The 115,343-nt window shown below is 37.2% G+C and carries 112 protein-coding genes, 4 pseudogenes and 2 other annotated features (2 of these 118 cut by a window edge); of the genes and pseudogenes, 31 read left to right on the top strand and 85 right to left on the bottom strand.

Annotated features, from left to right (window positions below):
• The 5 genes from ackA to Y7E_RS0124675 all read right to left on the bottom strand — a co-directional run.
• Nucleotides 1-584, bottom strand: the 5' end (the start) of a protein-coding gene (gene ackA, locus Y7E_RS0124695; RefSeq protein ID WP_017153890.1) for an acetate kinase. It extends 610 nt beyond the left edge of the window; 584 of the gene's 1,194 nt are visible here — the first part of the coding sequence; the start codon lies at nt 582-584; the stop codon falls past the left edge of the window.
• Nucleotides 585-877: 293 nt separating this feature from the next.
• Complete coding sequence (locus tag Y7E_RS0124690) at nt 878-1,867, bottom strand: class I SAM-dependent methyltransferase (protein WP_017153889.1); 990 nt, start codon at nt 1,865-1,867, stop codon at nt 878-880.
• Between the two features lie 391 nt (nt 1,868-2,258).
• Nucleotides 2,259-2,759, bottom strand: coding sequence for a thiol peroxidase (tpx, locus tag Y7E_RS0124685; protein ID WP_017153888.1), 501 nt, complete (start codon nt 2,757-2,759; stop codon nt 2,259-2,261).
• Between the two features lie 134 nt (nt 2,760-2,893).
• Nucleotides 2,894-3,289: a GerW family sporulation protein gene (gene ytfJ / locus Y7E_RS0124680; RefSeq protein WP_017153887.1), complete on the bottom strand. Its 396-nt coding sequence runs from the start codon at nt 3,287-3,289 to the stop codon at nt 2,894-2,896.
• 10 nt (nt 3,290-3,299) lie between these two features.
• On the bottom strand, nt 3,300-3,938 hold the full coding sequence (locus tag Y7E_RS0124675) for a DUF2953 domain-containing protein (RefSeq protein WP_017153886.1): 639 nt from the start codon (nt 3,936-3,938) through the stop codon (nt 3,300-3,302).
• A gap of 194 nt (nt 3,939-4,132) precedes the next feature.
• On the opposite strand from Y7E_RS0124675, the gene Y7E_RS0124670 reads away from it, so the two are divergent.
• Entirely contained in the window at nt 4,133-4,936 is an 804-nt protein-coding gene (locus Y7E_RS0124670) for an NAD kinase (protein WP_017153885.1), read from the top strand.
• Nucleotides 4,937-4,999: 63 nt separating this feature from the next.
• Here the strand turns inward: Y7E_RS0124670 and Y7E_RS0124665 are convergent, their stop codons facing one another.
• The 8 genes from Y7E_RS0124665 to Y7E_RS0124630 form a co-directional block, all read right to left on the bottom strand.
• Nucleotides 5,000-6,562 (bottom strand): amidohydrolase, encoded by a 1,563-nt coding sequence (locus tag Y7E_RS0124665; RefSeq protein ID WP_017153884.1) that lies wholly within the window; start codon nt 6,560-6,562, stop codon nt 5,000-5,002.
• Nucleotides 6,563-6,648: 86 nt separating this feature from the next.
• Nucleotides 6,649-7,080 carry a VOC family protein gene (locus tag Y7E_RS0124660; RefSeq protein ID WP_017153883.1) on the bottom strand — a complete coding sequence of 144 codons (432 nt, stop codon included), beginning with the start codon at nt 7,078-7,080 and terminating at the stop codon, nt 6,649-6,651.
• A 131-nt stretch (nt 7,081-7,211) separates the two neighbouring features.
• Nucleotides 7,212-8,798, bottom strand: a complete 1,587-nt coding sequence (gene mbcS / locus Y7E_RS0124655) for an acyl-CoA synthetase MbcS (protein ID WP_017153882.1) — start codon at nt 8,796-8,798, stop codon at nt 7,212-7,214.
• A 150-nt stretch (nt 8,799-8,948) separates the two neighbouring features.
• Nucleotides 8,949-9,146: an alpha/beta-type small acid-soluble spore protein gene (locus Y7E_RS0124650; protein ID WP_017153881.1), complete on the bottom strand. Its 198-nt coding sequence runs from the start codon at nt 9,144-9,146 to the stop codon at nt 8,949-8,951.
• Nucleotides 9,147-9,225: 79 nt separating this feature from the next.
• Nucleotides 9,226-10,437 carry a tRNA uracil 4-sulfurtransferase ThiI gene (gene thiI / locus Y7E_RS0124645; protein ID WP_017153880.1) on the bottom strand — a complete coding sequence of 404 codons (1,212 nt, stop codon included), beginning with the start codon at nt 10,435-10,437 and terminating at the stop codon, nt 9,226-9,228.
• Nucleotides 10,438-10,443: 6 nt separating this feature from the next.
• A complete protein-coding gene (locus tag Y7E_RS0124640) occupies nt 10,444-11,586 on the bottom strand; it encodes a cysteine desulfurase family protein (RefSeq protein WP_017153879.1) in 1,143 nt (380 codons plus the stop codon).
• A gap of 211 nt (nt 11,587-11,797) precedes the next feature.
• The gene (gene ezrA / locus Y7E_RS0124635) at nt 11,798-13,507 is read right to left on the bottom strand and encodes a septation ring formation regulator EzrA (RefSeq protein ID WP_017153878.1); all 1,710 of its coding nucleotides are present in this window, start codon (nt 13,505-13,507) and stop codon (nt 11,798-11,800) included.
• 381 nt (nt 13,508-13,888) lie between these two features.
• Nucleotides 13,889-14,716, bottom strand: coding sequence for a LysR family transcriptional regulator (locus tag Y7E_RS0124630; RefSeq protein WP_017153877.1), 828 nt, complete (start codon nt 14,714-14,716; stop codon nt 13,889-13,891).
• 138 nt (nt 14,717-14,854) lie between these two features.
• On the opposite strand from Y7E_RS0124630, the gene Y7E_RS0124625 reads away from it, so the two are divergent.
• Nucleotides 14,855-15,799 carry a DMT family transporter gene (locus tag Y7E_RS0124625; RefSeq protein WP_017153876.1) on the top strand — a complete coding sequence of 315 codons (945 nt, stop codon included), beginning with the start codon at nt 14,855-14,857 and terminating at the stop codon, nt 15,797-15,799.
• 45 nt (nt 15,800-15,844) lie between these two features.
• Here the strand turns inward: Y7E_RS0124625 and refZ are convergent, their stop codons facing one another.
• Nucleotides 15,845-16,483 (bottom strand): forespore capture DNA-binding protein RefZ, encoded by a 639-nt coding sequence (refZ, locus tag Y7E_RS0124620; protein WP_017153875.1) that lies wholly within the window; start codon nt 16,481-16,483, stop codon nt 15,845-15,847.
• A gap of 149 nt (nt 16,484-16,632) precedes the next feature.
• Between refZ and Y7E_RS0124615 the strand changes: the two genes are divergently transcribed.
• Nucleotides 16,633-17,112 (top strand): GAF domain-containing protein, encoded by a 480-nt coding sequence (locus Y7E_RS0124615; protein ID WP_017153874.1) that lies wholly within the window; start codon nt 16,633-16,635, stop codon nt 17,110-17,112.
• A 42-nt stretch (nt 17,113-17,154) separates the two neighbouring features.
• Here the strand turns inward: Y7E_RS0124615 and megL are convergent, their stop codons facing one another.
• The gene (gene megL / locus Y7E_RS0124610) at nt 17,155-18,345 is read right to left on the bottom strand and encodes a methionine gamma-lyase (protein WP_017153873.1); all 1,191 of its coding nucleotides are present in this window, start codon (nt 18,343-18,345) and stop codon (nt 17,155-17,157) included.
• A gap of 350 nt (nt 18,346-18,695) precedes the next feature.
• On the opposite strand from megL, the gene rpsD reads away from it, so the two are divergent.
• Nucleotides 18,696-19,298 (top strand): 30S ribosomal protein S4, encoded by a 603-nt coding sequence (gene rpsD / locus Y7E_RS0124605; protein ID WP_003201150.1) that lies wholly within the window; start codon nt 18,696-18,698, stop codon nt 19,296-19,298.
• A 272-nt stretch (nt 19,299-19,570) separates the two neighbouring features.
• Here rpsD and Y7E_RS0124600 read toward each other — a convergent pair whose 3' ends face one another.
• The 9 genes and pseudogenes from Y7E_RS0124600 to Y7E_RS0124560 form a co-directional block, all read right to left on the bottom strand.
• On the bottom strand, nt 19,571-19,831 hold the full coding sequence (locus tag Y7E_RS0124600; protein WP_017153872.1) for a hypothetical protein: 261 nt from the start codon (nt 19,829-19,831) through the stop codon (nt 19,571-19,573).
• A 167-nt stretch (nt 19,832-19,998) separates the two neighbouring features.
• Nucleotides 19,999-20,403 carry a DUF3942 family protein gene (locus tag Y7E_RS0124595; protein WP_017153871.1) on the bottom strand — a complete coding sequence of 135 codons (405 nt, stop codon included), beginning with the start codon at nt 20,401-20,403 and terminating at the stop codon, nt 19,999-20,001.
• A gap of 258 nt (nt 20,404-20,661) precedes the next feature.
• Nucleotides 20,662-21,171 (bottom strand): annotated as a pseudogene (locus Y7E_RS34595) (helix-turn-helix domain-containing protein); the annotation flags it as partial.
• Nucleotides 21,172-21,264: 93 nt separating this feature from the next.
• On the bottom strand, nt 21,265-21,396 hold the full coding sequence (locus Y7E_RS0124585; protein WP_017153868.1) for a hypothetical protein: 132 nt from the start codon (nt 21,394-21,396) through the stop codon (nt 21,265-21,267).
• 147 nt (nt 21,397-21,543) lie between these two features.
• Complete coding sequence (gene tyrS / locus Y7E_RS0124580) at nt 21,544-22,800, bottom strand: tyrosine--tRNA ligase (RefSeq protein ID WP_017153867.1); 1,257 nt, start codon at nt 22,798-22,800, stop codon at nt 21,544-21,546.
• A 68-nt stretch (nt 22,801-22,868) separates the two neighbouring features.
• Nucleotides 22,869-23,094, bottom strand: a binding site (T-box leader).
• 79 nt (nt 23,095-23,173) lie between these two features.
• Complete coding sequence (locus Y7E_RS0124575; protein WP_017153866.1) at nt 23,174-23,419, bottom strand: hypothetical protein; 246 nt, start codon at nt 23,417-23,419, stop codon at nt 23,174-23,176.
• The gene (locus Y7E_RS0124570; protein ID WP_017153865.1) at nt 23,412-23,945 is read right to left on the bottom strand and encodes an RNA polymerase sigma factor; all 534 of its coding nucleotides are present in this window, start codon (nt 23,943-23,945) and stop codon (nt 23,412-23,414) included. The genes Y7E_RS0124575 and Y7E_RS0124570 overlap by 8 nt, the downstream gene beginning before the upstream one ends.
• Nucleotides 23,926-24,264, bottom strand: a complete 339-nt coding sequence (locus tag Y7E_RS0124565) for a hypothetical protein (RefSeq protein WP_390881335.1) — start codon at nt 24,262-24,264, stop codon at nt 23,926-23,928. The genes Y7E_RS0124570 and Y7E_RS0124565 overlap by 20 nt, the downstream gene beginning before the upstream one ends.
• Nucleotides 24,265-24,707: 443 nt before the next feature.
• Nucleotides 24,708-25,256 carry an O-methyltransferase gene (locus tag Y7E_RS0124560; RefSeq protein ID WP_237741414.1) on the bottom strand — a complete coding sequence of 183 codons (549 nt, stop codon included), beginning with the start codon at nt 25,254-25,256 and terminating at the stop codon, nt 24,708-24,710.
• Between Y7E_RS0124560 and Y7E_RS34590 the strand changes: the two genes are divergently transcribed.
• Nucleotides 25,232-25,660: a TetR/AcrR family transcriptional regulator gene (locus tag Y7E_RS34590; RefSeq protein ID WP_017153862.1), complete on the top strand. Its 429-nt coding sequence runs from the start codon at nt 25,232-25,234 to the stop codon at nt 25,658-25,660. The genes Y7E_RS0124560 and Y7E_RS34590 overlap by 25 nt on opposite strands.
• 137 nt (nt 25,661-25,797) lie before the next feature.
• On the opposite strand, the gene Y7E_RS0124550 is transcribed toward Y7E_RS34590, so the two are convergent.
• Nucleotides 25,798-26,358 (bottom strand): maltose acetyltransferase domain-containing protein, encoded by a 561-nt coding sequence (locus tag Y7E_RS0124550; protein ID WP_081584755.1) that lies wholly within the window; start codon nt 26,356-26,358, stop codon nt 25,798-25,800.
• A 196-nt stretch (nt 26,359-26,554) separates the two neighbouring features.
• Nucleotides 26,555-28,273: an acetate--CoA ligase gene (acsA, locus tag Y7E_RS0124545; protein ID WP_017153860.1), complete on the bottom strand. Its 1,719-nt coding sequence runs from the start codon at nt 28,271-28,273 to the stop codon at nt 26,555-26,557.
• A 177-nt stretch (nt 28,274-28,450) separates the two neighbouring features.
• Here acsA and Y7E_RS0124540 point away from each other — a divergent pair, with 177 nt between their 5' ends.
• Genes Y7E_RS0124540 through Y7E_RS0124525 form a run of 4 tightly spaced genes read left to right on the top strand, consistent with a single transcriptional unit; the run spans nt 28,451 to nt 31,819 of the window.
• A complete protein-coding gene (locus Y7E_RS0124540; RefSeq protein ID WP_017153859.1) occupies nt 28,451-29,083 on the top strand; it encodes a GNAT family N-acetyltransferase in 633 nt (210 codons plus the stop codon).
• A gap of 17 nt (nt 29,084-29,100) precedes the next feature.
• The gene (locus tag Y7E_RS0124535) at nt 29,101-29,745 is read left to right on the top strand and encodes an acetoin utilization AcuB family protein (protein WP_017153858.1); all 645 of its coding nucleotides are present in this window, start codon (nt 29,101-29,103) and stop codon (nt 29,743-29,745) included.
• Nucleotides 29,742-30,908: an acetoin utilization protein AcuC gene (locus Y7E_RS0124530; RefSeq protein ID WP_017153857.1), complete on the top strand. Its 1,167-nt coding sequence runs from the start codon at nt 29,742-29,744 to the stop codon at nt 30,906-30,908. The genes Y7E_RS0124535 and Y7E_RS0124530 overlap by 4 nt, the downstream gene beginning before the upstream one ends.
• A 53-nt stretch (nt 30,909-30,961) precedes the next feature.
• Nucleotides 30,962-31,819, top strand: a complete 858-nt coding sequence (locus Y7E_RS0124525) for an alpha/beta fold hydrolase (protein ID WP_017153856.1) — start codon at nt 30,962-30,964, stop codon at nt 31,817-31,819.
• A 35-nt stretch (nt 31,820-31,854) separates the two neighbouring features.
• Here Y7E_RS0124525 and Y7E_RS0124520 read toward each other — a convergent pair whose 3' ends face one another.
• The 3 genes and pseudogenes from Y7E_RS0124520 to Y7E_RS30345 form a co-directional block, all read right to left on the bottom strand.
• Nucleotides 31,855-32,940, bottom strand: a complete 1,086-nt coding sequence (locus Y7E_RS0124520; protein WP_017153855.1) for a hypothetical protein — start codon at nt 32,938-32,940, stop codon at nt 31,855-31,857.
• Between the two features lie 247 nt (nt 32,941-33,187).
• Entirely contained in the window at nt 33,188-33,877 is a 690-nt protein-coding gene (locus Y7E_RS0124515) for a response regulator transcription factor (protein ID WP_017153854.1), read from the bottom strand.
• 1 nt (nt 33,878) lies between these two features.
• Nucleotides 33,879-35,335, bottom strand: a pseudogene (locus Y7E_RS30345) (sensor histidine kinase).
• Nucleotides 35,336-35,549: 214 nt separating this feature from the next.
• Here Y7E_RS30345 and Y7E_RS0124505 point away from each other — a divergent pair.
• Both Y7E_RS0124505 and Y7E_RS30340 read left to right on the top strand, forming a co-directional pair.
• A complete protein-coding gene (locus Y7E_RS0124505) occupies nt 35,550-36,251 on the top strand; it encodes an ankyrin repeat domain-containing protein (protein ID WP_081584754.1) in 702 nt (233 codons plus the stop codon).
• 159 nt (nt 36,252-36,410) lie between these two features.
• A pseudogene (locus Y7E_RS30340) lies at nt 36,411-37,349 on the top strand (Gfo/Idh/MocA family protein).
• 53 nt (nt 37,350-37,402) lie between these two features.
• On the opposite strand, the gene Y7E_RS33910 reads toward Y7E_RS30340, so the two are convergent.
• Nucleotides 37,403-38,188, bottom strand: a complete 786-nt coding sequence (locus Y7E_RS33910) for a SpaA isopeptide-forming pilin-related protein (protein ID WP_017153851.1) — start codon at nt 38,186-38,188, stop codon at nt 37,403-37,405.
• The gene (locus tag Y7E_RS33900) at nt 38,142-41,000 is read right to left on the bottom strand and encodes a SpaA isopeptide-forming pilin-related protein (RefSeq protein ID WP_017153850.1); all 2,859 of its coding nucleotides are present in this window, start codon (nt 40,998-41,000) and stop codon (nt 38,142-38,144) included. The genes Y7E_RS33910 and Y7E_RS33900 overlap by 47 nt, the downstream gene beginning before the upstream one ends.
• A 330-nt stretch (nt 41,001-41,330) precedes the next feature.
• Here Y7E_RS33900 and mscL point away from each other — a divergent pair, with 330 nt between their 5' ends.
• Nucleotides 41,331-41,729: a large conductance mechanosensitive channel protein MscL gene (mscL, locus tag Y7E_RS0124490; RefSeq protein ID WP_017153849.1), complete on the top strand. Its 399-nt coding sequence runs from the start codon at nt 41,331-41,333 to the stop codon at nt 41,727-41,729.
• 48 nt (nt 41,730-41,777) lie between these two features.
• On the opposite strand, the gene Y7E_RS0124485 is transcribed toward mscL, so the two are convergent.
• The 5 genes from Y7E_RS0124485 to Y7E_RS0124465 form a co-directional block, all read right to left on the bottom strand.
• Entirely contained in the window at nt 41,778-42,050 is a 273-nt protein-coding gene (locus tag Y7E_RS0124485; protein WP_017153848.1) for a DUF3917 domain-containing protein, read from the bottom strand.
• 160 nt (nt 42,051-42,210) lie between these two features.
• Nucleotides 42,211-43,209 (bottom strand): catabolite control protein A, encoded by a 999-nt coding sequence (gene ccpA, locus Y7E_RS0124480; RefSeq protein ID WP_017153847.1) that lies wholly within the window; start codon nt 43,207-43,209, stop codon nt 42,211-42,213.
• Between the two features lie 273 nt (nt 43,210-43,482).
• Nucleotides 43,483-44,553: a bifunctional 3-deoxy-7-phosphoheptulonate synthase/chorismate mutase gene (locus Y7E_RS0124475; RefSeq protein ID WP_017153846.1), complete on the bottom strand. Its 1,071-nt coding sequence runs from the start codon at nt 44,551-44,553 to the stop codon at nt 43,483-43,485.
• Between the two features lie 294 nt (nt 44,554-44,847).
• Nucleotides 44,848-45,174 carry a bacillithiol system redox-active protein YtxJ gene (ytxJ, locus tag Y7E_RS0124470; protein ID WP_017153845.1) on the bottom strand — a complete coding sequence of 109 codons (327 nt, stop codon included), beginning with the start codon at nt 45,172-45,174 and terminating at the stop codon, nt 44,848-44,850.
• Nucleotide 45,175: 1 nt separating this feature from the next.
• On the bottom strand, nt 45,176-45,724 hold the full coding sequence (locus Y7E_RS0124465; RefSeq protein WP_017153844.1) for a DUF948 domain-containing protein: 549 nt from the start codon (nt 45,722-45,724) through the stop codon (nt 45,176-45,178).
• 142 nt (nt 45,725-45,866) lie between these two features.
• Here Y7E_RS0124465 and Y7E_RS0124460 point away from each other — a divergent pair, with 142 nt between their 5' ends.
• The gene (locus tag Y7E_RS0124460) at nt 45,867-46,982 is read left to right on the top strand and encodes an aminopeptidase (RefSeq protein WP_017153843.1); all 1,116 of its coding nucleotides are present in this window, start codon (nt 45,867-45,869) and stop codon (nt 46,980-46,982) included.
• An 88-nt stretch (nt 46,983-47,070) separates the two neighbouring features.
• Here Y7E_RS0124460 and Y7E_RS0124455 read toward each other — a convergent pair whose 3' ends face one another.
• The 12 genes and pseudogenes from Y7E_RS0124455 to Y7E_RS0124400 form a co-directional block, all read right to left on the bottom strand.
• Nucleotides 47,071-47,256 carry a hypothetical protein gene (locus Y7E_RS0124455; RefSeq protein WP_017153842.1) on the bottom strand — a complete coding sequence of 62 codons (186 nt, stop codon included), beginning with the start codon at nt 47,254-47,256 and terminating at the stop codon, nt 47,071-47,073.
• 32 nt (nt 47,257-47,288) lie between these two features.
• Nucleotides 47,289-47,780, bottom strand: coding sequence for a GNAT family N-acetyltransferase (locus Y7E_RS0124450; RefSeq protein WP_017153841.1), 492 nt, complete (start codon nt 47,778-47,780; stop codon nt 47,289-47,291).
• Nucleotides 47,777-48,325 carry a GNAT family N-acetyltransferase gene (locus Y7E_RS0124445; protein WP_017153840.1) on the bottom strand — a complete coding sequence of 183 codons (549 nt, stop codon included), beginning with the start codon at nt 48,323-48,325 and terminating at the stop codon, nt 47,777-47,779. The genes Y7E_RS0124450 and Y7E_RS0124445 overlap by 4 nt, the downstream gene beginning before the upstream one ends.
• Before the next feature lie 175 nt (nt 48,326-48,500).
• On the bottom strand, nt 48,501-49,811 hold the full coding sequence (gene murC / locus Y7E_RS0124440) for a UDP-N-acetylmuramate--L-alanine ligase (protein WP_017153839.1): 1,311 nt from the start codon (nt 49,809-49,811) through the stop codon (nt 48,501-48,503).
• A gap of 251 nt (nt 49,812-50,062) precedes the next feature.
• Nucleotides 50,063-51,181 carry a nicotinate phosphoribosyltransferase gene (locus tag Y7E_RS0124435; protein ID WP_017153838.1) on the bottom strand — a complete coding sequence of 373 codons (1,119 nt, stop codon included), beginning with the start codon at nt 51,179-51,181 and terminating at the stop codon, nt 50,063-50,065.
• Nucleotides 51,182-51,241: 60 nt separating this feature from the next.
• A complete protein-coding gene (locus tag Y7E_RS0124430) occupies nt 51,242-55,237 on the bottom strand; it encodes a DNA translocase FtsK (RefSeq protein WP_017153837.1) in 3,996 nt (1,331 codons plus the stop codon).
• A gap of 333 nt (nt 55,238-55,570) precedes the next feature.
• Nucleotides 55,571-55,889, bottom strand: a pseudogene (locus tag Y7E_RS30320) (thiamine transporter).
• Between the two features lie 341 nt (nt 55,890-56,230).
• Entirely contained in the window at nt 56,231-56,845 is a 615-nt protein-coding gene (ytpR, locus tag Y7E_RS0124420) for a YtpR family tRNA-binding protein (RefSeq protein ID WP_017153836.1), read from the bottom strand.
• A complete protein-coding gene (locus Y7E_RS0124415; protein WP_017153835.1) occupies nt 56,842-57,654 on the bottom strand; it encodes a DUF1444 domain-containing protein in 813 nt (270 codons plus the stop codon). The genes ytpR and Y7E_RS0124415 overlap by 4 nt, the downstream gene beginning before the upstream one ends.
• 79 nt (nt 57,655-57,733) lie before the next feature.
• Nucleotides 57,734-58,048 carry a thioredoxin family protein gene (locus Y7E_RS0124410; protein WP_000838194.1) on the bottom strand — a complete coding sequence of 105 codons (315 nt, stop codon included), beginning with the start codon at nt 58,046-58,048 and terminating at the stop codon, nt 57,734-57,736.
• Nucleotides 58,049-58,131: 83 nt separating this feature from the next.
• Nucleotides 58,132-58,641 carry a DUF84 family protein gene (locus tag Y7E_RS0124405; RefSeq protein ID WP_026049339.1) on the bottom strand — a complete coding sequence of 170 codons (510 nt, stop codon included), beginning with the start codon at nt 58,639-58,641 and terminating at the stop codon, nt 58,132-58,134.
• Nucleotides 58,642-58,856: 215 nt separating this feature from the next.
• Entirely contained in the window at nt 58,857-59,930 is a 1,074-nt protein-coding gene (locus Y7E_RS0124400; protein WP_026049338.1) for a M42 family metallopeptidase, read from the bottom strand.
• A 142-nt stretch (nt 59,931-60,072) separates the two neighbouring features.
• On the opposite strand from Y7E_RS0124400, the gene Y7E_RS0124395 reads away from it, so the two are divergent.
• Nucleotides 60,073-60,384 (top strand): PepSY domain-containing protein, encoded by a 312-nt coding sequence (locus tag Y7E_RS0124395; protein WP_017153832.1) that lies wholly within the window; start codon nt 60,073-60,075, stop codon nt 60,382-60,384.
• A gap of 179 nt (nt 60,385-60,563) precedes the next feature.
• On the opposite strand, the gene Y7E_RS0124390 is transcribed toward Y7E_RS0124395, so the two are convergent.
• From Y7E_RS0124390 to trmB, 6 genes are all read right to left on the bottom strand, one after another.
• On the bottom strand, nt 60,564-61,715 hold the full coding sequence (locus tag Y7E_RS0124390; RefSeq protein ID WP_017153831.1) for a thiolase family protein: 1,152 nt from the start codon (nt 61,713-61,715) through the stop codon (nt 60,564-60,566).
• Nucleotides 61,712-62,584, bottom strand: coding sequence for a 3-hydroxyacyl-CoA dehydrogenase family protein (locus Y7E_RS0124385; RefSeq protein ID WP_017153830.1), 873 nt, complete (start codon nt 62,582-62,584; stop codon nt 61,712-61,714). Before Y7E_RS0124385 ends, Y7E_RS0124390 begins: the two co-directional genes overlap by 4 nt.
• A gap of 91 nt (nt 62,585-62,675) precedes the next feature.
• Nucleotides 62,676-63,821: an acyl-CoA dehydrogenase family protein gene (locus tag Y7E_RS0124380; protein WP_017153829.1), complete on the bottom strand. Its 1,146-nt coding sequence runs from the start codon at nt 63,819-63,821 to the stop codon at nt 62,676-62,678.
• The gene (locus Y7E_RS0124375; protein ID WP_017153828.1) at nt 63,821-65,389 is read right to left on the bottom strand and encodes a fatty acid--CoA ligase; all 1,569 of its coding nucleotides are present in this window, start codon (nt 65,387-65,389) and stop codon (nt 63,821-63,823) included. Before Y7E_RS0124375 ends, Y7E_RS0124380 begins: the two co-directional genes overlap by 1 nt.
• A gap of 211 nt (nt 65,390-65,600) precedes the next feature.
• Complete coding sequence (locus Y7E_RS0124370; protein WP_017153827.1) at nt 65,601-66,464, bottom strand: YtnP family quorum-quenching lactonase; 864 nt, start codon at nt 66,462-66,464, stop codon at nt 65,601-65,603.
• A 126-nt stretch (nt 66,465-66,590) separates the two neighbouring features.
• Complete coding sequence (trmB, locus tag Y7E_RS0124365; protein WP_017153826.1) at nt 66,591-67,244, bottom strand: tRNA (guanosine(46)-N7)-methyltransferase TrmB; 654 nt, start codon at nt 67,242-67,244, stop codon at nt 66,591-66,593.
• Nucleotides 67,245-67,522: 278 nt separating this feature from the next.
• On the opposite strand from trmB, the gene Y7E_RS0124360 reads away from it, so the two are divergent.
• Nucleotides 67,523-67,801: a YtzH-like family protein gene (locus Y7E_RS0124360; protein WP_017153825.1), complete on the top strand. Its 279-nt coding sequence runs from the start codon at nt 67,523-67,525 to the stop codon at nt 67,799-67,801.
• Nucleotides 67,802-67,806: 5 nt separating this feature from the next.
• On the opposite strand, the gene Y7E_RS0124355 is transcribed toward Y7E_RS0124360, so the two are convergent.
• From Y7E_RS0124355 to pepV, 4 genes are all read right to left on the bottom strand, one after another.
• Complete coding sequence (locus Y7E_RS0124355) at nt 67,807-68,604, bottom strand: phosphotransferase family protein (RefSeq protein ID WP_017153824.1); 798 nt, start codon at nt 68,602-68,604, stop codon at nt 67,807-67,809.
• 258 nt (nt 68,605-68,862) lie between these two features.
• Entirely contained in the window at nt 68,863-71,004 is a 2,142-nt protein-coding gene (pulA, locus tag Y7E_RS0124350; RefSeq protein WP_017153823.1) for a type I pullulanase, read from the bottom strand.
• 426 nt (nt 71,005-71,430) lie between these two features.
• Entirely contained in the window at nt 71,431-71,985 is a 555-nt protein-coding gene (thpR, locus tag Y7E_RS0124345) for an RNA 2',3'-cyclic phosphodiesterase (RefSeq protein WP_017153822.1), read from the bottom strand.
• 282 nt (nt 71,986-72,267) lie between these two features.
• The gene (gene pepV / locus Y7E_RS0124340) at nt 72,268-73,674 is read right to left on the bottom strand and encodes a dipeptidase PepV (protein WP_017153821.1); all 1,407 of its coding nucleotides are present in this window, start codon (nt 73,672-73,674) and stop codon (nt 72,268-72,270) included.
• 357 nt (nt 73,675-74,031) lie between these two features.
• Here pepV and Y7E_RS0124335 point away from each other — a divergent pair, with 357 nt between their 5' ends.
• Complete coding sequence (locus tag Y7E_RS0124335) at nt 74,032-74,253, top strand: DeoR family transcriptional regulator (protein WP_000805512.1); 222 nt, start codon at nt 74,032-74,034, stop codon at nt 74,251-74,253.
• A gap of 101 nt (nt 74,254-74,354) precedes the next feature.
• Here Y7E_RS0124335 and Y7E_RS0124330 read toward each other — a convergent pair whose 3' ends face one another.
• Entirely contained in the window at nt 74,355-75,071 is a 717-nt protein-coding gene (locus Y7E_RS0124330; RefSeq protein ID WP_017153820.1) for a pseudouridine synthase, read from the bottom strand.
• A gap of 43 nt (nt 75,072-75,114) precedes the next feature.
• On the bottom strand, nt 75,115-76,767 hold the full coding sequence (locus Y7E_RS0124325) for a putative polysaccharide biosynthesis protein (protein ID WP_017153819.1): 1,653 nt from the start codon (nt 76,765-76,767) through the stop codon (nt 75,115-75,117).
• A gap of 150 nt (nt 76,768-76,917) precedes the next feature.
• Here Y7E_RS0124325 and Y7E_RS0124320 point away from each other — a divergent pair, with 150 nt between their 5' ends.
• Together Y7E_RS0124320 and Y7E_RS0124315 are read left to right on the top strand one after the other, a co-directional pair.
• Complete coding sequence (locus Y7E_RS0124320; RefSeq protein WP_017153818.1) at nt 76,918-78,189, top strand: BaiN/RdsA family NAD(P)/FAD-dependent oxidoreductase; 1,272 nt, start codon at nt 76,918-76,920, stop codon at nt 78,187-78,189.
• Nucleotides 78,190-78,300: 111 nt separating this feature from the next.
• On the top strand, nt 78,301-79,734 hold the full coding sequence (locus tag Y7E_RS0124315; RefSeq protein ID WP_017153817.1) for an MDR family MFS transporter: 1,434 nt from the start codon (nt 78,301-78,303) through the stop codon (nt 79,732-79,734).
• Between the two features lie 92 nt (nt 79,735-79,826).
• Here Y7E_RS0124315 and Y7E_RS0124310 read toward each other — a convergent pair whose 3' ends face one another.
• The 4 genes from Y7E_RS0124310 to Y7E_RS0124295 all read right to left on the bottom strand — a co-directional run bounded on the left by Y7E_RS0124310 (nt 79,827) and on the right by Y7E_RS0124295 (nt 81,305).
• Nucleotides 79,827-80,150 carry an ArsR/SmtB family transcription factor gene (locus Y7E_RS0124310; protein ID WP_003208744.1) on the bottom strand — a complete coding sequence of 108 codons (324 nt, stop codon included), beginning with the start codon at nt 80,148-80,150 and terminating at the stop codon, nt 79,827-79,829.
• The gene (locus Y7E_RS0124305) at nt 80,151-80,579 is read right to left on the bottom strand and encodes an SRPBCC family protein (protein WP_017153816.1); all 429 of its coding nucleotides are present in this window, start codon (nt 80,577-80,579) and stop codon (nt 80,151-80,153) included. It lies immediately after the preceding gene.
• A gap of 305 nt (nt 80,580-80,884) precedes the next feature.
• Entirely contained in the window at nt 80,885-81,067 is a 183-nt protein-coding gene (locus tag Y7E_RS0124300; protein WP_017153815.1) for a sporulation protein Cse60, read from the bottom strand.
• A 1-nt stretch (nt 81,068) separates the two neighbouring features.
• Nucleotides 81,069-81,305 carry a DUF2553 family protein gene (locus Y7E_RS0124295; RefSeq protein WP_017153814.1) on the bottom strand — a complete coding sequence of 79 codons (237 nt, stop codon included), beginning with the start codon at nt 81,303-81,305 and terminating at the stop codon, nt 81,069-81,071.
• Nucleotides 81,306-81,592: 287 nt separating this feature from the next.
• On the opposite strand from Y7E_RS0124295, the gene Y7E_RS0124290 reads away from it, so the two are divergent.
• Nucleotides 81,593-82,087: a CarD family transcriptional regulator gene (locus Y7E_RS0124290; RefSeq protein WP_087958016.1), complete on the top strand. Its 495-nt coding sequence runs from the start codon at nt 81,593-81,595 to the stop codon at nt 82,085-82,087.
• Nucleotides 82,088-82,179: 92 nt separating this feature from the next.
• Here the strand turns inward: Y7E_RS0124290 and Y7E_RS0124285 are convergent, their stop codons facing one another.
• The 5 genes from Y7E_RS0124285 to Y7E_RS0124265 all read right to left on the bottom strand — a co-directional run bounded on the left by Y7E_RS0124285 (nt 82,180) and on the right by Y7E_RS0124265 (nt 85,912).
• On the bottom strand, nt 82,180-83,349 hold the full coding sequence (locus Y7E_RS0124285) for a nitrate/nitrite transporter (protein WP_017153812.1): 1,170 nt from the start codon (nt 83,347-83,349) through the stop codon (nt 82,180-82,182).
• 91 nt (nt 83,350-83,440) lie between these two features.
• A complete protein-coding gene (gene moaD / locus Y7E_RS0124280) occupies nt 83,441-83,674 on the bottom strand; it encodes a molybdopterin converting factor subunit 1 (RefSeq protein WP_017153811.1) in 234 nt (77 codons plus the stop codon).
• Nucleotides 83,671-84,141: a molybdenum cofactor biosynthesis protein MoaE gene (locus tag Y7E_RS0124275; RefSeq protein WP_017153810.1), complete on the bottom strand. Its 471-nt coding sequence runs from the start codon at nt 84,139-84,141 to the stop codon at nt 83,671-83,673. The genes moaD and Y7E_RS0124275 overlap by 4 nt, the downstream gene beginning before the upstream one ends.
• A complete protein-coding gene (gene mobB, locus Y7E_RS0124270; protein ID WP_017153809.1) occupies nt 84,138-84,653 on the bottom strand; it encodes a molybdopterin-guanine dinucleotide biosynthesis protein B in 516 nt (171 codons plus the stop codon). Before mobB ends, Y7E_RS0124275 begins: the two co-directional genes overlap by 4 nt.
• The gene (locus tag Y7E_RS0124265) at nt 84,623-85,912 is read right to left on the bottom strand and encodes a molybdopterin molybdotransferase MoeA (RefSeq protein ID WP_017153808.1); all 1,290 of its coding nucleotides are present in this window, start codon (nt 85,910-85,912) and stop codon (nt 84,623-84,625) included. Before Y7E_RS0124265 ends, mobB begins: the two co-directional genes overlap by 31 nt.
• 95 nt (nt 85,913-86,007) lie before the next feature.
• Here Y7E_RS0124265 and moaC point away from each other — a divergent pair, with 95 nt between their 5' ends.
• Nucleotides 86,008-86,499: a cyclic pyranopterin monophosphate synthase MoaC gene (moaC, locus tag Y7E_RS0124260; protein WP_017153807.1), complete on the top strand. Its 492-nt coding sequence runs from the start codon at nt 86,008-86,010 to the stop codon at nt 86,497-86,499.
• 31 nt (nt 86,500-86,530) lie between these two features.
• Here the strand turns inward: moaC and Y7E_RS0124255 are convergent, their stop codons facing one another.
• From Y7E_RS0124255 to Y7E_RS0124245, 3 genes are all read right to left on the bottom strand, one after another.
• The gene (locus tag Y7E_RS0124255; RefSeq protein ID WP_017153806.1) at nt 86,531-87,544 is read right to left on the bottom strand and encodes a molybdopterin-synthase adenylyltransferase MoeB; all 1,014 of its coding nucleotides are present in this window, start codon (nt 87,542-87,544) and stop codon (nt 86,531-86,533) included.
• Between the two features lie 16 nt (nt 87,545-87,560).
• Complete coding sequence (gene moaA, locus Y7E_RS0124250) at nt 87,561-88,574, bottom strand: GTP 3',8-cyclase MoaA (protein WP_017153805.1); 1,014 nt, start codon at nt 88,572-88,574, stop codon at nt 87,561-87,563.
• A gap of 278 nt (nt 88,575-88,852) precedes the next feature.
• Nucleotides 88,853-89,194: a winged helix-turn-helix transcriptional regulator gene (locus Y7E_RS0124245; RefSeq protein WP_017153804.1), complete on the bottom strand. Its 342-nt coding sequence runs from the start codon at nt 89,192-89,194 to the stop codon at nt 88,853-88,855.
• A 139-nt stretch (nt 89,195-89,333) separates the two neighbouring features.
• On the opposite strand from Y7E_RS0124245, the gene Y7E_RS0124240 reads away from it, so the two are divergent.
• The 6 genes from Y7E_RS0124240 to narI all read left to right on the top strand — a co-directional run bounded on the left by Y7E_RS0124240 (nt 89,334) and on the right by narI (nt 97,551).
• Nucleotides 89,334-90,005, top strand: coding sequence for an NAD(P)H-dependent oxidoreductase (locus tag Y7E_RS0124240; protein WP_017153803.1), 672 nt, complete (start codon nt 89,334-89,336; stop codon nt 90,003-90,005).
• A gap of 229 nt (nt 90,006-90,234) precedes the next feature.
• Nucleotides 90,235-90,933: a Crp/Fnr family transcriptional regulator gene (locus tag Y7E_RS0124235; RefSeq protein ID WP_026049336.1), complete on the top strand. Its 699-nt coding sequence runs from the start codon at nt 90,235-90,237 to the stop codon at nt 90,931-90,933.
• Nucleotides 90,934-91,141: 208 nt separating this feature from the next.
• Nucleotides 91,142-94,819, top strand: a complete 3,678-nt coding sequence (locus Y7E_RS0124230) for a nitrate reductase subunit alpha (protein WP_017153801.1) — start codon at nt 91,142-91,144, stop codon at nt 94,817-94,819.
• Nucleotides 94,809-96,284, top strand: a complete 1,476-nt coding sequence (gene narH, locus Y7E_RS0124225; RefSeq protein WP_017153800.1) for a nitrate reductase subunit beta — start codon at nt 94,809-94,811, stop codon at nt 96,282-96,284. Before Y7E_RS0124230 ends, narH begins: the two co-directional genes overlap by 11 nt.
• 19 nt (nt 96,285-96,303) lie before the next feature.
• Nucleotides 96,304-96,834: a nitrate reductase molybdenum cofactor assembly chaperone gene (gene narJ, locus Y7E_RS0124220; RefSeq protein ID WP_017153799.1), complete on the top strand. Its 531-nt coding sequence runs from the start codon at nt 96,304-96,306 to the stop codon at nt 96,832-96,834.
• A gap of 18 nt (nt 96,835-96,852) precedes the next feature.
• Nucleotides 96,853-97,551 carry a respiratory nitrate reductase subunit gamma gene (gene narI, locus Y7E_RS0124215; protein ID WP_017153798.1) on the top strand — a complete coding sequence of 233 codons (699 nt, stop codon included), beginning with the start codon at nt 96,853-96,855 and terminating at the stop codon, nt 97,549-97,551.
• 162 nt (nt 97,552-97,713) lie between these two features.
• Here the strand turns inward: narI and Y7E_RS0124210 are convergent, their stop codons facing one another.
• The 4 genes from Y7E_RS0124210 to Y7E_RS0124195 all read right to left on the bottom strand — a co-directional run bounded on the left by Y7E_RS0124210 (nt 97,714) and on the right by Y7E_RS0124195 (nt 100,232).
• Nucleotides 97,714-98,028 (bottom strand): hypothetical protein, encoded by a 315-nt coding sequence (locus Y7E_RS0124210; protein ID WP_017153797.1) that lies wholly within the window; start codon nt 98,026-98,028, stop codon nt 97,714-97,716.
• Between the two features lie 18 nt (nt 98,029-98,046).
• The gene (locus tag Y7E_RS0124205) at nt 98,047-98,271 is read right to left on the bottom strand and encodes a spore germination protein (protein WP_017153796.1); all 225 of its coding nucleotides are present in this window, start codon (nt 98,269-98,271) and stop codon (nt 98,047-98,049) included.
• A gap of 92 nt (nt 98,272-98,363) precedes the next feature.
• Nucleotides 98,364-98,669: a rhodanese-like domain-containing protein gene (locus Y7E_RS0124200; protein ID WP_000141217.1), complete on the bottom strand. Its 306-nt coding sequence runs from the start codon at nt 98,667-98,669 to the stop codon at nt 98,364-98,366.
• A 438-nt stretch (nt 98,670-99,107) separates the two neighbouring features.
• Nucleotides 99,108-100,232 carry a homoserine O-acetyltransferase family protein gene (locus Y7E_RS0124195; RefSeq protein ID WP_017153795.1) on the bottom strand — a complete coding sequence of 375 codons (1,125 nt, stop codon included), beginning with the start codon at nt 100,230-100,232 and terminating at the stop codon, nt 99,108-99,110.
• A gap of 252 nt (nt 100,233-100,484) precedes the next feature.
• Here Y7E_RS0124195 and Y7E_RS0124190 point away from each other — a divergent pair, with 252 nt between their 5' ends.
• From Y7E_RS0124190 to Y7E_RS0124170, 5 genes are all read left to right on the top strand, one after another.
• Nucleotides 100,485-102,323 (top strand): spore germination protein, encoded by a 1,839-nt coding sequence (locus tag Y7E_RS0124190; RefSeq protein ID WP_017153794.1) that lies wholly within the window; start codon nt 100,485-100,487, stop codon nt 102,321-102,323.
• A 16-nt stretch (nt 102,324-102,339) separates the two neighbouring features.
• Nucleotides 102,340-103,434: a spore germination protein gene (locus tag Y7E_RS0124185; protein WP_026049334.1), complete on the top strand. Its 1,095-nt coding sequence runs from the start codon at nt 102,340-102,342 to the stop codon at nt 103,432-103,434.
• Nucleotides 103,410-104,489 carry a Ger(x)C family spore germination protein gene (locus tag Y7E_RS0124180; RefSeq protein ID WP_017153792.1) on the top strand — a complete coding sequence of 360 codons (1,080 nt, stop codon included), beginning with the start codon at nt 103,410-103,412 and terminating at the stop codon, nt 104,487-104,489. Before Y7E_RS0124185 ends, Y7E_RS0124180 begins: the two co-directional genes overlap by 25 nt.
• A gap of 135 nt (nt 104,490-104,624) precedes the next feature.
• Complete coding sequence (locus Y7E_RS0124175) at nt 104,625-104,810, top strand: hypothetical protein (protein WP_017153791.1); 186 nt, start codon at nt 104,625-104,627, stop codon at nt 104,808-104,810.
• Nucleotides 104,811-104,911: 101 nt separating this feature from the next.
• Entirely contained in the window at nt 104,912-105,340 is a 429-nt protein-coding gene (locus Y7E_RS0124170; RefSeq protein ID WP_017153790.1) for a pyrophosphohydrolase domain-containing protein, read from the top strand.
• A 478-nt stretch (nt 105,341-105,818) separates the two neighbouring features.
• Here the strand turns inward: Y7E_RS0124170 and Y7E_RS30310 are convergent, their stop codons facing one another.
• The 9 genes from Y7E_RS30310 to Y7E_RS0124120 all read right to left on the bottom strand — a co-directional run.
• On the bottom strand, nt 105,819-106,385 hold the full coding sequence (locus Y7E_RS30310) for a hypothetical protein (protein WP_017153788.1): 567 nt from the start codon (nt 106,383-106,385) through the stop codon (nt 105,819-105,821).
• A 147-nt stretch (nt 106,386-106,532) separates the two neighbouring features.
• Entirely contained in the window at nt 106,533-108,941 is a 2,409-nt protein-coding gene (gene leuS, locus Y7E_RS0124155; protein WP_017153787.1) for a leucine--tRNA ligase, read from the bottom strand.
• Between the two features lie 65 nt (nt 108,942-109,006).
• Nucleotides 109,007-109,295 (bottom strand) — a binding site (T-box leader).
• 51 nt (nt 109,296-109,346) lie between these two features.
• On the bottom strand, nt 109,347-110,540 hold the full coding sequence (locus Y7E_RS0124150) for an MDR family MFS transporter (RefSeq protein WP_017153786.1): 1,194 nt from the start codon (nt 110,538-110,540) through the stop codon (nt 109,347-109,349).
• Between the two features lie 150 nt (nt 110,541-110,690).
• Entirely contained in the window at nt 110,691-111,848 is a 1,158-nt protein-coding gene (locus Y7E_RS0124145) for an MFS transporter (RefSeq protein WP_017153785.1), read from the bottom strand.
• A 310-nt stretch (nt 111,849-112,158) separates the two neighbouring features.
• Complete coding sequence (locus tag Y7E_RS0124140) at nt 112,159-113,382, bottom strand: cation:proton antiporter (protein ID WP_017153784.1); 1,224 nt, start codon at nt 113,380-113,382, stop codon at nt 112,159-112,161.
• Nucleotides 113,383-113,385: 3 nt separating this feature from the next.
• The gene (locus tag Y7E_RS0124135; RefSeq protein ID WP_017153783.1) at nt 113,386-113,883 is read right to left on the bottom strand and encodes a cation:proton antiporter regulatory subunit; all 498 of its coding nucleotides are present in this window, start codon (nt 113,881-113,883) and stop codon (nt 113,386-113,388) included.
• Between the two features lie 41 nt (nt 113,884-113,924).
• Nucleotides 113,925-114,491 carry a tyrosine-type recombinase/integrase gene (locus Y7E_RS0124130; protein ID WP_017153782.1) on the bottom strand — a complete coding sequence of 189 codons (567 nt, stop codon included), beginning with the start codon at nt 114,489-114,491 and terminating at the stop codon, nt 113,925-113,927.
• A gap of 134 nt (nt 114,492-114,625) precedes the next feature.
• Nucleotides 114,626-114,814 (bottom strand): hypothetical protein, encoded by a 189-nt coding sequence (locus Y7E_RS0124125; RefSeq protein ID WP_017153781.1) that lies wholly within the window; start codon nt 114,812-114,814, stop codon nt 114,626-114,628.
• A gap of 198 nt (nt 114,815-115,012) precedes the next feature.
• Nucleotides 115,013-115,343 carry the final stretch of an FtsX-like permease family protein gene (locus Y7E_RS0124120; RefSeq protein WP_017153780.1) on the bottom strand. 1,523 nt of this gene lie beyond the right edge of the window, so only the last 331 of its 1,854 coding nucleotides appear in the window; its start codon lies off the right edge, out of view; its stop codon occupies nt 115,013-115,015.

Below are 115,343 nucleotides of genomic sequence, written 5' to 3'. Positions count from 1 at the left end.
CGACCTAATAATTCAGCCGCACGCTCAGTTACATATTTATGAGAAGTTCCGTGGAAACCGTATTTACGGATGCCATATTTCTCATAGTATTCATATGGTAAGCTGTATAAGAAAGCAGATTCTGGCATTGTTTGATGGAATGCTGTATCGAATACTGCTACTGCTGGTACGTTTGGAAGCACTTCTTGGAACGCTTTAATACCTACAACGTTTGCTGGGTTATGAAGTGGTGCTAAGTCGCTTAAATCTTCGATATCTGCTAATACTTGGTCAGTAATTAAAACAGAATCAGCAAATTTTTCGCCGCCGTGTACTACGCGGTGACCGATACCGCTAATCTCATCAAGAGATTTCACGATTCCGTTTTCAGTTAATTTGTTAAGAAGCATATTAACTGCTACTGCATGATCTGGAATATTTGTAATTTCTTTTTGTTTTTCACCGTTTACAGTAATTGTGAAAATGCTATCTTCTAAACCGATACGTTCTACTAAACCTTTTGTTAATACTGTTTCACTTGGCATTTCAAACAATTGGAATTTTAAGGAAGAGCTTCCTGCATTAATCGCGATGATTTTTGACATCTAGTCTTTCGCCCCTTTTTCTCTTGGTAGTTGTGTGGATTAACCCACAAACCGCTCGATTTTATCTGATTAAATTTACCAAAAATGAAAACGTTTCATTCCTAGTAAATTTTATACTCACGAGTTTAATTTAAACATCGTCCGACATATATTTCAAGTGAAAAAATTGTAACACCAAGAAAAAATATATATTACAGATTTCAAAAAAATTCAGTTTTATCTTGTATATATTAAAAGTAAACACACATGATATAAAAACTGTATTATATCAACCAGTTCATCTGTTACATATTTTATGACTTATGAGTTGCAAACCAAGTATTCAATTGATCCATTATATTCTCCATCGCTTTCATATTGGAAAACTTAGGTAACTCTACTAACAACGCCTGTTTTGGCATCGTTACATTTGGACCTTTCTTTTGGAGAACAAATATACTTTTTGCATTTTTCTCGTTTTTAAACATGGAAACAGGAAGCTGTAATAGTCCTTGAATAAAGCTTGTTTCTTTAATAAACGCATGTAATTTTGGCGCTTGATCACTTTCAAAGATCAAGTTTGGTACTAAGAAGAATAAATATCCTCCTTCTTTTGTATGCTTCACACTTTGTTCAATAAATAAGTGATGCGCATAGGACATTCCTTCATCTGCTTTTAAAGTATATTCACTTGCACCAATTTCGTTTGGATAAAACCCAACTGGTAAATCACAAACAACTGCATCTACTGGGTCAATATAAAGCGGTGCTAGTCCATCTTGATTGAAGAACTCGATTGCTTGCTTTTGTAAATTTGCATTCACTAAAGCAAGTCTAACAAGTAAATCATCCACTTCTACACCAAATCCATTTATCGTTGTCCCTTCTTGAGCACCATTAAAGATTGTCGTCATTAAGTTGCCTGTCCCAATAGCAGGATCTAAAACAACGATTTCTTTTTGATTTTTCATAAATTTATGGAATAAGTAGCTCATAAACATTCCAACTGCATCAGGCGTCATTTCATGATTGGCTTGCACGCCCTCTTTCATTCCCTTTAAAATGGCAAGCTGAAATGCTTTGCGAATTTCCTCGCTTTTATATTTTTCTTCATTAAATTTACTATATTCACGATTCAATCGTTCAATTGTTGATTCAGATAATTCCTCTTGCAGAATCGCTCCTTCAAACAGGTTATCTCCTGTTTCCACAAGCGCTTCTAAATATGTTACATCTAATTCTTTACGTAAAATTACGGTAGAAGAATCAAAAATAGAAAATAATGTTTCTACTGTCTGACTCACAAACATTCCTCCTTCAGTCAATTACACATAACTTATATCATACCATAAAGTGAAACTTTAATCAGTGGGGAGGTTTCTTCATCCTCCACTGATTATTAGCCCTCACCAATCGGGCATTTACGGGCAGTTTATCTCCCAACTAGCTCTTTGTGTTACTGCACCTTGAGGTAGGAGCTTTACTGTCCGTTAATGTGGGGTAATCTAATTTTTTGCCAAAAGAAAAAGCGACCTCTTTTTTTAGAGCTCCCTTTTCAAATTGAAGATGATATCGGCAATTTTTCAAATATATCGACCGTTTCTTCCTATATATCAGCGATTTTTTCAATATATCGGCGGTTCGACAATACACGAGAAAAAACGACCTCCTATAAAGAGGCCGTCTTCATTCGCATTACTTCGCCAATTTTGCTGCTTCTAATGCTGCTTCATAGTTTGGATGGCTTGTACCTTCGCTTACGTATTCTACGTAAACTACTTTGTCATTGCTATCTACTACGAATACTGCACGAGCAAGTAAACGAAGTTCTTTCATTACTACGCCGTAAGCTTCACCGAATGAAAGATCACGGTGGTCAGAAAGTGTTGCTACGTTTTCTAAACCGTTTGCTGCACACCAGCGTTTTTGAGCGAATGGTAAATCAACACTGATTGTTAATACTTTTGCGTTTTCAATACCAGCAGCATCTTGGTTAAAACGACGAGTTTGTGCATCACACACACCTGTATCGATAGATGGTACAACGCTAATTAATTTCACTTCACCTTTGTATGTTTCTAAACTTACTGGAGATAAGTCGTTTGCTAGCACTTGGAAGTTTGGCGCTTGATCGCCAACTTTAACTTCTGTTCCAACTAAAGTAATTGGGTTACCTTTAAAAGTTACGTTTGCCACTTGAAAATCCTCCCTTATTTAAACAAAATATGTACACTGTAAATGATAATTTGTCCCTATTCAGAATGCAAATAAAATCGCTTTATTTACAAAAAAATAAAGAAGCTAATCAATCGATTAGCTTCTTTTCGCTGTTAGATTTCAAATTCTGGTTCATCGCCTTTTCGCTTCTCCATCATTTCCTTCACTTTGTCGACAGCTTGTGGTGCTAACTCAATGATTTTATCCATCACATGTGTCTGTTTATCTAAATGTAATACTTTTACTCCTTCTCCATTTATAACGAGAAAAGCAACCGGGTTAATTGAAACACCACCACCACTACCTCCTCCAAATGGATGACGGCCAGAGCTATCTATTCTTCCAAATTCGCTCCCGCCAGCAGCAAATCCAAAGCTCACTTTAGAAACCGTTAAAATGACGCTTCCATCCGCCGCTTTAATCGGATCACCGATAATTGTATTTACATCAGTCATTTGTTTTAAATGCTGCATCGCAGTTGTCATTAAACCTTGAATTGGATGATCCATTTTATCCCCCTTATGCTTGTGCAGATTTTTCAGCTGCACTAGATCTTTGTTTTCTCATAAACCACAGTATTTTTACTCCTGCCACTGCAGCACGATATATCCGAAAGGATGCTGTTAATTCGCCTTTCGATGCAAATCCTTTCCCTTGAAACACAGGTGTAATTTCGAACTCGGGTATATCAATCACATGCGTATATTGCCCTAAGACCCCAGCGACCATTCCTTTTGTCCCCCATGCATATCCAGTGACAATTCCGGTGCTAGCTGCATCCCCAGTTCCAATTTGTGAATGCCATTTCCACCTATTGATTTTCACTTTTTTAAGAAAATCTTTAATGATAGTATGGATCTCTTGTAGCTTTTTTATCAATTCCCCAATACTATCAAGCTGCGCCATGATTTTATTCTCAATTCCACCATCTTCTTCTGCTTTTTCAATTTTTTGTCCAATCTTTTTTTGCTTTTTTTCTATTCTTTCTAAAATATCAAACGTATAGTGAATCATCCATATTTTCACTTGAAATAAACATTGCTTCTCCATTTCTGAATATAAAAACGTCACTTTAAGCGATAGTTTCGACAATAGTATAAGTAAAACGAGCAAGAGAAGAATTCCAATTCCAATTACAAGCCAATTCATTCCTACCATCCTTTCACTCCACATCCATTATCGACAGGTTCAAACAGTATTAAACAAGTTGCAATAAAATTGAATATAAAAATTCTTCTAAAAATAAAGAGGGATTTTGACATTTTATATCGAAATATACTATTTGAGCATACCATCAGAATTTTTTCTAATGGAGCACAACGCTAAATTTGACTGCAATGGAGGGATACACAATGGCAGATCGTCGCAATTTATTTTTCTTTTATGGTGATGACAAAGCAGCGCTTGTCGAAAAAATGAAGCCAATATATCGTATTTTAGAGGAAAATGGATTTACCATATTAGATCATCCAAAAAATGCAAACGCTATCGTCAGTGTCGGAGATGATGGAACCTTCTTACAAGCCGTTCGTAAAACAGGTTTCAGAGAAGATTGCTTATATGCAGGTGTTTCTACGAAAGATGAAATTTCTTTCTACTGTGATTTCCATATTGACCATGTCGATACAGCCCTTCAAGAAATTACTCAAAATGAAATTGAAGTGCGAAAATACCCAACAATTCAAATAGATGTTGATCATGACACATCTTTCCATTGTTTAAACGAGTTTTCTTTACGCTCTAGCATCATTAAAACATTTGTAGTAGATGTGCACGTTGATGATTTATATTTTGAAACATTTAGAGGGGACGGCTTAGTTATTTCTACACCGACAGGAAGTACAGCTTATAATAAGTCATTGCACGGGGCTGTTGTTGATCCACTCATTCCATGCTTCCAAATAAGCGAACTTGCTTCTTTAAATAACAACACATACCGTACACTTGGATCACCGTTTATTTTAAACCATGAACGTACATTAACATTAAAACTTGCTCCAGACGGTAATGATTATCCTGTTATCGGCATGGATAACGAAGCACTTAGCATTAAGCAAGTTGAAAAAGCAGTCGTACGTTTAAGCGATAAGCAAATTAAAACAGTAAAACTAAAAAACAATTCATTCTGGGAAAAAGTACAGAGAACGTTTTTATAGAAAAAAATGAGTGCCGAGGGATTAATCAGCACTCATTTTTTCTATATTGCAGAAGCGCCGATATTATTTTTGGTAGACCATCTGACCATCTATTATAGTTGCGGCAACTTGTATATTCTTTATTCCCTCTACTTCAATATTAAATATATCGCGGTCCAGTATGGTAAAGTCCGCCTCATATCCTTTTGCAATTTTACCACGCTTGTTTTCTTTTCCAATTGCATATGCACTTCCAGTCGTAACTAAAGAGACAGCTTCAAATACAGATAATATCTCTTCGGGTATGTAACATGTTCCATCAATAAAACTTCGCCGCGTTACTGCACTATAGATTCCTAAAAATGGACTCACTTGTTCAATTGGAGCATCTGATCCACCTGAGCAATTTAGTCCGGCTCCAAGTAATGTTTTCCAAGCATACGCATACCTTAGACGATGCTCTCCTAACTTTTCCATAACTGAGGGGAAATCAGATGAGACAAATACAGGCTGAATATCAATGATAGCCGGCAAGGACTTCATCCGCTCAATTAACTCTTCACGCGCAAGCTGGCAATGAATAATACGATCGCGCAATCCTTCTGCAGGTGGATATAACTCTAGCGCATCAATGACATATTCAAGCGATAGATCACCGATTGTATGAATCGCAACTGGCATATGTAAGTTGCGTGCTTTTTTTACAAGATCGGCTAATTCTTCACGAGAAAAAATTGCTACACCATTTGTTTCTTTAGCGTCTGCATACGGCTCACTTAATAATGCTGTTCTTCCCCCAAAAGAGCCATCTGAAAAAATCTTCATTGCTCCAAATTCAATATAATGCTGATTCTCATGTTCCTTTCGTTCGCTTGCTACCTCATGATGTACAAGTAAATGGGCTTTGAACGGCATTTCTTTTATTACGTGCGAAAACGCATGATATGTTTTTTGAAAGCCACCGTAATAATTTAGGTCTTCTGTATGCCCTCCTACTAGTCCATATTTCCAACAATCTTGAATGGCTGTTTGCAATGCTCTTTGTAAATATGCTTCATTTATTTCCGGCTGCACGTGCTTGATTAAATCTTGCGCCTGTTCATACAACAGCCCTGTTAATTCTCCAGATATTTCGCGGCCAATCTTTCCTCCTTTTGGATCTGGCGTTTCTACTTTTATATTTGATTTTTCTAGTATATAAGAATTCACCCATGTTACATGACGGCAAACCCGTTTTAATAAGATTGGATGTTTTTTCGAAATCGCATCTAAATCACGGACATGGACGCTTTTTGTATCTGTAAAGTTATTTTCATTCCAACCTTCACCAATAATCCATGTATCTTCTGCGGTTTTGTTCACCCGCTCTATAACGAGCTTAAGCATTTCCTGATAAGATGTACATGCAGACAAATCTAACCGAAGTAACTTTTCTCCATGTCCAATGAGATGCATATGACTATCAACAAGACCTGGAATCATAGTTCTTCCCTCTAAATGATGAATCTCCTCAGCCTGATGCCGATTCTCCAGATCCTCTTTGTTTCCTGTATCAAGAATCATTCCATTTTCTACATAAATAGCTTCAACTTTTTCTTTCTCTTCATTCATTGTGTAAATATGTCCGCCATGCCAAATCTCTCCCATCTTCTCAGCCCCTTTTCTTTTTAGTCTACGAAATTGAAGCGTAGAAAAAAAGCACCACTTTAAGTAACATGGTGCTTTTCCCAAAATTAATTATTATTAGCAGGAACTGTTGAAATTTGCCATTCTACGTTAAATTTATCTTTCACCTGTCCATATGCTGGGCTCCAGAAAGTTTCTTGAAGTGGCATTAAAATTTCGCCACCATCTTGTAATTTCTCAAATACTTCTTTTGCTTTTTCTGCATCACTTATTCTAATAGCGACAGTTACTTGCGATCCAATTTCGTACGGTTTACCTGGGAATGTATCAGAAATCATAAGTTCCGTATTACCGACTTTTAAATGTGCATGTAAAATACGGTCTTTCACTTCATCTGGAACAGTAAATTCTGGAGTTTCAGGCATTTCTCCAAACGTTTGAATGATTTCAACTTTTGCATCCAACGCATGTTCATAAAACTTCACTGCTTCTTGTCCATTACCATTCAAAACTAGATATGGGTTAATACCTAAAATCATAAAAGACACCTCTTTTTTTTATTTTTTGATTTTTTACCATACACTTTAATAGAACGTTTGTTCTAGTAGATATTATCATATATTACATACACACGCAACAATCTAATTCATCATTAGAAATGCCACATTTCTTACTTTGAGGCCAGTCCCATCTCTTGTTTTCTAAGTTCAACACGTCTGATTTTTCCGGAAATTGTTTTTGGTAGTTCGTCTACAAATTCAATTTTACGAGGATATTTATAAGGTGCTGTTAATTCTTTAACATGCTCTTGGAGTAAAGGAATTAGTGTGTCTTCTTTTTCTTGCACATTGTCTCTTAAGACGATAAATGCCTTTACGACACTTCCTCGGATTTCATCTGGACTTGCCACAACAGCACATTCTCTTACATACGGATGCTTCACAAGCGCATCTTCAACTTCAAATGGGCCAATTGTGTAACCAGAGCTAATGATAATATCATCACCGCGGCCCTCAAACCAAAAATAACCTTCTTCATCTTTTTTTGCTTTATCGCCTGTAATATAATAATCACCACGGAATTGCATCGCTGTCCGCTCATCATCTTTATAATATTGTTTAAAGAGTGCTGGTGTTTCAATATGAACAGCAATATCTCCCACTTCTCCAACAGATACAGGTTGTCCTTCTTCATTTACAATGTCTACATGATTACCTGGCGTTGGTTTCCCCATGGATCCCGGCTTAATTTCCATTCCTTTCATAACACCAACGAGTAATGTATTTTCTGTTTGTCCATAACCATCCCTGACTGTAACATTAAAATGATTTTGGAATGTTTCTATTACCTCTCGGTTTAGCGGCTCTCCTGCAGATACAGCACTATGTAAAGCTGTTAAATTATACTGCTGTAAGTTCTCTACTTTTGCCATTAAACGGTATTCTGTCGGCGTACAGCAAAGCACATTCACTTTATTATCATCTAATAACTGTAAATATGTTTTCGGTTCAAATTTACCGTGATAGACAAATCCTGTCGCTCCTGAACCAAGCGTCGCTAAGAACGGGCTCCAAATCCACTTTTGCCACCCTGGGCTAGCTGTTGCCCACACAACATCATTCTCCTCGATGCCGAGCCAATTCGGAGCGCTTGTACGTAAATGTGCATACGCCCAAGCATGCGTATGTACAACTCCCTTCGGATTCCCCGTCGTCCCTGATGTATAGGATAAAAAGACCATATCTTCTCGATCTGTCTTTGCGATTGCTAATTCATCACTTTCTGTTTCTAATGCATTTTTTAAATTGACCCACCCATCTACCGACTGCTCGCTAAGCACGAACTTTTGAAGAGATTCCATCATCTCTACATCTTCAAATTGCTGGATATACGGTTCATAACTAACAATTGCTTTTACTTCTCCGTGCTGAATACGATATTCAATATCTTTTTTGCGAAGCATTTCTGAACTTGGAATGACTACAAATCCCGCTTTAATTGCCGCTATATACGTCATATACGCTTCAATTAAACGCGGCATCATAATAAGAAGCTTGTCCCCTTTCTGCAGGCCACTCTTTATAAAAGCGTTTCCAATTTTATTTGCACCTTTTATTAATTCAAGATATGTAACCTCCCGTCTATTCCCTTCGTCATCCTGCCAAATTAAAGCAAGCTTCTCTTTTTCACTTGTATATTTCTCTATCTCTGCAACTAAGTTATAAGACGGTGGCGCTATCAATTCTTCTCTATTCATAATCTAATCCTCCTTTATCTATGCCTCCCTTCTATAATAAAGAATTTTCAGTAAATTTTAAACATACTTCTTTTGACAAATTTTTTAGTTATATGTCGACAAAAAGAAGGAGCGGGAAAACCCGCTCCTTCTAAGCCATCGTATATGGGATTATTTGTGGAAACCGCCTAATTGTTGTTCAGCTAGTGAAACTAGACGTTTTGTAATTTCGCCACCAACAGATCCGTTAGCGCGAGATGTTGAATCAGCTCCAAGTTGAACACCAAACTCTTGAGCGATTTCGTATTTCATTTGGTCTAATGCTGATTCAGCACCAGGAACCGCTAATTTATTTGTGCTTCGTGCCATATGGTATCACCTCCTTGTGAGTATAGAGTGTGATAAACCATAGGACTTCATACATATCTTTTGATGGTAATTTATGGTTTTAGAAAAGATTTTCAAATTGTTCTTCTTCAGCTACTTCTACTGTTTGTAATACCATTTTTTCTGTATTAGCAACAACGGATTCAATAAGTGGTGTAAAGTCATATTTTGATTCAAAGCGATTTGCTTTTTCACGCTTCGGCTTTGTCGCTGGGCTTGCTGGTGTGAATACTGTACAGCAGTCTTCATACGGACGAATCGAAATATCATACGTTCCAATTTCATTTGCAATTTTAATAATTTCTAGTTTATCCATCGTAATAAGCGGGCGAATTATTGGATAGTTTGTAACTTCATTAATCGTATGCATACTATCTAACGTTTGGCTCGCTACTTGTCCAAGACTTTCACCAGTTGTAATCGCAAGTGCATTACGCTCTTCTGCAATGCGCTCTGTAATACGCATCATCATACGGCGCATAACTGTCATAGAATAACTAGATGGAATTTCTTTATTAATTGTTTTTTGTACTTCAGTAAATGGAACAAGGTGAAGTGTCAAACGTTTGCAATACTTCGTTAACTCTTTTGCTAAATCAATTACTTTTTGCTTCGCACGCTCACTTGTGAATGGCGGACTATGGAAGTGAACTGCTTCCACTGATACACCGCGCTTCATTGTTAAGAAAGCAGCTACTGGGCTGTCGATACCACCAGAAAGAAGTACCATTACTTTCCCACCAACACCAACTGGTAATCCGCCTGCTCCCATGCGCTCGTCACACATAATATAGCTATAACCGCTGCGAATTTCTACGCGAACATTCACATCTGGGTTATGAACGTCTACTGTGATGTCTTCTGTATTCTCTAAAATATAGCCACCAATCTCAGGAAGTAACTCCATCGTTTGCATCGGGAAATGTTTATAAGAACGGTGCACTGTAATTTTAAATGTTTTTACATCGCCTTTTACTTGTAAGAAAGCAGCAAGCGCACCTTTTTTAATGTCTTCTAATTCTGATGGCACTTTCATTGCTAAGTTAAACTTATGAATACCAAATACATCTTTTAATCTCTCTGCAATCGCCTCATGATCTTCACCATTTAACTGAATGTACATGCGATCATGTGTCGCATCGATTTTGATATTTGGGAATTTCTTTAATTTAAATTTCACGTTATCTTTTAACGTGTTTACAAACTTGGAACGGTTTTTTCCTTTTGTCGTCATTTCACCGTAACGAACTAAAATATATTCATATGTCATCATATCTCTTTACCTCATCACTTCATATAATTTTGGCAATGTTTCTTTTATAATTCCTTCGAATTGTGTTACTTCTTCTATCGTATTCTCTGGTGCTAAACTAATGCGAATCGCACTTGCTGCTGCAGCATGTGGTACTCCCATTGATACTAACACACGACTCACTTCATTTGCTTTTGAAGAACAAGCTGATTTTGTTGATACATATACGTCACGCTCTTCTAGAGCATGAACCACTACTTCTGGTTTTAAACCAACGAATGACACATTTAAAATATGTGGTGCCGCATACGGAAGCGATGTATTAATTGTTACATCTTCCATTTCCTTAAAGAAACGTACAAGTTCTGCTTGTAACTTCTGTAAGTGGTCTCTCTTTTCTCTCATACGTTCCATTGTCATACGTAGTGCCTTGACCATCGCGACAATACCAGGTAAGTTCTCTGTACCCGAACGATAACGAAGCTCCTGCTGACCACCTGATAAAATCGGATCTAACCTTACGCCGTCACGTACATATAAAAGTCCTGTTCCCTTTACGCTATGAAATTTATGTCCAGATATCGAACAAAGATCAATATGAGAAGCATACAAGTCAAGTGGTACTTTTCCAATTCCTTGCACGTGATCTACATGGAATCTTATTTTCGGATAGTTCGCTAGCAATTCACCAACTTCAGAAATAGGTTGAATCGCCCCTGTTTCATTATTCACATGGATCATTGACAAAAGGATTGTATCCTCACGAAGCGCTTGTTTTACATTTTCTACTGATACAATACCATGTTCGTTTACAGGTAAATAAGTAACATCAAAGCCGAGCCCTTCTAATTGTTTATATGCTTCAAACACAGACGCGTGTTCAATATTTGTTGTAATAATATGTTTACCACGAGAGCGATTCTTCATCGCTATTCCTTTAATCGCAAGGTTATTTCCTTCCGTTCCACCCGATGTGAAAATAATCTCGGAAGGCTTAACATGAAGGAGCTGCGCTGCAATCGTTCTTGATTGTGTTAATAAACGCTCTGCTTCTCCCCCGAGCGAATGAATAGAAGAAGGATTCCCAAAATATTTTCCTGCAACCGTTACATAAGATTGAAGGACTTCTGGATATGGTTTCGTCGTCGCACTATTATCAAAATAGATCATCGTTCTTCCCCTTTCAGCGCTGTCACATCATATAATCATATCACAAATACATGCAATTACGCTAAACATACTCAAAGGTTCCATTTTTTCAATACAGAAGTATACTTTTATATTTTGAAACGAAAAACACTGCTGTATTCCGCTATTCATTATAGCAATATCGCTCTAGAATTTACACAGGTCCAGTGCAAAAAAACAAACCCCTTTTTCATCAAGGGGTTTGTTCATTATCAACAAATTCAGCAATTTTTTGTACAACACCAGGTTCGAGTTGTTCCAAAACAGAAGCTGCTTGTTCTAAAGCTGCATCATATTCATATTCGCGGAACAATCTCTCTGCATTTTCTAAACTTTGCGCCAAATCAGTATCGTGACTGCGGTAGCGATTACCGTATTGGATTAGCTTTTCTACTAAGTACGCCTGTCCAATTAACTCCTGCGTCTTTTCAAATACACCGTTTACGATTGTATACGCTTCTTCTAACATGCTATTTACAGCATGCATATTCAGCGGTTTTAATTCCAACTGTTCATAAACACCTTGCATCGCCTCTTGTCCTCTTTGTAAATCTTCCATAATGCTTTCTGGAAGACCTGGTAAATTAGACTTTTGCATAAAGCGTTTTGCTTCTACAATCATATGACGCATTTCTTGTAACTGTTCACGTGCCTCAAATTCTTCCTTACGCATCGTTTGCAGCATCTCTTTATATTCTACATGAAGTACCTTTAATGTTTCACATTGCTCATAAATCTCTTCCAGTTCTTCGCGAATGACAGAGAAAGCAATATCTTGCTCTGCAATACGTAATTGTAATACTTCAAAGCGTTTCATTAAAATATGCATTTGTTTTTCGATCAATTTTTGTGATTCAATGTCTTTGTCTTGCAACTGATAACTTTGTTTCACAAATTGCGTTTCGGATTTTGTCTCAATTGCTTTTTCATGAATTTCTGCTAAATCTTCATAAACACTAACTGACTTTTTCTCTACATAATGCTTCGCATGCACTTCTTGTTCTAATTGATCATACAACGCATCCAGACGCTTTTTTAATCCTTCTATTTTCTCGGTTGCTTCTGTTATATGAAGCTCTTCCAAATCAATTAAACATGTTTGTAGTTGTTTGTTCATATCTCGTACTTCTTTAGGGATTTCTAAATGATTTAATACATATCCTTGTCTTTTCATATCATCATGACCTTGTAATAAATCATCTAATTGTACTGGTAATGTTGCTTGACACTCCACTAATAAATCAGGAACTTCATGAATGATAATTTCTAAGTTCGCTAATCCATCTTCCAAACTTTTTACAATGTCACGCGCCTTTAAATAATCACCGTTTGCCGTTGCATCGTCAAATTCTTGAAACTTCGCCAGTTCTATATCAAGTAACTCTTCAATTTTCTGTTCGGATTGTCCAAACATATGACGATGAGCAAGTACACTCTTTTTCATACTACGATATGTATCACGTAAACCTTCAATTTCCGAACTATTTTTCTCATAGCTCTCTAGCAATTGTTGCAGCTCATTTAAAATCTCCGTAATGCGGTTATCCGCTTCATCTAAATCACGAATGGATTCACTCATCAAACGCTTTGCTTTTCGGAAGGAAAATTGTGAGGCTGATTTTTGGGCGCTTTCTAATGTTTTATCAGCTTTTGGCAGAAGGTTTGTAACAATTTCATCCCATTCTTCACGCCACTTTCCAAACAGTTCTTCTGTTTGTCCAGTCATATTTAAATCCTTAACCCGTTTCAATTCATCTGCAACAGGTTTATCTTTTATTTCTTGTTTCCACTGCTCAAGTGCTTCAATATCTTTATATAAACGATTTCTTATCACGAGCTCTATCATGAGCAGCACAAGAATAGAGCTTACTACGATGATAACGATCGTCAGGATAGAATCCATGCAAAATAGCCTCCTATTATATCTCTTTTTTTGTCCGTTCCGTTTATGAAATGGAAGGCATTATGTATAAAAAGGGAAATCCCCTATATTTAACAACTAACAATGTACTAATCATACCATGTAATGACGTGTTTTTGACCTAGTTTTTTTAAAATTTCATGTTTCTTTTGTTGCCTCTGTAATATTGCTTCCTAAAAGTTTCTGTATCTTCTCTTTCATACTCCACTATATTTTCACATAATTTCGTTATTCTCTTCGTTATCATATATTTATAAAGTAAAACTTTAATCAGTGGGGGCTTCTTCATCCCACACCTAACTTCTTTGATTCCGCTGAATTCTGAGACAGGAGTGTTACTGTCCGTTAATGCGGGATAAACGTTTACTGTAACGATTGTAATAAGGATGTATCTTCCCTATGTGATATAAAATAAATGACTCTCGTTAATGCTGGTTCCACATGTATAACGCTAATCCCATCTTGCACCGCCTGCTCCACTGCAATTTCTGGCAATAACGTAATACCAAGGCCAGCCCGAACCATAGCAAGCATCGGTTCAGCGTATGATGTTTCTATAGCAATAGTAGGCTTAACACCCATTCCTTTGAACGTTGTCATAATCATTTTTCTAATATCGCAAATCTCCGGATAAATAATAAGCTTTTCATGCTGTAAATTCTTTATTTGAATCGTATGTTCATCTTTATACGCGTGTTCACTTGAAACAACGCAAATAATATTTTCCCTTTTTATTTCTTGTACAAGCTTTGCCCCTTCCACAACTGAATCAATTAACATCGCATCAATCTTTCGCTCTCGAAATAATTCCATTAAAACTGTCGTATGTTCAATTTGCCATTCTACTTCGTATGTTTCTAATGAATCTCTGCATTTTGATATGTAATGGGCAGCTAAACTGGGCAATACTCCAATTGAAATCTTTTTCTTTTCTTGATACTCTTTCATCTCTCCTTTCAAATCATTTATTTGCTCTATAATTGGCTCAATTCGTTTTATAAATAGTTCCCCAGCTTCTGTTAACTCTACTCCTTGTGCAGACCGTTTTAATAACTTAACTCCTAAGTCCGCCTCTAACCTTTGAATTTGTTTACTGAGGGCCGGCTGCGAAATATGTAGAAGTTTACTCGCTTTCGATAAACTTCTCGTCTGTTTCACCTCAATAAACGATTGTACCGCTTCAAAATCCATCTGATATACACCTCTAACAAAAAATTATAACCGCTATAACAAATCAATATTTCCTGTCCATAGAAAGAGAGCACTATACTCATCTCATGCTTATTTTTATGAACTTACTATATCGAAACAAGAAGGAGAAAGATACTCTTGGATAAAAAACAAATACTATTCGGCTCTCTTTTATGCTTACTTGCTGTAACAGCTTGGGGATTTATGTTTCCAGTTATGGCCAGCGCTCTGCAATTTATAGATCCATTCTTTTTCACTACCTTTCGTTACGGATCAGCAGCTATTATTTTTACCATTCTTCTCTTCATGATTGAAGGAAAACGCGCTTTTCACTTAGAAAAACAAGCTTTCTATTTATTATTTTATGGTACAGTCGGTTTTGCCGGATACGGATTTCTTGTTTTCTATGGACAGCAATTAGCAGGACCTTCAGGGGCTATTCACGCAGCCATGATTCAATCCCTTATGCCACTGCTTGCCTTATTATTACAATGGGGTTTAAAAAATAAAAAACCACAAAACTATACATTTCTTTGCATGTTTTGTGCACTTATAGGTGTACTGCTTGTAATTTCCAAAGGCGATGTTCATATGTTATTTGGAGCAGCAAGCAATATCTCAACAAATATATTCATGCTCTCTGGCGTTATTTGCTGGGTTATTTACACAAACGGCGGCTCTCATTTTCCAAATTGGTCGCCACTTCGTTATACAACACTTACATGTTTATTTGGATCTATTTCGCTAGTTCTGACTGTCACTTTACTAACACATATGAAATTCATTTCTATACCTACATTCCATACTATTGCTACAGTGCGCTTTGAACTACTGTATATGTCCATTATTGCTGGAGTTGTCGCAGTCTTTTGCTGGAACATGGGCAATCGCCTTATTTCATCTATTAACGGCATCTTATTTATGAATTTAGTCCCTGTGCTCGCACTTATAGGGTCCATTTTTCGAGGCTATGAAGTTGAAAAAATTGAAATCATTGGAGCGATAATTACCATTATCGCTTTACTATGCAACAACTTATGGCAACGAAAACAAGAGCGTATACAAGAAGAAATCACTTCTTGAAAACACGCTATAAGATACCCCCACCTAAAATATGGCGGGGGTATCTTACATATGAACCGCTCGTGGTAACGGATAATACATATATGTTACACATAATATTTGTTCCATCCATTGCTCTACTTCTTTCGTATACATTTCCAAAAAGAATGTCTCTGACGGAAACGAATGCAGCACCTCCGATATATACTGTGGGTATAAATACGGCATATTTATCATGCCTTTTAATTGCGTCATAAACATTGTAAAAGACACCTTTTGAAACTCCTGCTGCACTTGTCCTTGTTTAATGATTTGCTCTATATAATATCTTTCTTTAGAAAAATAAACGGTCATCACTTCTCTGATTAACGTTGTATCAAGTGAAAGCTCTCGGTAAAAGAATCGAGTAAGTTCCCTATGCTCAAACTGATAGCGCAAAATTCCCCTTACAATATGATTCATCACTTCTTTAGCTGGCAAATACTCTCTTTGTTCAAATGACCTCTCAATTACTCCGATATATCCTTCTAAAAAATCCGTTATAAGCTGTTCTAATAAACCTTGCTTTCCAGCAAAATAATATGAAATATTAGCCACATTCACATCCGCCCGCTTTGCAATATCTCGCACCGATGTTCCATCGTACCCTTTCGTATTAAACAATGAAATTGCCGCATCAATTACCTTTTGTTTCGTCTGCTTCATGCGCTCACTTCCTCTCACCTTGAACAGCTATAATGTAAATTTCTTGACTTTTAAGACAAATTCCTTTAATTTTCTATCGACAAAGTCATATGAAATACAGCGTATTTTGCTATGATTTTACATTTCTCGATAGAAAGGGTGACGTTTCCATGTTTACAAAAGAAAGTTATGCAGGATCGCGTGAGCAGCAATATGAAACGGTAATTAAACAACTTGATGCATTATTAACTGGTGAATCAAATGTAGTCGCTAATTTAGCAAATGCTTCGGCTCTTCTAAACCAATTTTTAGAGCGCATTAATTGGGTTGGCTTTTATGTAACAGAAGGAAATCAACTTGTACTTGGACCTTTTCAAGGAATGCCAGCGTGCGTTCGCATTCCATTTGGACGCGGTGTTTGCGGCGTAGCAGCTGAAACAAAAACAACGCAGCTTATAGCAGATGTTCATCAATTCCCAGGACATATCGCTTGCGATAGTGCGTCTAATTCTGAAATTGTTGTACCAATTATAAAAGAAGGCAACGTCATCGGAGTACTAGATATCGATAGTCCAGAAAAAAATCGTTTCGACAAAGTAGATCAGCACTACTTAGAGAAATTTGTAGAAACACTCCTAAAACATATGTAAAAGACGAGAGCCATCAATTTAGTAAATCGATGGCTCTTTTTTTCATTCTCCATTCGCATGAGAAAATGTATTCGATAGCTTCTGTAATGCATATGCCAAATCTGAGACAATATCCTCCCATGATTCTAATCCGACAGATAAGCGTATTAAATTATCAGCAATGCCCATTTCATGGCGCACTGCCGCTGGGATGACAGCGTGCGTCATCGTTCCTGGATGTTGGACTAACGTCTCTGTATCACCAAGACTCACCGCAATTGTAATAAATTGCAATTCATTCATAAAGGCCTGCGCTTCTTCTTTTCCACCTTTAATCGTAAATGAAATCACACCGCCCCCGCGCTTCATTTGAGAAGCTGCAATCTCTCCTTCTGGATACCAAACCGCTTCAACACTTTCGTGGTTTTTTAAAAAACTCACCACTTTTTCCGCATTATCACAGTGCCGATCCATTCGTACAGCTAATGTCTTTAACCCCCGTAGCAAAAGCCAAGCATCAAAAGGTGCCATAATTCCCCCGATATCTTTTCGAATCGGACGAATTTGTTCAGCTAGCTCCTTCGTTTTACAAACCGTCACACCTGCAACAACATCTCCATGCCCACCAATATATTTAGTAGCACTATGAAGAACAACATCAGAGCCGAGTGTAAGAGGCGTTTGTAGATAAGGCGAGCAAAATGTATTATCTACAATGACAAGCAGTTCGTTTTGTTTTGCAACTTTGATAACCTTCTCTAAATCGATCAGCCTCATTGTTGGATTAATTGGTGTTTCAACAAATATTAATTTTGTATTCGGACGAATTTCCGCCTCAATTTCTTCTTCTGTTTCCATATCACATAGTGAATGAGTAATCATAAATTTCTCTTCTAGTACTTCTAAAAAACCATACGTACACCCATATAACCCATTCGAGCAAATAATATGATCTCCAGCACGTAAAAATGCGAGAAGAGTCGCCGAAATTGCTGCCATTCCAGAGCCAAACGCTAGCGCTACTTCTCCCTCTTCTAAAGCAGCCATACGCTCTTCAAACAATTCCACAGTCGGATTTCCAAGTCTTGAATAAATGTAAGACGGATCCTGTCCAGCAAAACTCGCTTCTCCTTGCTGCGCTGTTTCAAACGTATAAGTTGAAGTTTGAAATAGCGGTGGCGTTAAACTCCCTTTATGCATCTTAGACTCATACCCGTGATGAATAAGCGCTGTTTCTATATGTTTCTTTTTCATACAAACATCCCCCTTATGTTCCTATTTTATGTAAACGTTTTCTGTCTGTTGCTATCCTTTCTTTCATGCTGATTTGAATTCCTTCTTGCAATTTCCAAAATTTCTATGCATAAAACAAAAAAGAACTCACTTGACGAAATTCCAGCAAAAAGATATAATAGCGTTTGTGTAAAATAAAAAGGCAGCCTTGTAATGTGAGTTTATTGTTTGTATTTTGTTCCTCAATTCTGAGGTGTATCTCGTAACTCCCTGCTGCTGGAGCGAAGGTACATGAAAACAAAATGCGCATAAATGTCGATTACGTCTGTTTTTATTTTACGAAAATAAAAACACTAAAGGAGGAGTCAACTATGGCTCGTTATACAGGTCCAGCTTGGAAACTGTCTCGTCGTCTTGGAATCTCTCTAAGCGGCACAGGTAAAGAATTAGAAAAACGCCCTTACGCACCAGGTCCTCACGGTCCGAACCAACGTAAGAAACTTTCAGAATACGGTTTACAATTACAAGAGAAACAAAAACTTCGTCACATGTACGGCATGACTGAGCGTCAATTCCGTCGCACATTTGACCAAGCAGGTAAAATGCCAGGTAAACACGGCGAAAACTTCATGATCCTTCTTGAAGCTCGTCTTGACAACCTAGTTTACCGCATGGGCTTAGCTCGCACTCGTCGTGCAGCTCGCCAATTAGTAAACCACGGTCACATCATGGTTGATGGCGCTCGCGTAGACATCCCATCTTACCGCGTAAAACCTGGTCAAACTATCAGCGTTCGCGAAAAATCTAACAACCTTGTTGTTGTTAAAGAAGCGATCGAAGTTAACAACTTCGTACCAGAATACTTAACTTTCGATGCTGATAAATTAGAAGCTACTTTCACTCGCTTACCAGAGCGCGCTGAATTAGCTGCTGAAATCAACGAAGCGTTAATCGTAGAGTTCTACTCTCGTTAATCTCGGTACTCTGCAAAGAGTAGTATTAAAAGCCTTAGAAACCCTGTTAACCCAAGGTTCCTGGGCTTTTTTTATTATCATTAATAATGCAGAATAAAGCATAAAAAAGAATGTACCTGGGACTAATTGGGGCAAAATTTACAATGGGCTGGCGTGTGTATAGGAATGAGTAAATGTAAACAAAACAATAAAAAGTACTGTACATTTTCTAATAAAACAGATTTATCTTATTTGTATCTGACGATTATTAGCCCTTTTTTCTTCAAAAATTTTCATTGTTCTTTTATCCACATATGAAGAAATTTTTCTGCTTCTAATGCTGGAAAATACCACTTTCCACCTATCTTATATTTGGGAAAACGTTTATCATAAAAGAAATTTTCTCTGATAGTACTTCCGCTCATACTTGTTTGTCTGCATAGTTCTTTCATATCCCAAAATATTTTTCTGTGTTCAATTTGATCTAAACGTTTTCGTAACTCTTCTAAGAAAAGTTCTTCAATTTTCCGCTCATCTATCTTAATATCAAGCATATTACTTACCTTCTTTCAAAATAGTATTTTTTTGTTGCTCTTATACATTTTGAAAGAATTTTTTATACCCTTTTTTATTTTTGTTTTTTATGTATTTTTTTGTTACTAATAAATATGTTTTATATACGTAATAAAAAAGCACTCCATAAGGAATGCTTTAAAAATAATTAATCTAGTGATAGTCCTAACTTTTCACTAAATGTTTCACGCAGATAGTCTTCTAAGATCTTTGTCGTAAATTTTTCATTACGACCTAAAGCAAACAATTCTCCATCTTGTACAATAATTGTATCAAGAGGAGTAACTACTTCATCAACAATTTTTGTAATTTCAATTATATTATTTTCAGTATGTACTTCCGTTTTAAATTCAATATTTTCTACTACTATATGCGAACGTCTACCAGATGTAAAAAAATTAAAATTAGGATTCTTTACAACACCTATTTTAATTTCTAGTTCATATAAATATTGAAAGATTACATCTCTGTGCCCGTTCTTGATAATTTTTTTATCCTTCTCGTCTTCTAAATATTCTTTTATTCTTATTGCAAATTCATCTGGGAAGCTCATTTTTTCCGACGCTCCTTTCTATATTTAATATCAGAATTATAAATTAATATAATTGTATCATAGCGAAAAACAAGTTCCCATTAAAAGTAAATAAAAAGAGCAACCATGCATCAGTTGCCCTTTCGTCAAAATCTTATGTTATTACTATAAATCATTTATAGTTTCGTTGCCCCAAAAGTAACTCACCAAAAAGTCACCTTATAACTCATCGACAAACTGAAGTGACCCTAAAAAGTTAGACAGGTTATTTCATTAGGCAACTTGTGCTTTGTCTTGTTTCGTGATTTTCCCTTGTTTTGAACTAAGGCATTCAACTTTTTTTAATACGCATTTTCCATACGTAAACGCTCATTTTCCGCTTGTAGTGCTTCTACTGAGCCTTCAGCTACTCCTTGATTTTTGGTGGTATTAAGGTTTTTATTTCTCATGGATAGACGCCCTTTTTCTTTGATTGTAGGGCATCAAATCCTCCTGATTCATAAGCTATTTTCCATTTCCGAAGTGTTTCGTAAGACGGAATGTTGAAAATCGCCGCTGTTTCCCTAATAGATGTCCCTTGTTCGTTCATATAATTAAGTACATCTAGTTTATACTGGGAGGAGTAGGATGTATAGCGTTTTTCAAAAGCATTTTCACCTAAAGATTCATCCACTGATAGAGCATACTGGAGTGAACACCAATAGATTTAGCAATTGTTTTTCCACCTTCAGTTCCCTCTAAATATCGTCTCACCGCTCGTATTTTTTCTTTTGAAGAAAATTTAGCTATAAGAAAGTGCACCTCCAATTGTTAGACTGTGTCTAACAATCGGGGTGCACTTCACTTTGGATCGGCTTTTTTCGTGTATATATATAAATGTTATTATTTATTCTCTTCTTGTTTTTCCACATATACATAAGCATCTTTAGGACTTTTATGTACATCACTTTGTGTATTCTCCGCAAGCTGACCAGCATTTAGCAAAGAAAAAATAATGAGCGCTTCTAGTGACATTTCGTTTTACCACTCCTTTCATTTTTACCTTATACATACATCATACTCCTCACTTGTGATTTCCGTATGAACATAGAAAGAAGATTAAAACAAAAAAGACTTTGAGGAGTACGTCCCCCCAAAGCCTTTTTTATAAACCTTTATTGATTAGTAACGAATTAAGAAATATTTCTTCTTACCGCGGCGGATAATTGTAAACTTACCTTCAATGCGGTCATTTTCTGTTACAACATAATCTAATGCTTGTGTACGCTCACCGTTTACGTAAATTGCACCATTTGTTACATCTTCACGTGCTTGACGTTTTGATGGTGAAATTTTGCTTTCTACAAGTAAGTCGATTAATCCAGTATCTTCTGCACTGCGTTCTACAGATGGTACATCTTTGAAACCTTGCTCAATTTCACTTGCAGTTAGTTCAGCTACAGAACCGCTAAATAAAGCTGCAGAAATTTTAATTGCTTGCTCCAATGCTTCTGCGCCGTGAACAAGTTTTGTCATTTCAGAAGCTAGAGCTTTTTGTGCTGCACGTTTTTCTGGCGCTTCAGCTACTTGTTTTTCCAACTCAAGAATTTCTTCATGAGATAAGAATGTGAAGTATTTTAAGTATTTTACAACATCGCGGTCATCTGTATTAATCCAGAATTGGTAGAACTCGTAAGGCGTTGTTTTCTCTGGATCTAGCCAAATTGCGCCGCCTTCTGTTTTACCAAACTTCGTACCATCAGATTTTGTAACAAGCGGAATTGTTAAACCAAATGCTTTCGCATCTTCTTCTGATTTACGAATTAATTCAAGACCTGCTGTAATGTTACCCCATTGATCACTACCACCAATTTGCAGGCGACAACCGTGTTGTTGGTATAAATTTAGGAAGTCATATGATTGTAAAATCATGTAACTAAATTCAGTAAATGAAATACCTGTCTCTAAACGAGATGCAACTGTATCTTTTGCTAACATGTAGTTTAAACCGAAGTTTTTACCGATGTCACGTAAGAATGTAATCACATCTAAGTTTCCAAGCCAGTCATAGTTATTTGCCATCGTTGCTGGGTTTTCTACATTTTCAAACTCTAAGAAGTTTGAAAGTTGATTTTTAATACTTTCTGTGTAGTAAGCAACTGTATCTTTCGTATTTAATGTACGTTCTGCTTTTTTACCACTTGGGTCTCCGATCATACCTGTACCACCACCAACAAGTGCGATTGGTTGATGACCAGCTAATTGGAAACGACGTAACATTAATACTGGTAGCATATGACCGATGTGTAAGCTGTCCGCTGTTGGGTCAAAACCACAGTATAATTTTACACTTTCTTTTTCTAATAATTGTTGTAAACCTTCAGCATCTGTTTGCTGATTAATTAGTCCGCGAAATTCAAGATCTTGTAAAATACCCATATCCTACATACTCTCCTTTAAATTAAATAGAGCGTGAAATGTGAAAACATAAAAAAATCGCCCCTCAAATAAGGGACGATTTTGATCATCGCGTTACCACCCTAGTTGCAGGCAAAAGCCTACCACCTCATTCACATAACGGCTCAGCACCGTCTTTTCCCTTTTGAATACGATTCAATCGAAAAAAGATGCTCTAGGGGCGTAATTCGCGATCATCTATGTGCTGATTTCCACCGACCATCAGCTCTCTAAAACAGGGAAATGATCACTACTTCTCCCTTTCCACGCTCAGTTATTTATATACTTTTCTTTATATCATTATTTATATGGGCATGTCAAATAGAGGTGCGGAAGTTTCTTTCACCTCCATTTTTTACCAAGTTGTGATTAATATCGTAATAAGTGAGAGAATCGGAACACCCGCTAATAGTGAAGCATGAAACACAATCGATAAATCATTTCCAATCGTCGCTTCCACAGGATCTTTTGCTGGAGAGGCAAGAAACCGAAGCAATCGTTCAAAACGATTTACTTTCTTTGAAAAGTCTGGTACTTCTACATAATCGCTATCTAAATGTTGTTTCAGTTTATACTCTTTCTCAAAGGGATTTTCACTCAATGTCATCTACCTCCAGCAATTGTTTCAATTTCTTCATACCAGTATGAAGTCTCGATTTTACCGTTCCTACAGGAATACCAAGTATCTGCGCAATCTCTTTTTGTGGCATATCATGATAATAAGAAAGAATAAGGACAGCCCTCTGATCTTCAGGAACTTTCAAAATCGCATCCCTTACTGTGAGCTGATCTTCTTGTGAGAACTCCCCATCCTGTATTGGTACTAAAAATGGCAAAAGGGATCGCCACTTTTTTCTTCGATTCAATTTATTAATCATGAGCCGATAACCAATTTGGAACAAATATGTTTTAATCTTTCCTTTTTCAATCTCATACATATGCTTCTTACGCTCTAACATTAAAAACGTGTCTTGAACGAGATCTATGCTCAATTGCTCATCACGGTTAAAGCGATATAAAAATGTATATAGCGCGGGTTTAATTAAGACATATAGTTTTTCTCCAGCTCGCTTATCTCCATTTTGATACGCAAGCATGAGCTCTTCCTCAATCCCAATCTGCGCCATGTTTTTTGATCTCCTTTATTCCTTTTAAGGTTAAAGAAATTCGGCTAATTAAGTACGCACTTGCTACAAGTGTCCACACTTGTGATTGATTCGTAAAAAACTGGACGTATGGATTTTGAATCATAAATCCACTAGAGACTAAAATATTTAATACTTGTACGCATATGCACGCATACACCGCAAGACAGACAGAAATTGTATCAAATACATTCCAGCGAAAGTATATTTTTGTTTTTGTAAAATCAATTTTATATCCGTTTTTTCGAACGATGTATTTCCTGTCAAAAGGTATCACAATTCCAAGAATAACAATCAACATAATAACTATTACAGCGCCTGAAATAACAAATCCAATTTGTTGCATATAAATCGCCTCCCAATCTCTCGTGTCATAAACTTATACAAACAAAGAAGGCAATTGGTTCAAAAATTAATTTATTTTTTCATTATTTTCGCAGCATTCTTAGTCTAACGGACTTTTCAAGTTCGAAGTCACTAATCTCTCCTTTTCAAATAAAAGGACATATACATATATAATTGAGATTCATAGGAGAGGAACCGTTCATCCATTATTTTTATAATGAATAAAAAACTCCATTTTGAAAAAATTTTAATCAAAGTGGAGTTATCTTTCTAAATAAATATATATCATTTTCATGAAAAAACCAGCCATTCCTGAGGTTCTTATCACATTAAAGTAGCTGTTACTTTAAGTACAGTAATTTTAAATTTTGTTTACGAAACAATAAATCTACTAAATTTTTATTTCTTTACTTTTGAAACGGTCATCCCATCACCGATTGGAACAAGCACCGATTCTAATTGAGGATGATTACCCACAGCCTCGTTAAATTTCTTCATTAATTCAGTATAGCGTTTCGGCTTCACACTCTGATCTGCTACACTACCAGCTGCAAGTACGTTATCCGTAACAATTACAGCACCTGGTTTCGCTAATCTTATACAGTATTCTAAGTAATTCTCATAATTTTCTTTATCAGCATCAATAAAGAAAAAATCAAATCGCTGATTATCATTCACTAGTTTTTCAAGGCTTAGCAATGCTTCTCCTGTTATGTAGGATACTTGATTACCAAATCCTGCTTTCGATAAATTACTGTACGCTAACTTCGCGTATTTCTCCTCTAATTCAAGGGAAGTTAAATTTCCTTCTTCACCAAATCCTCTGGCAAGACAAATTCCACTATAGCCTCCAAGAGCTCCTATTTCTAGAACATTTTTAGCTCCTGAAATTGATATAAGCATGGTTAAAAGTTTTCCAGAGGATGGAGATACCGATATGGCAGGCATTCCGTTTTCTTTTATGGACAAAATCGCTGATAATCGAAATCGCGACAAAGCTTTTCCAGCAAAAAGGATATAAAGGTGTAGGACTAAATGAAATATTACGAGCATGTAATATTTCAAAAGGTGCGTTGTATCACCATTTCCCTAATGGAAAAGAAGGATTATTACTCGCTTGCTTGCAATCTTTGAATGAAGCGATTACGCAAACATCTCAACAAGTATCTGGAGCAATCGGGATTGCTGTCATGGTTTCACTTTTCTCCGCGAAACAAGAGAGTTACTTATCTAGTATGGTAAATGATTTACCAGCAGCTGCTGCTACAGGTTCATCATTTGTATTTAAAATCAGTTTAATTTTAGCGATTATTAATGTAGTACTTTCATTGTTTATGAAAAAAACGCAGTAATTTTTTAAACCCTATTTACGCTAAGTAAAATCGACTGATAACTCCATTAAAACTTATAATCCATATATAAAAAATTTAAAATTATTGTTTTTACTACAAAAGCCAAAGAGTATACTCTTTGGCTTTATATTAAAGTTTCACTTTATTTCTTTTATTACTTTTGCCGGGTTCCCACCAACTACAACGTTATCAGGCACATCCTTCGTTACAACTGCGCCAGAAGCAATCACGGCATTATCTCCAATTGTTACACCAGGATTAATAATAGCTCGCCCGCCAATCCAAACGTTATTCCCAATTGTTACTGACTTACCAAACTCGGCACCGCTTATGCGCTCGACCCAGTCAAGTGGATGGGTTGCTGTATAAATGTGCACACCAGGAGCTAACATACAGTTCTCACCGATTATAACTGGGCATACATCTAAAATGACACAATCAAAGTTAGCGTAAAAGTTTTCGCCAACATGAATGTTATAACCGTAATCACACTTAAAGGAAGATTCAACATGAATATTATCTCCTGTCGTTCCGAATAGCTCTTTTACGATTAAACTGCGCTCTTCATATTTTGTTTCCGGTGTTTCATTTAATTTTCTTGTTAATATACGAGCCTGCTCCCTTTCCTTTACTAATACTGGATCAGCAGGTATGTACATTTCTCCTTGTATCATTTTTTCTTTTTCTGTTTTCATCATATCCTCCCTTCCCGACTCGTATATACGAGTTATATATTACCATTGTCTCATCAAAAGATGTTTTAAGCTATAGGAAACCGTATTAATTTGTTAAAGAATATCTACAAATTATCTCTATCTTCCCTTCTATCATTTCTATTCAATACCTAGCACAAAAAGAAAGGTCTGAACGAAGTATACGTTCAGACCTTTCTTTTTAATCTTCCATCGTTGATAAATCGCCTGTTGGCAAGTTTAACTCCCACGCTTTTAACACGCGTCGCATAATTTTACCGCTTCTTGTTTTCGGTAATTTATCTCGGAATTCAATTTGTCTTGGCGCTGCATGAGCTGCAAGGCCCTTTTTCACAAATTGACGAATATCTTCTTTTAATTCATCAGATGCTTCATATCCAGCTCGAAGTGCGATAAATGCTTTAATAATTTCACCGCGTACTGGATCTGGAATACCAATTACACCAGCTTCTGCTACAGCAGCGTGTTCAATTAATTTACTTTCTACTTCAAATGGACCAACGCGCTCACCAGAAGTCATAATGACATCATCAATACGCCCTTGGAACCAGAAGTATCCATCTTCATCCATATAAGCAGAGTCACCTGATACATACCAATCTCCTGGCATAAAGTAAGACTCATATTTTTGCGGATTGTTCCAAACCGCGCGCATCATAGATGGCCAACCTTTTGCAATCGCTAAGTTCCCCATTGTATATGGCGGTACTTCATTTCCTTCATTATCAACAATCGCTGCCTTCACACCTGGAATTGGTTTCCCCATTGATCCCGGGCGAATTTCCATACAAGGATAGTTACAAATAACTTGTCCTCCTGTTTCTGTCATCCACCATGTATCATGAATGCGAAGACCGAATGCATTCATTCCCCAGCGAATTACTTCTGGGTTTAATGGTTCACCAACACTTAGTACGTGACGGAGTGCTGATAAATCGTATTTCTTAATCGCTCCTTCGCCCGCTCCCATTAACATACGGAATGCTGTTGGTGCACTATACCAAACTGTTACACCGTAATCCTCTAGCGCTTCGTACCATGCCTCTGGACTAAAACGTCCTCCTAAAACGACATTTGATCCACCTACTAACCACGGTGCAAAAATACCGTAAGCAGTTCCTGTCACCCAGCCTGGGTCAGCTGTGCACCAATATACATCATCCTCTTTTAAATCAAGCACCCATTTTGCCGTTTGATAATGCTGCACCATTGCATTTTGTGCATGAAGAACACCTTTTGGTTTCCCTGTAGAGCCGGACGTATAGTGAAGAATTAATCCATCTTCGCGGTCTAACCATTCAATTTGCAGCTTATTAGAGGCTTGCTCAAATAATGGATTAAACGCAATAAGTTTTCCGCCTTCTTCTACATTATCGCCAACAAGAAAGACTGTTTTTAATGCTGGTAAATCATTAAGCGGTACACGTTCTAACAATTCAGGTGTTGTAATTAACACCTTTGCTTCGCTATCTTCTAAGCGATCGCGTACTGCTCCTTCCATAAATGCTTCAAATAACGGACCAACAATTGCTCCTAATTTTACTGCACCAAGAAGTGCGAAATATAATTCTGGTGAACGCGGCATGAAAATAAAAACGCGATCTCCTTTTTCTACATCACCATAGTTTTTCAGAACATTTCCTGCTTTATTAGAGAACTCCTTCATTTCTTTAAATGTATATTTTTCTTTGCGTGCTCCATCTTGATAATAAAGGGCCACTTTATTTTTTCGATCAGATTTCGCATGCTTATCAATTGCCTCATATGCCATATTTACTCGGCCTGTTTCATACCAAGAAAAGTTTTTATTAACCTCTTCCCAGTTGAAACCTGCATATGCTTCTTCATAATCGGGCAAATTATTTTCTCCTTTAATGACAGGAAGCGTTTCCACTTTCATACTTTACATCCCCCTCCTATGTATTCTATTATCTATTATAATAACATTATTTAAAATTTTCAGTATTTTTGTTGATTTTTAGACAAATTTTTACTGACAAAATTCGATTCACATCGCATATATTATAAAGTACGATAGATTGTAGATTCACAAACCCTCAAGGTGGTGAGTAAAACATTGATTCATAGAAAAATATATAATGCAAGAAACTTAAAAACGGCGCGAGGAACTTTAATTATTGAAGGCCCTGTGTCTACACATAATCTCGAAATGTATGAATTTCATCCAGACTTAGTTGCATTCCGTCCTGCTGATCAGCAATATAAAGCAATTGTCGAAATTTCTAAATTACCAGAAGCTCGTCTCATTATTGCGAGACAAGACCAAACAATTGTCGGATATGTTACATACCTATATCCTGATCCGCTAGAACGATGGTCAGAAGGAAACATGGAGAATTTAATTGAACTCGGAGCAATTGAAGTCATTCCAGCATTCCGTGGATGCTCTGTTGGAAAAAATCTATTAGAAGTTTCTATGATGGATGATCATATGGAAGATTATATTATATTAACGACTGAATATTATTGGCACTGGGATTTAAAACAAACTGGTTTGAATGTTTGGGAATACCGTAAAGTGATGGAAAAGATGATGAACGCAGGAGGCCTAGAATGGATGGCAACAGATGATCCAGAAATTTGTTCTCATCCCGCTAACTGTTTAATGGTTCGCATCGGCAACCGCGTTGATCCAAACTCCATCCAAGCATTTGACCGTTTACGCTTTCAAAATCGTTTTATGTATTAAGAAGGGAGGCATATTCAATGATTGTAGAAGAAATTATGAATCATGATGTAATCACACTGCACCCAGACGATACGATAGAAACAGCAATACGAACAATACGTACAAAGAGCATTCGGCATATTCCTATTATTAATCAAGATAACAACGTAGTCGGTATTATTTCCGACCGCGACGTCCGAGATGCAAGTCCATCCATTCTTGATGAAGAAGTTTCACTCAATATATTAAAACAACCTATTCAAGTCATTATGAAACAGTCCGTGATGACATGTCATCCTCTCGATTTTGTTGAGGAAATTGCGACGTTATTTTTTGAAAATAAAATTGGCTGTCTTCCTGTTACAAAGGGAGGAAAGCTTGTTGGAATCATATCAGAATCCATAGTACTGCATACACTCGTCAAACTGACAGGTGCTCATCAGCCAAGTTCACAAATTGAGATTCAAGTAAAAAATGAACCTGGTATTCTCGGAAAAGTAGTTGCTATTTTTAGCGAACTACAAATTAATATTGTGAGCGTTCTCGTCTATCCAGCAAAAGATGAGAATGATAAAGTACTCGTTTTCCGCATTCAAACGATGAATCCTCTCAGGGTGATTGAAGCACTAGAACAGAAGGGCTACCATGTTTTATGGCCAAATATAATGGGGATGCAGGCATGAAGAGCGCCTTCATTTATTCAGATGATTTTCGGGGCTATTCCTTTAGCCCTGAACATCCTTTTAATCAACTTCGCGTTACACTTACTTATGATTTATTACTAAAAAGTGGGTTCATTCATCCTTCTCAAGTCATTCCCCCACGTATGGCAACAGATGAGGAGATTGCTTTCATTCATACAGAGGAATACATAAATGCGGTAAAACGTGCTGGAGAAGGGAAATTAGAACAATCAATCGCCATGTCATACGGTCTTGGAACAGAAGATACACCGATGTTTCAAAATATGCATGAAGCGAGCGCATTACTTGTTGGCGGTACATTAACAGCTGTAGATGCTGTTCTTTCAGGTCAAGTAAAGCATGCATTAAATTTAGGTGGTGGGTTACACCACGGATTCCGGGGCAAGGCATCTGGATTTTGTATCTATAACGATAGCTCTATCGCTATAAAATATATGCAGAAAAAATATGGATTGCGTGTTTTATACATTGATACGGATGCCCATCACGGCGATGGTGTACAATGGTCCTTTTATGATGATCCTAACGTCTGCACCATCTCATTACATGAAACTGGGCGCTATTTATTTCCGGGAACCGGCGCTGTAAACGAGCGAGGGCAAGGTGTTGGATACAGTTATTCTTTCAACGTTCCACTCGATGCCTTTACAGAAGACGAATCTTTTTTACAATCTTATCGTACCGTGGTGAAAGAAGTCGCAGCTTACTTTAAACCGGACATCATTTTAACGCAAAATGGAGCCGACGCACATTATTATGATCCTCTTACTCACCTTTGTGCAACGATGCAAATTTATCGTGAAATCCCAAAGCTTGCTCATGAAATCGCCAATGAATACTGTGATGGGCGCTGGATTGCTGTTGGCGGTGGCGGCTACGACATATGGCGCGTCGTTCCAAGAGCATGGGCACTCATTTGGCTCGAAATGAACAACATCCAAAACATCTCAGGTTATCTCCCTCCAGAATGGATTGAAGCTTGGAAAGGACAAGCACCTATTGACCTTCCCCTCACATGGGAAGACCCTAACAACATGTATAATCCCATCCCTCGAAAACCAGAAATTGAAGAAAAAAATGCATTAACGGTGGCAAAATCCCTTGAAATTATTCGGAATAATACGAAAAAAGCTTTATATTAATTTATAAGAATAGGAGATTTTCTCCTATTCTTTTTTATGAAAGGTGATATTTTATGTGGAAAGGGCCGCTCATCCATACAAAACGTGGTACTTTTGAAATATTTATAAAAGGGAATGGTGAGCCACTCTGCGTTACCCATCACTACTCCGTCTTTAACGAAACTGGTGATTATTTGGCTGAGAGTTTTACTCCCACTCATCGTGTATTTTTAATCAATTTAAGAGATGCTGGCAATTCTATAAAAACCACAAAAGAAACTGAATTAAGCTTGCTTGAAACAATTGAAGATTTAGAGGCGATAAAAGAAGCATTGCAACTTACATCATGGCATTTCGCCGGACATTCTACAGGTGGGATGCTTGGACTTCTATACGCTATTACCTACCCAGATTCCTTGCAATCCTTAGTTGTTGTCGGTGCTGCTGCTAGTAACTACACGAAAACACCAGATTGTATTTACCATCCTGACCATCCAAGATTTCAATATATGCAAGACATCATCGAAGAATTGAAACTCCCTCATCTTACACCAGAAGAGCGAATTACATTATCAGCTGAACGGACAAAATTATCTTTATATAAACCAGAACACTATAAAACATACTTCTCGAAACCGATTTATAAAACAATGGCTGTAAGTCGGATGAACGCTTTCGCTAAAGAATACCCACAATTTTACTTAAGAGATCAGCTTTCATCTATTACAGCAAAAACATTAATCATTTGCGGGAAGCACGATGTTCAGTGCCCATTGCAATATTCAATAGAGATACACGAAAGTATATCAGATTCTATATTTATTCCATTTGAGTATAGCAACCATTATCCTTTTTTAGAAGAAAGCAGTCTTTTTACATCTATCATGAAAACTTTTTATAAATCATTACAGCACGAAAGCAGCAGGTACTAAATCACCTGCTGCTTGTGTAAGTGTAAACCCCTTCTTTATTTTGCTACAAACGTAACCTGATTTGCAGTTGCCCATTCATTCATCGGTACAACCGTATATTTCTTACCTGACTGTAACATTGCACCATTTTGTAAATCAAAGATTCCTACTGCTCCTTTTCGAGAAGAAAAACGATATTGTGCTTCTAGTTTATTTCCATCTTCACTTTGTAATTCTACTTTTCGTCCAGCAAACAGCTCCATATTCGGATCGTTCTCTAACGCGATTTGGATCGACTTATTATCTATCGCTTCTGCACTTTGAATCACAAGTGGTGCAATAGTTTCTGAAGTAAACATTGGATTTTTAACTGTTGCCCAATCAGACGTTATTGTATACGTCATACCTGGTTGTAATGTTTGACCAGCAGGCAGACGAAACTTCGGTGCTTGTCTGCCATCTGCCGCTTGTGTAAATGGAACATATCCTGCTACAATTTCTTCTCCTGAGCTTGATGTAATCGTTACTTTCCGGTCTCGCAGTGAAGAAATAATTTGATATTGTTTTCCTTCTTTATCTTTATTTTCTTCGTCTAACTGAAACGCCTGATCTCCTCGCCCTGCTTTATACGCTTCAATAATATTTGCATAATCTGTCACACCATCTTCTAAAAATGATTCAATTTCAAACGTATCATTAGTCACTTGTTTTGCTTGACGAACATTAATTTTTTCCGTACTTGCCTCAAATTTTTCTTTTGTTCCACCTTTATAACTTAATTTATATTTTTTTCCTGGTTTTTGAACTGTAACAGGTACAATATATGTACTTGTAGCTCCCGTTTTCAATCGTGGTACATTCACAATTTCTAGGCCATTATCAAATACAAAATTTTTCTTAATCGCCTCTAAATTTTCTAACTTCACCTCTTCTTCTGATAAAGGTTTAGAAAATGTTAGTTGCAATGTCATTGCGTTTAATGGCTGTAATTTTGTAATCTGTGCTTCTTGCTGCTTCTTTTCTTTTTTCGCTTCTTGTTTTGTCTCCTGTTTTGCTTCTGCTTTTGTTTCTCCTTGTGCACAACCTGTTACCATTACTGTAAATCCAATCATAGCTGGCACTAAAAATTTCATTTTTTTCATCCTCATCAAACCTCCAAATGATTATTTTTCTTTCAGATTCAATCATCTAATACTCAACAGATACCGGTTTTCTCATATCCCCTTATCTGTTCACTTTCTTTCTGTGATACCTATAGTAGATGGCAAGTATAAATTGCCAATAAATAAATTCTTAAAAAAAGATAAAATAATGGTAATATATTTTTTAATTTTGTTAATTTGACTACCCTTAAACATAAAAAAAACTGTCAGTACTTTGACAGGTTCACTATACGTTAAAGCGATATCCAGCTCCCCATACCGTTTCAATATATTGCGGATGGGCAGGATCTCTTTCAATTTTCTCACGTAACTTTCGGACATGAACAACAACTGTAGCTAAATCTCCCGCTGAATCTAACCCCCAAATACGTTCAAATAACTGTTCCTTACTTAAAACTTGATTCGGGTTCATCACAAAAAATGTAAGTAGATCAAATTCTTTTGTTGTAAAAGCAACTTCTTCGTTGTTTATGAATACTTTTCTAGCCCGTTGATCGATAGAAATTCCATGAATATATAACGTATCTCGCTGCTTGATCATATTTCCAGATAACCGCTCGTAACGCGCGATATGTGCTTTTACTCTTGCAACTAATTCACTTGGACTGAAAGGCTTTGTAATATAATCATCAGCCCCTAGCCCAAGACCACGAATTTTATCAATATCTTCTTTTTTAGCTGATACAAGCAAAATAGGAATATCTTTCACAGCACGTATTTGTTTACAAATTTCAAATCCATTTATTTTTGGAAGCATGATATCTAAAATGATTAGATCATATTGTTCCTGTAAAGCACAGCGCAATCCTGTTTCACCTGAATGTTGTACATCCACTTGGAAATCATGAATCTCTAAATAATCTCGCTGTAATTCTGCAATGCTTACCTCATCTTCAATTAATAACACTCGCTTCAATTTACTCACCACATTCCTGTACTTTTTTCAATGAGAAGAAAACACTAGTACTTTCTCCTAATTCACTTTCTGCCCAAATTCCCCCCCATGTTCTTCAACGATTTGCTTTGCAATCGCTAAGCCGAGGCCACTACCACCTGTACTAGAATTACGTGATTGTTCTGCACGGTAAAAACGTTCAAAAATATAGGGAAGTGTATCGGATTCTATACCGGATCCATTATCTGTCACCTTTACTATTACTACATCCTTTTTATCCAGTAGTGTAACGGTAATCTCTTTCAGCGGCTTATCCATATACTTCACGCTATTATGAATTAAATTAGAAACAACCCGCTTCATCTTTTCCCGATCAGCTGTTACATAAATATGCGAAGCATCAAGTGATTGTAAGCATAAATGTATTCCATCCTTACTTAAATCCATCTGTATTTCTTCTATTAAATCTTCCATAAACGTATATAATTCTATCGTTTCAAATCGAAACGGCACCCGATTCAAATCTAATTTTGAAAACAAAAATAGCTCATCAATGAGTGTATCCATATGTCTTGCCTTTGTATAAATTGTTGTTAAGTATCTGTCCATCTTCTCCGGTGTATTTGCAACTCCATCTTTTATTCCTTCTACATAACCAATAATAGATGTAATCGGTGTTTTTAAATCATGAGAGATATTCGAAATGAGTTCTTTTCGATTTTCTTCATATTGCGCCTGCACTTCAATAGATTCTTTTAATTTTTGTCTCATTTCTTCAAACGCTTGGTTTAATTGTCCAATTTCATCATGAGACGTAACTGGAATTTGAAAGTGTAAATCTCCTTCTTTAATTCTTCCAGTCGCATCCTTCAAGGTGAGAATAGGTTTTATCACACTTCTTGAAACGAAATAACTTAATAACCCAATGATAAAAATGGCTAAAAGCAATAACGATATAAATAAAATAGGAAATAGCTTTTGAGTTAAATCTACATATGAACTTTGCTTATTTAATACAAATATACTTCCTTTCTCATTATGAGGAAAATAAAAATCAAACTTCACATAGCGATAAAATGTATCATTTAGTTCCGCAGTACCACGACTATTAATATTCGTTTCTTCAAATTTAGGAAGAGCTTCTTTCAAACTAGAACTTTCAATTGCTTTTGATACATATGAAATTGTTTCTCCTTTTCTTACAACTATTTTCACACCTTTTTTCTCTAATGATGGCATCATTGCTTCATCGAATAGTTGCGATTGATTCTGCTTAGCTGCTACCTTTAGTTCAAGAAAAGCATTTTCTTCCTCTGGCGTCAGTGGCTTTTGAATATAAGAACTCTTATAAAAATTTTTCACTGATTCTAAATTTCCCGTTATAGAAAAAACAATTAAAAAACCCGTAACTAATAAAAGAGTAATTGAAACAAAAATCACAGCAATATAAGATAATAAAAACCTTGTTTTAATAGACATAACTCCATTCCTCACTTTACGAACCTTCCTATATTATTCATAAGCATAAGAAGATATTTCCGAATACTCAAGCGATTTTATAGTTATTTTAGCGACAGTTTATAAAAAATTAATATTTATATTTTACAGTATAAAGTGAAGCACTTATATTCTAAGACAATTCTTACAAAAGTATAATTCCTCACACTTATCATTGAGAAGGTGGTGAAATGCAATATTAAAAAGAACTTTAAGTATGATATGTTGTTTATTCTTTTTACAAGGTTGCACACAAGATCAAGAATCTAAAAAGGAGATGAAAAGCATGGAAAAACAACTACTCACCGCTGTAGAGCAACAAGATACAAATGCCGTTCTATCATTGATTCAGCAAGGAGCAAATATAAATGTAACAGATAATCAAGGACGCACTCCTATTATGGTTGCTACATATGGAAATGATGTAAAAACTGCAAAAGTACTGATTGATGCCGGGGCTGATGTCAACATCCAAGACGGGATGAAAAATAATCCATTCTTATATGCTGGCGCTGAAGGGTATTTAGAAATTTTAAAACTAACAATTGATGCCGGCGCTGATCCAACACTTACAAATCGTTATGGTGGAACAGCCCTTATTCCAGCCGCAGAACATGGCTATATCGACGTCATAAAAGAACTTCTCACTCGAACAAATATTGATGTGAACCATGTAAATAACCTCGGATGGACCGCTTTAATGGAAGCTATCGTACTAAGTGATGGCAACGAAATACAACAACAAGTCATACGTCTCCTCATTGAGCATGGCGCAAATATAAATATTCCAGATCATGATGGCGTTACCCCGTTGCAACATGCACGCGCTCATAACTTTAAAGAAATTGAAGAAATTTTATTACAGGCAGGTGCACAGGAACCAAACGTTCATAGATAAGCAATTGAGTGCTACAAAATCATCCGAAGTGCTTGCACTAAAAGAGTACTTCGGGTATATCAAAAACTTAATTTTTGTTTCCTTCCAATACGTATGCTACATTATAGTTGCTATACAACTATATAACTTATAAAAATCCATAACAGGGTGGGAAAACATATGACCAAACCTCGGATTGGTATGATAGGACTAGGCAGCATTGCACAAAAAGCTTATCTTCCAACTCTCACAAAAGAAACAGATTGAACATTTACGGGAGCGTTTACACCAAATGCTGAAAAACGCAAACAAATCTGTAAGCAATATCGTATTCAAGACTTCACTAGCTTACAAACTCTCGCTTCAGAATGCGACGCAATGTTTGTCCATAGTTCCACTGCAACACATTACGAAATCGTTTCCGAACTACTTCAAAGGGGAATCGATGTTTACGTTGATAAACCGTTAGCTGCCACTGTCGAACAAGCTAAACAATTAGTAGAGCTGAGCGAAAAACATAACCGAAAACTTATGGTTGGCTTCAATCGCCGCTTCGTTCCTATGTATGTTGGTGCAAAAGAACAAGCAAATGATATTTCATGGATTCGTATTGAAAAGCATCGTACAAACAAAGCCGGCCCATATACATATGATTTTACAATGCTTGATGACTATTTACATATCGTCGATACAGCGCGCTGGTTGGCTGATGGTGAGCTTCGTATTGTTCACGATATGATGCAAATCAACGAAAAAAATGAACTCCTTTATGGGCATCATACGTATACAAGTTCAAATGGCACATTACTCTCTACCGCTATGCACCGTCATGCTGGTACAAATTTAGAACAAATCGAACTTGTCACAACAGGTAAAATCATTCGTGTAAAAAACATGAATACGTTGGAGATTGAACAAGATAATCACGTTACACAAAGTGGTTCGCCATCCTGGGAAACGACATTAAAACAACGTGGATTTGAAGATGCTGTACAACATTTCATCGATTGTGTACAAGGAGATACAAAGCCATTGGTTGATGGAGTAGAAGGTTTGAAATTACAACAAATGCTAGAGTCATTACTACAATTAACTGTTAATAGGAATTTATTATCATAGAACAAAATAAAACAACCACTCAGTCATAAAACTAAATGGTTGTTTTATTTTTGCTATGCGTTTTTACGTTTCATAAACAGTATCGAACCTACAGCTAGTAATAGTCCCCCAACTACAATAAAAATCCAATTTGAAAGATTTGAACCAGTAGCCGGTAATAATCCTCCTATTGTCGATTCTTTCTCTGCTTGTGATGATTCTTTCTCTACTTTTGATTGTGCCTGTTCTTTTGCTGGAAGATTGTTATCCAGATGTGTTGTTGTACCTGGTGTAACTACCTTTTCAGGTTTCTTTTTATCCTTTACAGTATGTTTAATAATTTCTCCATCTTGCCTAATTTCAAATGGGAATGTTTCTTCGTTAATCAAATACCCTTCTGGTGCAAATGTTTCTTTATACGTATATTTTCCATATGGTAATTTCTCAAATTTCGCAATTCCCTTTTCATTAGTTTTTCCTTTTACTACTTCTTTTCCTTGTTCATCGTAAATCGTAAACTCAGCTCCTGGAAGTTTGTTATTTCCATCTGCTACATCTACTTTTGTTATTTCTAGAGAGCCTGCAACCTTTTTATCTTGTACAACATGTTTAATAATTTCTCCATCTTGTTTAATTTCAAATGGGAACGTCTCTTCATTCAATACGTACCCTTCTGGTGCAAATGTTTCTTTATATGTATATTTTCCGTACGGTAATTTTTCAAATTTCGCAATTCCCTTTTCGTCAGTTTTCCCTTTTACTACTTTTTTTCCTTGTTCATCGTAAATCGTAAATTCAGCTCCTGGAAGTTTGTTATTTCCATCTCGTAAATTCAGCTCCTGGAAGTTTGTTATTTCCATCTGCTACATCTACTTTTGTTATCTCTAGAGAGCCTGTAACCTTTTTATCTTGTACGACATGTTTAATAATTTCTCCATCTTGTTTGATTTCAAATGGGAACGTCTCTTCATTCAATACGTACCCTTCTGGCGCAAATGTTTCTTTATATGTATATTTTCCGTACGGTAATTTTTCAAATTTCGCAATTCCCCTTTCGTCAGTTTCCCCTTTCACTACTTTTTTTCCTTGTTCATCGTAAATCGTAAATTCAGCTCCTGGAAGTTTGTTATTTCCATCCGCTACATCTACTTTTGTTATCTCTAGAGAGCCTGTAACCTTTTTATCTTGTACGACATGTTTAATAATTTCTCCATCTTGTTTGATTTCAAATGGGAACGTCTCTTCATTCAATACGTACCCTTCTGGCGCAAATGTTTCTTTATATGTATATTTTCCGTACGGTAATTTTTCAAATTTCGCAATTCCCCTTTCGTCAGTTTCCCCTTTCACTACTTTTTTTCCTTGTTCATCGTAAATCGTAAATTCAGCTCCTGGAAGTTTGTTATTTCCATCCGCCACATCTACTTTTATTATCTCTAGAGAGCCTGCAACCTTTTTATCTTGTACAACATGTTTAATAATTTCTCCATCTTGTTTGATTTCAAATGGGAACGTCTCTTCATTCAATACGTACCCTTCTGGTGCAAATGTTTCTTTATATGTATATTTTCCGTACGGTAATTTTTCAAATTTCGCAATTCCCTTTTCGTCAGTTTTCCCTTTTACTACTTTTTTTCCTTGTTCATCGTAAATCGTAAATTCAGCTCCTGGAAGTTTGTTATTTCCATCTGCTACATCTACTTTTGTTATCTCTAGAGAGCCTGTAACCTTTTTATCTTGTACGACATGTTTAATAATTTCTCCATCTTGTTTGATTTCAAATGGGAACGTCTCTTCATTCAATACGTACCCTTCTGGCGCAAATGTTTCTTTATATGTATATTTTCCGTACGGTAATTTTTCAAATTTCGCAATTCCCCTTTCGTCAGTTTCCCCTTTTACTACTTTTTTTCCTTGTTCATCGTAAATCGTAAATTCAGCTCCTGGAAGTTTGTTATTTCCATCTGCTACATCTACTTTTGTTATCTCTAGAGAGCCTGTAACCTTTTTATCTTGTACGACATGTTTAATAATTTCTCCATCTTGTTTGATTTCAAATGGGAACGTCTCTTCATTCAATACGTACCCTTCTGGCGCAAATGTTTCTTTATATGTATATTTTCCGTACGGTAATTTTTCAAATTTCGCAATTCCCCTTTCGTCAGTTTCCCCTTTCACTACTTTTTTTCCTTGTTCATCGTAAATCGTAAATTCAGCTCCTGGAAGTTTGTTATTTCCATCCGCTACATCTACTTTTGTTATCTCTAGAGAGCCTGTAACCTTTTTATCTTGTACAACATGTTTAATAATTTCTCCATCTTGTTTGATTTCAAATGGGAACGTCTCTTCATTCAATACGTACCCTTCTGGTGCAAATGTTTCTTTATACGTATATTTTCCATATGGTAATTTCTCAAATTTCGCAATTCCCTTTTCATCAGTTTTTCCTTTTACTACTTCTTTTCCTTGTTCATCGTAAATCGTAAACTCAGCACCTGGCAATTTATTGTTACCGCTCACAATATCTTCTTTTGTAATTTCAATACTTCCTTTAATTTGCTTGTTTACTACTTGTATCGTTCCTATTTCACCTGTTTTCACTTCAATCACTTGAGGCTGTTCACCTAATACATAACCAGTTGGAGCTTTTACTTCTTTTACAGTGTAAGTTCCTGTAGGAATATTGCTAAGCTCCGCGATTCCATTCGTATTTGTTGTAACTGTCCCTACAGACTCACCATTTGCATTAAATACTTCAAATACAGCCCCTGCTAAAACTTCATTATTTTCTCCGACTTTTTTCACTTTGAGAGAACCAGCAGCCTCCCAATTCACTGCAAGATCACCACTAATTTTCTCTTCATTTCGTTCTAATAGTACAGTTGCATTTTGAATTGTATCTGTACCCCGATATGCAATTGCTTGTATTTTTGTAAGGTTGGAAGTGACTTTTAAATTAAACTCACCTGTTTTGGTTGCTTTTGGAATTTGAATACGGAACTTCTCACCAAGAGCAAGTTGATCTTTCACTTCTCCATTTTCATTAACGATCTGCACCCCTTCTGGTGCATTACTTGTAGTAACTTTAAATGTACCATTTTTAGCATTTGTTTGAACGGTATATAAATTTGTTTCAAAATAGTCACCTTTTAATTCCGCTTTTTGCTTTTCCACTGGAATTACATTCATAGAAATATCTTGCGTTTCTTGACTATTATTTGCCGCTTTAATAATAACTTTAGCCGCATTTTCTACATTTTTATTCTCATGCTTTAATTCATTCACATCAAGCTGCCCTAATGCGTTCCACACTGCAAGCTGCGTTGCATAGTGTGCTTCTTGCCAATTCGATACGCCTAACTGTTCTGCACTTTTTTGTGGATAACCATTTAATAACACACGGTACACAATATTATCGGTTTTCCCCATTTCAGGTAGGTCTTGTCCACTTGGAGATTTAAGACCTAATGTTAAACAATATGCAATTTGGCCGTTAGCTGTTTTAATAACTTCAGTTCTAATATACTTACCTAATTGATTGCTATAGCTCCAGTTCATTGCATACTTCTCATGTGACATAACCTCTGCACTTGCTTTCGGTAACATCAAATTAAAAACTAGAGATAATACAGATAATAAAGCTAGTATTCTTACAACAAACTTTTTCCCCATACATGAAACCTCCCAATTCAACTCGAAATGCGTATCATTCAAATATTTAGAATAATAGCGACAAATCTATTTTTCATTATAAAGTGAAAAAACAGAAATTTTAACATATAATTGTTACATAATTGAGAATTCTTATTGAGAAATTTTAATTTAAATATGTCTTCTAATTAACTAATATATGATATCCTTATTGACAAAATAAACCGCATACATTTTTCAGAATTTACTTTCATTCCCATTTCCTCTTTATTTCTATCACAAACTTCTATAGAATATGTTGATAGGAATTATAAATTTTATACTGAATCGTGGAAAGGATGGGAATAACACATGTTGAACGAATTTAAGAAATTCGCCTTAAAAGGGAATGTAATGGACTTAGCTGTCGGGGTTGTAATCGGTGGTGCATTTGGTAAAATTGTTTCTTCGTTAGTAGCCGATGTTATTATGCCGTTGGTTGGATTACTACTTGGTGGAATAAACTTCAAGGGACTTTCCTTTACATTTGGAAAGGCTGTTGTAAAATATGGTGCATTTATTCAAACAGTTGTTGACTTCTTAATTATCGCTTTCTCCATCTTCTTATTTATCAAGCTATTCAACAAGCTAACAGCCAAAAAAGAAGTAGTAGAAGTAGAAGAAGTAGTAGAACCAACACAAGAAGAAGTACTTCTTGGCGAAATTCGCGACTTATTGAAACAACAAAACGCTTCAAAAGACAACGCGTAAATAGAACGGACAAAAGGCATGCCCTCGTGGGGCATGCCTTTTTATATTTCATAACGTTTCCGAATTCATATGAATGAACAAAATAATACCGGCAACCATTAATACCATAATAGAACCTGCAAATAATGTAATCGCAACAAATACGAAACTTGTGCTCAAATTCAATGAAATACTTTCAATAAAAATAGAAGTTACATACGTGATAAGGGCAATTCCTGCAAGAATACTTCCTGGAACAAAGCGCTTTAAGCCATTTTGTTTTAACGTCATATATGCAAAAAAAGCAGTCATACAAAGCGTAATTATCCAAAGAACGATCATCTCTTCCCCCCTCACAAGCCTTTTCTTTCTATTATACATGACATTGTGTAGTAATAGGGAAATTTGATTCTAGATCATGTACAATAAAGGGAAGAATGAAATATGTAGCGAACATGGATAATAAAAAACTCACAGCATCGCGCTGTGAGTTTTCCTATCCTTACTTCGTCGAATCTCTAAATTGGATTCGGTGAGGTAAGATAACTGTATGATCTTCTACTTTTTCTTTGTTCATGTATTTTGTTAATAGACGCATTGCTACTGCACCGATGTCATACATTGGTTGTACAACTGTTGAAAGCTGCGGGCGTACCATTAATGCAAGACGCGTATTGTCAAAGCCAAGCACTTCTACGTCTTCTGGTACGTTTAATCCAGCGTCTTGCGCTGCATGGATTACACCTAGTGCCATTTCATCTGAAGATACAAAGATGGCTGTTGGTTTTTGATCAAGTTCCCAAAGCTTTTCAAATGCTTCTAGACCTGAATCGTATGTGTAATCTCCGTCAATTACAAGATTTTCATCATAAGCGATACCAGCTTCTTCTAAAGCTTTTTTGTAACCTTTTAATTTTTTTGCGCTCCCAGCTTTGTCAATGTAAGGACCTGATACGAAACCGATACGCTTATGCCCTTGTTCTAAGAAATGCTTCATTGCATCATAAGCTGCTTGTGTATAATCGATATTTACTGATGATGTTTCATTTTCCTCATCAAATGATGCTGCTAACACGATTGGTACTGGAGACTTTTTAAACTCTTCTACATGCGTATCTGTAATATCTTCACCCATGAATACAATACCGTCCACTTGTTTACCAAGCATTGTATTTAATAAATGGAACTCTTTTTCTTTATTTTGGTCAGAGTTACTTAAAATAATGTTATATTTGTACATTGTTGCGATATCTTCGATTCCACGTGCAAGTTCTGCATAAAACGTATTAGAGATATCTGGAATAATAACACCTACTGTTGTTGTCTTTTTACTTGCTAATCCACGTGCTACCGCATTTGGGCGATACCCTAAACGATCAATTGCTTCTAATACTTTCTTTCTTGTTGTAGGCTTTACATTTGGATTACCGTTTACAACACGTGATACGGTTGCCATCGAAACGTTTGCTTCGCGCGCTACATCATAGATTGTTACGTTCATCTCTTCGCACACTCCTTCTATATTATGTTATCTATCTTTATGTATCGGTTCACTTAAATGAAAAAAAGACATCAACTCTACTTGAAGATGTCACTCCCGAGTCCTTTTACTAATGATACGATAAAAATGCAGGCTCATACAATATTTTCCCGCAAAAGTTTCGAAAAAATTCGCTTCTTTTCTTCTATTTTCGTATTTTTCATGTAAAAAAGGACATTTTCCGCAAAAAAGTCTATGCAACAAGTGCCGCATAGACTTTAAAATCTGTTCTGACTATCTATCGCGAAATGCTTTTAATTCTTTCATAAACTCATTGAATTCTGGAATATCCATCTGTTGTGCTGAATCTGATAACGCAACAGCCGGGTCTGGATGTACTTCAGCCATAACCGCATCAGCACCAATTGCCATCGCTGCTTTTGCAGTCGGTAATAAGAGGTCACGTCGTCCTGTAGAATGCGTTACATCCACTACGACAGGTAAATGTGTCTCTTTCTTCAAAATCGGCACAGCAGAAATATCTAGCGTATTACGCGTTGCCTTTTCATAAGTCCTGATGCCGCGCTCACATAAAATAATATCTCCGTTACCTTGTGCAATAATATATTCTGCCGCATACATAAATTCTTCAAGCGTTGCTGATAAACCACGTTTTAACAATACTGGCTTTTTCACTAATCCAGCAGCTTTGAGCAGTTCAAAGTTTTGCATATTACGAGCGCCGATTTGAATCACATCAACATAATCTAATGCCATTTCAATATCATTTGGATTTAAAATTTCACTAATAACCGCTAAATCATATTCATCCGCCACTTGTCGTAATATCTTCAAGCCTTCTAAACCAAGCCCTTGGAAATCATAAGGTGATGTACGAGGTTTAAATGCACCACCGCGCATAAGCTTTAAGCCTTGCGCTTTCATCGCTTCAGCAACTTGGCGCACTTGCTCATAACTTTCTACCGCACATGGTCCCATAATAAAGTGAGGATTGCCATCACCAATTTTTTCACCTTTTATATCAACAATTGTATCTTCTGATTTTTTCTTACGTGAAACAAGAAGCGCTTTACGGTGATCATCTTCTTGTAATTCTAAACCTGTTTTAAAAATTTGTTTAAAAAGATGTTGAAGAGTCGATGTTTCAAACGGCCCCTCATTCTTCTCAGCAATTAAATCCAGCATTTTTCGCTCACGTACAGGGTCAAATCGTTTCACACCTTGCACTTCTTTTAATTTACCAACTTCTTGTACAAGACGACCTCGTTCGTTTAATAACTCTAACATTTTCATGTTAATCTCATCAATTTGAGAACGTAAACGATCTAATTCTTGTGATGCCATAAGAAAGCCACCTCTTTCACGTTATATATAAAGATTACCTTATTATCATGGTTAAGATAATTTATTATATCCGATAGATGTCAGGTTGTCACATGATATACATTACAGTTGGAATCGTTCTCTTTCACTTAGACAAAATATACTCCCGCAGCTTTTTTATCGAAAAAAGCTTCCTAAAACTTTCACATTAAATTGGTGTTTTTTTGAAACAATTATACTCCCAAACAGACAACTCTCTACATATCTATTTCATAAAATCTAACAAAAGAAGCAAGCATATCCGCTTGCTCCTTCCTACTTCACATTCTCTTCTAAAGTTTGCTTCTTAATATTCCAATGGGATGTATGCCATACCGCTACCCCATCTTTTATGTATAGCACTTGCGGTGACTCATGTTTAATACCAAAATGCTCTGCAATACGATCCGATACATCTCTTGCATCTTGCACGTATAAATAATAAGCAGGCGCTTCTTTTACATCTTGACAATATGCCTCAAATTCCGCGTACGCTCCTTGGCTAATTGGACATGTTGTACTATGTTTAAAAAGAGTATATGGTTCCCCTGTTTCTAATAACGCTTCAAATTCTTCTATTGTTTCAATTTTAGTCATACTCATTTTATTCACCTCTCATACGGATTGGAAGTCTAGAGCGCTTCTCTTTCTTCTCCGCTTTCTCTAACTTCTTCTCTGCTTTTTCTAGCTTTTTTTCTTGTCTAGTAGCACGAAAATGATTATACACTTCAATTGCCACGCTACTCCATTGTACAACTTGCGCAACCTTGTCTGCATTATTTTCAATTTCATTCGTAACAGAATCCGATACATTACGAAGTTTCGTATTTAAAGAATGAATTGTCGTTCCAATTCCATCTACACCTTCTACTACTTTATTTAACGACTGGGATTTCTGTTGAATATCATCAGCTAATGCGTTCGTCTTATGTAATAATTGTTCTGTCTCTACGCTTATCCCTTGCATTTGCTTTTCTAAGCCTTCTAGTGTACTTGCAACGTTTTCTAACGTCTTCTGAACCGATAGTAACGTTCTACATGTGTACACCACCAATATAGCAAAAGCAATTGCAATTATGGCTGCACTTACGTATAAAAGAACTTGCATTTCATCACTTCCTTTATCTTTTTCATACTTTCCCCTATTATACAATCATTTTCCGTTTCGTTCTAACCCCTACTGCCTGGCGTTAATTTTCATACTTATTCGTCAACTTTAACATAAATCATTCAACAAATACCAGCAAGTAGGTTACAATATAGAAGGATACATAATTAGTAGGGAGGCTTTACATATGAAAGACCCACGTATTGAAAAGTTAGCACACAATTTAATTAACTATTCAATCCGCTTACAAAAAGGCGAAAAAGTATTGATTGAAAACTTTGGTCTGCAAAAAGAACTTGTAACTGCACTTGTAAAAGAAGCATATGCAGCTGGTGGTTTCCCATTCGTTTCATTGAAAGATCATCAAGTAGATCGCTCTTTATTAATGGGCGCTACTGAAGAGCACTTTGAGCAAATCGCTGCGTATGAAGCAAGCGTAATGAAAGATATGGATGCTTATATCGGTCTTCGCTCTGGCGATAACATTAACGAACAAGCCGACGTTCCAAGTGAACGTATGAAAATCCACGGTCAAACAGTTGGTAAAAAAGTACATAGAGACATCCGCGTTCCAAAGACTCGCTGGGTTGTTCTGCGCTATCCAAATGCATCTATGGCACAGCTTGCGAAAATGAGCACAGAAGCATTTGAAGACTTCTACTTCGAAGTATGTAACTTAGATTACGGTAAAATGGATAAAGCAATGGATAATCTTGTTGAACTGATGAACAAAACAGATAAAGTTCGCCTTGTTGGCCCTGGAACTGACTTAACATTCTCTATTAAAGATATTCCAGCTATAAAATGCTCTGGTCATTTAAACATTCCAGATGGTGAAGTATACTCTGCACCAGTTCGTGATTCTGTTAACGGTACAGTTTCTTATAACACGCCATCACCATATAACGGCTATACATTCGAAAACGTACAGCTTACATTTAAAAACGGTCAAATCGTTGAAGCAACTGCAAACGATACAGAACGCATCAACAAAATCTTTGATACAGATGAAGGTGCACGCTACGTTGGTGAATTCGCAATTGGCGTAAACCCATACATCTTACATCCAATGGGTGACATCCTATTTGATGAGAAAATCGACGGTAGCTTCCACTTTACACCTGGACAAGCTTACGACGATGCATGGAACGGCAACAATTCTAACATCCACTGGGATTTAGTATGCATCCAACGCCCTGAATACGGCGGTGGTGAAATTTACTTCGATGACGTATTAATCCGTAAAGATGGTCGCTTCATTGTACCTGAATTAGAAGCTTTAAATCCTGAGAACTTAAAATAAGTGAAGAAGAGCCCTCCTTTGATAGGAGAGCTCTTTTTTGATGTAGCATTTTGTCGAATCGCCGATATATAACGAGAAGCGATCGATATTATTTCTCCACCTTCTGCTCTTTACTTCGCGTTTGACGAAAATGATAATAAAACAAAAGTACAACTGCTAAAATGCCTACTCCTATCGACAAATACAACGGCCATCCCCAATGAATATGCCCTCTTACACAAACGACCAGTACCATCAATAATTCAAAACAAAATAACAGCCTAATATGCTTCATCACTCGCCCCCGTTATGCTTTGACATCTATTTTCACAAGTTATATCTATAAAATTTCTTATCTACTTGAAGCACCGGAAAACTCTTCGGCAACTCTTCCATCTTAATATTTTGAAATCCATTTTTCTCATAGAAACGATGTGCCGCTAGAAACTGTACCGTTGTACCAAGATAAATTCCTTCTAATCCTTTTTCATCCGCCCAGGAGATAGCTGTTTGCAGCAACATGCTTGCGGTATTCCACACCTTGCCCCGAAATTCTTTTTTGACAAACATTTTTCTTAAGGCTACTTGTTCATTTCCAATATCTAATAAGGCTACCGTCCCAACTACTTTCCCTTCATACGTTGCTACCCAGAAATTGCCGTTATCTCTTTGATAAAACTGCTCAATCTCTAGTAAGTCTGGCTGTTCTTCCTTTGTAATTGAAACGTTATATTCTTTTTGCTGGATGTGAACGATTAAATCAACTACTTCCGATTGGTACTTGCTTTCATATGTCTGAATACAAATCGTATCGCTCATCGAATCTCCTTCCATTCTGAAGCTAGTAAACTATACACCGCAAGATCATGGAAATGGTCATATAACCATTCTTCATCTCGCAAAATACCGTCTAACTTGAAGCCAAGTCGTTCTGGAATCGCACGACTCTTCTCATTTTCTACACCGCAACGAATTTCAATTTTATTCAGTTTCAAATCTTCAAATGCATAGCGAAGCACCGCTTTCACACTTCGCGTCATAATTCCTTTTCCGCCAGCATCTTCTGCCAGGTAGTATCCAAGACTCGTCGCTTTCTTTCCCCAGCTCACTTCATGAATCCCTACCATTCCAACAAGTTTTCCTTTATAACGGATGCCAGTTTCAAAACCGCTTCCATCTGCAAATTTCTTCAGCCACATCGGAAAAATTTCGTCATATGCATCAGCTGATTTTGTACCATCTACCCACGGAAGCCATCTTTTTAAATGATCCCTGTTCTGATCTACTAATTGATACAACTCTTTTTTATGATGCTTTTCTAGTAATTGAAGTTCGATTTCATCATCGACGCGAAGTGTGAACATTTCTCCATCCCCTTTTTTCTTATTATTCTAACATTTTAAGGTGGAAAATGTTAAATATTCATGCTTTCTTATTGCAACAGCAATACAAAAACAACATACGCCATCAATATATCGGCGATTCGATACGGAAACAAACAAAAAGACGCACAGCCACCGCTGCACGTCTTTTTGTTTATTACTTCTCCGCAACTTGCACTTCTTTTACGTAAGCTGCTTCGAATTTTTGGATGTCACCTGCACCCATGAAAATAAGAACGCCAGTTTTATGTTTCTTTAATACATCCGTTGTTGTATCTGTAATCAATTCTGCACCATCAATGCGTTGTTGCAAGTCTTGAATCGTTAAGTCACCTTTGTTTTCACGTGCTGATCCGAAAATATCACATAGGTATACCTGATCAGCCTTGCTTAGGCTTTCCGCAAACTCATCTAAGAATTTTTCCGTACGTGAGAATGTATGAGGCTGGAATACAGCGACAATTTCACGATCTGGATGCTTTTGACGAGCCGCTTCAATCGTTGCATTAATTTCTGTCGGATGGTGTGCATAATCATCGATGATGACCTGCTCTCCCATCGGTTTTTCATTAAAGCGACGTTTTACGCCTCCAAACGTTGTTAATTGATGTTTTACTGCTTCTACATCAACATTTTCATAATGGCAAAGTGCAATAACTGCTAATGCATTTAATACGCTATGATTGCCGTATCCTGTAATTTTGAACGTTTCATAATACGTATTACGAACGAATACATCAAATACAGTGCCATCTGTTCTCTTTTGAATGTTACGAGCTTGGAAATCGTTATCTTCACCAAATCCATAGAAAATAACAGGTACTTTCGCTTGAATTTTTTGAAGTTCTTCATCATCACCACATGCAATAATTCCTTTTTTCACTTGAAGTGCCATCTCTTGAAATGCACTAAATACATCATTAATATCTGTAAAATAATCTGGATGGTCAAAATCAATATTTGTCATAATTGCATAGTCTGGATAGTAAGACAAGAAATGACGACGATACTCACATGCCTCAAACACAAAATACTTACTATTTTCTACCCCATGCCCTGTTCCATCTCCAATAAGGTAAGACGTTGGGTGTGCACCTTGCATTACATGGGCTAACAAACCAGTTGTTGATGTTTTTCCATGTGCACCTGTGACAGCAACACTTGTATACTTACTCATAAGATCCCCTAAAAAGTGATGATAACGGTGTACTGGGATATTTAACTCTTTCGCTGCTACAATCTCTTCATGCGTATCAGGGAACGCATTTCCTGCGATAATCACTTGTCCTTCTTTTACATTGTTTTTATCAAAAGGAAGGATGGAGATACCACGCTTTTCCAATGCTGTTTGTGTAAAGAAACGCTTTTCAAAATCAGAACCTTGAACAGTATGCTTCATGTCATGAAGAATTTGTGCTAATGAACTCATTCCTGTTCCTTTAATTCCTACAAAATGGTAAACTGTCATCTTAAAGAACCTCCAACATTTCGAACTAATACAACGGCCTATCTATAAGACAGTATATGAATCTTTTCTTATTTTGGTAATCATCATACATTTCCGATACAGCGGAACTTTCATCAGCTCTCGCCAATCAGGATAAACACGTACGTACTTCTTTTATGTCCATAACAAAACCATTATAGCAAAAAACAATCCGTTATACTATGATAACAGAAAAACTGATAGGGTCAATTCCCTATCAGTTTTTCTGTTTCCTACATATCTTCTCTTTTTTCTAATTGAACACGCTCTAAACGTGGGTTTGGACGATATTTACGTCCAGCCTTCGCTTCTGGTTTTCCATTTAATTCTACATTATCACCTGTAAAACCAATGTTCATTTTTAATAAACTGCTTCCTACCCCGTATAGATCTACAGGAACATTTTGCGCTTCAAATTCACGAATACGTTTTTCATCAAACCCACCAGTGACAACAATATCTACGTGCTCAAATCCTTCCTCATCGAGCGCTTTACGAAGAGCGAAAACAAGTGATGGATTGACACCACGTGGGTCAAACGTTCCAAGTACTTCTGGATGACGAATGAAATATTGATCAATCATTGTACGTGATGTATCAATACGTACACCTTTTAATTCTGGACCAAATTCGCGTGCAACGCGAAGCCCATCTGTAATAACATCATTGTTATAGTCAATCAGTACAACGAGATCATCCTCTGGAAACTTTTTGTAGTATGCTTTCGCAGCTTCTACAACATCACCATTAAACATTTGAATTAATGCATGAGGCATTGTCCCCATTCCACTCTTGCCCCACCATTCATTCATTGCATGCGTTGCTTGTGCACTCATGCCACCGATATACGCAGCATACCCATCACCAGCTTGCTGTGTATAATGATCATCACGGTCTCCCATGAAAATAACAGGTTTTGCTTTTTCACCGCTACGAGCAGCTTGTACAACGTTATATACATTTGTTGCAACAGATGTACGACGAGCTAAGATCCCATCGATTACACCTTCTAAAAACCCGAAATATTCATAAGGCCCCGTAATTGTTAAAACTGTTTCAAATGGATTAATATTGTCCCCATCCTTTAAAGAATGAATTTCAAGTTCTTCAGGATGTGTAGCGAATGTTTGTAACAATGCTAATACTTCATCTGTTCCACAAAGTACCGCATGTTCTTTTTGGAAAAATTGCATTGTCACAACACTTTTTGGGCGAAATTCTTGAATAATGTCACGAGTTTTTAAAAAGTAAACGGCAGAGAACCAGCCTTCCCCAACTCGTTCATCAAATTTAAATGTTTTATTTGTTAGTCGATTGATTTCACCTTTTAATTTTAATTCAATTTCTTTCATGTCGTTTACTCCCTACTTTACTATCCAACATTTTCTCTTAGTATACAGCAAAACCGCTTCCTATACATTCGTTTCCTGCATAGCAGCAAACTCATCCTCTGAAATAAGGACATCCCTCGGTTTTGTTCCCCGTGCTTCAGAAATAATTCCTTGTGCTTCCATCTCTTCAATAAGACGTGCCGCACGATTATAACCGATGCGGAATTTTCTCTGTACAGAAGATGTGGACGCTCCCCCTTGTTCTACAACAAATTGACATGCATCAAAAAACAGTTCATCTTCGGCTTCATGTTGCTCTGTTTTCGCCAATAAATCTTCTTGCTTAAATAAATAGTTCGGTTTCATTTGCTTTTTCACATGTTCAACTGTTTTTTCAATTTCATCATCCGATACGTATACACCTTGCACACGAACCGCTTTTGACGTACCGTTTCCTAAAAATAGCATATCACCGCGGCCAAGTAATTTTTCTGCTCCTCCAATGTCAATGATTGTACGTGAATCGACTTGAGAGGATACTGTAAACGCAATACGCGTTGGAATATTAGATTTAATTAATCCTGTAATAACATCTACAGATGGACGCTGCGTTGCGACTAATAGATGGATACCACAAGCACGTGCCTTTTGAGCAATACGGCAAATTGCTTCCTCAACATCACCGGGAGCAACCATCATTAAATCAGCTAACTCATCAATTACAATGACGATATATGGCAATGTCTCACCTGGAACTTCCTGCCCGCTCACAATTGTATTATAACGATTTAAATCACGTGCACCAGCATGCGCGAACAATTCATAACGGCGTTCCATCTCTTCTACAGCCCATTTTAACGCTGCTGTAGCTGCTTTCACATCTGTAATAACAGGTGCAACAAGATGCGGAACAGAATTATATGGTGCAAGCTCAACCATTTTCGGGTCAATCAACATCAGCTTCACTTCATGCGGTTTTGCTTTATATAAAATGCTCGTTAAAATCGCGTTAATGCACACACTTTTCCCTGAACCAGTCGCGCCAGCGATCAGTCCATGTGGCATCTTCCTGATATCCGTTACAATTGGTTCTCCAGAAATATCAAGTCCAAGCGCAACTGTAAGCGGTGATTCACTCTTCGTGAACACAGGACTTCTCAAGATCTCCCTTAGAAATACCGGCTTACTCTCTTTATTCGGAACCTCAATTCCGATGGCGCTTTTCCCTGGAATTGGTGCTTCAATTCGAATATCTTTTGCAGCTAAACTCAGCTTAATATCATCGCTTAAGTTTGTAATTTTATTTACCTTCACACCTGGATCAGGTTGTACTTCAAAACGAGTTACAGCCGGTCCTTGTGAAACATTGATAACATGAGCCCCAACATGGAAATTATCAAATGTTGTATCTAATAATTCTTTCTGTTCCTCTAACCAGCTTGTATTATCAAATGATGTCTGACTCGGGATTGTCAACAATGTTAATGGTGGCATAGCATATTCAGGCGGTGTTTGCAGTACGTTACGCATATCATTCTCTCTTTTGGCTACAACGTATGCTTTTTCTTGTACCCCTTCATTTGCAACAGGTACTTTTACTTCTATTTGCTGTACTGGCTTCTCTGTTACTTGAGTTTCCACTACAACTCGCTCTACTGGTCTCTCTTCTTCTCGAGTTTCCACTACAACTCGCTCTACTGGTCTCTCTTCTTCTCGAGTTTCCACTACAACTCGCTCTACTGGTCTCTCTTCTTCTCGAGTTTCCACTACAACTCGCTCTACTGGTCTCTCTTCTTCTCGAGTTTCCACTACAACTCGCTCTACTGGTCTCTCTTCTTCTCGAGTTTCCACTACAACTCGCTCTACTGGTCTCTCTTCTTCTCGAGTTTCCACTACAACTCGCTCTACTGGTCTCTCTTCTTCTCGAGTTTCCACTACAACTCGCTCTACTGGTCTCTCTTCTTCTCGAGTTTCCACTACAACTCGCTCTACTGGTCTCTCTTCTTCTCGAGTTTCCACTACAACTCGCTCTACTGGTCTCTCTTCTTCTCGAGTTTCCACTACAACTCGCTCTACTGGTCTCTCTTCTTCTCGAGTTTCCACTACAACTCGCTCTACTGGTCTCTCTTCTTCTCGAGTTTCCACTACAACTCGCTCTACTGGTCTCTCTTCTTCTCGAGTTTCCACTACAACTCGCTCTACTGGTCTCTCTTCTTCTCGAGTTTCCACTACAACTCGCTCTACTGGTCTCTCTTCTTCTCGAGTTTCCACTACAACTTGCTGTGCTGCTCTCTCTTCTTCTCGAGTTTCCACTACAACTTGCTCTACTGGTCTCTCTTCTTCTCGAGTTTCCACTACAACTTGCTGTGCTGTTTGCCCTTTTTCTTGTGGTGCTTCTTTCACTTGTTGTACAGGCTGCTCGTTCACTTTCGGTGTTTCTTCAGCTTGTTTTACAGGAGCTTGCGGTGTTTGCATTCTAACCGCATGCCTCTCCATCAATTTTCTTCTATCTTGTTTTAACATCACAACATTAAACGGCACATGACGCTTTTTCTCACGCTTCGGTTCTTCTTTTTGCTTAACAGGCTGTTCCAAAGCAACTTCTTGCTTTTCTTCTGCCTCTTCGATTAATACATTTGCAAAGTTTTGAACTGATTCTTTCGTATGCTCGTCTGCTGCTGAAGATGTTCCTGAAACAACTTTTTCTGTTTTAGAAACAAAATTCTCTTGCTCTGCCGTTTTTTCAACTACTACTTGAGCCGTTCCTTCTGCAGACTCTTTCGTTGTTTCAACAACATTTACTTCTTCAAATGTTTCGGCTACTTCGGCAACTGGTATTTCTTCAGCTTCTTCCACCGCTTCAACTTCCAGCGTTGTTTCTTCAGCTTCTTCCACTGATTCAACTTCCAGTGTTGTTTCTTCAGCTTCTTCCACTGATTCAACTTCCAGTGTTGTTTCTTCAGTTTCTTCAGCTTCTTCCACCGCTTCAACTTCCAGTGCTGTTTCTTTAACCTCTTCAGCTGTTTCCTCCACTACTTCAACAACATTTTCTTCTAAAGTAGTTTTCTCCACTAGCTGTTCTTCTTCTATTTCTCTCTTATATTCATTTTCTTCCGTTGACGTTATATCCATGTTCTCTACAGTAGAATCTAATAATTCACCTTGTAGAGATTCTTCATTTCCTCCGTTATCATATTCTGATAACACCACTACATCTGGTTCTTGCTCAAATACCTGTACAGTTTCAACAGTATGCTCTTCTTTCTTATTATCCTGTCCAACTGATTTATGTAACAAGCCATCAGTTACAAATGAACGAGAGTCTGAAGTGACATCTACCTTTTCTTGCTCCTCTAACGAAGTAAGTGAGCGTTCGGAATCGTAACCATTTTTCTCTAACCACTGATCAACAACGGACTTTTCCTCTTTTTTGCTTTCTTGTTGTTGATTATGATCTAGATCTTTCTCCTGCTTCTCAGAAGGAGTAAAGGATTCATCTGAAAAATTCGCAAGGGAGTATCCTTTTTTCTCTAGCCAAGCATCGACGACAGATTTTCCTTCAACCGATATTTCAAGATCTTCCCGCCCTTTTTCTTCTACCTTAACTTCTTGTTTCTCCACAGACGGACGTTTATATCCAAAGATAGGCGAAATCATTTCTGTTGGGCGAAATGGTCTTCGATTGCTTTCTTGTGCTGGCACAGATTTTTTTGACATGAAAGGCTCTGGCTCAATTTCTCGTTCAATTTGTTGAGGGACAAATGTATGAGCTGGTTTTTTTTCTACATAGCTTGGCCTGCGTCTCTCCATCTGCGTTACTCTTGGCAGAGGCTGCTGCTCAACATGTGTTGATTCTTCCACGTTCTCCTCATCAAATCCATCATCAGGTATTAACGGAAAGCGGCATTTCACACCTGAATTCCGACTAGCCATTTGTGCTTCTCTTGCTTCAGTGTAGTGGTTAACACGAGGAATTTTCGGCTTACTTTCAGTGTTCTTCGGTACTTCTTTATTCATCGCTGTTTTTTCTTCCTGATGTTCCTCTTTGTTAAACAGCTTTTTCATCCAATCTAACATGCTTACCACTCTTTCTACTAAATAGTAACATCCTTTATTGTATCAGCATTCGGCAAAAAGTGCAGGTAAAATTACGCTCTTGTATTTTGTCCACATATTCAAATTTTCAGTAAGTACAATAGATTCTCAACATATAAGTCGCGGCTATAAACACAAAAGAGGACCTCCTCTCTCCTTCTCCCTTTGTTTTAAACCCGGCAGGCCCTGACCGCTTCTATGCATGACCGGATGCTCTCTACCACTTTTAAAGAAAGGTTTTATGTCGGTTTTTCACTTTGTATTTATATAAAAACACTCTAATTTCCTTTTAATTGTTTCATAATCTCATTCATGCTATATGCCTATACAAATCGGCTCCCATATTTCTGATCCTTTTTCTGCTGTGTATATCGGATAAAGTGGATCATCTATATCAACAAAGATAGGATCCCCATATCTGTATCATATCCAATCACAACCCAGCTCTCTTCCCAATCTCCCTTTTTTCACTAATGAGTAAATTTTTATTTTTATCATATCGATATCCAATTTGTCTCTTTTCTAATTCCTTTTCATGAAATAAATATATTTCAAATGATTGTAATTCAATATCATGTTTCTTCGAAGTTTCGATAAGCCCTAGAAGCTCTTTTATTTTTGGATGTTGTCTCATGCGTCCCTATCCCCTTCTGCATTTTCCGAATTTTAACTAATTTGTTTTTGAAATACAATATGTTTTTTTGAGAAAAGCGTTACAATCCAAGGACATTTAAGCAAAAAAAATAGCCTCATTCTATCATGAGACCACTTCTTCTATATAAATACATTTTGATTTGCAGGCGTATAAGTCACCGCTATGAAAACAAAAGGTGACCTGCACTCCTTTTCTCTCTTTATTTTAACTTGGCATGGGGCAGGAAGAGGATCTGACCGCTTCTATGCATGGCCAGATGCTCTCTACCACCTTAAAAGAAAGGTTTTATGTCGGTTTTTCACTTTGTACTTATATATCAATTAAAACTTAAATTCTTGTCCAACTTCATAGCTATCTTCTAATACAAGAATACCTTTTTCCTGCGGAGCATCTGGAAGCTCTAATTCACGTGCAGAGCAAAGCATACCAGAAGATGGAGTGCCGCGAAGCTCAGCTGGTTTAATTAACATACCACTTGGCATTACAGCACCGATTTTTGCAACAACAACTTTTTGTCCTGCTTCAACGTTTGGTGCACCGCATACGATTTGCAGTGTATCTGTACCAATTTCTACTTTACAAATGCTTAATTTATCAGCATTTGGATGCTTTTCTTTTTCAGCTACATAGCCAACAACAAATTTCGGCGTGAGGTCTGCTTCTACCTTTTCCTCAAAACCATTCTCCGCTAAGATTTCATTGATTTTTTCAACAAGCTCTTTTGTTAAAGTAATATTTCCTGTTTCCTTTACTTCTACATACGATGACGCATTAAAGATGTTAAATCCTCCTGTTACGTTGCTTTCACGATCATAAACGCGAGCAACATCTCCTTTGCGATCAAATGTACGGTTTTCTAATGTAATATCTTGTAAGGCAACGATTAATGTGTCGCCAATCCCTTCAAGGTTGTAAAAAACGTTCACTATGTTCATCCTTTCTCTTTTTCATCTGTCTTCTTCCGATTTTTCGCTAAAATAAAGATCGGTTCAAAGTCCCCATCTTCATATACAAATGAAAGTGATGTAATCGGAACATGACCTTCAGCAAAAAATTTCATTGTCATTTGTGCAATAATATCATAACCGATTTCGTTCACGATATCAGCAATAATTAAAACATCTTGGTGCGGAACAGCCACCACCATGTCGCCTGAAATCTTGTCACGCATCGATTGTAATAGCGATTCATTTAAAATACGACTCGCATCATATCCATCATTTGTGTTTAAGAAATAAAATGTATTCCCAGCCACTTGATCTTGTTTAAATGTATGGCTTAATGAACGTACATTAAATAATGCCATTTCACGTACTTGTTGCTCTGTAAGCCCTAGCTTTTGTAATAAACGCTCATCAATTAATCGATATGTGTTATTAGAATCTAAGGCATAATAAATGCGCGTTTCTGCTGTATGATCCGTCATTAAAAATGGATTATCTTCTTCCGCTTGTTTCGGGAAAGAAGTAGAGCGAATAACCGGCAGAATCTTTGCTGCACTGCTTTCTTCTTTATGCATCGCAACTAGCGCCTCTTGCACGTAATAGACAACATCATCAATCGCCGCTTCTTTTTTCACTTCCCATTTCGCTACAACTCCTGGGAGCGAAACGTTAATACCTTTTTTCGTATCCTTTTGTTCAATGCGAAGTACATCTTTTTCACTATCATAATGAAATTCCCATTCTGGACGAGCCAATCTAGTCATTAACTCTTCTTTCATTTTTTTACTTGTCATTTTCATTTTGTTTTCCTCCCTTCCAAAAAAATAACCTCCCCCGCGAAGGTAGAGGTTGTTTTTACAATTTAATTGGCTAATCGCCTTATTTTAACCCTTCAATAAACGCTTCAATTTGTTCTTGTGTTTTACGATCTTTGTTTACATAGCGTCCAGTTTCTTCACCTTTATTGTACGCTACAAAGCTAGGAATGCCAAATACGTCTAGTTTTACACATAGATCAATAAATTCATCACGATCTACATAGTAAAAAGAGAAATCACTATATTTCTCTTCTACTTCTGGCATAAATGGATCAACAAAACGGCAATCTGGGCACCATTCTGCTGAGAACATAAAAATGACTTTCTCTTCATTTTTTAACGTTTGGAATTGTTCCATGCTTTCTAATGATTTCATCTATATTTCCTCCTCTAACGAAGTGTATCTTTTCATACTATAATCTTCTTTTATACTACCATACATCACACACGGTGCAAGATTTATGCTTGTTTTTCGTCATACTTATATTGCCCAACTAATAGCTTTACAACATGTACAAATAACCCTGTGCGATCCACATAATGATCTGTGAAGATTCCGATTGCACCTTCATGACTACGAATATCTTTCCGCTTCACGAACGCCTCCATTACTTCACTTAGCTCTTTTCCATCTTCAAGAGGAGCAAGAAAATCATCAGGCAACTTAATACGTGCCCCGCCCGCTACAAATATTTTGCCTGTACCCGTTGCTAAAGCTCCCCAGTTACACATAAACAAGCCGTGCTCTGTTTTCATTACGCCTCCTTCTAGTCCGATACCAATGTCAGCTTGCTCTTTCTCTAGCACTCGCTTTGCTCTATTGATTGCGCCTTGCATCGTTTCTTCATCAGAAAATGGTTGCGCTGCGACTCCTGAAGGAACTGGGGCACAAGTAATATTCACCTCTTTCCATACTTCTTGTACAGCTCCTACTTTTGTTTGATTTTTCGATCCAACTGCTACTTTCATATTATTCACCTCTATATAAAATTCAGCTATGAAACCAAAAGAAGACTCCCACTCGTTTTCTCCTTTTGGTTTCACATGGCATGGGGCTAAAAAAGGCACTGACCGCCTCTATGCATGGTCGGATGCTCTCTACCACCTAAAAAAAAGGTTTTATGTCGGTCTTGTAATTTGTATTTATATATACGAAAAGAAAAGGCCGAAACCGGCCCTTTCTTTTAAGCGTTATTTTTAATCGTTTCCAATGTTGTTTTATCTGTTGCTCTCACAAGTTTCGTAATTAATTCTTTCGCTGCTGCGTAATCATCAACATGTAAAATAGACGCATGTGTATGAATGTAACGAGCGCAAACACCAATTACTGCTGATGGAATACCAGAGTTACTTGTATGTACACGACCTGCATCTGTACCACCTTGTGAAATAAAGTATTGGTACGGAATGTTATGTGTTTCAGCTGTATCTAAAATAAATTCACGCATTCCTCTATGCGTTACCATTGTACGGTCATAAATACGAAGAAGCGCACCTTTTCCTAACTGGCCAAATTGCGTTTTATCCCCAGATGCGTCATTTGCTGGACTTGCATCAAGCGCATAGAAAATATCTGGCTGAATCATATTAGCCGCTGTTTGCGCCCCGCGAAGTCCGACTTCTTCCTGCACAGTCGCACCAGAATATAATGTATTTGGCAATGTTTCATCTTTTAATTCTTTCAACAATTCAATTGCAAGGCCACAGCCGTAACGGTTGTCCCAAGCTTTTGCCATAATTTTCTTTTCGTTTGCCATCGGTGTAAACGGACAAATTGGAACGATTTGTTGTCCTGGTTTCACACCAATTTCAAGTGCTTGCTCATAGTTATCTGCACCAATATCAATTAACATATTTTTTATATCCATCGGTTTCGCACGTTGCGCGTCACTTAATAAATGAGACGGTATAGAACCAACAACCCCAACAATAGGACCATTCTTCGTCATAATTTGTACACGCTGCGCCAGCAATACTTGACTCCACCAGCCGCCTAGCGTTTGAAAACGAATCATCCCGTTTTTCGTAATTTGTGTAACCATAAAGCCAACTTCATCCATATGGCCAGCTACAAGAACGCGCGGACCATCCTCATCCCCTTTTTTCAGGCCGAACACGCTACCTAAACCGTCTTGAACGATTTCATCTGCATATTTACTTAGCTCTTGTTTCATAAAACGGCGCACATCATGTTCAAACCCTGATGTACCTTGTAATTCTGTTAACGTACGAAATAATTCTAACGTCTCTCTATTCACGAAGTTCCCTTCTTTCAAACCTTAGTAGAATACCTCTTTTATTGTAACGAAATTTTCGAAATGTTTCTAGTTTCTTCTTTTTTCATTAAAATTGCATTATAATTATTATCGATACACTATTTTATAGAAGTGAGGTGAATATATGAGCTGGAAAGGTTTACTAGCTGGTGTTGGTGTTGGTTTTGCAGCTGGTTATCTTGTTGCAAACAAAGTTCAAGAACAATCCCATATTTCTTCAGAAAAAGCATTAAAAATGGTGAAACAAGCATTAAGTCATAAAGGCGAAGTTACTGGCTCTTGGGTACATATGGTTCCAGAGACGTTTGAAAAATATGATGTTGCATATGAAGTATACCGCGGTGGTCTTACAACAATTTTAAATGACATTCAAGAACGATTTGAATTTTTAGTAGATGCAAAAACAGGTACAGTTTTAGAAGTAAAAGCTGCTTAAAAGAACTCGAAAGATCCGAAAACATAAAGTGAAACTTCGATCAGTGGAGGACTTCATTCCCACATCGATTATTCGCCCTTACCAATTAGATTGTTATGGACAATAATAATCTAATTGGTAAGGGCTACAGCTTATGAATAGCGGGATTACAGCGTGCAGATAAATTTCTGCACGCCTTTTCATATTCTTTCAATTATCGTCGCTGTCGACATCCCATGTCCAATGCAAATTGTCAGTAGGCCGTATCTCCCTTGCCGCCTTTCCAATTCATGAAGAAGAGACGTCATTAATTTCGCACCAGTCGCCCCAAGTGGATGACCTAGTGCAATCGCACCACCATTAACATTCACCTTTTGTAAATCCGCCTCCATTTCCTTTTGCCATGCTAAAACAACCGATGCAAATGCTTCATTGATTTCTACAACATCCATATCATGAATTGTTAAATTTGATTTTTGCAGTACTTTTTTCGTTGCAGGGATAACGCCATCAAGCATTGTCGTCGGGTCAGAACCAACAACCACTTGATTCACAATACGAGCACGTGCTTTACAACCTAGCTCTTTCGCCTTTTCGCTATCCATCAGCAAGATCGCTGCAGCACCATCACTAATTTGACTCGCATTTCCTGCTGTGATTACTCCATTTTCTTTAAACACTGTTTTTAAATTGGCTAACGCTTCATAAGAAGTGTCCCTTCTCGGACCTTCATCATTTTCAACTAATATTTCATTACCTTCTTTATCTACACCACGCAGTGGCACAATCTCTCGCTGAAAGTGTCCCGATTCAATAGCTTGAAGTGCTCGCCTATGGCTTTCTAGCGCGTAAGTATCTAACTGTTCACGGGTAATACCGTATTTTTCTGCGATCATCTCAGCAGATACACCTTGATGCACAATTTGATACTTTTCATGAAGACTGCTTGGGATGGTCTGTTCATTTCCATCACTTAAAATAGGAACTTTTGTCATATGCTCAACACCAGCTGCAATTGTAATGTCCATATCCCCTGATTTAATTTCTTGCGCAGCAAAATGAATAGCCTGTTGCCCAGAACCACAGAGCCTATTAATGGTTACCGCTGGAACCGTTATAGGAAAACCTGCTTCAAGCGCCGAAAGTCTTCCAATATTAAAACCTTGTTCGTTAATTGGCGTTACACACCCCATAACAATATCTTCTATGAGCCCTTTCTCTATATTCCCCCGTTTTGTTACTTCATCCAGTGCAACTGCCGCAAGTTGTACTGGGTGAAGGAAACGAAACGCTCCATTTCTTTTACCAACTGGCGTACGTACAGCTTCAACAATGACAACATCTCGTTTCATATTTTCTCACTCACTTTCCCTTTTGAATAATCATAAAAACCTTTCCCAGTCTTTCTTCCAAGATGACCTGCCTCTACAAGTTTCACAAGTGTTTGCGGTGCTCTAAACCTATCACCAAATGCTTCCATTAATCCTGTACTCGCAAATAATAGCGTATCTAGCCCTACATAATCCGCTAATTCAAATGGACCCATTGGATAGTTCAAGCCAAGCCGAATTGCTTTATCAATGTCTTCTTTACTTGCGATTCCTTCTTCATACATACGCATGCACTCTAACATATGAATAGCGATTGCCCGTGACGTCACAAATCCTTGCATATCTTTCACAACAACCGTTTCTTTCCCAATTTCTTCTGAAAGTGCTTTTACTGCTTGTATCGTACTTTCTGCCGTAACCACCCCTCTTACAATTTCAACGAGCTTCATAACAGGAGCGGGATTAAACCAATGCATCCCCACTACTTTTTCTGGACGACTTGTTACACTCGCAATCGCGGTTACACTTAATTCAGACGTATTCGTTGCTAAAATAGTAGATTGTGATGTATACAAATCTAACTTTTGAAAAACCTCCTTCTTTAGCTGTAATATTTCTGGTACTGCTTCAATAACAAGCTCTACATTTTGGCAAGCTTCTTCCAGTACAATTGTAGAAGTAATATGAGTTAGAGTGTAATTTTTTTCTTCCTCTGTCATACGCCCTGCGTTCACGAAACGACTCAAGCTTTTCGTAATAGTTTCATAAGCTTTTCTTAAATTTTCTTCTGATACGTCATACATTTTCACATGTTTACCGCCCATCGCTAACGTTTGGACGATTCCACTTCCCATAATTCCTACACCAATTACTGCGATATTTTGAATCATCATATTCCTCCTATCATTACTTTTCAATTTTTCTATGTAATGTATTTCAACAACGTCTCATTTGTTTTGAAATGGTCTTGCATATTCATCGTCATAAGCCCATACTCTTCGCAATAATATTCTTCATAATCTCATTCGTTCCAGCATAAATCGAGCTCACTGAACTATCACGATGACGCCGCGCAATCTCGTATTCTTCCATATATCCATATCCGCCGTGCAGCTGGATGCACTCCGCTGATACTTTTTTTGCAAGGTCTGTTAACCACCACTTCGCCATTGATACTTTTGTTACGATGTTCTCACCATTCATATGAGCGGTAATACAGTCATCTACAAATGTTCTGCCAATTTCAATTTCCGTATACATCTCTGCTAATCGAAACTGTACTGTTTGAAAATCACTTATACTTTTTCCGAATGCTTTTCGCTCTTGGACATAGTTTTTCGTTAAATGTAGCATCACTTCCGCCGCTGTTTTCGCTGCAATTGCAACGATGAGACGTTCTTGCTGCAACTTTTCCATGAGATAATAAAAACCTTTTCCTTCTTCTCCTAATAAATTAGAAGCCCGAACTTTTACATCTTCAAAAATAAGTTCTGCTGTATCTTGACTATGTAAGCCAATCTTTTTAAGTTTTTTCCCTCTCTTAAATCCTTCCATTCCTCTTTCTAAAACGAGCAAACTCATGCCTTTATGAGCGGGCTTGACATTTGTATCAGTCTTGCAAACAACGACGACTAAATCTGCATGAATACCATTTGTAATAAATGTTTTTTCACCATTCACGACATAATCATCACCTTCTTTTCTTGCAGTTGTTCGAATACTTGCCAAGTCAGATCCTGCCCCTGGCTCCGTCATCGCAATTGCAGTTATACACTCACCACTTACACATTTTGGTAACCACCGCTTCTTTTGTTCTTCTGTTCCATACTGCGTGAAGTATGGTACGACAATGTCATTGTGCAAACCAATCCCAATTAAACTTGATCCAACTTTTTCAAGTTCCTCATTAATGACAACCGAATATCCAAAATCAGCACCTGCTCCACCATACTGCTCATCTACCACCGGACAAAGAAAACCTTTATTCCCCATACTTGTCCAAAAAGAACGAGGAATCATTCCTTCTTTTTCCCATTCGTTATAGTACGGATATGCTTCCTTTTCTAAAAATTTATGAAAAGCATCACGAAAAATGTGGTGCTCCTCCTGTAAATACTTATGCCTCATCATATCCTCCCCTTAGCTTCCGCTTCTGTCCCTTGACTACGCAAAATAAACTTTTGAATTTTTCCACTTGCATTTCTGGGAAGTTGTTCAACAAATACATAGCGACGCGGACGTTTATAATCAGCAAGCTTATCACTTACCTTACAATACTCATCTAATATCTCTTCGGTAAGAGACTGATCTTTTGAAACGATGTATGCTAGAACACTTTCTCCCCAAAGCTCATCTTTTTCTCCAAGCACCGCAACATCTAAAACACTTTCATGTGTATATAAAAAATCCTCGACCTCACGTGGATAAATGTTTTCTCCGCCGCTAACGACCATATCATCAACGCGATCTGCAACGTACAAGTAACCATCTGTATCTACATAACCCAAATCGCCCGAATGATACCATCCTTTATACAATGCTTTTGCTGTCGCCTCCTCATTGTTGTAATACCCTTTCATCAAACAGGAACCTCGCATAATAATTTCTCCAATTTCATACGGTCGTATTATATCATTTGGCTCAGATGGGCCTTCTTCATTTGGACGGACAATACGAATTTCATGATTATATGCAGCCTTTCCTGCAGAGCCTACTTTAGTAAGCTGCTCATTCTCTCGTAAAAAAGTAACTGCCGGTCCCATTTCCGTCATACCATAAGCTTGTACTAAAGAAACATTCAATTTTTTATCACATGCTTTTACAAGTGCCGGCGCCATTGAAGCTGCTCCATATAAACCATACCTAAGAGAAGATAAATCGTACTGCCCTAAATTTTCCTGCAACATCATGTTCCACATTGTAGGTGCTGCAAACATAACTGTAACCTTCTCTTTTTCAATCGTTTCGAGCACATTCTTTGCATCGAAATGGTGCAGAATAATATTCGCGCCACCGCTATGTACCCTTGGAACGAAGCAACAATGTAACTCAGCACAATGAAACATTGGTGCTGTTACAAGACCACGACTATTCTCGGTATAATGTAAATATGCGATTCCTATTAAACTTTGATCAATAATTTCTCGATGACGATGAAGAACTCCCTTCGGATAACCCGTTGTTCCACTTGTATACATAATGGAACAAATATCATCTTCTTTTACTTCTACTGTTTCAAATGTCGGTAATGCATTAAATATTTTTTCTTCGTATGAAATAAAAAACGGTGGATGATTTTGGTCAATGTACCAGAACTGAATATGAGGAAATTGTTTATGAATGCTTTGTACTTGGGAGGATAATTGCTTTTCAAAAAGTACGATTTTAGGAGAAGCATCTTCTAATATATAAATGAGTTCTTGTGGTTTTAATCTAAAATTAATTGGGTTAAATACGGCGCCAATTTTTGCACAAGCGAAGCATGTAGTTGCTAGTTCACTACTATTAAAGAGAAATGTCGAGACCCGATCACCTTTTTGTATTCCACTTTTTTGGAGCGCATGAGCTAGCTTATTTACCTGTTCATTCCATTCTGTATATGTCCAGCGAATCTGTTTTTTCGGTTCAACAATCGCTTCTTTATTTGGATAATTTCCAGTAGTCAGTTCAAGCAAAGTTCCAATCGTTATATTCAATATATTTCCCCCTTTCGAATAAAACGCTTCTCGTATAGAGCATCTAACAATATAGTAACTCGGAAATATTATAACAATTTTCAGAAAATTTTAAAAGTTATTCTTTCAAAAAATCTTTGCACTGAAGTAGTTTGCAGTTGAAAGAAAACAGAAACACTCTCACTTTTTTGAAAGGAGGGTTAGTCCCCTCCACTCCATGTTCCTATCTTTCTTACACTTTACTTGATACATTTTCCTCTTTTCGTTCTACCTTCTCAACCATATTCCCGTCCTCATCCCACTTCACAGCACGGTAATACGCATCATGATAGAAGCTGAACCACGCTTTTTTCTCTACACCATACTTCATCCATTTTTGCTTATGTTCAATGGACGTCATCGGATAATCATCATAAGCCATTACCCATAATACATTTTGATGCGCGTGCGTTGGCAATAAATCTGCTAAATGGAGCATCGTTTCCCCCTGGCTTTCGAGAACAATCACAGCATGACCATCACTATGTCCGCCTGTATGCACCATCCTTACTTCATCTGAAATTTGTATTTCTTCTTTGAAGATAACAACTTGTTCTATAATCGGCTCCCAATTTTCCTTCCAATATGTATTACGTGAGCGAATATTTGGGTTTCTCATTTCATTCCATTCTGTTTCTGACACGTACACTTTTGCATTCGGGAATACTGGAACAAGCATACCATTTTCCCATTTTGTTAAACCAGATGCATGATCGAAATGAAGGTGCGTCATTAATACGTAATCAATATCTTCAGATTTTAAACCAAGATCAGCTAGAGAAACTTCAACTGACGATTCTTCCGTTACACCTTGATTTCGCTTCATCTTTTCATTCATTTTATCATTTCCAATTCCTGAGTCGATAAGCATGTTTCCATCTTTCGTTTGCACAAGCAATGGGTCTGTCCGTAAATAAATATGATTTGTATCATTATGTTTATATTTGCGAGACCATAAAATTTTCGGTACAACTCCAAACATTGCTCCTGCATCTAAATGAGTGTTCCCACCGCGCAGCCATGTTACTTTAATTCCTCCAATTTGTAAACATTCCATTCCTTTATTCCCCCTTTTCTATTTGATTTTAACATAAAATTCAGATTATTTTACTTCATAAAGTGAAACTTGAATTTTGAGTTGGGCTCTTACTGCCCTAGAATAGCGTAATAAAAAACCTGCGCATTACTGCGCAGGTTCTGTACGATATTTCGCTTCAACACGATAAATACGATGCCCTTTACTAGAAAACTTCTCTTCATATTCCGTCATAATGTTACCTTCGAAATCGCTGTTATGAAGATCTAAGCTAAGGAATGTTAATAGCATGCCATATTCAGCCATACTCATAAGAGAGTATTCAAATAAACTTTGGTTATCCGTTTTAAAATGAATCTCTCCACCTGTTACTAACACTTCTTCATAATTGCGTAAAAATGTTTTATACGTTAAACGACGCTTCTCGTGACGATTTTTTGGCCATGGATCTGAGAAATTTAAATATACACGATCAATTTCGCCTTCTGCAAAGAAAACTGTTAAATCTTCAGCATCTTTATTAATTAATTTTAAGTTTGGTACTTCTTCTTCAATTAACTTATCCAGCGCATCTACGATAACACTTGTGAATTTTTCAATCCCGATATAGTTAATATGTGGATTCGCTTTTGCCATCTCATAAACAAAACGGCCACGTCCTGTTCCCACCTCAATATGGATTGGCTGCTCATTGCCAAACACCTCTTGCCAATTGCCACGACGCTCCTCTGGGTTTCCAATTACAAACTGTGCATACTCATTGATTCGATCCATTGCATATGGTTTATGTCTTAAACGCATAGATGTCTTCCTCTCTTTACCAGACTATTTTTTGAAGGTTCATTCCTTCTTTCTTTTTTGATCAATCTATCAAACAAAAAACCAAGTACGTACGAGCACTCGGTCCGCTTCTTTCAAGTATAAGGTGTACCATTTTGATACAAACTACAAAGAGCATAGAACGAAACTTTCATTGCTATAGAAACGTTTCGTTAGCCACTGATTAGCTACTCCATGACGAAACAGAAAATTTCTCTTACTTGTTCAAATTGAACAACAATCGAAAGGATGATCCAGTCATGCCGATTAATCAACAACATCAATTAGAAGTTTTAAAAGATATTTTAGTCAATCACCAAAGTGATTGCTGTGGAACGGTTTCTGAGTGCGAACAATTAGAACGGCTCATTCAATCACTACTTGCAAACGATAGTGTGAACAGCGATGTAAAAGCAATGCTAAACGATGTATATTACTATAGTCAATCGGGTAAATATTCTCCTGATCTAGACAATCATATTTCCAATAATCAAGAGCAACTCACACAATGGATTTCTGGAATGGACAATTTTTCTTAATTTATTTACTCTGAAGCAAGTAGTTGCTGTAAGTATTGATGCCAATATTCAGCTTCTGCTTGCTGTTTTTTTGTTGTATGCCATTGAACAGATAAAATAGTTTGTGCCACTACATACCACTTCATACGATGAACCAATGATTCATTCATTTCAATCCCATAATCCCCTAGCCACTCGTCCCATTCGTGACGCGGAACATACCAATGTAATAACATGCCAAGATCAAGGGCAGGATCTGCAATAACAGCTCCGTCCCAATCAATTAAAAATAATTCATCTTCATCCGATAATAACCAATTGTTATGATTCACGTCACAGTGACATACGACAAACTCATCATATTCAATATCCTTCAGTGTGGCTTTTAAATACCCTAGCCCTGTCTGAATCGTTTCATCCGTTCTTATGTCTCCCCTTAAAATAAAATACAATTGTTCTAATAACTCCTGTGCATGCAGCGGCTGCTTTCCAAGCCTTTGTATCATCTGCACAAGCGCTTTAGACGAATGTATTTTTTTTAAAAGCTTCGCAACACGTTCAAGTTTCATATCCTCTGGCTCTAGCTTTTTCCCTGAAAGCCACTTTTGAGCAGAAATCACATCACCGTTTGTCACTCTTCTTGTCCAAAGTAATTTTGGAACAATTCCTTCTGCCGATAATACCGCCAAAAAAGGCGATGTATTCCGCTTTAAAAATAGCTTTTGTTGTCCATTTTGCGCAATATATGCATCGCCCGTTGCACCACCAGCTGGTGTAAGACTCCACTCTTCTCCTAATAATTGTTCCAACCATTCCATATTCATTACCCGTTAACAAATCCTTATCTTTTATAGTTATGAAAAGAAAAACCGCAACACCTTTTGAACATGTTGTGGATTCATATAAATTTTTTACTTTAGTTAAACGAAAGAAAACTTGGCATAAGCCAAGAAATGAGGACAAACGAACCGCCCATCCTTTTACTTTATTTTACAAAACTAATAATAGAATGACAACTTATCGAAATCGTCACCTTTGTCAATTCTACATTTATTACATTCTCATCGTCAAGTAGCGATTTGTCACATTATCGCCAATATATACGAGCTAATCGGAGCCATTTGAAGTTCACTTCCTTGAAATGAAGAAATTGGCTGTACTTTTGCTTTTGTATCATCTGCTAATACGTACCACATTTCGTGTTTCGGCAATGAAACTGTTTCTAATTGCACACCATTATGAAACAAAACAACAATTTCCTTCCAAGGGCCGAACTCTCCTACATTTTGTAAATGATACGCAACAACAGTAGAAGGCGCTTGTAAAAATGTCATATGCTTCTTTATAAGGGGAGCCGCCTGTAAACGGAACGCTCTATGCGCCTTACGAATTGCGATCAATCCTTGTATATAAGAAACTGTTTCCATTTCTTTCTCTTTTTGATCCCAATCAAGCTGATTAATTTCATCAGGCGCATTGTAGCTATTTTCATTCCCTTTCTTAGAACGATAAAATTCTTGTCCTGCATGTAAAAATGGAATTCCTTGTGAGAGTAATGTCATCGCTGTCGCTAGGCGATGGCGCTTTTTTTGTATCTCTTCCGTTTCCTGATTACTATGCACGAGTTTATCCCACATCGTCATATTGTCATGACATTCCACATAATTAATACTTTGAATAGGTTCTAAAAATAATCCGTCTCCTTTTTCATTTGCAAGACTTCCTGTTAACACATATTGCAAATGCATGAGGTCTACACTTCCTCCAAATGCAAAACCACGTTTACTTACATCAAACGTACTTCCTTTTATCGCATCACGAAATTGATCGTTGAACTGCGCAATTCGCGGCATTTTGTTTGCATTGTTAAGCATTGCCTTCTCTTCTGCTGGAAGCGGTGTTTGTAAATCCCAGCCTTCCCCTAATAACAGTGCATCCTTTTTTATTTTCCTTACTTCCCGTTCTAATTCATTCATCGTTTCTATATCTAAAACTCCCATTAAATCAAACCGAAAACCGTCAACTTTATATTCAGTAAGCCAATATAAAACAGAATCAACAATAAATTTCCGCATCATTTTTCGCTCTGATGCTATATCATTCCCAACTCCCGTTCCATTTGATGGCATGCCATTTTCATCATGTCTGAAATAATATCCTGGTACAAGTTTTTCAAAAGATGACGTTTCTCTTTCATATACATGATTGTATACAACGTCTAAAATTACGCGGAGTCCATGTTCGTGAAACTTCTCAATAAGCTGTTTACAATCCTTGATTCGGTTATAAGGATTGGCAGGGTCGCTTGCATATACTCCCGCTGGTACGTTGTAATACAATGGGTTATAGCCCCAGTTATAGGCTGCAAACGGCTGTGTTTCATCTACTCCAGCAAAGTGATGAAGAGGTAAAATTTCAACATGTGTAATTCCTAATTTTTTTATATAAGAAAAGGCCGTTTCTGTCCCAAGTGTCCCCTTCGTATTCTCTTCTGTTAATCCCTTATATGTCCCCTTTTTTTCCACACCACTATTTGGATGCATAGTGGCATCACGAATATGCAATTCATAAAGAATTGCATCCGTAAAAGATTCCAGTTTAGGTAATGCAGTTTGTTCTTTTATATATGTCTTCGCGAGATCAATCACAATTCCATACTTACCGTTCACCGATACAGATTTTGCATATGGATCTACAGCTTCATTCCATATTAAATTAATACAAACGAGAAATGTGTATCGTGCTAATTCAAAGTCTCCTTGTAAAACATGAAACCAAACACCATTCTCTTCTCTTTGCATCTCATAATCCACATACTCTTTATCATTTTTATAAATTCTTACTTTTGCAAGTCTTGCGGTAGGTGCCCACATTTTAAAAGTTGTTTTTTCTTTTCCATAACAAGCTCCTAAATCGCTACCATCATAATAGTATTTTTCATCAAATACAGCCGTTCGAATAACCGCTCCAATTTGTAAATCTGTTTCTTCATTTCGTTCATCTCGCACTGTATAATACTTTCCCACATCAATTGGATAGTCTATATAACATTCATACTTCGTTGCATCTGAGAGAGAAATGATTTGAGCAATTCTAAGCTCCCATACATGATTTTCTTCCTGCATAAAAAATGTCCGACTTGTTCCATACGTATGCGGGAGCAAAATTGTAATTTTATTCATTTCATCTAAATAGGCTTCAAATGGACGCTTTACTTTCAGCATAAAAAATCACCATCATTCTCGAAATTAAAGTGAAACTATGAATACAAATTGAAAAATCGACATAAAGCTTCTCTTTTTAAGTGGGAGAGAGCAATTGGCCATTCATAGAAGCGGTCAGACCCTCTTCCCACCCCGTACAACGTTAAAACAAAGAGAGAAAACTAGTGAGATCACTTTTTGCTTTACATAGCAGGGGATTTTGTATTAAAAAATCAAAATGGATTTATATATCTGTAAGAAATAGATATCCTCTAAAGATAAAGTGAAACTTCCATCAGTGAGGGTTTTCTTCATCCCCCACCCAGCTTCCTTGTTTCTTTCTGAATATTGAGACGGGGTTCTTACTGTCCGAAAATAACAGGATAAATCGGACGTCACACAAACTTACTATTTCCTATAGTATATTCACATTCATAAGAAACGTTTTTACACTTTAAGGTTCTGTAACTTTATTTCATAAATTGGCTTATACTTTGGAGTTTTATGGACGTGAGACTCGTACAACGTAATGGTATCAGCCTGAAACAATATCGCATCCAGTTGCTTCAGATTTTTAGGATTAAATTTTTCTTCTCCCATCCACTTACGGGCAACAGTAATATGCGGATGATAGGGACGTGTTTCAAGCGAAAAACCATTTCTCTCACAAATCGCATGCACCTGTTTTTGCAAATCAAATAACGCTTGATTTTCTTTTAATCCAGCCCAAAATATGCGCGGGCTCTCTACTAGGCCGAATGTAGAAAAATTTTGCAGCATGAGATTTAACTCGGGTGTATTCGCAAGGAGTTGTAATCCTTTCTCTATTCCTCGCAATTGTTCCTGCGCCGCGCTCCCTAAAAAAGCAAGTGTAATATGGTAGTCTTCTTTATGTACCCATGAGCGAAATGGTAACTTGTCCTTCATTTCCTCTTTATAATTCGCAAGTATTTCTTTTATATGACGTGGTAAAGTCACTGCTAAAAAATAATGTGGGACCATTTATATCTTCTCCTTTTTTGTTAGTGTTGCTTTTCTTTTGTATCTCATTCAATTGAACAAGAAAAGGATAAAAAGAATCCGCTCCCTAAATAAGGAGCGGTCATATTTCACAACAAATAAAGTGAAACTTCCATCAGTGGGGTTTTTCTTCATCCCCCACTGATGGTTAGCCCTCACGAATCGGGTTTTTACGGGCAGTTGTCCCCTACCTATCTTCCTCGTTTCTCTCTGAATCTTGAGATGGGGGGTCTTACTGCCCTAGAATAGCGGGATAGAATTAGGTTATTTCGCTAATTCATAAATTGCTCGTGCATAAATCGCTGTCGCTTTTAGTAAATCTTCTATTTCAATATATTCATCCTTTTGATGAGCAAGTTCCTCTTTTCCAGGGAATAGCGGGCCGAATGCTACACCAGCTTTTAATGAACGAGCATATGTACCACCGCCGATTGCTAATAGCTCTGCTTTCTCTCCTGTTTGTTCTTCATATACACGTTGCAATGTACGAATTAAAACATGATCTTTATCAACATGATGCGGACGTGAGTTAGAATAATCTGCTACTTGGAAGCCGTTATTGCCGACATAGTCTTTTAATTTCTGCACTGTCTCTTCAAAATTCGTTGTTACTGGGTAGCGTACATTTAAACCTAAGTTCCCGCCTTCTTCTTTCGTATAAGAAAGGCGCCCCACATTCACTGTTAATGGTCCGCTAATTTCATCTTTATAAGCGATTCCTGCTTTTTCTCCAAGCGTATCATTCGTAAACGTTTCTGTAACAAATGCCGCAAATGAAGCTCCTTTACCGTCAAGAGCAATCGTTGTTAAAAAGTTCGCTAACAAGAGGCCTGCATTTTCACCTTTTTCAGGAGTAGAACCGTGAGCTGAAACTCCTTCTACTTGCAATGTCACAGTATTTCCTTCTACATTTGCTTTACCCGTTTTCTGAGCAGTTTGTAAGTATTGTTCGTAAGCATTTGCAAGTTCCGTTGCTTTTTCAGTCGTAATCACTGCTTCAGCAAAATCAGGAACCATATTTAAACGGCGACCTGAAGCAAATGAAACAAGCTCATATTCTCCGCCTTGTGTTTCACTATTCTTTTGCACAACTTGTATATCAGAAATTCCTTTTTCCGCATTAATAATAGGGAAATCTGCATCTGGTGCAAAACCAATCGTTGGCATTTCTTCATTTTTGAAATAATGATCTACACACTTCCAGTTGCTTTCTTCATCTGTTCCTAAAATCATGCGAACTCGTTTTGAAAGTGGCAATCCTAATTCTTTTACAATTTTCATTGCATAATAAGCCGCCATTGTCGGCCCTTTATCATCAATTGCACCGCGTGCAAAAATCTTTCCATCACGAATGTCAGCACTGTATGGGGGAGTTGTCCAGCCCTCTCCTTCTGGCACTACGTCAACGTGACAAAGAATACCAACTAATTCTTCTCCTTGTCCCATTTCAAGATGCCCTGCATACCCTTCTAAATTTTTAGAAGTAAATCCTTCTACTTCCCCTTTATGTAACATGAAGGCTAATGCTTTCGCTACGCCTTCTCCAAATGGTGCACCTTCTTTTGCTGTTTCTTCTTCCCATACACTTTTAATTTGTAAGAATTGCTGCACGTCATGAATTAATTCATCTTTTCTTTTCTCAACTTCTTCTGTCCAATTAATTGCTGACATAACTCATTCACCTCTTCTATATTCTCTCTTTCATCATAGCAAACGAAAATCCGATATGCCAACAAGAGAACATTCAATAACGAATAATTGTAACATTTCAGATATTTTGCATTAGTTTTTCTTTTGTTTTTCTAAAAAAATTTGCAGGAATTTGACGGTTTACGTAGAAATTTATGTGGTAGTTGATAGAAGAGACATAGAATGTCAACTACCAATATTTTTCTATTTTATTATTTGTTAAACTTTTGTAAAATTTAACTAGGTTAAAGCATGAAATTTGTCAAGTAGAGTACAATGGAAGTAAGGACCTTCTTTCCTGAATGGGGTCAAAAAAACTAGTAGAGGAGTGGTTTTCTCTTGAAACCTACGACTACTCGTATGCTAACACGCATTAAATCAATTTATATGTACATCAATGAAAATGGTACGGTAACGACGAAAGACCTTGTAGATGAGTTCGGGATCACACCGCGAACGATACAACGTGATCTGAATGTGTTGCAGTTTAATGAGCTCGTGTATAGCCCTTGCCGCGGTAAGTGGACAACAACAGGAAAGAAAGTGAGAATGACCTCATAACGAAAACAATTGTATCTAAAATATAATACATACCCCTTTCTGTGAAATCAGAAAGGGGTTCTTTCTATTTTTTGGAATCGGTCTCACTCTTAATTCTCTGTTTAAACTTGATATGTTTTTAACATTTCAACCTCTTCATCTGTCAATTCGCGGTACTGACCAAGCTCTAATTCTTCATCTAATACTAAAGGCCCCATCTCTGTTCTCTTTAAGTAGACAACTTTTTTCCCAACAGCTTCAAACATACGCTTCACTTGATGGAATTTTCCTTCTGTAATAACAAGCTCAATTTCAGAAACATCATCACTTTTCAGAATCGTAAGATCGCCTGGTTTCGTTTCATAGCCATCGTCTAGAATAACACCTTTTGCAAACTCTTCGACATCTTTTTCTGTTACTACTCCAGCTACGTGTGCATAGTACTTTTTCGGTACGTGCTTTTTCGGAGATAGTAATTGATGCGCAAGTTTCCCGTCATTTGTTAACAATAGAAAACCTTCTGTATCAATATCAAGTCTTCCAACTGGAAACGGATCAAAGATTGCATCTTCTAATTCTAATAAATCCACAACTGTTTCATGGTTGTCATCTTCTGTTGCCGAAATGACACCTTGTGGTTTATGCATCATTAAATATACGAATTCTTTATACTCAACAATCTCACCGTGAATGGTAACCTCTTGTTCTTCTACATTCACATGAAACTTCGCATCTTTCACTGGCGTTCCATCAATTTTCACAACGCCGTCTTTCAATAATTTCTTTACTTCTTTTCTACTTCCATATCCCATGTTTGCTAGTAATTTATCTAATCTCAATTCATTCACCTTCTTTATTATCATAGAAAAAGGGGACGCTTTTTTACGCCCCTTTTGATTTAATCTTTATTTTCAACTTACCACCAAGCTTACGCTGAATCTTCTCTAAAGCTTCTCCGCCAAATACTCTTTCTAGTACTCCCATGCGGATCGCTAAAAATCCGTAAGCAAGGCCACCAATACCTGCACAAATCGCAACTGTAATCAGTGTACCAATACGACCATCAGGCGAAATCACAAAGGATAACATTCCTTGTGATAATTTTACGACAATGACCATCACAATTGTTAAAACTGCAATTTGGAACGTTCTCTTATATACAACACCGAATGAATAGTGTGCGTATTTACGAATTTGTCTATTCGTATACCAAACAGAAGCTAGGAACCCAACAGCTGTTGCTAAAACAGCTCCAACTGTACCGAAGTAACGAATAAAAATCATATTACATACAAATTTCAAAACAACCCCCATAGCAAGAGCGATAATCGCGTGCTTCTGTTGATTAATCCCTTGCAAAATGGCTGCTGTTACTGTAAATAAAGCAAATAATAACGCAACTGGTGCGTACCACATAAGCACTTGTCCACCTAGTGGATCTGCCTCGTAAAACGCTGTATAAATCGGATATGCAAGCGTAGAAATACCAACTACCGCAGGCAATGTTAAAAACATATTTGCTTGGAATGTTTGTGTTATTTGTAGTTTTAAATAACGGTATTGTTTTTCTGTAAACGATTTTGTAATCGCTGGAACGAGCGTTAAGCTAAATGCCGTTGCTAGGGAAACAGGAATCATAATTAACTTATGCGTCCACATCGTAAAAATACCAAGTGCTCGCTCTGCAATATCCCCTTGCCCAATCGCTTGCATAATAGAGTTAAATGTTAATGTATCAATTTGTTGATATAAAGGAATTGTTAATCCAATGACAACATACGGAATTGCATATGCAAATAATTCTTTAAATAATTGAACCGTACTTACTGTTGATTCTGGTACAGTTTGTTCAATTAAATATTGATCTAGATGCTTTTTGCGTTTTAACCAGTACCAAATTAACACACCAAGTGCTCCCACAGCTGAAACAAACGCTGCGAAAGTTGCCACTCCAACTGCTGCTGCTACTGATCCACCTATTACTTTAATGACAATAAAACTACCCGCTAATAAAAAGATAATGCGAATAATCTGTTCAATAATTTGCGATACCGTCGTCGGTCCCATTGATTGATGACCTTGGAAATAACCACGAATTAAGCTTGCTGCTGGTACAACAATAAGTGCAAAACTTACGAGGCGAATAACCATCGTAACTTCTTCTATACTATTGTGTACACTTTTTTTACCAAGCATTGCCTCAGCAAATAATGGCGCAGACATATAAAGAACTAAGAAGGAAAGGATTCCTGTTGCAATCATCATAAGCATTCCTGAACGGAACATTCTCCTGCTCGTCTTATAATCTCCAAGCGCATTATATTTAGAAACAAACTTTGAAACAGCAAGCGGCACTCCCGCCGTTGCAATACTTAAAAAGATCGTATATGGAATATATCCATACGTATAGAGCGTTCCGCCTTCTGTGCCAACTAATGCATGAAATGGAAAGACGTAAATCATGCCTAAGAACTTAACTAAAAAAGTTCCTAACGTCACAATAAGCGTTCCGCGCAGAAATTTTGAATCGGACATAGATGATCCTCCTACATATATAACGCTGAACTCTAACCTTTGTATTGTACCACAATTCCTCAGAGAAACAGCATATCACCGTATTTTTCTTTTCTATGAAAACATGCTATTCTTTTAGGCAGGAAATGTAGAAAATGAGGTCGATATATTATGCATTATGATGTTATTGTCATCGGAGGAGGCCCTTCAGGATTAATGGCTGCCATCGGTGCTGCTGAAGAAGGCGCGCGTGTCTTGCTTCTTGATAAAGGAAATAAACTAGGTCGTAAACTTGCAATTTCCGGTGGGGGTCGCTGTAACGTAACAAACCGATTACCACTTGATGAAATTGTGAAACATATACCAGGAAACGGCCGCTTTTTATATAGCGCCTTTTCTATCTTTAATAATGAAAATATTATTACATTCTTCGAAAAACTTGGTGTAAAGCTAAAAGAAGAAGACCACGGCCGCATGTTCCCAGTATCTAATAAAGCACAATCTGTTGTGGATGCTTTATTAACGAGACTAAAGGAGCTAGGCGTTAAAATCCGCACTAACACACCAGTTGAAACGATAGAATATGAAAATGGCCAAACGAAAGCCGTTGTACTCAAAACAGGTGAAGCTCTTGAAACAAATCACGTTGTAATCGCTGTTGGCGGAAAATCTGTCCCTCACACCGGTTCAACTGGAGATGGTTATGCTTGGGCTGAAAAAGCAGGACATACCATTACTGAACTTTTCCCAACGGAAGTACCAATTACTTCAAACGAACCATTTATTCGGGATCGTACATTACAAGGACTTGCTTTACGCGATGTAAATGTAAGTGTATTAAACCCCAAAGGCAAAGTTGTCATTTCTCATAAAATGGACATGCTCTTTACGCACTTTGGTATTTCCGGCCCAGCTGCTCTTCGCTGTAGTCAATTCGTCGTAAAAACGATGAAAAAATTTAAAATGCGCGCTGTAGAAATGAGTATCGATGCACTGCCTGAAGAAAATAGCGAACAACTCTTCCAGCGCATGATGAAACAAATGAAAGAAGAACCGAAAAAAGGAATCAAAAATGTGTTAAAAGGATATGTTCCTGAGCGTTATTTCCTATTCTTATTAGAAAGAAATGGAATTGATGGCAGCGAGCAGGCTGGGCAAGTTTCTCACGAAAAGATCCGTGCACTTGTGAAGGACTTCAAAGAGTTTAAAGTAACAGTAAACGGCACACAGCCTCTTGAAAAAGCATTCGTTACAGGTGGTGGCGTTTCTGTTAAAGAAATTTATCCGAAAGAAATGGCTTCTAAATTAATGAACGGCTTATACTTCTGCGGAGAAGTTCTTGATATTCATGGCTATACAGGCGGCTATAATATTACTTCTGCTCTTGTCACAGGAAGAATCGCAGGAACAACTGCAGGGCAAAATGCGAAAATGCAATACTAAAAAAGAAACAGGGGTGGACTCTTTCCACTCTTGTTTCTTTTTTGTTGCTTTATATAGCTAAGTAGCTTTATATTTTATAATGTTGAATAATCGAAACAAAGGGGAAAACATATGCGAAAAAAAGTCATGATATCTTTAATGCTAATGACGTTCCTTTCCGCTGTGGAAGGAACGATTGTAAGTACAGCAATCCCTCGTATAACGAGTGATTTATCCGGTGTTGAACTTGTGAGCTGGGTGTATGCAATTTATATGCTAGCAACAGCTGTCTCGACTCCAATCTACGGAAAACTAGCCGATTTATTCGGCCGTAAAAAAGTTCTTCTCATTGGGGCAGCAATCTTTTTAATCGGTTCTGCACTGTGCGGAATCGTGACATCAATGGAACAATTAATCATCTTTCGTGCTCTGCAAGGTGTAGGTGCCGGGGCTGTTATGCCAATTACAATGACGATTATCGGCGACTTATATAGTGAAGCGAAAGATCGTGCAAAAGCACAAGGCTGGATGAGTGCTGTTTGGGGTGTTTCCGGTGTTATCGGGCCGCTAGTAGGTGGATTTTTAGTAGATTCCCTATCTTGGCGCTACATCTTCTTCTTAAACGTTCCATTTGGAATTCTTGCTTGTGCGATGATTGCGCTCTCTTATAAAGAGTCGATTAAACCAGCAAAACATCATATCGATTATCCTGGTGCAATCATCTTCTCACTAAGTACAATTGCGTTACTCTATGCACTCTTAACAGGAAGCAGTAAGCAAAACTGGGGCGACATTACAATTATTAGCCTCTTAATCTTCGCGGCTGTTTCATTCATTATTTTCTTGTTCGTTGAGAAAAAATCTCCGGAACCATTAATTCCGTTAGCACTTTTCTCTAACCGTACTTTATCAACTGTAAACATATTAACACTTATCGCTGGTGCAATGATTATTAGTATTACAATGTACCTGCCAATTTGGAGCCAAGGTGTATTAGGAAAAAATGCGACAGAAGCTGGACTTATTCTGATGCCAATTCCTGTTATGTGGACATTCGGTGCGATTTTTTCTGGAAATTTAGTTGGTAAGTTACAAACGAAACAAATCATTTTACTTGGAGCTAGCATTTTATCCATTGCTACCTTCTTGTTATTTACATTATCAACTCATTCACCAGCATTTCTAATTTATGTTGCAGTCGGACTATTCGGTTTAGGAATGGGACTTATTACACCAATTTATATGGTAACCATTCAAGCAGCTGTCCCTGCACATACACGCGGTACAGCAGTTGGCTTAAATACATTTATTAATACATTTAGCCAAACATTAGGTGCCGCTGTCTTTGGCACTATCTTTAATACGATGATCCACGCGCAAGGCATACAAAATGTTGATTTGGTCTCTGGGGGCCACGGAGGCACAGCAAATGTAGTAACAAAATCACAAGAAGTATTAGCTTCGAGCGTACATGTTATTTTTATGAGTACATTTGTGCTCGCACTTCTTACACTATTCATCGGTTGGCTTCTATTAAAGCCAGCTGTGCAGACAACTGAACAGTAAAAAAAGAGGATGATCGTTCATAGCGACCATCCTTTTTTATATTTCGACGCAACTCTCATATATATCGGCGATTCGACAATATATAGTAACACTTACTCCTCATGTTCCACCACATATTTCAGCATAGACAATTTATTATTCCAAAACTGCTCATAATAGGAAAGCCACTGCTGTAATTCAGCTAACGGCTCCGGCTGCAAGCGATATATCTTTTCTCTTCCAACCTTTCTTCCGCTCACTAATTTCGCTTCTGAAAGAATGTGAAGATGCTTCGCTACAGCTGTACGGCTCATCGGGAAATGATCTGTTATTTTGGAAATCGGTAATTCTTTTTCGGTTAATAACCGGAGTACTTCTCGGCGCGTTGGATCAGCAATCGCTTGAAAGACATCATATTTTGCTGCAGATGAGGACACTTAACCTTCAACAACCTTTTTCAGTTTTTCATTTACAATTGCTACCCAGCCACCTGCCATTCTATCTCGAATAACAGAACTTTTCTCATTCGCTTTCGAAATTGTCTCATCAGGCTGTTTCCATCCGCCATGGATAAGAGTAAACTCCGTTTTATCTCCTAAATCTTTTAACACAAATGAAACTATCCAACCATCTGTATCCCATGAAAAAGATAAACGGTGAGGCTCATCAATTTCTAACACCTTGCATGGAGAGGGGCCAAAGGGCGATTGCACATGAAATTCATGTCCTACTTTTGGTTCAAAGTCATTTGGCATAAACCAAGATGCAATCCCTTCTGCAGTAGATACTGTATCCCATACCTTTTGAATTGAAGCTTCAAAAATAGCTGTTTGTTTAATATCTTGTAATGTATTTTGCTGTTCCATATTATATCTCCTTTATTAGGTGTTAAATATAACACCTTTTGGTTTCGTTTTTTATGATATAACACCTTTTGGTTTTGTGTCAAGAAATCTCCATTCGAACCAATAACAACAGTCTTTCTCTGATCTATGTTTCCATTCATGCAATTTCACAATGACTGTTGAGAAATTCTCAACATTTTTTCGACAGGACAAACACACAGCTCTACATTTCCTCATAATATACTCACAAAAGCAACTCAATCCATTACCAGTTCCTGTAGTTCCTACTTAAAAACATAAAAAAGAGCTGGCTCCCCAGCTCTTTTTTATGTTTTATATATTACCATCGCCGAAAAACAATAAATTTGATTTTCATCGTCATTAATGGATACACCAACTTGATATTTAATATCTACAAGCTGTTCTTCATTCAGCTTCTTCAGAAACACATTTACGGAGTCTTCCAAGTCCTTTTCATGACTTTCATCGAACACCTTAACGCGAATCATGTTAACACCATCCTAGATCGCAGCCCTCCGCCGCTTGATTATTGCCACGGTGAGTATCTATGATGCGATAAAACTTACCATCTTCATATATATATCCGTCTTCTAACACATATTGCTTATCTTCAGTATAGACATAAAACTTACCTATCATAAATTTACTTGTATATAATTCTAAATAATTTGATTTAAATCTTGCTACTACCTTATTCGTAATATCAATTTTAATTATGCGTCCCACCTTTCACCCCTCCTTTAAAAAGAACGGATTTAGGTATATTGTATTAACGATTTTACATTTTATGAATAAAAAGAAGTGGATACGCCCCTTATTTTTCTCCAGACATTTCTGAGAATACTCACTCCATTCCATATGCAGCTCTTTCAACAAAAAGTGTGATTCATTTCCATCTAAAAACGCAATAAAAAACCGTCCCAAAATCGTTGACACACACATAAAACATATGATAATATAATAAATTTGATATTTTTCTCCATATATGTTATCATTACATATAGTTACCACATATGGAGGTGGATGATTTGTTTCAAATCGGCGATAAAATTGTTTACCCTATGCACGGAGCAGGAATAATCGAAGCAATTGAAGATAAAGAAGTGTTAGGAAAAACACGTCAGTATTGTGTAATACACATGGTTATTAGCGATATGCAAGTGATGATTCCTATGGATAAAGTAGAAAATTCTGGCATACGTTTCGTTGTCGATAAAAATACATTAAACGATGTATTAGTTGACATTCATAATGGTGAAGCTGACCACTCACTCTCATGGAAACAAAGATATACCATGAACATGGAGAAAATGAAAAATGGGAATCTTCTAGACGGCGCTGAAGTTGTTCGCGATTTAATTCGCCGCAATAAAGAAAGAGCATTAAATGCGAGTGAAAAGCAAATGTTAGACAACGCGCGCAGAATTTTAATTAGTGAAGTTGCACTTGTTCAAGATGTTTCAGAAAATCAAGCTACCGATTTTCTACAAGATACTATCAATCATTAATACACGAATCCCTAATTTATATAAATAGCGTTCGGCTATTTTTTTGTTTATATAAGAAAAAGATGTCTGCTCACAGACATCTTTTTCTTATATTATTTACTATTTAACATCACTAGTAGCTTTTCTTGACTGTACATCCATACTGTAATAATTAAACAAGCAAGCGCTACTTCTGATAATGCCATGAATCCAATTGCATAATGACCAGTTAGTTGGAATAGTAAGGTTAAAATTAATGGTGGGAAAAATCCTCCTAATCCTCCTAAAGCTGCGACAAGTCCATTCACAACCCCGGCTTGTTCAGAAAAGTACATCGGTACAAGTTTAAAGATTGTTCCGTTTCCAATTCCTGCACAAAATGCGACAAGTAGGCAGCCAAATGTATATACGTTCATACTTGGCATAAACGATAAAACAATGCCAGATAGCGTTAAACCGATGAATACAAAAATTAATATTTTAAACGGATTAAATTTATCACCGAGCCAACCACCAATCGGGCGCATGATTGTTGCTAATACGATAAATCCAGCTGTTCGCATGCCTGCATCTACTTTTTCTAATCCAAAGTGAGATACTAAAAAGTTTGGTAAGTATACTGTAAATGCAACAAACGATCCAAAAGTTAAGAAATAGAAAATACATAAGAACCACAGTTTTTCATTTTTGTATACACCTTTTAACTGTTCCATTAATGGTGTATTTACTTTTCGCTCCCCGCGATCACCTAATAAAAAGTTAAGAAGAGCAAAAACAGCTAGTAAGATTAAAAAGGATTGTACAGTTGCTCTCCAGCCAAATGAAGTTGCAATTACAGGCGCTAAGAATGATGTAACCGCTGTTCCTGCGTTACCTGCACCGTAAATACCATTTACAAAACCGTGACGCTCTTTCGGATAATATTTCGGCAAGGACGTTACACCTACTGAGAACACAGCTCCGCCGACCCCTACAAATAAACCACCAATAATTAAATCCATCATAGAGTTCGCAATGCTAATATAAAAGACAGGGAATAATAAAATAATAAAGCTTATAAAAAATAATTTTCTCGCTCCGTAACGATTGGTCCAATAACCAATTGGAATTCGAAGCACTGACCCTAAAATAACAGGTACTGCTGTAACAAGGGAAATTTGTCCTGCTGTTAATGCAATGTCTACTTTAATAAACGGCATTAACGAAGATAAAATCACCCACACCATAAAACCAATGACAAGATTAGAAGTTTGTAAACCTAATTGAAAATTCGGACTTCTCATCTTTTTCGCCTCCTATTTTGTTCAATATTTCACAATTTATATTAATTCCCTCCAGTCTAATCACGGAATTCCGTGATTAGACTGAAAAAAATCAACCACCGCTTACTGGCGGAATCAATGCGACAACATCACCAGCTTTGATTTTGTCATCTTCATTTGCATATTCTTCATTGATAGCGACCATAATTTGCTCTGAAACTGCTATGTGATGTTCCTTTGTAAGGATATCTTTTAGTTCTGCAACGGTAATATTTTCACAGTCTATTTTCAGCTCGTTTGTTCCGGCTTCTTCTTGCAAATGCGCAAATAATAATACTTGAATCATTTTCTCATCTCCTTTCCAGGTTCCCCATTTGGATATGGCGTTTTTTCTAATTGATCACCAATCCATGAGTCGCCATCTTCCCAAAACTCTTTTTTCCAAATCGGAACAATTTGTTTGATGCGTTCCATAATATATTCATTTGCTTCATACGCAGCTTTTCGATGCGGCGTTGATACAGCAACAACAACGGCAATATCAGAAATTTGTAATGTACCGATGCGATGTGTAATCGCAACGTGTGTCCCAGGCCATTTTTCTTTCACTTCATCTCCAATTTTTGCAAGCATTTTCTCTGCCATTGTCTTATAAGCTGCGTATTCTAAATATAATGTACGGCGCCCTTTCGTGAATTCTCTAACAGTCCCAATAAAGGTTGTCACAGCACCACATTCACGACGAATCACTTTATTTGTAACATCTTCAATCGAAATTGGTGTATCGATTACTTCATAATACGTATGTGTCATTGTGCACCCCTTATCGTTTGTACGAACCATTTCATATATGATTCTTCCTCTGTTATATGAAATGTTTTATATGTTTCTTGTAAATTTTGCATAGCGTCATCCCATGTAATAACTGCCATCACATTCTCCACTTTATTTAATAAAGCAATATCTTCAATCGAGCGAAGCAAAACTACCTTTGGATAATTTTCTGCTTTATATCCTTCAATTAAAATGAAATCCACTTTAAAAAATTCATATAATCGAATAATCTCCTGTAAAGACCACTCATCCCGAAGAGAAGAAAGTGATAATAGTCCACCTCCCTCTACAATGCTCACGACAGCACCCGCTTGCCTATGTCGTTCACTATCCTTTTGCGGTACTTCCGGATAGCCACCATGTCCGTGATGCTTAATTGTGGCAACTTTCATACCTTCCTCCGCAAAAGCTTGAATCAATTTCTCCATAAGCGTCGTTTTCCCACTATTTTGATAGCCAACTATTTGTAAGATTGGAGCGGTTCTGCCCAAGGCCACTCACTTCCTTGACTTGATTCTAGTAATAGCACTGAAACTTTCATTCCCGCTTCAAATCCTCTTGTTCCTCCTGGGAGTACAATAAAAGCATTGCTATCTGCAAGAGAAGAAATCGCACTTGATTTATCAAGTCCTACTGGCATAACTTCCAACTGACCATTGATAAACTCTACTTTCCCCCTTACAAATCGTGTAAATGGATTTGCCTTTGAGAAATCTTTTTGCAGAATAGCATCTGCACGATATACATGCCGTTCTTTCGCGTGAAGGAATGCTTGAATAACTGGATGAACGAGTAATTCAAATCCAACATAACAAGCAGATGGGTTACCAGATAACCCAAACAACAGCTTTCCATTTACTTCAGCTACCGTTGTGACACTCCCTGGTCGCATCGCGATTTTATTAAAAAGAACATTCGCATGTAATTTTTCGTAAATCGCAGGCAAGTAATCGTAATCACCTACCGAAACACCGCCCGTTGTGATTAAAATATCCACTTCATTCATCGCGGTTTTCACTGCTTCATAGCAAGCTTCTAAATCATCAGCAAGTTGTCCATAATACCTTACTTGCCCACCAGCTCTAGCAATTTGAGCTGCGATCATATAGGAATTACTGTTTCTAATTTTTCCTGGTTCCAGCGCTTCATGTACTTCTAATAGCTCACTTCCCGTCGTTACAATCCCAACAACAGGCTGTTTTATAACGTTCACTGAACTGTAGCCAAACGTCGCTAAAAGTGCTGCTACACCCGGATTAATCTTCGTACCTTTTTTTACAAGTATTTGATTTTGTTTCACATCTTCACCTTTAAACGAAACATTATCACCTGCTTTTAAAGAACGCTTTAACTTCATATACGTTTTACCGTTCTGCTCAAACCCTTCCGTGAGTTCTAACATCACAACTGCATCACAATCTTTTGGAATCGCTGCCCCTGTCATAATGCGCACAGCTTGAAATGCCTTTACTTCATCTATAAAAACAGAGCCAGCTCCGATTTCTCCTATTACTTCAAATTCAATGGCATGATTGTGCCCCGCCTCTTTTGTATCTTCCGCTCGAATCGCAAATCCATCATATGGAGAGCGATCAAAATGCGGGACATCATGATCCGCTACAACATCTTCTCCAAGAATTCTTCCATAACTTTCCATAATAGAAATTTTTTCTGTTTCACCTTGCTGGGCGTATTTCATTACCCGTGCTACTGCTTCAGCAACTGGAATTGGTACTCGTTTTTCTAACATCTTTTTCACCCCATATTTGCAAAATATCACATCTTGATTACACTTTATATTGTACAATGCTAAACATAATAGCAATTACTTCAAGGAGGTATTCCATGTCTTCATTTACTCATTTCAATGACCAAGGCCGTGCAAAAATGGTCGATATTAGCAATAAAAAAACTACTGTGCGAACAGCAATTGCTCGCTCTAGCATTCTTGTTACGAAAGAAATTTATGATAAAGTCACTCATAATGAAATTGGCAAAGGCGATGTATTAGCCGTCGCACAAATTGCTGGTATTATGGCTGCCAAACGTACTTCTGATATTATTCCGATGTGCCACCCTTTACTTCTAAAAGGAGTAGATGTTTCCTTCGATTGGGAAACGGTTAAAGAGAACTACCGTTTACAAATTGAAGTAAAAGTAAAAACAGAAGGTAGTACAGGTGTCGAGATGGAAGCTTTAACTGCTGCCTCTGCAACCGCGCTTACCGTGTATGACATGTGTAAAGCTATTGATAAAGGTATGATTATCGGCGAAACATATTTACTTGAAAAAACAGGCGGAAAAAGTGGAGATTACGTTAGAAATTCACATTCCTAATCCCCAGAACCTAAAGGAACCTCCTTTAGGTTCATCCTATATATCTCGCATATAATCGTTTCGCTACTTTCATATCATTTGTCCCATGAATAAAAGCCCTGCCATCTGTAAATAAAACAAATCGATATTCATCAATTGGAAAGGATAATAAATATGGTGTTGTTTGCACATTCATACTTTTTTGTAAGCGCTTTTTAATTTCTTCTAAATTAAGAAGTTGCGGCACTCCTGGACGGATTTGAACTGTATTTCGTCCACATAACACCTCTGTTTTCATCTGTGATTCAAACGTTAAACTCGGGTACGTGCGCAGTTTTCCACAAGATAAACACGTATCTTTTTTCTGCCTATTCACTTTAAACGCCATATGCTGATTGTTCCAAAGATCAAATGATAGCATCGTTTCACGAAGCGCTCCAAAATCTTCTACCAATATTTTAAGTGCTTCTGTCACTTGATGGCTGGTGACCAATTGTACAGCTGGCTGTATAATTCCCGCCGTATCGCATGTTACACCACTAGTCGGATGCTCCATCAAACAGCGAAAACATGGTGTTTTCCCTGGAAGAATTGTATATGTGACGCCATAACTTCCAACGCATCCTCCATATATCCAAGGAATATTGTATTTTTGCGAAATGTCATTAATAAGAAGACGTGTCTCAAAATTGTCAGTCGCATCTAATATTAAATCCACATTCTTAATTAACTCTTCCATTTCTTGTACCGCTACATCTGTTACGACTGGTACGATTTCTACTTCAGAATTAATCTGCCTTAAACGTTCGGCAGCTGCAACTGCTTTCGGCTTATACTGCTTTGCATCTTCTTCTGTATATAACTGCTGCCGCTGTAAGTTACTCCACTCAACATAATCACGGTCAGCAATCGTTAGTTTTCCAATTCCCGCTCGAACAATTGCCTCTGCATTTGCTGCTCCTAATGCACCGGCACCGATAATGAGTACATGCTTTTCTCTTATTTTCCTTTGTCCTGCTTCACCAACTCCAGAAAATAATATTTGTCTTGAATAACGCTCCTGCACGCAGCATCCCCCTTTCTTATCCTCCGATATAAGACATTTCAATTTTCGGACGATTATTTGCACTTTCTTCAGTCCGCTCATCAGAATACCGGTCCTTTCGATATTCCCATACATTTTGCACGACCTTTAATAAATCTGTATCCGAAATATCTTCTCTAAGCAAGCTTCTTAAATCTGTTCCCTTCGTCGCAAATAAACAAGTATAAAATTTACCATCTGCCGAAATCCGCGCTCTCGTACAAGAAGAACAGAAAGATTCAGAAACTGAAGTGATAAATCCAACTTCCGTATCACTGTCGGTATAACGATAACGCTTCGCAACTTCTCCAAAATAATAGGGTTCTACAGGTTCAATTGGATATACCCCGCTAATCTTCTCAATTAACTCTTGTTTCGTAATAACCTGCTCAAAATTCCATCCGTTCGTACTGCCAACATCCATAAACTCGATAAAGCGAAGCTGAATTCCCTGTTCTTTGAAATAAGCGGCCATCGGAAGAATTTGACTATCATTCATTCCTTTTTTCACGACCATATTCACTTTCACATCAAGTCCAGCTTCTTTTGCTGCCGCAATCCCTTTTAGCACAGGTTTTGTACTAATATTCTGGCCATTAATTTTACGAAACACATCATCTTCTATCGCATCTAAACTAACATTCACTCGGTGCAGTCCCGCTTCTTTTAACGCCTTTGCTTGCTTTGTTAAATGAATGCCATTTGTCGTCAGTCCAATATCTGTTAAGCCATCTAGCTTCGCAAGTCGCGTAATAAGCTCTGGCAAATCTTTACGTAGCAATGGTTCACCGCCCGTAAGCCTAATTTTCTTTACACCCATGCCTACAAACAATTTTGCTAATCGCTCGATTTCATCAAATGTAAGCAAAAATTCTTCTTGTAAAAATGCATAGTCAGGTCCGAATACTTCAGCTGGCATACAATATGTGCATCTGAAATTACAACGATCAATGACAGAGATGCGTAAATCTTGAAGCGGACGCCCTAAAGAATCTGTAATCTTCTCGCGCATCGTCACCCCTCCTTTTCTGCTAGATTCATATCTGTCTTCATTCTATTATAATATATTTTCAAACTGCGATGTTTTTGCTTGAGTTCTTTGTTCGCCTTCTATATGTTTTTATTTGTTTTTATGATAATAAAGGCAAATGATATATGTTGTGATATTTCTCACATCATATACGCCATTCAAAAATTCTTCACAAATCTGTTCGTATTTTGTTCACATTGTATAAAAATCTCGACACCTAACCCATTATAAAGAAGGGGCCAATATAAGTTGCATACTTTTTACTGCTTTTGATCCACTTGTACTTGCGTCCGATATTCGTCGCCCCACTCACGCATAAGTGTAATAATTGGTGTAAGAGATTTTCCGAATTTCGTTAAAGAATACTCTACTTTTGGCGGAACTTCTTTATATACTTCCCGGTGGATTACCCCAGCCGTTTCAAGTTCTCTGAGCTGTCTTGTTAACATGCGCTGCGTAATACCAGGCATCAATCGTAAAAATTGATTAAAGCGAATCTCTTTGGCATTCATTAAATGAAATAAGATAACTCCTTTCCATTTGCCACCGATTACATCTAGCGTTACTTCTACTGAACAACGCTTTATATCTTGCTGTTCCATTTTATCACTCTCCATTAGTATACAAATTGATACTATATGCTAAAAATGTGCGTACTTACATCATTCATTGTACTATTGTAGAATCAATTTTGTAATCAACTTACTAAGAAAAAGTAAATTATTAAAGGTGGTTATTTAAATGGAACGTAAAAAAGAAGAAATTTTAAAAGCCTATCACTTTAGACATGCGTGTAAGGAATTTGATGTAAATAAAAAAATCTCTGATGAAGATTTTCATTTTATTTTGGAAACTGGACGACTTTCTCCAAGTTCATTTGGTTTTGAACCTTGGAAATTTGTTGTGATTCAAAACCAAGCTCTTCGCGAAAAACTTCTCCCTGTAGCTTGGGGCGCTCAAAAACAATTGCCGACAGCGAGCCACTTTGTTGCTATATTAGCTCGTAAGAAAGAGGATATGATTTATAACTCTTCCTATATTTCTAACTTTATGAAAAACATTCAGCATCTTCCCGAGGAAGTTATTACAATGAAACGTGGTTTTTATAAGGAGTTCCAAGAATCAGACTTTCATTTATTAGATAGTGACCGCGCAATGTTTGATTGGGCTTCTAAACAAACATATATCGCTCTTGGTAATATGATGACTGCAGCTGCTCAAATCGGCATTGATTCTTGTCCAATTGAAGGGTTCAATCAAGAAAAAGTAGAAGCAGTTTTAAAAGAAGAAGGAATTATTTCAGAGAATACATTTGGCGTCTCTTGTTTAGTCGCTTTCGGTTACCGTACTGAAGAACCAAAGCACAAAAAAACTCGCCAAACAATAGATGCGGTCGTTGAATGGATCAAATAAAGTGAAACTTTAATTTCTTTGTTTTTGCTGAATTTTGAGGCGTGGGTCTTACTGCCCGCAAATAGCGGGATAACCTCAAAGAGTGTCTTTTCCAGACACTCTTTTTTAGCATTAAAAATACCTTGTTCACAGATAAAAATACACTTATCACTTATAATAAAAAAGATATTTCTTGCATTTTCACCATACTTACATCCAAAATAAGAAGTAGACTGCTTTAAAAAGAAAGGTGATTGCTGTGAATCGTACGGCATTATCAAATGATTTAAAGGAATTACTTGCATCTGTTGAATATAAAAGGCAGATCAATAAAGGAAGTTATATTTTCCAAGAGGGTGTGGAGGCGAAAGAACTCTATATTATTCACTCTGGGAAAGTTCAAATTAGTAAAATTAGTGCTGATGGCCAAGAATTAACACTTCGCATTTGTTCAAAGCACGATATTATCGGTGAATTAACATTATTTACGGACAATGCAAAGTACTTATTAAATTCGAAATGCCTAGAAGACGTTGAAGTGGGCATCATTAAGCGTGATGCTTTAGAAAAAGCATTACTCCAAAAGCCGGCCCTTGCATTTGAATTTATGAAATGGATTAGCGAGCATTTAAGGAGAATGCAAACGAAATTCCGTGATTTAGTGTTGCATGGTAAAAAGGGTGCCCTTTATTCCACACTCATTCGTATGACAAATAGTTATGGTGTATTAAAAGAAAATGGGATCCTCATCGATTTACCTTTAACAAATCAAGAACTTGCAAATTTCTGTGCAACATCACGTGAAAGTGTAAATCGTATGTTAAATGATTTAAAAAAACAAGGAATCATTTCCATTTATAAAGGAAAGATTACCATTCATAATTTGCAATTTTTAAAATGCGAAATCGCCTGTGAAGATTGCCCCGCCTCTATTTGTAGCATTGAGTAGCCTCTCTATTTGAGACGCTGCTCTTTTTTCTTTCTTCCTTTACTCTATGTAGAAAACCTCTTCTACGATGTGTAAAACATCACACTCTCCAAAATTTCATATAATTTTTTTGACAATCTGTTGAACTGTGACAGATATCACATCTCTATTTTTCACACTCTTTTATATTGAATGTTAGTAAGAGAAACGTATTAAAGGAGTGAACAGTATGAAAAAGAAACCTTCGGCACTAATGAAACGTTTAAAATATTTTTCTCCAATAGATCGCTATAACGATAATCATACACAAGAAACATACGAAGATCGTGAATGGGAAAACGTGTACAGAAAGAGATGGCAACATGATAAAGTAATCCGTTCTACACACGGCGTAAACTGTACCGGTTCTTGTAGCTGGAATATTTATGTAAAGGACGGAATTGTAACTTGGGAAGGTCAAGAACTGAACTATCCATCTACCGGACCTGATATGCCTGATTTTGAACCACGAGGATGTCCGCGTGGAGCTAGCTTTTCTTGGTACATTTATAGTCCACTTCGCGTGAAATACCCATATGTACGCGGTGTCCTTTGGAATATGTGGCAAGAGGAACTTCAAAATCACAAATCACCACTAGACGCTTGGAAAAGCATCGTAGAAAATCCTGAAAAAGCACGCACATATAAAAGTGCGCGCGGTAAAGGTGGATTTGTTCGTGCAAATTGGAAGGAAGTATTACAACTTGTTGCTGCTTCTATGCTTTATACGATAATTAAATATGGTCCAGATAGAAATGTCGGATTCTCACCGATTCCAGCGATGTCTATGTTAAGCTATGCTGCTGGTAGCCGATTTATGCATCTTATGGGCGGTCCAATGCTTAGCTTCTATGATTGGTATGCTGATTTACCACCAGCTTCACCGCAAATTTGGGGTGATCAAACTGATGTTCCAGAAAGTAGTGATTGGTACAACTCTGGTTACATTATGACATGGGGTTCAAACGTACCAATGACAAGAACGCCAGATGCCCATTTCTTAGCAGAAGTACGCTACAAAGGAACGAAAGTCGTTTCCGTAAGTCCTGATTTTGCTGAATCAACCAAATTTGCAGATGATTGGATGAGTGTAAAACAAGGTACAGATGGTGCTCTTGCAATGGCAATGGGGCACGTTATTTTACAAGAGTTTTACGTGGACAAACAAGTGGAATACTTCACAAATTATGCAAAGCAATATACCGATTTCCCATTCCTTGTCACATTAAAACAGCAAGGAGACCAATTCGTTACAGACCGTTTCTTAAACGCTTCTGATATTGGTCGTGAAACAAAACTTGGTGAATGGAAACCAATTCTTTGGAACGATCATTCGAATGATTTCGCAGTACCGCATGGCACGATGGGGTCGCGATGGGATAACGAAAAGAAATGGAATTTACGCTTAGAAGACGAACAAACAGGTGAAAAAATTGATCCACGTCTTTCTTTACTTGGTATGGAAGATGCAGTTGGAACTGTACAAATCCCATATTTCTCCGATGACGGAAACAAAGTATTAGAACGTACAATTCCAGTGAAAAAAATCGCTATACAAGAAGGCGACATTTTCGTTACAACTGTATACGACTTAACGTTAGCAAACTACGGTGTCAACCGCGGACTTGGTGGTCAAGAACCAAAAGACTTTAATGATGATGTGCCATTTACACCAGCATGGCAAGAAAAAATGACTGGAGTAAAAAGAGATCTCGTTATTCAGATTGCCCGTGAGTTTGCGCAAAATGCAATTGATACAAACGGACGCTCGATGATTATTGTCGGTGCTGGTATTAACCATTGGTTTAACTCTGATACGATTTACCGCGCTGTTCTCAACCTTGTTCTTCTTGTTGGTGCACAAGGTGTAAACGGCGGTGGTTGGGCACATTACGTTGGACAAGAAAAATTACGCCCAGCAGAAGGGTGGCAAACTGTCGCAATGGCAAAAGATTGGGGCGTTTTACCAAAACTACAAAATGGTACATCCTTCTTCTATTTTGTAACGGATCAATGGCGCTATGAAGATACACCAGTTGGACACTTGGCATCGCCAGTTGTCGGAAACTCTCGTTACCAACATCACGGTGATTACAATGTATTAGCCGCTCGTCTTGGCTGGTTACCTTCTTATCCAACATTCGAGAAAAGTGGAATTGAAATATATAAAGAAGCAGTTGCTGCTGGAGCGACAACCCAAGAAGACATTGGGAATTACGTTGCCCAAAAGCTAAAAGAAAAAGAACTGAAATTTGCAATTGAAGACCCTGATAACAAAAATAACTTCCCGCGCAACTTATTTGTTTGGCGTGCAAACTTAATTTCAAGTTCTGGTAAAGGACATGAATATTTCTTAAAACATTTATTAGGTACAACAAATGGATTACTGAATGATGATAGCGATTCATTACGACCAGAAGAAATCAAGTGGCGTGAAGAAGCACCTGAAGGAAAACTTGATCTATTAATCAACTTAGATTTCCGTATGGCCGGAACAGCACTATATTCTGATATCGTTCTTCCTGCCTCAACTTGGTATGAAAAACACGATTTAAGTAGTACTGATATGCATCCGTTCGTACATCCATTCAATCCAGCAATCAGTTCACCTTGGGAAGCACGCTCTGACTGGGATATTTTCAGCTCCCTTTCAAAAGCAGTCTCTGATTTAGCAGAGGAGCTCGATCTTGAACCAATGAAAGAGGTTGTGGCGACACCACTTCTTCACGATACACCGCAAGAGTTAGCACAACCGCTTGGTCGCATTAAAGATTGGAGTAAAGGTGAATGTGAACCAATTCCAGGCCAAACAATGCCAAAAATTCAGGTTGTGGAGTATGATTATAAAACGATTTATGACAAAATGACTGCACTTGGACCGAATCTTAAAACAATTGGCACAAAAGGAATTTCCTGGTCAGCCGAAAAAGAATACGAGCAATTAAAGAGCAAATTAGGTGTAAACCGCACTGATTCGATTGCAAAAGGATGCCCTGATATAAAAGAAGCAATCCATGCAGCAGAAGCAGTCTTAACACTTTCTTCTACAACAAACGGGCATATGGCCGTTAAAGCATGGGAAGCTCTTGAAAAACAAACAGATTTAAAACTGCGTGATTTAGCGGAAGAACGCGAAGAAGAATGCTTCACATTCGACCAAATTACAGCACAGCCAAAGACAGTTATTACATCTCCTGCTTTCTCAGGTTCTGAAAAAGGCGGACGCCGTTACTCACCATTTACAACAAATGTCGAACGCCTTATTCCTTGGAGAACGATAACTGGACGTCAATCTTTCTATTTAGATCATGACATGATGAAAGAGTTTGGTGAAACAATGGCAACATTCAAGCCAATCTTGCAACATAAACCGTTCCGTAAATCACGTCCTGAAGTAGAAGGAAAAGAAATTACGCTCAACTATTTAACACCGCATAATAAATGGTCAATTCATAGTATGTACTTCGATTCCTTACCGATGTTAACACTGTTCCGTGGTGGTCCAACTGTTTGGATGAACAAAGATGATGCCGCAGAAGCTGGCGTTGCTGATAATGATTGGATCGAATGCTTTAACCGTAACGGTGTTGTCGTAGCACGCGCTGTCGTAACGCATCGTATACCAAGAGGAATGGCCTTTATGCATCATGCACAAGATCGCCATATTAACGTGCCTGGTACAAACTTAACAAGTAATCGTGGAGGAACTCATAATAGTCCAACACGCATTCATGTCAAACCAACACATATGATTGGTGGATACGGTCAATTAAGCTACGGCTTTAACTACTATGGTCCAACCGGAAACCAACGTGATTTAAACGTCGTTATCCGTAAACTGAAGGAGGTAGATTGGCTTGAAGATTAAAGCACAAGTCGGAATGGTAATGAACCTAGATAAATGCATCGGCTGCCACACTTGTAGCGTAACATGCAAAAACACCTGGACAAATCGTCCAGGTGCTGAATATATGTATTTCAACAACGTGGAAACAAAACCTGGTATCGGTTATCCAAAACAGTGGGAAGATCAAGAAAAATATAAAGGCGGCTGGGAATTAAAAAACGGTGAACTCCAGCTAAAATCTGGTTCAAAAATGAAACGCCTTATGAACATTTTCCATAACCCAGATCAACCTACTATCGATGATTATTTTGAACCTTGGAACTATGATTATGAAATATTAACAAATAGTCCACAGCGCAAGCATCAACCTGTAGCTCGCCCAAAATCGGCAATTACTGGTGAATTTATCGACAAAATTGAATGGGGTCCTAACTGGGAAGATGATTTAGCAGGTGGACATATAACTGGTTTACAAGATCCAAACGTCAAGAAAATGGAAGAAGATATTAAAACAGACTTTGAAAATGTCTTTATGATGTACTTACCTCGCATTTGCGAACATTGTATGAATCCATCTTGCGTGTCTTCTTGTCCATCTGGGGCAATGTATAAGCGTGACGAAGATGGTATTGTACTTGTCGACCAAAACGCATGCCGCGCTTGGAGATTCTGTGTATCTTCTTGCCCATATAAAAAAGTATATTTCAACTGGCAAACAAATAAAGCTGAAAAATGTACTCTGTGCTTCCCACGTATTGAAGCTGGTATGCCAACAATTTGTTCTGAAACATGCGTAGGACGTATTCGTTATATTGGGGTTATGCTATATGACGCTGACAAAGTAAAAGAAGCTGCTTCTGTAGAAGACGAAAAAGATTTATATGAATCTCAGTTAACTGTCTTCTTAGATCCAAACGATCCAGAAATAGCTGCTGAAGCAATAAAACAAGGTATTCCAGAAGAATGGGTCAAAGCTGCTCAAGAGTCACCTATCTATAAAATGATTATTGATTGGAAAATTGCTCTTCCTCTTCATCCAGAATACCGTACGATGCCAATGGTTTGGTATATCCCACCATTAAGCCCAATTATGAATATGGTGGAAGGAAAAGGAAGCAACTGGCAAGCAGAAGATATTTTCCCTGCTATCGATAATATGCGTATTCCGATTCAATTTTTAGCTAACTTACTCACTGCAGGCGATGAATCACACATTCGTCTTACATTGAAAAAAATGGCTGTCATGCGAAGTCATATGAGAGCACTGCAAATTAATAAAGAACCTAATAAAGATGTGTTAAAAGCACTCGGTTTAACAAAAGAAGATGTAGAAGATATGTATCGCCTTCTTGCCATCGCAAAATATAAAGATCGTTTTGTTATCCCAGCTTCTCATCGTGAACAAGTAGCAGACCTGTACAGCGAACAAGGAAGCTGTGGCCTTTCTTTCGCAGGTGGCCCCGGTTCTTGTATGACAATCTCTTAAACTAAGGAGGCAGGCAAATATGAAACAGAGTTTACAAACCGCTTTTTCTTGTTCTTCCTTCCTTCTCTCCTATCCTGAACCAGGATGGAGAGAAGCTTTATCAGAACTACAAGAGAATATTGATACAATTACACATGACGAAATTCGCACAACACTTACATCTTTTATCAAGCAAGCATTAGAAAAAACAAATGATCAACTTATTAATTCCTATGTCTATACATTTGACTTTGGAAAGAAGACAAATCTGTATCTCACTTATATGAATACAGGTGAACAACGAGAACGCGGTATTGAATTATTAGAGTTAAAACAGCACTATCAAAATGCTGGCTTTGCGGTAACCGATAAAGAACTTCCTGATTATTTACCGCTACTACTAGAATTTCTGGCAAACGCAAACGAAGAAGATAGTGCACCTATTATGAATAAGTACACAAAAAATATACAAGCTTTGCATCAGCAGTTAAAAGAAGCAGATTGTATGTACGAACCAATTGTCGCTTCCATTCTACTCGCTATCGATGCATGGGGATTACAAACGAACTAGAAAGGGGTGTCGTAAAAAATGATGGATCAATTTTTATGGGTGCTGTTCCCTTATATTATTTTGGCAATCTTCATTGGTGGACACATCTTCAGATACAACTATGATCAATTTGGCTGGACATCCAAATCTAGCGAATTATTAGAAAAGAAAATGCTCCGAATCGGAAGCTTGTTATTTCACTTCGGGATTATGTTTGTCATAGGCGGACACGTTATGGGAATCTTAATTCCAGAGTCTGTATACAGCTCATTTGGTATTTCGGAACATACTTATCATATAGTGGCTATTAGCTTCGGTCTTCCTGCTGGAGTCGCTTCTATTGTCGGATTAGTTATTTTAATGTACCGACGCTTTACAGTAAAACGTATTATCGCAACAAGTACAAAAGGAGACTATGTTGCCCTTATCTTATTGTTTATTGTGATGTTAGCAGGTCTATCCTCTACATTTTTAAATATTGACTCAAAGGGATTTGATTATCGTACAACAATTGGACCATGGTTCCGTAGCCTCTTTATTTTCCAGCCAAAAGCGGAGTATATGGCAGATGTCCCTCTATGGTTTAAAATCCATATCATTGCAGCGATGGGACTCTTTGCAACGTGGCCATTTACAAGACTTGTGCATGTTTTTAGCGTTCCCGTAAAATACTTACGCCGTAGCTATGTTATTTATCGAAAAAGACAACCTATCGAATCTAGCAAAGTAAAAATGTAATAGAAAAACAGCACCTATCTTATGAAAATAAAATAGGTGCTATTTTATTATTTTAGGCTTACATATACAATATAGTCCCATAGCTAATATCACCCTACCCTTTATTAGTAATAGATGTTTGAAGAAGCGATAAAAAAACCCTACCTTGGCAGGGGATTTTTTCTATAAACCTGGTGCAGAATCCAGGTTATCCGTGTTCGGGACAGATTGCATAATCCCTGTCATATTAGCATTTGAAGCGGTATTTGTGCTCCTATCTATGTCCGTCCCTTTCGTATACGTCGTTGTTACTACATCTCCTGGTTGCAAACAAATCTTCGTTGTTGGTCCAATTACCGTCACAACATCAATATAAGTTGGTCCTGTTGAACCACTATACGTTTTAGATGCAGTAAATGAAGTATCCCTCAAATTGTCTCCTGTAAATAAATTCCCATAATTATTCACAATCACAAACTCTTTAATATTTGCAGGCATTTCTATTCAACCTTTCTATTAGGGACCTAATGTTAATTCACTTGTTTCTAAAGGAGGAATAAAGACATTACCTCTCGGTGCAGCTGCAGGCATACGTTTTCCATTTAAAAAAGTAGCATTACTTGAACCTCCAGCACCAGCGTATACCTTTACTACAGTCAATGGCGCAATTGTATTGCAATCACCTACATTAACAGCTCCTCGATTATTTATGATCTTAATTTTACGAAGAAATGCACTCATACGCTGCCTCCTTTCTACAAAAAAATTCTTTTGTACACTGTATGCAAAAGAAAAAAACTTGAAACAGACACGTTTCAAGTTTTAAGGATAAATTATTGAATTTCACCTTCATATTGCAGCATACCGCCGACCATATTCACTGTTTTAAATCCTTGTTCATTTAAATAATGACATACATTTTCACTGCGCATTCCTGATCTACAAATGAAAATATATTCATTTTCTTTATCAAAGAAATCTACTTTGTTCGGGATATCCCCCATTTTAATATGTACAGCTTCTGGGATTTTTCCTTGTGCTACTTCCTCATCTTCACGTACATCTACTAAAAATAACGTTTCTCCGTTTTCTAAACGCTCTTGCACTTCTTCTGTTGTAATTGTTTTTACTTCTGTCATATGTGTCGCTCCTCCTTATATACAATGAAACTTTAAGTAATAAGTTTTTCTACTAATCCACCCATCACCAATTTTAGCATGCAAAAGTACGAACGCAAAGAACTGAAACTTTTCATAGTCTTATTCTTTTTCAACCCTTTTATAAATTTATCCTCTTTACAAATACAACACTCACATTGTATTCTCAATATACTTGTTTTACGAAAGGAATCGATCGAAATGACACTTTTTCTTTTCTTTATAGGTTTCATTTTTTTTATTCTTTCTATCATTTCACTCGGTATATTTAACAAAAGAAAACCTACACAATCCTCTCAAGAACGATCATTCATTTATTTATTACTTAGTATAGCTTGTTTTGGATTGTGCATTGGTGCATATGTCTTCCGTTTAAAAATCATCTAAAAAAAGTGCTTGCTTAACCGCTCGCACTTTTTTTCATACACGACTAGACACTCTTCTCTTTAAAAACTCATCCACTTTCTTTTCAAATAAATGAACATCTAATACACCCGCCATATGACCATTTATACTTTCAATCTCATAAACTTCCGCGTATTTCCCTTGTTTTTGAAGCATCTCTACCATTTTATAATTATAACGAGAAGGCTGCAGTAAATCTTGCTTACACGGAATCATAAGCACATCTGCCTCTATTTGAGAAAGTGCCTCTTCTAAAGAAGAAAAACCATGTGCGATGTCATGCAATAATGTCGCTTTCGCTGTATACATCCATGAATTAGCATCTACAAAAGCAATATTTTGCAATGTCAATGCATTTATATTTGTTTCAAATGATGTTAGTGCTGAGAAATTCTCATAAGGTGCTGTTTCCGCACTATTACGCGGAAAGGTCGTTTCGTAATAATGAGCATCGAATGCATTGATAAACATCATCTTCCTTGCTAAATGTAATCCTTTCATCGGTTGTTCATCCCCATAATTCCCATCATTCCACTTTGGATCTAACTGAATAGATTCAATTGCATTTTGCAGAACATTAACTGATGTTACAATTGGATTTTGCGGATTCGTAATTACACCAATCATCCGCTCTACCATATGTGGATAATGAACAGCCCATTGCTGCGTAATCATTCCACCAGCTGACGGTCCCATTACCGCATGCAACTTTGTAATCCCCATATCCTTCACTAATTCATGCTGCACACGTGCTACATCTAAAAATGTAAATACCGGAAATTCCATCCCATATTCTGATCCCGTTATTGGATTAATTGATTTTGGTCCCGTTGTAATCACATAAGGACTTTTCACTTGTACATTACAAAGGTTATCAGTACATATTACAAAATAGTGATCTGTATCAATTGCTTTCCCCGGTCCAATTAGTCCATCCCACCAACCTGGAAATGGATCTTCTTCTGTATATTTTCCAGCTGCATGGCTCGTTGCACTGAAATAATGACAGACTAAAATCGCATTTGATTTTTCTCGATTTAATTTACCGTACGTCTCATATCCAATCTGAACAGGAATTTTTATACCATTTTCAAATGTGAATTCATTTAAATGAAATCTTTCTTTTTTCACGTGTAGCATCAGTTTTCCTCCTCCACCAAGAATCTCCATCTCACATCTTTTTTCTGCTTCCATTTCCTAAAAACAAAGTTAAATTACACAACCATAATTTCTTCTTACCGAAATTATTAAACACTTTGAAAAGAAAAACCTTCCTACTTGGATATTTTTGAGTATAAAACCATTTCTTCTCTACCTCTCTTAAATACGTGCATAATATACAAAAATCACCACAAACTAACATTATCTTACATCATTAAAGAGGGAATACATATGATATGGAAATGGTTACGTAAGAAAAAGAAGACGAACAATACTGGCTTAAACGAAGCGACCTCAGATCAACAGAGGCAGGCTACAAATCAAGAAGAAAATCCAAAAAATAAACAGCAAGAATACGCTAAAGAGACAATGCAAGATAAGAAAAAACAGCAGGCAAGCACCGAGCAAGAACAAAAGAAACAGAATCAACAATCCAGCCAGACTACGAAACATACTAAACAAATACAGCAGCATCCAAGTAATAAGCAAGAAAGTAAGAAACAACCCAAGCACTCAGTTCACATTACGAGACAAGAACGAAAAACACAGCAGCACGAGAGCGAAAAAACCAATAGCAGTACTAACAGTATTTATGACTTTAGTAAACCGAAAAAGGAACATATCCACTCTCTACAAGATTTAATTAAAAATCTAAAAGCATCTAGTGATTTTGTAAGCTATCACACGTCAGATGACGAAACAATGCCCTACTGGATTTCTTATTACCGCCCATCGCTTGATGGTGAAAAACTACAAAAGTATTTAATGCCTGCCTTACTAGAGCGTACATGTTCTACATTGGAAGAATTAAAAGAACATATTCCAATGAGCGGAATTACGATTACAAATGATCTTCAAAAAATTGAAGATATGGTTTTAAAAGGTCACGCTATCGTACAGTTACATGAACAAGATCAAAAATGTATTTTAGCAAATATCACAATTGATAATTATCGGGCGCCATCTATTCCATTAAATGAATCTACAGTTGTTGGTCCACAAGAGGGGTTTGTAGAGGATATTGATACCAATATTAACTTAGTACGTAGACGCCTTCCAGTGTTAGCACTACAAACAAAGGAAGTTATCATTGGGACATTCTCTAAAACAAAAGTTGTCATGATGTATTTAGAGAATCTTGCTGAAAAAGACAGTGTTGATTATTTAGAAGAATCGCTTCGTGCAATTGAATACGATCAAATAAACGACAGCTCCTATATTCAAGAATTGCTGGGAGAAAAGTCAATCTTCCCATTATTTATTAATACAGAACGTACAGACCGAGTAACAACTGCATTAATTGATGGGAAAATTGCTATTTTTGTGGATGGTTCACCAAGCGTCTTACTCAGTCCTGTTTCATACTTTGACTTTTTCGTTTCACCAGAGGATTACAATGTTTCTTGGCTTTACGCTACGTTTTCAAGATTTTTACGACTAATCGCTGTTCTGTTTTCCATCTGTGCAACACCGTTATATGTTGCCATTTTAAGTTATCATTACGAATTAATTCCAAGTGATCTACTCGAAACATTAATTTTATCAAGAGCACAAGTCCCTTTTCCACCTTTAATAGAAGCGCTCTTTCTAGAACTGGCTATTGATTTGCTTAGAGAGGCCGGGGCTAGACTGCCAATGAAAGTAGGCCAAACACTCGGTATTGTAGGTGGTATCGTAATCGGACAAGCATCTGTTCAAGCAGGACTAACGAGTAATATTTTATTAATCATTGTCGCTTTATCCGCATTAGCTTCCTTTATCACACCGATTTATAAGATGGGGAATGCAGTTCGTTTACTACGATTTCCATTCCTTTTATTCGCAGAATTAGGTGGACTATTAGGAATTTCACTCGGTTTTATCTTTTTATTTACTCATCTATTTAGGCTTTCTTCCTTACGGAAACCATTCGCACTCTTTTATCCAGCAAGGCAACAAGCACTAAAAGATTCCTGGATTAGATTCCCATTATCTATGATTGATACAAGAGATATTCAAGCAAGGCCGCAGCACGTAAAAAAATCAGCAAAAGGAATTTCAACAAAACATACATCTGATTTTGATGAATAAGAAACGAGGTGCACATATGAGTAAAGTCAAAACCAAATATCAAGTATCTCCTATATTTGTTTTATTCTTGATTCATAGTGCACAGTTCGGTGCTGGAGTTCTTGGGTTTGCACGCATTATTGCCAAAGTTGCGGGCTATGACGCTTGGATTGGTGTTCTCATCGTAGGAATCATCATTCACATTCTCGTTTGGATGATGTATTACTTATTAAAAAATACAGAAGGCAACATAATAGATCTTCACCAGCAAACCTTTGGAAAGTGGATCGGTAATGGAATTAGTATTGTATTCATGCTGTATTTTTTCGTTGTAAGTATATCCGTTATTCGAACATATGTTGAGATTGTTCAAGTATGGATGTTTCCTACTGGTTCTACTTGGATGTTCACAATCTTTTTCTGTTTATTAAGTTACTACATCATCTCATCAGGATTTCGTGTACTTACCGGCATTTGTGTCATTTCTGTTGGCGGGACAGTCGGTTATATTTTCCTTAGCTTCTTTATCCTGAAATACGCACATTGGGAAAATTTACTTCCTGTTTTTTCTCATTCTTTTGGAGATATTTTAAAAGCATCTCAATTGTCAGTCTATAGTATGACAGGCTTTGAAATCCTTCTTATGATATACCCATTTGTGAAAAATCCCGAGAAGTCTCACAAGTTCGCACAATATGGTGCATTATTTTCTAATATTTTATATTTATTTAGTACAATTTTAGCGTTCACCTTTTTTAGTGAAAAACAGTTATCAAAAATAATTTGGTCTCAGCTTTCCATGACACAAGTTATTAAATTACCCTTTATCGAACGACTAGAATACATTGCCATCTCCGGCTATGCACTTGTAATTCTTACAAGTTTTATTCTTCCACTATGGGCAGCTACAAGAGGGACGCATGAAATCTTTCATGTAAAGCAGAAATACATTTTACTTTCTTTTATATTCATTACAATTATTGTGTCACAGCTTCTAACAAACAGACATGATATCAACGATTTTATTAGTTATGTTTCCAGAATTAGTTTTTGGCTAATATATATATACATCCCAATCTTATTTCTTATTGTGTGGGTGAAAAGAAAATGGAAAAAATCAAGAGAAAACTAACGCTTCTTTCATGTATCTGTCTGTTTACCCTAACAGGCTGTTTGCAAAAAAATATTGTTGATGATATTCAGTTAATTCAAGGGGTTGTTTTTGATACAGCAAAAAATAATAAAATAAAGGTAACATCTGTTTGTCCCGTGCAACAAAAAGGAAATAAAGTACAGGTCTTTGAGGGAACAGGTAATGTTGTTAAACAAGTAAAAGCTGATACTTCTTTAGAATCTTCTCAACCATTTGCAAGCGGACAAATGCGTATTGCTTTATTTACTACAAGAATTGCCAAAAAAGGAATGTCTGCCACTTTTGATACCCTTCTTCGTGATGTAACTATCGGGAACTCTTTATATGTTGGATTGTTAGAAGGAAATGGACTGGAGCTATTAACAGGAAAATATGCTACTTCTGCTAATGTTGCTATCTATATAAAAAAATTGTTAGAACATAACATGAATACAGGTCCTTTACCAAAAGATAACTTATACTTAGGGGCATTTCGTTATTATCGTGAAGGACAAGATTCTTATATGCCTATCCTAAAAAAGAGTCAAGACAAAATCAAAATCACTGGCATTGGACTTTTAAAAAAGGATAAGTATGTCGGAAAAATTGATCCTCAAGATATGTTTATTTTTAAAGGGTTATTGGAAAAACATCGATTAGATTCACATGAATTTAAAAGTAATGATGGATATACAATAATTAATAATATACATTCCAAACCAACGTACACTGTAAATATAACAAATGGAAAACCTTCCTTTTTAATCAAAGTAAAAATGGACGCACGCATTCAAGAACTTTCAAAACAAATAAACCTAGATAATAAAAAGAACACAAAAAAAATATCACGAGAAGTTGAAAATCAATTAAATATTACAGCCGCAAAACTCATCAAAAAATTTCAATCTCTAAATGTCGATCCCCTCGGACTAGGAGCTAAATTTAGACAACGCTATCGACCATTTAAGTTAGAAGAATGGAAAAAAATGTACAAAGACGTCCCTATCATAGTAAAGTATGAAGTTGATATTACAAATTCAGGTGTAATCGAATAATAGTGAATATAGTTCCCTCAAAATGTCAGATAATGATTGAACTCCTCTTCCGGGCGTGATACAACGGAGAGAGGAGTTTTTTATATTACTTACAAAATTATTTATAGAGGGAAAAAGATATTTACGGGGGAGCTTATGTCTAAAAAGTTAGTAAAACCTATTTTAAATGGTATTCTGTTTCTCGGCGTCTTTTTATTTGCTCATACATACTTAAAAAATGTTTCATTTACACGTTATTTGCTTGTTGTCATACCAATGCTACTTGTGGGAATGTTTAGCATTGATCTTGTTTTATCATTTTTAATAAAGAAAGAAGAGTAGAAATAAAGGAACATCTTATTTCATATAGGATGTTCTTTTTATTAAATAATCTCCTTATGTTACAATGAAACTCGGCACAAAACGAGAAAGGATGAAACAACATGGCTAACGAAAAAGGTTTAGATAAAGGATATGAACTTGTTGCAAAAATGCACGAGGTATTTGGACATCCTGTTACAGATGTACCAACAAAATTAACTGAAAAACGTGCAAAAATCCGCGCAAGCTTTATGCAAGAAGAGTTAGAGGAATTTTTAGAAGCAAATACTGTAGAAGATCAATACGATGCGTTAATTGACCTTATTTATTTCGCATTTGGAACATTTGCAGAAATGGGAGTTCGTCCTGATAAAGGCTTTGAAATTGTAAACAATGCAAATATGGCAAAGCTATTTGCTGATGGAAAACCACGCTTCCGCGAAGGCGACGGAAAAATTTTAAAACCAGAGGGCTGGCAAGCACCAGAACCACAACTCCGTGCTGAAATTGAGCGTCAACGTCAAGAAGCATTAGAAAAAGCAGGGAAATAAAGCGAAACTTCCATCAGTGGAGGTTTTCTTCATCCCCATTGATTATTAGCCCTCACGAACCGGGTTTTTACGGGCAGTTGATCCCCCACCTAACTTCTTTGCTCTCGCTGAATTTTGAGGTGGGGGTCTGCCCGCAAATAGCGGGATAAAAAATAGAGAGGAAGAACATATAAGGACACAAAACACTATCAAAGACAAAAGGAAAGCTCCATAGAAAAAGGAGTCATCCTTATAGATAACTCCTTTTCGTGTAGTAAGCCCTCCACTGATGGAAGCCTGTCTTTACTTCTTCTTTGGTTCTGTCGGTTGACTTTGTTTAGCAAAATTAGATGAATCATCGAAATTCGGTTGTTTTTTACCAGCATTATTACTTCTACCTTTTCCCATGTGTAATACGCCTCCCTTCTCCCTTTTACTATTCCCAAATAAAAAAATCCCCTTGCGTACAAGAGAATTTTTTTGGTTTTTATTTACTCCATTAATGTCCAACATGCCCTGCCGAAGCCCCAACTCCGCTATACCATGTTTGATATTGCTGATGGTGCTGACCATGATGTCCGTGATGACCTTGATGACCTTGATGACCTTGATGACCGTGGTGTCCATGATGATCATGATGTCCGTTGTGTCCGTGATGTCCATGATGTCCATGATGTCCGTTGTGTCCATGATGTCCGTTGTGTCCATGATGTCCGTGGTGTCCATGATGTCCATGATGTCCGTGGTGTCCATGGTGTCCATGATGTCCATGGTGCCCATGAATTACTTGCGGAGACGTACCTACTCCTCCTACTAGAATAGGAGCAATACCACCAAACCCCGGCTGTGGACCAACCGGTGCAGGAAAGCCAGTTTGTGCCCCACCTACAAATGTTGAAAATGTAGTTGGCCCTCCTCCAGGAACTCCTCCTTGTGCCCCTCCCATCCATGTTGGGATTCCACCATATCCTTGCTGTCCATGTCCCTCCATTGGCATCATCTGTGCATAACCATCCGTCTCACCTGGCATAAAACCGTGCGGTGCATTATTGTCCATCCCTTTCATTTCTTTCACCTCTTCTTCTCAAATTAGCCTACCTTTTTTATCATATTTCATATAGAAAAATAGGTGTTTGTCTATGCATGAATTCCGCTCTTTTTTCAGTTGTCTCAAAAAAAAGAGCAGCCCTCTCATGAGGACTGCTCTTTCCTATTAATTTGCAACGATATTAACAAGTTTTCCAGGAACAACAATTACTTTACGAACTGTTTTCCCTTCAATTTGCTCTTTAACTGCCTCGATAGCAAGTTGTTCCATTTCTTCCTTTGATGCGTCTTTTTTCGTTTTCAGTTTTGCACGAACTTTACCCATAACTTGAACAACGATTTCAACTTCATCTTCTACAAGTTTAGACTCATCAAATGTTGGCCAGCTTGCATATGTGATTGTTTCAGTGTATCCAAGTTTGCTCCAAAGCTCTTCCGCAACGTGCGGTGCAACTGGCGCAATCATTTTCACGAAACCTTCCACATACTCTTTCGGAAGTGTTTCTGCTTTATATGCGTCATTGATGAACACCATCATTTGAGAAATTGCAGTGTTAAAGCGAAGCTCTGCATAGTCTTCTGTAACTTTTTTCACTGTTTGATGGTATGCTCTTTCAAGTTCTTTATTAGGTGCATCTGTGATTTTCTCACTTAATTCACCGTTATCTTGAACGAATAGGCGCCATACGCGATCTAAGAAGCGACGAGCTCCATCAAGACCGTTTTCAGACCAAGCAATTGAAGCATCTAATGGTCCCATGAACATTTCGTAAAGACGAAGTGTATCTGCACCATGGCTTGCTACGATATCATCAGGGTTTACAACGTTACCTTTTGATTTACTCATTTTCTCGTTGTTTTCACCTAGAATCATACCTTGGTTGAATAGTTGTTGGAATGGCTCTTTCGTTGGAACTACACCGATATCATATAATACTTTATGCCAGAAACGAGCATATAGTAAGTGAAGTACAGCGTGCTCTGCACCACCGATATAAATATCAACTGGAAGCCATTGTTTTACTTTTTCAGGATCTACAAGTGCTTCGCTATTGTTTGGATCGATGTAGCGTAGGTAGTACCAGCAGCTACCTGCCCATTGCGGCATTGTGTTTGTTTCACGACGACCTTTTTTACCAGTCTCAGGATCTACAACATTTACCCACGCTTCGATGTTTGCAAGTGGTGATTCACCTGTACCAGATGGACGAATGTTTTCTGTTTTTGGAAGAACTAATGGTAATTCTTCTTCTTTCACAGCTGACATTGTGCCATCTTCCCAATGGATAACTGGAATTGGCTCACCCCAGTAACGTTGACGGCTAAATAACCAGTCACGAAGACGATATGTTACTTTTTGATTCCCTGCACTTGTTACTTCAAGCCATTCAATCATTTTTGCGATTGCTTCTTCTTTATTTAGACCATCAAGGAACGCTGAGTTTACGTGTGCGCCATCACCTGTATGTGCTTCTTTTGTGATGTCTCCACCTTTTACAACTTCTTTCATTGGAAGATCGAAGTTTTTCGCAAACTCATAGTCACGCTCATCATGAGCTGGAACTGCCATTACAGCACCTGTTCCGTAAGTTGCAAGAACATAGTCAGCGATCCAGATTGGTAATTTCTCACCGTTTACTGGGTTAATTGCATAAGCACCAGTGAATACACCTGTTTTTTCTTTCGCAAGCTCTGTACGCTCTAAATCACTTTTCGCTTTTACAGAGTCAATGTACGCTTCTACTGCTTCTTTTTGATCCGCAGTTGTAATTTCTGCAACAAGTGCATGCTCTGGAGCAAGTACGCAGTACGTCGCACCAAATAACGTATCAGGACGCGTTGTAAAAATTGTAAACTTCTTATCTGTACCATCGATATTGAAATGTACTTCTGCACCTTCAGAACGACCGATCCAGTTACGCTGCATATCTTTTAAGCTTTCTGGCCAATCAAGTTCATCTAAATCTTCAAGTAAACGATCTGCATATGCAGTGATTTTTAACATCCATTGTTTCATTGGACGACGCTCAACAGGATGTCCGCCGCGCTCACTCTTACCATCGATAACTTCTTCGTTCGCAAGTACTGTACCAAGTGCTGGGCACCAGTTTACAGGAATTTCATCTACGTAAGCTAATCCTTTTTCAAATAGCTGTAAGAAGATCCATTGTGTCCACTTGTAGTAGTTTGGATCTGTTGTATTTACTTCACGGTCCCAATCATAAGAGAAACCAAGTGCTTTAATTTGGTTACGGAACGTGTTAATGTTTTTCTCTGTAAATTCTGCTGGGCTGTTTCCAGTATCAAGTGCATATTGCTCTGCTGGAAGACCGAATGCATCCCATCCCATTGGATGAAGAACGTTATAGCCTTGCATACGTTTCATACGAGATAAAATATCCGTTGCCGTATATCCTTCTGGATGTCCTACGTGTAGCCCAGCTCCTGATGGATATGGGAACATATCTAGTGCATAAAATTTTGGTTTTTCTGTCTCATCTGGCGTGCGGAATGTTTTATTCTCTTCCCAATACGCTTGCCACTTCTTCTCAATTTCTTGATGATTAAAGCTCATGAGATATCCTCCTTCAAATTCTATTTATTTTCACCGCCTAAAATACAAAAAACCTCTCATCCCTAGAAAGGGACGAGAGGTTATAGATTCCCGCGGTACCACCCTAAATTAATGTAATAAAGGATGTTCAAAACGTCCGGTAAAGATCGTTACCCGATTTCTTTATCCTCCTTTTTGAACAAGCACTACTATTTACATTCGCTTAGATCCGTAACGTGGATTAACGGCAATTGCTACTTTAGTTCACAACTGCAACTCAAAGGCGAGTTCATAACGAAACGTGGATTGACTTGCACCGACCGTCAACTCTCTAAACCAGCTTCTATTACTACTACTCCTTCTCACTGTTATTACACATATGAGTTAATTAAATATATTCTAAAACATGTTACATGTTCCGTCAAACTAAACTGCAATTTTTTCTTCTACTGTTTCTTCGACTTTTACTCGTTTGTCATAAATACTCGTTGCGATAAGCGCTATTACAAGCATTACCATGATTGCGATAAACAATACTTCCATATTGTATAAGTCAACGATAGCTCCGCCGACAACTGGTCCGAACATTTTTCCAACAGTCGCCGCACTATTTACAACACCTTGATAAAAACCAAGTTTATCATTTGGCGCAAGTATATTCGCAATCGTTGGCACAGCTGGCCATACAAATAATTCACCAATTGTTAATGTCACCATTGCGACAAGGAACATTGTAAATTGCTGTGCTTGACTAAGCACAATAAATGACACCGCAAAAATACCGATTCCAATCATAATTTGCTGCTTTAAAGAACGCTTCATTGCACGAATAATCATACTTACGAGCGGCTGCGCACAAACAATCATTGCCCCATTTATCGTCCATAACAAGCTGTAATGACGTAGACTAATATTTAGTTCTTGCATATGCGTCGCAATTGCACCTTGCCACTGTACGTATGTAACCCAGCATAAAGCATACGCTACACATACGATAAGAAGCGCCTTGAATCCTGGTGTAAGCGACCAACCTTTTTCTGTTTTAACTGATTCTTGTACACCTTGTTCTTTCTTATCTTCCATGCCACGGAATCCAATAAAAGCAATTAAGAAGAAAATAAAGTATAAAATAAAGTTCGCTAAGAAAATATAATCAAAACGATAAGAAGCAACTAAACCACCACACGCTGTTCCAACAGCGATCCCAACGTTTTGTCCAACATACATCGCATTAAATGCTCTTCTCCCGCCTTCTGGCCAAACCGTACCAACCATCGCATACATCGATGGAAAGACCATTCCTGAACCGAATCCAATTAATGCAAGCCACACAACATATAATGGCCAACCGTGGAAGAATACAAGACCTAAAATTGATAATAGTGTAATCACAATCCCAACTAAAATTGACTTATATCCGCCCCATTTATCAAACAAAACACCGCCGAGTAAATTACCAATTACACCAGTAAGTGAGTTAATCATTAACACCATTCCGGCCACAGATAACGATTTTCCTAAATGATCATGTAAATAAATTGTATTAAAAGGCCATAAAAAAGAAGCACCCGTGACATTAATAATCATCCCAGCTACTAATAGCCATACTTTTCTTGGCATAGTTCCCCCTCCTATTCTGTTTTCTTCGTTCTATCCATAATAGTAAGATTGTAGTCTTTTTTAAATAGGAAGGCAACTGATTAATAGTTGATGAAATTCAGATAATAACCTGTACAAAAAATCCGCCTCTACATAGAGAGGCGGATTGATTTAACGTTTTTTCTTTTCTTTCACATAATCTATATACACTAAAATAGCTACAACGATAAAGCTTACACTAACCATTCGGAAGAGCATCTCTAAAATCAGCCACTTCGCTAAAATTCCTAATGCAAATGCACTAATCCCAACGCCAACATCAAAACTTGAAAAGAAGGTTGCATTTGCCGCTCCACTTTTCTCTTCACTAACCTTTTGAACTGCCCATGTTTGTAAACACGGCATAATAGTACCATAGCCTGCGCCAAATAAAATCGCTGCAACAATAAGATACAAATCATTTATCGCATAAGACAATATGACAAGCGATAAAAATCCTAATATAGCTGAGACAATAATAATTGACCAAGGCCCTTTTTTGTCATACCATTTCCCAGTAAAAGGTCGTAATAAAGTTGAAACAATTGCATTGATAAGAAAGAACAAGAAAATATGCTCTAGTCCTTGTTGTTTACCAAATAGGACGATGAACGTAAGAATCGCTCCAAAACCAAGTGTTGTAACAACTGCTAGTAACGCTTGGAACCATACTTCTTTTTCAAAAATCATCTCAAAAAAGCGAAATGGTTGCTTCTCTCTCTTTACAGGAGTGGGAGCATGAACAAATTGAAGCATAATAGCTGCTAGCAAGCTAAGCGTTACTGACGACCAAATTAAAATATCAAAGGAAAAAGATCCGTAGATAAAAATCCCTATACTCGGTGCGATAATAGCTCCGACCGTTGTTGAAACAGAAAAATATCCCATTCCTTCTCCTAATCGCGCCTTAGGAATTAACTCCACAGCCATTGTGCTGTTAGCAGTTGTTGATACACCCCAAGCCACTCCGTGAAAAATTCGTATGAGTAAAAACAACCATACAACATTCAGAAACGGATATATGAGTGTAACAATCATTAAAGCTACACTTGCACCAATAGCTAAACTTTTCCCTTTCTTATCAATTAAATAATATCCGATTAAAGGTCTAATACATACAGCACCTATCGTAAATAACGTTGTAACTAAACCTACTTGAATGGAATTGGCATTCACACTTATTAAATAAGCTGGCAAAATAGGCAGCACCATTTCAAATCCTATAAATACAAAAAAATTACTAAGAAATAAACAAATAAATGATCGATTAAATATTTTTTGATTTTCCATATCGTGATTCCTCGCTTCTAAATTGTTTTTAACTTAGAAGCGCCCAGATCACCGAAACGTTTTTCAATTGTCTTAGTCTTTTAGCCAATTGAATCACCCTCTCTCGTTCACATTATAATCTATATCAAAATATCTTTTTAACTCAAAATAAAAATCCCATATTAAAAATAACACTTTTAATACAGGATTCTACTCTATATAATCATTTTTGGCAACTGCCTTTAGTATCCATTTAAGAATGAATAACCTACCCAATTTAAAGTTTTTTGAACTAACTTCTATAACACTGGAATCGTTCTCTTACAAAAAATCATCCAACTTCTTTTTTCCGTTTTGCACTTTCTTTAGAGCTCCATTTAAATATTTTGTCCAATAGAGAATATATTCTCGCAGATTCCTTCGTTAGTAAAGGTCCTAACGATGCCAATATTAAAACATATAGGGCTGAGAATGGTTTAATTGTTGCCATTAAGCCACCAGCTATCCCAATATTAGCGACAATAATGGAGAATTCTCCGCGTGATACAAGAGTTAACCCGATATTCGTAGAAGCCTTATGTGATAACCCGGCTTTACGTCCAGCAATCATTCCAGCTGTAAAGTTACCGATGATAGTTATCAAAACTGCTCCTAACGTTAGCCAAACAGCTCCACCTAACGAAAAAGGATCTATACTTAAACCGAAGCTGAAGAAGAATATAGCTCCAAAGAAATCACGAAACGGAATTACCAGATGCTCGATTCGATCACTATGCTCTGTTTCAGAAAAAACAAGTCCCAATAATAAAGCTCCAATCGCCTCAGCAACGTGGATTGTTTCTGAGAATCCAGCTACAAAGAATAAAATAGCGAATATGACGATAATAAAGATTTCATTCGACGAAATATCTAATACTTTATTCAAGAACGGTGTAGCTTTTCTAGCAATCACAAAGAATAGTAACATGTATCCTAGCGCAATTAAAACAGACGTCAGAGCTCCTACAAATGAAGTCGCACCTCCAAGTACTAAGCCTGAAACGACAGATAAATATACCGCTAAAAAGATATCATCAAACATAATGATTCCTAAAATTAGCTCTGTTTCTTTATTACCTGTTCTTCTTAAATCAACAATTACTTTCGCTACAATGGCACTTGATGAGATTGTAATAATCCCGGCAATAATTAATGTTTCTAATAGCGGAAAACCCATTACATACCCATAAAGTAAACCTAATGTAAAATTAAGTGATATGTGAATTGTTCCTCCAATGGCGATTGATTTTCCTGATTTAATTAATTTTTTCATTGAGAATTCTAACCCTAAATAAAACAGAAGGAATATGACACCAATACGGCCAAGGAAAGCAATTACTTCTCCACTTTCAATGAACCTTAAGTCTATAATTCCTAAGTCTGGGGCATGTGGTCCCACTAACATACCGAGGATAATGAGAAACGGAATAATCGAGAACTTCAACCTTGCAGCAAGGATAGCCGCAAACGCCACTAATACTAACGCAGTTCCAACTTCAAAAATTAAAGTATCCATCGACTATGAATCACCTCCTGCTGAAAGTAACTCCTTAATGATTCTTTTCACTTCATGCCGTTCTCCTGATAATACCAACATATCACCAGCATCAATAATAGAATCTGGGCCTGGATTAAAAAATTTCTTCATATTCTTCTTCAAAATAGCAATGACAGTTACGTTATACGTTTTTCGAATACTTAAACTACCGATTGTTTGCTGAATCGCTGGTGCATTATTTTCCACTTTAAACCACTCAATCGATAAGCCTTCAAAAGCCATTTCAATCGTATCTAAAGCTTGCGGTCTGTACACCATTCCGCCTAATATGGCAGCGATTTGCCTCGCTTCAGAGTCACGAAGAGAAATGCTTGAAATACTTTCTTCATGGTCAGTATCAAAATGATACATTTCTCTTCGCCCATCATCATGAATAACGATAACCATTTTTTCATTACCTTTTGTTATGACTTCAAATTTACATCCAATACCCGGAAGTTCACTTTCTCTAATATTCATATACACGCCTCCTAAAATTTTTTAGTTAAGGCTCTTCCCTTTTACAAATCCACATCAATTTCTGTTTTAAACTTTTCATCTTTCGAAATTCCTAAATACTTTAATGTTTCTGATGGAGTCGCATGATGAAAATGCTTTTGAAGAAACGCAATCGCTATTCCTCTTTTATACGCATGGAATCCAAATGTTTTTCGCATTGAATTCGTTCCAATCTTACCAGAAATCCCAATTGCTTCAGCTGCACGATGAATAACACGATAAGCTTGCTGGCGCGTAATCGGATTTTTTGTTTTATTAGATTGAAATACGTAATTCCCTCTTTCTACAACAGAAGATTGTACGTAATCCAAAAGTGCTTCTTTTACTTTTGTATTTAAATAAATATCTTGTTTAAATTTTTCATCTTTCACAGGAAGAGAGTAAAAATCTTTAACAGTTCCATCTTCATTTAATACATCTTCGAATTTAATACTTAATAGTTCTGTAATTTTCAAGCCCGTATTAATCCCAATAACAAATAAAAGGTAATCACGCTCTGAATGTTCTTTTAAATATTTTTTCATAGCCTGAATTTGATTTATATCTTTTAACGCCTCTACACATTCCATACATGTATTCTCCTCATCTTATGATCGGTAAATTTTCTAATTATCTTGTTCATTTTACCTTATCATATTAGAAGATTTCCATGCATTATCCATTTATAATTCCTTAATTTAATCTGTTATTGAAATTTTCCAAGCTAAACAACTGGAGCAATATACTTTAATATCCCGAAAAATTCCGGATATTTATAATTTGGAAATTTACTATTATAAAAATAAGTTGAAACTAGAAAAATAATGAGAGATAACGGTGAAAATAGTAAAACATCTTTTGACCTCAGCATTAAACCTATTACTTCAAGTAAAGATCCATCTTCTTTATGCAAGTAGAATTCCTCCTTTCGTTTCTCTAACTTTTCAATTCTCACCTCCTTACACCATAACTTTATGTTACTTAATTATATAATATACTATAATTAAGTAACATAACAAGTGTTTTTTATTATTTTTCTGAAAACACATTCATTTTCCATTGGAAACAAAATAAAAAATACCGAGCACCCTCTGCTCGGTATTTCGAAAACTTAATCTTCTTTCGGAAGAACAATTCCTTTATACAATTGAACTGTAATGAAGTAGTAAATCGCATAAATGACTACGAAAATTACAATTGGTAACCAAATACGGAAATATGGATCAATTAAGATAAATCCAAAAATATTCATACCAACTAATACGTGAGCTATACCCACGATTGCTGGGAATAAGAACACTAAGAATAACTCTTTATAGATTGACTTCGTTAATAACTCACGGCGAACACCGATTTTACGAAGCATTTGGTAACGTGTAATATCTTTCGATGCACCAGAAAGAATTTTAAACATTAAGCAACTTGCCATCATCGCTAAGAAA

Source organism: Bacillus bingmayongensis, from assembly GCF_000299035.1.
GTDB classification, from domain to species: Bacteria; Bacillota; Bacilli; order Bacillales; family Bacillaceae_G; genus Bacillus_A; species Bacillus_A bingmayongensis.
Note: the sequence above shows the minus strand (reverse complement) of the source record. Positions and strands in the feature narration are given on the sequence as shown.

What these genes read in the sequence shown, in the direction of transcription:
- Y7E_RS0124230 (WP_017153801.1), top strand. Translation starts at nt 91,142, where the DNA reads ATGAAAAAGAAACCTTCGGCACTAATGAAACGTTTAAAATATTTTTCT.
- ytpR (WP_017153836.1), bottom strand. Translation starts at nt 56,845, where the DNA reads ATGAACATAGTGAACGTTTTTTACAACCTTGAAGGGATTGGCGACACA.
- Y7E_RS0124675 (WP_017153886.1), bottom strand. Translation starts at nt 3,938, where the DNA reads ATGGTAGGAATGAATTGGCTTGTAATTGGAATTGGAATTCTTCTCTTG.
- Y7E_RS33910 (WP_017153851.1), bottom strand. Translation starts at nt 38,188, where the DNA reads ATGGAAATAACAAACTTCCAGGAGCTGAATTTACGAGATGGAAATAAC.
- Y7E_RS0124190 (WP_017153794.1), top strand. Translation starts at nt 100,485, where the DNA reads ATGATATGGAAATGGTTACGTAAGAAAAAGAAGACGAACAATACTGGC.
- Y7E_RS0124245 (WP_017153804.1), bottom strand. Translation starts at nt 89,194, where the DNA reads ATGGAACAGCAAGATATAAAGCGTTGTTCAGTAGAAGTAACGCTAGAT.
- Y7E_RS0124520 (WP_017153855.1), bottom strand. Translation starts at nt 32,940, where the DNA reads ATGAAAAAAATGAAATTTTTAGTGCCAGCTATGATTGGATTTACAGTA.
- Y7E_RS0124265 (WP_017153808.1), bottom strand. Translation starts at nt 85,912, where the DNA reads ATGTTAGAAAAACGAGTACCAATTCCAGTTGCTGAAGCAGTAGCACGG.
- Y7E_RS0124535 (WP_017153858.1), top strand. Translation starts at nt 29,101, where the DNA reads ATGATTGTAGAAGAAATTATGAATCATGATGTAATCACACTGCACCCA.
- Y7E_RS0124640 (WP_017153879.1), bottom strand. Translation starts at nt 11,586, where the DNA reads ATGATCTATTTTGATAATAGTGCGACGACGAAACCATATCCAGAAGTC.
- Y7E_RS30310 (WP_017153788.1), bottom strand. Translation starts at nt 106,385, where the DNA reads ATGAAAGGGATGGACAATAATGCACCGCACGGTTTTATGCCAGGTGAG.
- Y7E_RS0124180 (WP_017153792.1), top strand. Translation starts at nt 103,410, where the DNA reads ATGGAAAAAATCAAGAGAAAACTAACGCTTCTTTCATGTATCTGTCTG.
- megL (WP_017153873.1), bottom strand. Translation starts at nt 18,345, where the DNA reads ATGAAAAAGAAACATATAGAAACAGCGCTTATTCATCACGGGTATGAG.
- Y7E_RS0124595 (WP_017153871.1), bottom strand. Translation starts at nt 20,403, where the DNA reads ATGAGCTTCCCAGATGAATTTGCAATAAGAATAAAAGAATATTTAGAA.
- Y7E_RS0124195 (WP_017153795.1), bottom strand. Translation starts at nt 100,232, where the DNA reads ATGCTACACGTGAAAAAAGAAAGATTTCATTTAAATGAATTCACATTT.
- Y7E_RS0124600 (WP_017153872.1), bottom strand. Translation starts at nt 19,831, where the DNA reads ATGCTTGATATTAAGATAGATGAGCGGAAAATTGAAGAACTTTTCTTA.
- Y7E_RS0124565 (WP_390881335.1), bottom strand. Translation starts at nt 24,264, where the DNA reads ATGTTGATTGTTATTCTTGGAATTGTGATACCTTTTGACAGGAAATAC.
- Y7E_RS0124650 (WP_017153881.1), bottom strand. Translation starts at nt 9,146, where the DNA reads ATGGCACGAAGCACAAATAAATTAGCGGTTCCTGGTGCTGAATCAGCA.
- Y7E_RS0124325 (WP_017153819.1), bottom strand. Translation starts at nt 76,767, where the DNA reads ATGTCCGATTCAAAATTTCTGCGCGGAACGCTTATTGTGACGTTAGGA.
- murC (WP_017153839.1), bottom strand. Translation starts at nt 49,811, where the DNA reads ATGACAGTTTACCATTTTGTAGGAATTAAAGGAACAGGAATGAGTTCA.
- rpsD (WP_003201150.1), top strand. Translation starts at nt 18,696, where the DNA reads ATGGCTCGTTATACAGGTCCAGCTTGGAAACTGTCTCGTCGTCTTGGA.
- Y7E_RS0124285 (WP_017153812.1), bottom strand. Translation starts at nt 83,349, where the DNA reads ATGAGAAGTCCGAATTTTCAATTAGGTTTACAAACTTCTAATCTTGTC.
- Y7E_RS0124360 (WP_017153825.1), top strand. Translation starts at nt 67,523, where the DNA reads ATGCCGATTAATCAACAACATCAATTAGAAGTTTTAAAAGATATTTTA.
- Y7E_RS0124135 (WP_017153783.1), bottom strand. Translation starts at nt 113,883, where the DNA reads ATGAATATTAGAGAAAGTGAACTTCCGGGTATTGGATGTAAATTTGAA.
- Y7E_RS0124415 (WP_017153835.1), bottom strand. Translation starts at nt 57,654, where the DNA reads ATGAAAATGACAAGTAAAAAAATGAAAGAAGAGTTAATGACTAGATTG.
- Y7E_RS0124205 (WP_017153796.1), bottom strand. Translation starts at nt 98,271, where the DNA reads ATGAGTGCATTTCTTCGTAAAATTAAGATCATAAATAATCGAGGAGCT.
- Y7E_RS0124380 (WP_017153829.1), bottom strand. Translation starts at nt 63,821, where the DNA reads ATGAGGCATAAGTATTTACAGGAGGAGCACCACATTTTTCGTGATGCT.
- ytxJ (WP_017153845.1), bottom strand. Translation starts at nt 45,174, where the DNA reads ATGAGTATGACTAAAATTGAAACAATAGAAGAATTTGAAGCGTTATTA.
- thpR (WP_017153822.1), bottom strand. Translation starts at nt 71,985, where the DNA reads ATGGTCCCACATTATTTTTTAGCAGTGACTTTACCACGTCATATAAAA.
- moaD (WP_017153811.1), bottom strand. Translation starts at nt 83,674, where the DNA reads ATGATTCAAGTATTATTATTTGCGCATTTGCAAGAAGAAGCCGGAACA.
- Y7E_RS0124445 (WP_017153840.1), bottom strand. Translation starts at nt 48,325, where the DNA reads ATGTTCACACTTCGCGTCGATGATGAAATCGAACTTCAATTACTAGAA.
- Y7E_RS0124430 (WP_017153837.1), bottom strand. Translation starts at nt 55,237, where the DNA reads ATGTTAGATTGGATGAAAAAGCTGTTTAACAAAGAGGAACATCAGGAA.
- Y7E_RS0124525 (WP_017153856.1), top strand. Translation starts at nt 30,962, where the DNA reads ATGTGGAAAGGGCCGCTCATCCATACAAAACGTGGTACTTTTGAAATA.
- Y7E_RS0124450 (WP_017153841.1), bottom strand. Translation starts at nt 47,780, where the DNA reads ATGAGCGATACGATTTGTATTCAGACATATGAAAGCAAGTACCAATCG.
- leuS (WP_017153787.1), bottom strand. Translation starts at nt 108,941, where the DNA reads ATGAGCTTTAATCATCAAGAAATTGAGAAGAAGTGGCAAGCGTATTGG.
- Y7E_RS0124240 (WP_017153803.1), top strand. Translation starts at nt 89,334, where the DNA reads ATGGAACGTAAAAAAGAAGAAATTTTAAAAGCCTATCACTTTAGACAT.
- Y7E_RS0124550 (WP_081584755.1), bottom strand. Translation starts at nt 26,358, where the DNA reads ATGATGAAAACAGAAAAAGAAAAAATGATACAAGGAGAAATGTACATA.
- Y7E_RS0124140 (WP_017153784.1), bottom strand. Translation starts at nt 113,382, where the DNA reads ATGGATACTTTAATTTTTGAAGTTGGAACTGCGTTAGTATTAGTGGCG.
- Y7E_RS34590 (WP_017153862.1), top strand. Translation starts at nt 25,232, where the DNA reads ATGGAGATACCGATATGGCAGGCATTCCGTTTTCTTTTATGGACAAAA.
- Y7E_RS0124315 (WP_017153817.1), top strand. Translation starts at nt 78,301, where the DNA reads ATGCGAAAAAAAGTCATGATATCTTTAATGCTAATGACGTTCCTTTCC.
- Y7E_RS0124630 (WP_017153877.1), bottom strand. Translation starts at nt 14,716, where the DNA reads ATGGATTTTGAAGCGGTACAATCGTTTATTGAGGTGAAACAGACGAGA.
- pepV (WP_017153821.1), bottom strand. Translation starts at nt 73,674, where the DNA reads ATGTCAGCAATTAATTGGACAGAAGAAGTTGAGAAAAGAAAAGATGAA.
- Y7E_RS0124370 (WP_017153827.1), bottom strand. Translation starts at nt 66,464, where the DNA reads ATGGAATGTTTACAAATTGGAGGAATTAAAGTAACATGGCTGCGCGGT.
- Y7E_RS0124175 (WP_017153791.1), top strand. Translation starts at nt 104,625, where the DNA reads ATGTCTAAAAAGTTAGTAAAACCTATTTTAAATGGTATTCTGTTTCTC.
- Y7E_RS0124170 (WP_017153790.1), top strand. Translation starts at nt 104,912, where the DNA reads ATGGCTAACGAAAAAGGTTTAGATAAAGGATATGAACTTGTTGCAAAA.
- Y7E_RS0124320 (WP_017153818.1), top strand. Translation starts at nt 76,918, where the DNA reads ATGCATTATGATGTTATTGTCATCGGAGGAGGCCCTTCAGGATTAATG.
- Y7E_RS0124615 (WP_017153874.1), top strand. Translation starts at nt 16,633, where the DNA reads ATGTTTACAAAAGAAAGTTATGCAGGATCGCGTGAGCAGCAATATGAA.
- Y7E_RS0124560 (WP_237741414.1), bottom strand. Translation starts at nt 25,256, where the DNA reads ATGCCTGCCATATCGGTATCTCCATCCTCTGGAAAACTTTTAACCATG.
- mscL (WP_017153849.1), top strand. Translation starts at nt 41,331, where the DNA reads ATGTTGAACGAATTTAAGAAATTCGCCTTAAAAGGGAATGTAATGGAC.
- Y7E_RS0124130 (WP_017153782.1), bottom strand. Translation starts at nt 114,491, where the DNA reads ATGGAATGTGTAGAGGCGTTAAAAGATATAAATCAAATTCAGGCTATG.
- Y7E_RS0124290 (WP_087958016.1), top strand. Translation starts at nt 81,593, where the DNA reads ATGGAGGTGGATGATTTGTTTCAAATCGGCGATAAAATTGTTTACCCT.
- Y7E_RS0124665 (WP_017153884.1), bottom strand. Translation starts at nt 6,562, where the DNA reads ATGGGAGAGATTTGGCATGGCGGACATATTTACACAATGAATGAAGAG.
- refZ (WP_017153875.1), bottom strand. Translation starts at nt 16,483, where the DNA reads ATGAAGCAGACGAAACAAAAGGTAATTGATGCGGCAATTTCATTGTTT.
- pulA (WP_017153823.1), bottom strand. Translation starts at nt 71,004, where the DNA reads ATGCTGAAAGTAAAGCGTCCATTTGAAGCCTATTTAGATGAAATGAAT.
- mbcS (WP_017153882.1), bottom strand. Translation starts at nt 8,798, where the DNA reads ATGAATAGAGAAGAATTGATAGCGCCACCGTCTTATAACTTAGTTGCA.
- Y7E_RS0124405 (WP_026049339.1), bottom strand. Translation starts at nt 58,641, where the DNA reads ATGAAAGTAGCAGTTGGATCGAAAAATCAAACAAAAGTAGGAGCTGTA.
- tyrS (WP_017153867.1), bottom strand. Translation starts at nt 22,800, where the DNA reads ATGGGTATTTTACAAGATCTTGAATTTCGCGGACTAATTAATCAGCAA.
- narI (WP_017153798.1), top strand. Translation starts at nt 96,853, where the DNA reads ATGATGGATCAATTTTTATGGGTGCTGTTCCCTTATATTATTTTGGCA.
- Y7E_RS0124475 (WP_017153846.1), bottom strand. Translation starts at nt 44,553, where the DNA reads ATGGCATCACAAGAATTAGATCGTTTACGTTCTCAAATTGATGAGATT.
- moaC (WP_017153807.1), top strand. Translation starts at nt 86,008, where the DNA reads ATGTCTTCATTTACTCATTTCAATGACCAAGGCCGTGCAAAAATGGTC.
- Y7E_RS0124435 (WP_017153838.1), bottom strand. Translation starts at nt 51,181, where the DNA reads ATGAAAGAAATTGAATTAAAATTAAAAGGTGAAATCAATCGACTAACA.
- Y7E_RS0124355 (WP_017153824.1), bottom strand. Translation starts at nt 68,604, where the DNA reads ATGAATATGGAATGGTTGGAACAATTATTAGGAGAAGAGTGGAGTCTT.
- Y7E_RS0124275 (WP_017153810.1), bottom strand. Translation starts at nt 84,141, where the DNA reads ATGACACATACGTATTATGAAGTAATCGATACACCAATTTCGATTGAA.
- trmB (WP_017153826.1), bottom strand. Translation starts at nt 67,244, where the DNA reads ATGCGTTTAAGACATAAACCATATGCAATGGATCGAATCAATGAGTAT.
- acsA (WP_017153860.1), bottom strand. Translation starts at nt 28,273, where the DNA reads ATGAAAGTGGAAACGCTTCCTGTCATTAAAGGAGAAAATAATTTGCCC.
- moaA (WP_017153805.1), bottom strand. Translation starts at nt 88,574, where the DNA reads ATGCGCGAGAAGATTACAGATTCTTTAGGGCGTCCGCTTCAAGATTTA.
- Y7E_RS0124455 (WP_017153842.1), bottom strand. Translation starts at nt 47,256, where the DNA reads ATGAAGCATATTAGGCTGTTATTTTGTTTTGAATTATTGATGGTACTG.
- ccpA (WP_017153847.1), bottom strand. Translation starts at nt 43,209, where the DNA reads ATGAACGTAACAATCTATGATGTAGCGCGCGAAGCAAACGTTTCGATG.
- Y7E_RS33900 (WP_017153850.1), bottom strand. Translation starts at nt 41,000, where the DNA reads ATGGGGAAAAAGTTTGTTGTAAGAATACTAGCTTTATTATCTGTATTA.
- Y7E_RS0124150 (WP_017153786.1), bottom strand. Translation starts at nt 110,540, where the DNA reads ATGCCAAGAAAAGTATGGCTATTAGTAGCTGGGATGATTATTAATGTC.
- Y7E_RS0124385 (WP_017153830.1), bottom strand. Translation starts at nt 62,584, where the DNA reads ATGATTCAAAATATCGCAGTAATTGGTGTAGGAATTATGGGAAGTGGA.
- Y7E_RS0124660 (WP_017153883.1), bottom strand. Translation starts at nt 7,080, where the DNA reads ATGATTTTAGGTATTAACCCATATCTAGTTTTGAATGGTAATGGACAA.
- Y7E_RS0124300 (WP_017153815.1), bottom strand. Translation starts at nt 81,067, where the DNA reads ATGATTCGCGTTAAGGTGTTCGATGAAAGTCATGAAAAGGACTTGGAA.
- Y7E_RS0124210 (WP_017153797.1), bottom strand. Translation starts at nt 98,028, where the DNA reads ATGCCTGCAAATATTAAAGAGTTTGTGATTGTGAATAATTATGGGAAT.
- Y7E_RS0124460 (WP_017153843.1), top strand. Translation starts at nt 45,867, where the DNA reads ATGAAAGACCCACGTATTGAAAAGTTAGCACACAATTTAATTAACTAT.
- Y7E_RS0124410 (WP_000838194.1), bottom strand. Translation starts at nt 58,048, where the DNA reads ATGAAATCATTAGAAAGCATGGAACAATTCCAAACGTTAAAAAATGAA.
- Y7E_RS0124395 (WP_017153832.1), top strand. Translation starts at nt 60,073, where the DNA reads ATGAGCTGGAAAGGTTTACTAGCTGGTGTTGGTGTTGGTTTTGCAGCT.
- Y7E_RS0124145 (WP_017153785.1), bottom strand. Translation starts at nt 111,848, where the DNA reads ATGGAAAATCAAAAAATATTTAATCGATCATTTATTTGTTTATTTCTT.
- Y7E_RS0124185 (WP_026049334.1), top strand. Translation starts at nt 102,340, where the DNA reads ATGAGTAAAGTCAAAACCAAATATCAAGTATCTCCTATATTTGTTTTA.
- Y7E_RS0124390 (WP_017153831.1), bottom strand. Translation starts at nt 61,715, where the DNA reads ATGAAACGAGATGTTGTCATTGTTGAAGCTGTACGTACGCCAGTTGGT.
- narJ (WP_017153799.1), top strand. Translation starts at nt 96,304, where the DNA reads ATGAAACAGAGTTTACAAACCGCTTTTTCTTGTTCTTCCTTCCTTCTC.
- Y7E_RS0124670 (WP_017153885.1), top strand. Translation starts at nt 4,133, where the DNA reads ATGGCAGATCGTCGCAATTTATTTTTCTTTTATGGTGATGACAAAGCA.
- Y7E_RS0124585 (WP_017153868.1), bottom strand. Translation starts at nt 21,396, where the DNA reads ATGTCACTAGAAGCGCTCATTATTTTTTCTTTGCTAAATGCTGGTCAG.
- ytfJ (WP_017153887.1), bottom strand. Translation starts at nt 3,289, where the DNA reads ATGGATCATCCAATTCAAGGTTTAATGACAACTGCGATGCAGCATTTA.
- Y7E_RS0124530 (WP_017153857.1), top strand. Translation starts at nt 29,742, where the DNA reads ATGAAGAGCGCCTTCATTTATTCAGATGATTTTCGGGGCTATTCCTTT.
- Y7E_RS0124200 (WP_000141217.1), bottom strand. Translation starts at nt 98,669, where the DNA reads ATGACAGAAGTAAAAACAATTACAACAGAAGAAGTGCAAGAGCGTTTA.
- ezrA (WP_017153878.1), bottom strand. Translation starts at nt 13,507, where the DNA reads ATGGATTCTATCCTGACGATCGTTATCATCGTAGTAAGCTCTATTCTT.
- Y7E_RS0124305 (WP_017153816.1), bottom strand. Translation starts at nt 80,579, where the DNA reads ATGGAACAGCAAAATACATTACAAGATATTAAACAAACAGCTATTTTT.
- Y7E_RS0124485 (WP_017153848.1), bottom strand. Translation starts at nt 42,050, where the DNA reads ATGATCGTTCTTTGGATAATTACGCTTTGTATGACTGCTTTTTTTGCA.
- Y7E_RS0124570 (WP_017153865.1), bottom strand. Translation starts at nt 23,945, where the DNA reads ATGGCGCAGATTGGGATTGAGGAAGAGCTCATGCTTGCGTATCAAAAT.
- thiI (WP_017153880.1), bottom strand. Translation starts at nt 10,437, where the DNA reads ATGATGACATATGAATATATTTTAGTTCGTTACGGTGAAATGACGACA.